This window comes from Brachybacterium sp. AOP43-C2-M15, from assembly GCF_052446295.1.
Taxonomy (GTDB): domain Bacteria; phylum Actinomycetota; class Actinomycetes; order Actinomycetales; family Dermabacteraceae; genus Brachybacterium.
In genome coordinates, this window is record NZ_JBQSWB010000004.1 from 55,489 (window position 1) to 168,462 (window position 112,974).

103 protein-coding genes (2 of these 103 cut by a window edge) are annotated in these 112,974 nt (G+C 71.5%); 49 read left to right on the forward strand and 54 right to left on the reverse strand.

Annotated elements, in window-relative coordinates:
• Positions 1–681 carry the 3' portion of an aldose 1-epimerase family protein gene (locus ACT3SP_RS05485; RefSeq protein ID WP_444586247.1) on the forward strand. Its footprint begins 279 nt before the window's first position, so 681 of the gene's 960 nt are visible here — the last part of the coding sequence; its start codon lies off the left edge, out of view; the stop codon is at positions 679–681.
• Positions 682–826: 145 nt separating this feature from the next.
• Here the strand turns inward: ACT3SP_RS05485 and ACT3SP_RS05490 are convergent, their stop codons facing one another.
• From ACT3SP_RS05490 to ACT3SP_RS05560, 15 genes are all read right to left on the reverse strand, one after another.
• A complete protein-coding gene (locus ACT3SP_RS05490) occupies positions 827–1,156 on the reverse strand; it encodes a histone-like nucleoid-structuring protein Lsr2 (protein ID WP_444586248.1) in 330 nt (109 codons plus the stop codon).
• 116 nt (positions 1,157–1,272) lie between these two features.
• Positions 1,273–1,455, reverse strand: coding sequence for a hypothetical protein (locus ACT3SP_RS05495; RefSeq protein WP_444586249.1), 183 nt, complete (start codon positions 1,453–1,455; stop codon positions 1,273–1,275).
• 1 nt (position 1,456) lies between these two features.
• Positions 1,457–2,965, reverse strand: coding sequence for a lysine--tRNA ligase (lysS, locus tag ACT3SP_RS05500; protein WP_444586250.1), 1,509 nt, complete (start codon positions 2,963–2,965; stop codon positions 1,457–1,459).
• Positions 2,966–3,008: 43 nt separating this feature from the next.
• Entirely contained in the window at positions 3,009–3,881 is an 873-nt protein-coding gene (gene panC / locus ACT3SP_RS05505) for a pantoate--beta-alanine ligase (protein WP_444586251.1), read from the reverse strand.
• A 156-nt stretch (positions 3,882–4,037) separates the two neighbouring features.
• On the reverse strand, positions 4,038–4,943 hold the full coding sequence (locus ACT3SP_RS05510) for a Rossmann-like and DUF2520 domain-containing protein (RefSeq protein WP_444586252.1): 906 nt from the start codon (positions 4,941–4,943) through the stop codon (positions 4,038–4,040).
• Complete coding sequence (locus ACT3SP_RS05515) at positions 4,940–6,595, reverse strand: PH domain-containing protein (RefSeq protein ID WP_444586253.1); 1,656 nt, start codon at positions 6,593–6,595, stop codon at positions 4,940–4,942. Before ACT3SP_RS05515 ends, ACT3SP_RS05510 begins: the two co-directional genes overlap by 4 nt.
• Positions 6,592–7,161, reverse strand: coding sequence for a PH domain-containing protein (locus ACT3SP_RS05520; protein WP_444586254.1), 570 nt, complete (start codon positions 7,159–7,161; stop codon positions 6,592–6,594). Before ACT3SP_RS05520 ends, ACT3SP_RS05515 begins: the two co-directional genes overlap by 4 nt.
• A 141-nt stretch (positions 7,162–7,302) precedes the next feature.
• Positions 7,303–7,812 (reverse strand): DUF3180 domain-containing protein, encoded by a 510-nt coding sequence (locus tag ACT3SP_RS05525; RefSeq protein ID WP_444586255.1) that lies wholly within the window; start codon positions 7,810–7,812, stop codon positions 7,303–7,305.
• On the reverse strand, positions 7,809–8,711 hold the full coding sequence (folK, locus tag ACT3SP_RS05530) for a 2-amino-4-hydroxy-6-hydroxymethyldihydropteridine diphosphokinase (RefSeq protein WP_444586256.1): 903 nt from the start codon (positions 8,709–8,711) through the stop codon (positions 7,809–7,811). Before folK ends, ACT3SP_RS05525 begins: the two co-directional genes overlap by 4 nt.
• Positions 8,708–9,568: a dihydropteroate synthase gene (folP, locus tag ACT3SP_RS05535; protein ID WP_444586257.1), complete on the reverse strand. Its 861-nt coding sequence runs from the start codon at positions 9,566–9,568 to the stop codon at positions 8,708–8,710. The genes folK and folP overlap by 4 nt, the downstream gene beginning before the upstream one ends.
• A gap of 4 nt (positions 9,569–9,572) precedes the next feature.
• Positions 9,573–10,139, reverse strand: a complete 567-nt coding sequence (folE, locus tag ACT3SP_RS05540; RefSeq protein ID WP_444586258.1) for a GTP cyclohydrolase I FolE — start codon at positions 10,137–10,139, stop codon at positions 9,573–9,575.
• A gap of 1 nt (position 10,140) precedes the next feature.
• A complete protein-coding gene (ftsH, locus tag ACT3SP_RS05545) occupies positions 10,141–12,252 on the reverse strand; it encodes an ATP-dependent zinc metalloprotease FtsH (protein ID WP_444586259.1) in 2,112 nt (703 codons plus the stop codon).
• 4 nt (positions 12,253–12,256) lie between these two features.
• Positions 12,257–12,811: a hypoxanthine phosphoribosyltransferase gene (gene hpt, locus ACT3SP_RS05550; RefSeq protein WP_444586260.1), complete on the reverse strand. Its 555-nt coding sequence runs from the start codon at positions 12,809–12,811 to the stop codon at positions 12,257–12,259.
• A 45-nt stretch (positions 12,812–12,856) separates the two neighbouring features.
• On the reverse strand, positions 12,857–13,951 hold the full coding sequence (gene tilS, locus ACT3SP_RS05555; protein WP_444586261.1) for a tRNA lysidine(34) synthetase TilS: 1,095 nt from the start codon (positions 13,949–13,951) through the stop codon (positions 12,857–12,859).
• Entirely contained in the window at positions 13,951–15,360 is a 1,410-nt protein-coding gene (locus ACT3SP_RS05560; protein ID WP_444586262.1) for a D-alanyl-D-alanine carboxypeptidase/D-alanyl-D-alanine-endopeptidase, read from the reverse strand. The genes tilS and ACT3SP_RS05560 overlap by 1 nt, the downstream gene beginning before the upstream one ends.
• Before the next feature lie 67 nt (positions 15,361–15,427).
• Here ACT3SP_RS05560 and ACT3SP_RS05565 point away from each other — a divergent pair, with 67 nt between their 5' ends.
• Positions 15,428–15,940 (forward strand): inorganic diphosphatase, encoded by a 513-nt coding sequence (locus ACT3SP_RS05565; protein ID WP_444586263.1) that lies wholly within the window; start codon positions 15,428–15,430, stop codon positions 15,938–15,940.
• 99 nt (positions 15,941–16,039) lie between these two features.
• Here the strand turns inward: ACT3SP_RS05565 and ACT3SP_RS05570 are convergent, their stop codons facing one another.
• On the reverse strand, positions 16,040–16,786 hold the full coding sequence (locus ACT3SP_RS05570) for a hypothetical protein (RefSeq protein WP_444586264.1): 747 nt from the start codon (positions 16,784–16,786) through the stop codon (positions 16,040–16,042).
• A gap of 94 nt (positions 16,787–16,880) precedes the next feature.
• Complete coding sequence (locus tag ACT3SP_RS05575; protein ID WP_444586265.1) at positions 16,881–17,561, reverse strand: peptide deformylase; 681 nt, start codon at positions 17,559–17,561, stop codon at positions 16,881–16,883.
• Between the two features lie 283 nt (positions 17,562–17,844).
• Between ACT3SP_RS05575 and ACT3SP_RS05580 the strand changes: the two genes are divergently transcribed.
• The 3 genes from ACT3SP_RS05580 (at position 17,845) to yczE (ending at position 21,088) form a co-directional block, all read left to right on the forward strand.
• Entirely contained in the window at positions 17,845–18,930 is a 1,086-nt protein-coding gene (locus ACT3SP_RS05580) for an ABC transporter ATP-binding protein (RefSeq protein ID WP_444586266.1), read from the forward strand.
• A gap of 168 nt (positions 18,931–19,098) precedes the next feature.
• Entirely contained in the window at positions 19,099–20,340 is a 1,242-nt protein-coding gene (locus tag ACT3SP_RS05585) for a DUF4032 domain-containing protein (protein ID WP_444586267.1), read from the forward strand.
• A 10-nt stretch (positions 20,341–20,350) separates the two neighbouring features.
• Positions 20,351–21,088, forward strand: coding sequence for a membrane protein YczE (gene yczE / locus ACT3SP_RS05590; RefSeq protein WP_444586268.1), 738 nt, complete (start codon positions 20,351–20,353; stop codon positions 21,086–21,088).
• A gap of 52 nt (positions 21,089–21,140) precedes the next feature.
• On the opposite strand, the gene rlmB is transcribed toward yczE, so the two are convergent.
• The 4 genes from rlmB to ACT3SP_RS05610 form a co-directional block, all read right to left on the reverse strand.
• On the reverse strand, positions 21,141–22,106 hold the full coding sequence (gene rlmB, locus ACT3SP_RS05595; RefSeq protein WP_444586269.1) for a 23S rRNA (guanosine(2251)-2'-O)-methyltransferase RlmB: 966 nt from the start codon (positions 22,104–22,106) through the stop codon (positions 21,141–21,143).
• A gap of 20 nt (positions 22,107–22,126) precedes the next feature.
• The gene (cysS, locus tag ACT3SP_RS05600) at positions 22,127–23,572 is read right to left on the reverse strand and encodes a cysteine--tRNA ligase (protein WP_444586270.1); all 1,446 of its coding nucleotides are present in this window, start codon (positions 23,570–23,572) and stop codon (positions 22,127–22,129) included.
• Positions 23,573–23,638: 66 nt separating this feature from the next.
• Positions 23,639–24,121, reverse strand: coding sequence for a phage holin family protein (locus ACT3SP_RS05605; protein ID WP_444586271.1), 483 nt, complete (start codon positions 24,119–24,121; stop codon positions 23,639–23,641).
• A 61-nt stretch (positions 24,122–24,182) separates the two neighbouring features.
• On the reverse strand, positions 24,183–25,370 hold the full coding sequence (locus tag ACT3SP_RS05610; protein WP_444586272.1) for a LacI family DNA-binding transcriptional regulator: 1,188 nt from the start codon (positions 25,368–25,370) through the stop codon (positions 24,183–24,185).
• Between the two features lie 171 nt (positions 25,371–25,541).
• On the opposite strand from ACT3SP_RS05610, the gene ACT3SP_RS05615 reads away from it, so the two are divergent.
• Genes ACT3SP_RS05615 through ACT3SP_RS05625 form a run of 3 tightly spaced genes read left to right on the forward strand, consistent with a single transcriptional unit; the run spans position 25,542 to position 28,554 of the window.
• Complete coding sequence (locus ACT3SP_RS05615; RefSeq protein ID WP_444586273.1) at positions 25,542–26,906, forward strand: sensor histidine kinase; 1,365 nt, start codon at positions 25,542–25,544, stop codon at positions 26,904–26,906.
• Positions 26,903–27,556, forward strand: coding sequence for a response regulator (locus tag ACT3SP_RS05620; RefSeq protein ID WP_444586274.1), 654 nt, complete (start codon positions 26,903–26,905; stop codon positions 27,554–27,556). Before ACT3SP_RS05615 ends, ACT3SP_RS05620 begins: the two co-directional genes overlap by 4 nt.
• The gene (locus ACT3SP_RS05625) at positions 27,556–28,554 is read left to right on the forward strand and encodes a hypothetical protein (RefSeq protein ID WP_444586275.1); all 999 of its coding nucleotides are present in this window, start codon (positions 27,556–27,558) and stop codon (positions 28,552–28,554) included. Before ACT3SP_RS05620 ends, ACT3SP_RS05625 begins: the two co-directional genes overlap by 1 nt.
• 21 nt (positions 28,555–28,575) lie before the next feature.
• On the opposite strand, the gene acs is transcribed toward ACT3SP_RS05625, so the two are convergent.
• The 3 genes from acs to ACT3SP_RS05640 form a co-directional block, all read right to left on the reverse strand.
• Positions 28,576–30,552: an acetate--CoA ligase gene (gene acs, locus ACT3SP_RS05630; RefSeq protein WP_444586276.1), complete on the reverse strand. Its 1,977-nt coding sequence runs from the start codon at positions 30,550–30,552 to the stop codon at positions 28,576–28,578.
• A gap of 138 nt (positions 30,553–30,690) precedes the next feature.
• Positions 30,691–31,545 carry a hypothetical protein gene (locus ACT3SP_RS05635; protein ID WP_444586277.1) on the reverse strand — a complete coding sequence of 285 codons (855 nt, stop codon included), beginning with the start codon at positions 31,543–31,545 and terminating at the stop codon, positions 30,691–30,693.
• 52 nt (positions 31,546–31,597) lie between these two features.
• Positions 31,598–31,777: a ribbon-helix-helix domain-containing protein gene (locus ACT3SP_RS05640; protein ID WP_444586278.1), complete on the reverse strand. Its 180-nt coding sequence runs from the start codon at positions 31,775–31,777 to the stop codon at positions 31,598–31,600.
• A 205-nt stretch (positions 31,778–31,982) separates the two neighbouring features.
• Here ACT3SP_RS05640 and ACT3SP_RS05645 point away from each other — a divergent pair, with 205 nt between their 5' ends.
• From ACT3SP_RS05645 to ACT3SP_RS05655, 3 genes are read left to right on the forward strand one after another with little or no spacing between them, the layout of a single operon-like run.
• The gene (locus ACT3SP_RS05645; RefSeq protein ID WP_444586279.1) at positions 31,983–33,086 is read left to right on the forward strand and encodes an NADH:flavin oxidoreductase/NADH oxidase; all 1,104 of its coding nucleotides are present in this window, start codon (positions 31,983–31,985) and stop codon (positions 33,084–33,086) included.
• A 19-nt stretch (positions 33,087–33,105) separates the two neighbouring features.
• Positions 33,106–33,921, forward strand: a complete 816-nt coding sequence (locus ACT3SP_RS05650; protein ID WP_444586280.1) for an SDR family NAD(P)-dependent oxidoreductase — start codon at positions 33,106–33,108, stop codon at positions 33,919–33,921.
• Positions 33,918–35,111 (forward strand): AMP-binding protein, encoded by a 1,194-nt coding sequence (locus ACT3SP_RS05655; protein WP_444586281.1) that lies wholly within the window; start codon positions 33,918–33,920, stop codon positions 35,109–35,111. The genes ACT3SP_RS05650 and ACT3SP_RS05655 overlap by 4 nt, the downstream gene beginning before the upstream one ends.
• On the opposite strand, the gene ACT3SP_RS05660 is transcribed toward ACT3SP_RS05655, so the two are convergent.
• Positions 35,092–36,486 carry an L-serine ammonia-lyase gene (locus ACT3SP_RS05660; protein ID WP_444586282.1) on the reverse strand — a complete coding sequence of 465 codons (1,395 nt, stop codon included), beginning with the start codon at positions 36,484–36,486 and terminating at the stop codon, positions 35,092–35,094. The two genes, ACT3SP_RS05655 and ACT3SP_RS05660, sit on opposite strands and share 20 nt — an antisense overlap.
• Positions 36,487–36,591: 105 nt before the next feature.
• Positions 36,592–38,220 (reverse strand): DEAD/DEAH box helicase, encoded by a 1,629-nt coding sequence (locus ACT3SP_RS05665; RefSeq protein WP_444586283.1) that lies wholly within the window; start codon positions 38,218–38,220, stop codon positions 36,592–36,594.
• A 69-nt stretch (positions 38,221–38,289) separates the two neighbouring features.
• On the opposite strand from ACT3SP_RS05665, the gene panD reads away from it, so the two are divergent.
• From panD to ACT3SP_RS05710, 9 genes are all read left to right on the forward strand, one after another.
• Positions 38,290–38,715: an aspartate 1-decarboxylase gene (gene panD / locus ACT3SP_RS05670; protein WP_444586284.1), complete on the forward strand. Its 426-nt coding sequence runs from the start codon at positions 38,290–38,292 to the stop codon at positions 38,713–38,715.
• A gap of 157 nt (positions 38,716–38,872) precedes the next feature.
• Positions 38,873–39,808, forward strand: a complete 936-nt coding sequence (locus ACT3SP_RS05675) for an AEC family transporter (protein ID WP_444586285.1) — start codon at positions 38,873–38,875, stop codon at positions 39,806–39,808.
• 283 nt (positions 39,809–40,091) lie between these two features.
• Complete coding sequence (locus ACT3SP_RS05680) at positions 40,092–41,114, forward strand: carbohydrate ABC transporter permease (RefSeq protein ID WP_444586286.1); 1,023 nt, start codon at positions 40,092–40,094, stop codon at positions 41,112–41,114.
• A 16-nt stretch (positions 41,115–41,130) separates the two neighbouring features.
• Positions 41,131–42,054: a carbohydrate ABC transporter permease gene (locus ACT3SP_RS05685; RefSeq protein ID WP_444586287.1), complete on the forward strand. Its 924-nt coding sequence runs from the start codon at positions 41,131–41,133 to the stop codon at positions 42,052–42,054.
• Complete coding sequence (locus ACT3SP_RS05690) at positions 42,051–43,481, forward strand: extracellular solute-binding protein (protein WP_444586288.1); 1,431 nt, start codon at positions 42,051–42,053, stop codon at positions 43,479–43,481. The genes ACT3SP_RS05685 and ACT3SP_RS05690 overlap by 4 nt, the downstream gene beginning before the upstream one ends.
• 183 nt (positions 43,482–43,664) lie before the next feature.
• Complete coding sequence (locus ACT3SP_RS05695; RefSeq protein WP_444586289.1) at positions 43,665–45,050, forward strand: extracellular solute-binding protein; 1,386 nt, start codon at positions 43,665–43,667, stop codon at positions 45,048–45,050.
• Positions 45,051–45,314: 264 nt separating this feature from the next.
• On the forward strand, positions 45,315–48,254 hold the full coding sequence (leuS, locus tag ACT3SP_RS05700) for a leucine--tRNA ligase (protein ID WP_444586290.1): 2,940 nt from the start codon (positions 45,315–45,317) through the stop codon (positions 48,252–48,254).
• Positions 48,255–48,443: 189 nt separating this feature from the next.
• Entirely contained in the window at positions 48,444–49,658 is a 1,215-nt protein-coding gene (locus ACT3SP_RS05705) for a hypothetical protein (protein WP_444586291.1), read from the forward strand.
• Positions 49,659–49,873: 215 nt separating this feature from the next.
• Entirely contained in the window at positions 49,874–50,965 is a 1,092-nt protein-coding gene (locus tag ACT3SP_RS05710) for a hypothetical protein (RefSeq protein ID WP_444586292.1), read from the forward strand.
• A 54-nt stretch (positions 50,966–51,019) separates the two neighbouring features.
• Here the strand turns inward: ACT3SP_RS05710 and ACT3SP_RS05715 are convergent, their stop codons facing one another.
• Positions 51,020–53,647 (reverse strand): ATP-dependent Clp protease ATP-binding subunit, encoded by a 2,628-nt coding sequence (locus tag ACT3SP_RS05715; RefSeq protein WP_444586293.1) that lies wholly within the window; start codon positions 53,645–53,647, stop codon positions 51,020–51,022.
• Positions 53,648–53,987: 340 nt separating this feature from the next.
• Here ACT3SP_RS05715 and ACT3SP_RS05720 point away from each other — a divergent pair, with 340 nt between their 5' ends.
• Positions 53,988–55,373, forward strand: a complete 1,386-nt coding sequence (locus ACT3SP_RS05720; RefSeq protein ID WP_444586294.1) for a PrsW family intramembrane metalloprotease — start codon at positions 53,988–53,990, stop codon at positions 55,371–55,373.
• 26 nt (positions 55,374–55,399) lie between these two features.
• Here the strand turns inward: ACT3SP_RS05720 and ACT3SP_RS05725 are convergent, their stop codons facing one another.
• From ACT3SP_RS05725 to ACT3SP_RS05740, 4 genes are read right to left on the reverse strand one after another with little or no spacing between them, the layout of a single operon-like run.
• Entirely contained in the window at positions 55,400–55,831 is a 432-nt protein-coding gene (locus tag ACT3SP_RS05725; protein ID WP_444586295.1) for an RNA-binding S4 domain-containing protein, read from the reverse strand.
• Complete coding sequence (locus ACT3SP_RS05730; protein WP_444586296.1) at positions 55,828–57,306, reverse strand: amidase; 1,479 nt, start codon at positions 57,304–57,306, stop codon at positions 55,828–55,830. Before ACT3SP_RS05730 ends, ACT3SP_RS05725 begins: the two co-directional genes overlap by 4 nt.
• Positions 57,303–57,818: a low molecular weight protein-tyrosine-phosphatase gene (locus tag ACT3SP_RS05735; protein ID WP_444586297.1), complete on the reverse strand. Its 516-nt coding sequence runs from the start codon at positions 57,816–57,818 to the stop codon at positions 57,303–57,305. The genes ACT3SP_RS05730 and ACT3SP_RS05735 overlap by 4 nt, the downstream gene beginning before the upstream one ends.
• Complete coding sequence (locus ACT3SP_RS05740; protein WP_444586298.1) at positions 57,815–58,216, reverse strand: GNAT family N-acetyltransferase; 402 nt, start codon at positions 58,214–58,216, stop codon at positions 57,815–57,817. The genes ACT3SP_RS05735 and ACT3SP_RS05740 overlap by 4 nt, the downstream gene beginning before the upstream one ends.
• 24 nt (positions 58,217–58,240) lie before the next feature.
• On the opposite strand from ACT3SP_RS05740, the gene ACT3SP_RS05745 reads away from it, so the two are divergent.
• Both ACT3SP_RS05745 and ACT3SP_RS05750 read left to right on the forward strand, forming a co-directional pair.
• A complete protein-coding gene (locus ACT3SP_RS05745) occupies positions 58,241–58,606 on the forward strand; it encodes a DUF952 domain-containing protein (protein ID WP_444586299.1) in 366 nt (121 codons plus the stop codon).
• A 76-nt stretch (positions 58,607–58,682) separates the two neighbouring features.
• Complete coding sequence (locus tag ACT3SP_RS05750; protein WP_444586300.1) at positions 58,683–59,318, forward strand: L-threonylcarbamoyladenylate synthase; 636 nt, start codon at positions 58,683–58,685, stop codon at positions 59,316–59,318.
• Between the two features lie 84 nt (positions 59,319–59,402).
• On the opposite strand, the gene ACT3SP_RS05755 is transcribed toward ACT3SP_RS05750, so the two are convergent.
• The 8 genes from ACT3SP_RS05755 to gcvT all read right to left on the reverse strand — a co-directional run bounded on the left by ACT3SP_RS05755 (position 59,403) and on the right by gcvT (position 69,595).
• Entirely contained in the window at positions 59,403–60,674 is a 1,272-nt protein-coding gene (locus tag ACT3SP_RS05755; protein ID WP_444586301.1) for an MFS transporter, read from the reverse strand.
• A gap of 261 nt (positions 60,675–60,935) precedes the next feature.
• Positions 60,936–61,193, reverse strand: a complete 258-nt coding sequence (locus tag ACT3SP_RS05760; RefSeq protein WP_444586302.1) for a hypothetical protein — start codon at positions 61,191–61,193, stop codon at positions 60,936–60,938.
• Between the two features lie 66 nt (positions 61,194–61,259).
• A complete protein-coding gene (locus ACT3SP_RS05765) occupies positions 61,260–62,003 on the reverse strand; it encodes a gamma-glutamyl-gamma-aminobutyrate hydrolase family protein (protein WP_444586303.1) in 744 nt (247 codons plus the stop codon).
• 234 nt (positions 62,004–62,237) lie between these two features.
• Positions 62,238–63,383, reverse strand: coding sequence for a glycosyltransferase family 4 protein (locus tag ACT3SP_RS05770; protein ID WP_444586304.1), 1,146 nt, complete (start codon positions 63,381–63,383; stop codon positions 62,238–62,240).
• A gap of 82 nt (positions 63,384–63,465) precedes the next feature.
• Positions 63,466–64,677 (reverse strand): cobalamin-independent methionine synthase II family protein, encoded by a 1,212-nt coding sequence (locus ACT3SP_RS05775; RefSeq protein WP_444586305.1) that lies wholly within the window; start codon positions 64,675–64,677, stop codon positions 63,466–63,468.
• 245 nt (positions 64,678–64,922) lie between these two features.
• Entirely contained in the window at positions 64,923–67,871 is a 2,949-nt protein-coding gene (gene gcvP, locus ACT3SP_RS05780) for an aminomethyl-transferring glycine dehydrogenase (RefSeq protein ID WP_444586306.1), read from the reverse strand.
• Positions 67,872–67,976: 105 nt separating this feature from the next.
• Positions 67,977–68,348 (reverse strand): glycine cleavage system protein GcvH, encoded by a 372-nt coding sequence (gene gcvH, locus ACT3SP_RS05785; protein WP_444586307.1) that lies wholly within the window; start codon positions 68,346–68,348, stop codon positions 67,977–67,979.
• 113 nt (positions 68,349–68,461) lie between these two features.
• A complete protein-coding gene (gene gcvT, locus ACT3SP_RS05790; protein WP_444586308.1) occupies positions 68,462–69,595 on the reverse strand; it encodes a glycine cleavage system aminomethyltransferase GcvT in 1,134 nt (377 codons plus the stop codon).
• A 282-nt stretch (positions 69,596–69,877) separates the two neighbouring features.
• Here gcvT and ACT3SP_RS05795 point away from each other — a divergent pair, with 282 nt between their 5' ends.
• Positions 69,878–70,444, forward strand: a complete 567-nt coding sequence (locus ACT3SP_RS05795) for a GNAT family N-acetyltransferase (protein ID WP_444586449.1) — start codon at positions 69,878–69,880, stop codon at positions 70,442–70,444.
• Between the two features lie 35 nt (positions 70,445–70,479).
• On the opposite strand, the gene ACT3SP_RS05800 is transcribed toward ACT3SP_RS05795, so the two are convergent.
• Positions 70,480–71,712, reverse strand: coding sequence for an arginine deiminase (locus ACT3SP_RS05800; RefSeq protein ID WP_444586309.1), 1,233 nt, complete (start codon positions 71,710–71,712; stop codon positions 70,480–70,482).
• A gap of 159 nt (positions 71,713–71,871) precedes the next feature.
• On the opposite strand from ACT3SP_RS05800, the gene ACT3SP_RS05805 reads away from it, so the two are divergent.
• A complete protein-coding gene (locus ACT3SP_RS05805) occupies positions 71,872–72,711 on the forward strand; it encodes an aldo/keto reductase (protein ID WP_444586310.1) in 840 nt (279 codons plus the stop codon).
• Entirely contained in the window at positions 72,708–73,484 is a 777-nt protein-coding gene (locus ACT3SP_RS05810; protein ID WP_444586311.1) for an SIR2 family NAD-dependent protein deacylase, read from the forward strand. Before ACT3SP_RS05805 ends, ACT3SP_RS05810 begins: the two co-directional genes overlap by 4 nt.
• Positions 73,485–73,522: 38 nt before the next feature.
• Here ACT3SP_RS05810 and epsC read toward each other — a convergent pair whose 3' ends face one another.
• Both epsC and cysK read right to left on the reverse strand, forming a co-directional pair.
• Positions 73,523–74,083 carry a serine O-acetyltransferase EpsC gene (gene epsC, locus ACT3SP_RS05815; protein WP_444586450.1) on the reverse strand — a complete coding sequence of 187 codons (561 nt, stop codon included), beginning with the start codon at positions 74,081–74,083 and terminating at the stop codon, positions 73,523–73,525.
• A gap of 56 nt (positions 74,084–74,139) precedes the next feature.
• The gene (gene cysK / locus ACT3SP_RS05820) at positions 74,140–75,069 is read right to left on the reverse strand and encodes a cysteine synthase A (protein WP_444586312.1); all 930 of its coding nucleotides are present in this window, start codon (positions 75,067–75,069) and stop codon (positions 74,140–74,142) included.
• A 202-nt stretch (positions 75,070–75,271) separates the two neighbouring features.
• Here cysK and ACT3SP_RS05825 point away from each other — a divergent pair, with 202 nt between their 5' ends.
• Positions 75,272–76,828: a DUF5129 domain-containing protein gene (locus tag ACT3SP_RS05825; protein WP_444586313.1), complete on the forward strand. Its 1,557-nt coding sequence runs from the start codon at positions 75,272–75,274 to the stop codon at positions 76,826–76,828.
• Between the two features lie 68 nt (positions 76,829–76,896).
• On the opposite strand, the gene trpS is transcribed toward ACT3SP_RS05825, so the two are convergent.
• Positions 76,897–77,973 (reverse strand): tryptophan--tRNA ligase, encoded by a 1,077-nt coding sequence (gene trpS / locus ACT3SP_RS05830; RefSeq protein WP_444586314.1) that lies wholly within the window; start codon positions 77,971–77,973, stop codon positions 76,897–76,899.
• Positions 77,970–78,989 (reverse strand): LacI family DNA-binding transcriptional regulator, encoded by a 1,020-nt coding sequence (locus ACT3SP_RS05835; protein ID WP_444586315.1) that lies wholly within the window; start codon positions 78,987–78,989, stop codon positions 77,970–77,972. The genes trpS and ACT3SP_RS05835 overlap by 4 nt, the downstream gene beginning before the upstream one ends.
• Before the next feature lie 161 nt (positions 78,990–79,150).
• Between ACT3SP_RS05835 and ACT3SP_RS05840 the strand changes: the two genes are divergently transcribed.
• The 4 genes from ACT3SP_RS05840 (at position 79,151) to ACT3SP_RS05855 (ending at position 84,489) form a co-directional block, all read left to right on the forward strand.
• Entirely contained in the window at positions 79,151–80,425 is a 1,275-nt protein-coding gene (locus tag ACT3SP_RS05840) for a sugar ABC transporter substrate-binding protein (protein ID WP_444586316.1), read from the forward strand.
• A gap of 203 nt (positions 80,426–80,628) precedes the next feature.
• Positions 80,629–82,206, forward strand: coding sequence for an ABC transporter permease subunit (locus ACT3SP_RS05845; protein WP_444586317.1), 1,578 nt, complete (start codon positions 80,629–80,631; stop codon positions 82,204–82,206).
• Between the two features lie 19 nt (positions 82,207–82,225).
• Positions 82,226–83,125 (forward strand): sugar ABC transporter permease, encoded by a 900-nt coding sequence (locus tag ACT3SP_RS05850; protein WP_444586318.1) that lies wholly within the window; start codon positions 82,226–82,228, stop codon positions 83,123–83,125.
• A gap of 32 nt (positions 83,126–83,157) precedes the next feature.
• Entirely contained in the window at positions 83,158–84,489 is a 1,332-nt protein-coding gene (locus tag ACT3SP_RS05855) for a carboxylate--amine ligase (protein WP_444586319.1), read from the forward strand.
• A 102-nt stretch (positions 84,490–84,591) separates the two neighbouring features.
• Here ACT3SP_RS05855 and ACT3SP_RS05860 read toward each other — a convergent pair whose 3' ends face one another.
• Both ACT3SP_RS05860 and ACT3SP_RS05865 read right to left on the reverse strand, forming a co-directional pair.
• On the reverse strand, positions 84,592–85,362 hold the full coding sequence (locus ACT3SP_RS05860; RefSeq protein WP_444586320.1) for an aspartate/glutamate racemase family protein: 771 nt from the start codon (positions 85,360–85,362) through the stop codon (positions 84,592–84,594).
• Complete coding sequence (locus ACT3SP_RS05865; RefSeq protein ID WP_444586321.1) at positions 85,359–86,738, reverse strand: carboxylate--amine ligase; 1,380 nt, start codon at positions 86,736–86,738, stop codon at positions 85,359–85,361. The genes ACT3SP_RS05860 and ACT3SP_RS05865 overlap by 4 nt, the downstream gene beginning before the upstream one ends.
• A 79-nt stretch (positions 86,739–86,817) precedes the next feature.
• On the opposite strand from ACT3SP_RS05865, the gene ACT3SP_RS05870 reads away from it, so the two are divergent.
• The 4 genes from ACT3SP_RS05870 (at position 86,818) to ACT3SP_RS05885 (ending at position 90,731) form a co-directional block, all read left to right on the forward strand.
• Positions 86,818–87,324: a YbhB/YbcL family Raf kinase inhibitor-like protein gene (locus ACT3SP_RS05870; protein ID WP_444586322.1), complete on the forward strand. Its 507-nt coding sequence runs from the start codon at positions 86,818–86,820 to the stop codon at positions 87,322–87,324.
• A gap of 192 nt (positions 87,325–87,516) precedes the next feature.
• Positions 87,517–88,770 carry a glycosyltransferase family 4 protein gene (locus tag ACT3SP_RS05875; protein WP_444586323.1) on the forward strand — a complete coding sequence of 418 codons (1,254 nt, stop codon included), beginning with the start codon at positions 87,517–87,519 and terminating at the stop codon, positions 88,768–88,770.
• Positions 88,767–89,489: a TVP38/TMEM64 family protein gene (locus tag ACT3SP_RS05880; protein WP_444586324.1), complete on the forward strand. Its 723-nt coding sequence runs from the start codon at positions 88,767–88,769 to the stop codon at positions 89,487–89,489. The genes ACT3SP_RS05875 and ACT3SP_RS05880 overlap by 4 nt, the downstream gene beginning before the upstream one ends.
• A 48-nt stretch (positions 89,490–89,537) precedes the next feature.
• Positions 89,538–90,731 carry a glycosyltransferase family 4 protein gene (locus ACT3SP_RS05885; protein ID WP_444586325.1) on the forward strand — a complete coding sequence of 398 codons (1,194 nt, stop codon included), beginning with the start codon at positions 89,538–89,540 and terminating at the stop codon, positions 90,729–90,731.
• Here the strand turns inward: ACT3SP_RS05885 and ACT3SP_RS05890 are convergent.
• The 4 genes from ACT3SP_RS05890 to dnaK all read right to left on the reverse strand — a co-directional run bounded on the left by ACT3SP_RS05890 (position 90,715) and on the right by dnaK (position 94,915).
• On the reverse strand, positions 90,715–91,155 hold the full coding sequence (locus ACT3SP_RS05890; RefSeq protein ID WP_444586326.1) for a heat shock protein transcriptional repressor HspR: 441 nt from the start codon (positions 91,153–91,155) through the stop codon (positions 90,715–90,717). The two genes, ACT3SP_RS05885 and ACT3SP_RS05890, sit on opposite strands and share 17 nt — an antisense overlap.
• A gap of 63 nt (positions 91,156–91,218) precedes the next feature.
• Positions 91,219–92,238: a DnaJ C-terminal domain-containing protein gene (locus ACT3SP_RS05895; RefSeq protein ID WP_444586327.1), complete on the reverse strand. Its 1,020-nt coding sequence runs from the start codon at positions 92,236–92,238 to the stop codon at positions 91,219–91,221.
• Between the two features lie 116 nt (positions 92,239–92,354).
• Positions 92,355–93,044, reverse strand: a complete 690-nt coding sequence (locus ACT3SP_RS05900; RefSeq protein WP_444586328.1) for a nucleotide exchange factor GrpE — start codon at positions 93,042–93,044, stop codon at positions 92,355–92,357.
• Positions 93,044–94,915 carry a molecular chaperone DnaK gene (gene dnaK / locus ACT3SP_RS05905; RefSeq protein WP_444586329.1) on the reverse strand — a complete coding sequence of 624 codons (1,872 nt, stop codon included), beginning with the start codon at positions 94,913–94,915 and terminating at the stop codon, positions 93,044–93,046. The genes ACT3SP_RS05900 and dnaK overlap by 1 nt, the downstream gene beginning before the upstream one ends.
• Before the next feature lie 435 nt (positions 94,916–95,350).
• Between dnaK and ACT3SP_RS05910 the strand changes: the two genes are divergently transcribed.
• From ACT3SP_RS05910 to ACT3SP_RS05930, 5 genes are all read left to right on the forward strand, one after another.
• Entirely contained in the window at positions 95,351–96,103 is a 753-nt protein-coding gene (locus ACT3SP_RS05910) for an SDR family NAD(P)-dependent oxidoreductase (protein WP_444586330.1), read from the forward strand.
• Between the two features lie 418 nt (positions 96,104–96,521).
• Positions 96,522–97,139 (forward strand): GrpB family protein, encoded by a 618-nt coding sequence (locus ACT3SP_RS05915; protein WP_444586331.1) that lies wholly within the window; start codon positions 96,522–96,524, stop codon positions 97,137–97,139.
• Between the two features lie 382 nt (positions 97,140–97,521).
• Complete coding sequence (locus ACT3SP_RS05920) at positions 97,522–98,664, forward strand: serine hydrolase domain-containing protein (RefSeq protein WP_444586332.1); 1,143 nt, start codon at positions 97,522–97,524, stop codon at positions 98,662–98,664.
• A gap of 293 nt (positions 98,665–98,957) precedes the next feature.
• A complete protein-coding gene (locus ACT3SP_RS05925; RefSeq protein WP_444586333.1) occupies positions 98,958–99,746 on the forward strand; it encodes a phosphotransferase enzyme family protein in 789 nt (262 codons plus the stop codon).
• Positions 99,747–99,954: 208 nt separating this feature from the next.
• Positions 99,955–100,395 (forward strand): MmcQ/YjbR family DNA-binding protein, encoded by a 441-nt coding sequence (locus ACT3SP_RS05930; RefSeq protein ID WP_444586334.1) that lies wholly within the window; start codon positions 99,955–99,957, stop codon positions 100,393–100,395.
• 25 nt (positions 100,396–100,420) lie between these two features.
• Here the strand turns inward: ACT3SP_RS05930 and ACT3SP_RS05935 are convergent, their stop codons facing one another.
• From ACT3SP_RS05935 to ACT3SP_RS05945, 3 genes are all read right to left on the reverse strand, one after another.
• The gene (locus ACT3SP_RS05935) at positions 100,421–101,113 is read right to left on the reverse strand and encodes a DNA alkylation repair protein (RefSeq protein ID WP_444586335.1); all 693 of its coding nucleotides are present in this window, start codon (positions 101,111–101,113) and stop codon (positions 100,421–100,423) included.
• A gap of 144 nt (positions 101,114–101,257) precedes the next feature.
• Positions 101,258–102,514, reverse strand: coding sequence for a formamidase (fmdA, locus tag ACT3SP_RS05940; protein ID WP_444586336.1), 1,257 nt, complete (start codon positions 102,512–102,514; stop codon positions 101,258–101,260).
• Positions 102,515–102,573: 59 nt separating this feature from the next.
• Positions 102,574–102,861 carry an FmdB family zinc ribbon protein gene (locus tag ACT3SP_RS05945; RefSeq protein WP_444586337.1) on the reverse strand — a complete coding sequence of 96 codons (288 nt, stop codon included), beginning with the start codon at positions 102,859–102,861 and terminating at the stop codon, positions 102,574–102,576.
• A gap of 132 nt (positions 102,862–102,993) precedes the next feature.
• Here ACT3SP_RS05945 and ACT3SP_RS05950 point away from each other — a divergent pair, with 132 nt between their 5' ends.
• The 8 genes from ACT3SP_RS05950 to ACT3SP_RS05985 all read left to right on the forward strand — a co-directional run bounded on the left by ACT3SP_RS05950 (position 102,994) and on the right by ACT3SP_RS05985 (position 110,533).
• Positions 102,994–103,341, forward strand: coding sequence for an HIT domain-containing protein (locus tag ACT3SP_RS05950; protein ID WP_444586338.1), 348 nt, complete (start codon positions 102,994–102,996; stop codon positions 103,339–103,341).
• Positions 103,342–103,386: 45 nt separating this feature from the next.
• Positions 103,387–104,226: a spermidine synthase gene (locus tag ACT3SP_RS05955; RefSeq protein ID WP_444586339.1), complete on the forward strand. Its 840-nt coding sequence runs from the start codon at positions 103,387–103,389 to the stop codon at positions 104,224–104,226.
• 71 nt (positions 104,227–104,297) lie between these two features.
• On the forward strand, positions 104,298–104,960 hold the full coding sequence (locus tag ACT3SP_RS05960; protein ID WP_444586340.1) for a DUF6318 family protein: 663 nt from the start codon (positions 104,298–104,300) through the stop codon (positions 104,958–104,960).
• Between the two features lie 433 nt (positions 104,961–105,393).
• Positions 105,394–106,041, forward strand: coding sequence for a PKD domain-containing protein (locus ACT3SP_RS05965; RefSeq protein ID WP_444586341.1), 648 nt, complete (start codon positions 105,394–105,396; stop codon positions 106,039–106,041).
• Positions 106,042–106,155: 114 nt separating this feature from the next.
• On the forward strand, positions 106,156–106,917 hold the full coding sequence (locus tag ACT3SP_RS05970; protein ID WP_444586342.1) for a GntR family transcriptional regulator: 762 nt from the start codon (positions 106,156–106,158) through the stop codon (positions 106,915–106,917).
• A complete protein-coding gene (locus ACT3SP_RS05975) occupies positions 106,914–108,431 on the forward strand; it encodes an MmgE/PrpD family protein (RefSeq protein WP_444586343.1) in 1,518 nt (505 codons plus the stop codon). Before ACT3SP_RS05970 ends, ACT3SP_RS05975 begins: the two co-directional genes overlap by 4 nt.
• A complete protein-coding gene (gene prpB, locus ACT3SP_RS05980) occupies positions 108,431–109,369 on the forward strand; it encodes a methylisocitrate lyase (protein ID WP_444586344.1) in 939 nt (312 codons plus the stop codon). Before ACT3SP_RS05975 ends, prpB begins: the two co-directional genes overlap by 1 nt.
• A 3-nt stretch (positions 109,370–109,372) precedes the next feature.
• Complete coding sequence (locus ACT3SP_RS05985; RefSeq protein WP_444586345.1) at positions 109,373–110,533, forward strand: bifunctional 2-methylcitrate synthase/citrate synthase; 1,161 nt, start codon at positions 109,373–109,375, stop codon at positions 110,531–110,533.
• Positions 110,534–110,654: 121 nt separating this feature from the next.
• Here ACT3SP_RS05985 and ACT3SP_RS05990 read toward each other — a convergent pair whose 3' ends face one another.
• Complete coding sequence (locus tag ACT3SP_RS05990; RefSeq protein WP_444586346.1) at positions 110,655–111,440, reverse strand: FadR/GntR family transcriptional regulator; 786 nt, start codon at positions 111,438–111,440, stop codon at positions 110,655–110,657.
• Positions 111,441–111,684: 244 nt separating this feature from the next.
• Between ACT3SP_RS05990 and ACT3SP_RS05995 the strand changes: the two genes are divergently transcribed.
• On the forward strand, positions 111,685–112,974 hold the 5' portion of the coding sequence (locus ACT3SP_RS05995) for an L-lactate permease (RefSeq protein ID WP_444586347.1). 402 nt of this gene lie beyond the right edge of the window; the window shows 1,290 of its 1,692 coding nt (coding positions 1–1,290); the start codon lies at positions 111,685–111,687; its stop codon lies off the right edge, out of view.

Consider the following 112,974-nt stretch of genomic DNA (forward strand, 5'->3'; position numbering starts at 1 on the left):
GAGCCCGAGCGCGGCAATGCCCTGCACGGGCTGATCTCCTTCCAGGCCTTCACCCCGGTGCACCGCGCCGAGGACGAGGTGGTCCTGCGCAGCGAGCTCTTCCCCTCCCCGGGCTATCCCTTCCACCTGCTGATCACGGTGCGCTGCACCCTGGATCCGCGGGACGGGCTCACCACCTCCGTGACCGCCCGCAACCTCGGTGCGCAGGACGCCCCCTACGGGGTCTGCCCGCACCCCTACCTGGTCGCGGGGCCCGAGCCGCTGGACAGCTGGTCGCTGGAGGTCGAGGCAGGCACCGTCCTGACCGTCACCGAGGACCGTCTGCTGCCCACGGGCACGGAGCCCGTCGCCCCGGGGAGCGACTTCGACTTCCGGACGGCGAAGGAGATCGGTCCGCTGTTCATCGACCACGCCTTCACCGATCTCGGCCGTGACGAGAACGGACGCTGCACGGTCTCGGTGACCGCACCGGGCGGCACGGGGGTGGCGCTCAGCGCAGGCCCCGAGTGCCCCTGGCTGCAGATCCACACCGCGGATCGACCGGAGCCCGAGCACCACCGGCGCGGACTCGCCGTGGAGCCGATGACCTGCCCTCCCGATGCGTTCCGCAGCGGCACCGACGTCGTGCGTCTGACCCCCGGCGCCGAGCACGAGGCCTCCTGGACCCTGCGGGGGTGGTGAGTGCCGCAGTGGTGAGTGCCGCGGCCCGGGAGTCCCTCCGCGCAGCACCGCCCCCGGACGACGACCAGGCCCGCCACCGATCGGTGACGGGCCTGGTCGAGAGTTCACGGACTGCCCGGCCGTGCTGTGCCGGGCGGCGCCGGGGTCACTCCCCGTGGGCCTCCTCGTAGGCCTTGCGGATCGTGCCGGAGATGCGACCGCGGTCGGGGACCTCGTAGCCGGCCCCGCGGGCCCACTCGCGGATCCGCGCGGAGTCGTTCGATCCGCCGCGAGCCGGGGCGGTGCCGCGAGCGCGGCGTCCGCCCACGCGGCGCGCCTTCTCGACCCAGCCGCCGAGCTCCTCGCGGAGCTTCGCGGCATTGGCCTCGGACAGGTCGATCTCGTAGGCGACTCCGTCCAGGGAGAAGCTCACGGTCTCGTCGGCCTTGTCGCCGCTGAGATCGTCGATGAGCTCCACAAACGTCTTCCGTGCCATAGGGGTTCTCCCTCGCTGGTCTGCTGTCGTATTCATGGGCGATCTCCGAGGAGTTCACCGCTGAGTACCAGTATCCGGGGAATGGGGCCGAATTTCAATACGATTCCGATATTCGCTCAGGCAGAGTGATTCTGTTCATCACCGCGGCGGCGCTCGCGGTATTCCCGCTCGGCCTGCCGCTCGACATCTCGTTCATGGCGATCGGCGCGGAGGATCGCGCGGATCACGAACCAGAACAGCAGCCCCACACCGATCGACGGGAGCAGCGCGCCCGCCTCGAACCAGAATCCCGAGTCCATATCAGGCCTCCGGCTTCACGAGGGGGAAGAGGATGGTCTCGCGGATCCCGAGCCCCGTGATCGCCATCAGCAGCCGATCCACGCCCATGCCCATGCCTCCCGTGGGCGGCAGGGCGTACTCCATCGCCTCGAGGAAGTCCTCGTCCAGGAGCATCGCCTCGTCATCGCCCTGGGCGGCCAGTGCCGCCTGCTGCGCGAAGCGCTCGCGCTGGATGACCGGGTCCACGAGCTCGGAGTATCCGGTGCCGAGCTCGAAGCCGCGCACGTACAGATCCCACTTCTCGACCACGCCGGGAGTGCTGCGGTGGGCGCGCACCAGCGGACTGGTCTCGACCGGGAAGTCCCGCACGAAGGTCGGCGCGTGCAGGTGGTCGCCCACCCGATGCTCGAAGAGCTCCTCGACGAGCTTGCCGTGCCCGAACTTCGGGTGCTCGAGGTCCAGCTCGAGGGAGCGCGCGATCCGGCGCAGCTGCTCGGGCGTGGTCTCGGGGGTGATCTCCTCACCGAGGGATTCCGAGAGGGAGCCGTACACGGTGATCTGCGCCCATTCACCGGAGAAGTCGTACTCGGAGCCGTCGGCGAGGGTGACCAGCTGGGAGCCGGTCGAGCGCTCGGCCGCTTCCTGCACGAGCCGCCGGGTGAGATCGCCGATGGTGTCGTAATCCCCGTAGGCCTGGTACGCCTCGAGCATCGCGAACTCCGGTGAGTGCGTGGAATCCGCGCCCTCGTTGCGGAAATTGCGGTTGATCTCGAAGACCTTCTCGAGTCCGCCCACGGCCGCGCGCTTGAGGTACAGCTCGGGGGCGATCCGCAGGAACAGGTCCAGATCGAAGGCGTTCATGTGGGTCACGAACGGCCGGGCGGCGGCGCCCGAGGGGATCACCTGCAGCATCGGCGTCTCGACCTCGACGAACTCGCGCTCGTGGAACGACTCGCGCAGGGAATGCATCACCTCGGCGCGACGACGCACGGTGTCGCGCGCCTCCTGGCGCACGATCAGGTCGACGTAGCGGTGGCGGACCCGCGACTCCTCGGAGAGATCGGCGTGCAGCACGGGCAGCGGGCGCACGGCCTTGGCCGCCATCTGCCAGGTGTCCGCGAAGACGCTCAGCTCGCCGCGGCGGGAGGCACCCACCCGGCCGTGGAAGAACACGTGATCGCCCAGATCGACGTCCGCCTTCAGGTCGGCGAGCCGCTCGGCGCCGATCACGGCCTGGGAGGCCATGACCTGCAGGCGCTGCCCGGCACCGTCCTGGAGGGTGAGGAAGGCCAGCTTGCCGGTGTTGCGCTGGAACACGACGCGACCGGCGACGCCGACCTCGTCGTCCGTCTCCTGACCGGCTTCGAGGTGGTCGTACCGGGCGCGCACCTCGGCGATGGCGGTGGTCACCGGGACCGAGACCGGGTAGGCCTCCTCCCCGCGCGCCAGCAGCCGCTCCCGCTTGGACTTGCGGACCGCGACCTGGTCGGAGGTGTCCGTCGTGTCGAGGGCAGGGGGATTCTCGCTCATGAGGGCGATTGTCTCATCACTGCCCCCGTGATCGTCCATGGGATCAGGGTGCTGTCGCGACCGCCACAGCCGCGTCCAGAAGTCGGGTGCCCTCGACCCGGCCGGCGAGCACCACGAGCACCTCGCCCCGATGGTCGGAGGTGACCGGCTCGAGGGTCGCGGGATCCAGGGCGAGGGCGTAGTCCCAGTCGATCTCGGCCCGCTCGAGCGCTGCATCGAGCGCCGCTCGGATCCCGGCGAGCGAGGGCGCGGCCTCTCGGGCGGCGGTGATGGTGCGCGACAGGGCCAGGGCCTGCTCCCGTCCGGCGTCGCTGAGATAGGCGTTGCGGCTGGAGCGGGCCAGGCCGGTGGGCTCCCGCAGGATCTCGATGGTCTCGATCCGCACCGGCAGGTCGAGGTCGGCGACGAGGCGCTGGATGATCGCCACCTGCTGGGCGTCCTTGCGCCCGAACACGCTCAGATGCGGCGAGGTCAGCTGCAGCAGCTTCGTCACCACGGTCACCACGCCGTCGAAGTGGCCGGGGCGGGCGGCGCCCTCCAGGACGGTGCCGGCATGCCCGGCGGTCACGGAGACGGTGGGCGGCAGCACCGGGTACATCTCCTCCGTGGAGGGGGCGAAGACCAGATCGACCAGACCGTCCACCAGGGCGAGGTCCTTCTCGAGGTCGCGCGGGTAGGCCTCGAAGTCCTCGTCGGGCCCGAACTGGAGGGGGTTGACGAAGTCGGTGAGGATCACGTGGTCGGCGAGCTCCCGGGCACGCTCGACCAGCGCGAGGTGTCCGTCGTGGAGGGAGCCCAGCGTCAGCACCGCGGCGACCGTGCCGGTCATCGCGGCGCGGTGTTCGCGCAGCTGGGCCTTCGTGGTCACGACGACGGTGTCGGCGCGGCGGACGGCGGCGGGCTGGTCCTCGGTCATGCGTGCTCCTCGGTCGTGCGCGCTGCGCGGTCATGCGCGGTGCGCGGTCATGCGCGGTGCGCGGTCGTGCGAACCCATCGGTCATGGGCGGTGCGGTCGAACGCGGGCGCCCCGGTGCCGGATCAGCCCCGGTGCCGGATCAGCCCCGGTGCCGGATCAGTCCAGTTCCGCGCCGGGCGGGGCCTGCTCGAGAAGGTCCCGGATCCGCGTGCGCGTCTCCTCGGGGAGTCTCGCACGCGCGAGCGCGGCCAGCGCGAGGGCGCGGTAGGTGTCGGCCACGTCACCGCGCTCCCCCGGCGCTCCGGTGGTGTCGAGGTCGTCGAGCGCCTCGAGATGCGAGGAGACCGTGCCGGCGTCCCCGCGCACGACGGGGCCGGTCAGGGCCCGGGCCCCGTGCCGCAGGGATTCGTCGAGCGCCGCCTCGAGGAGCGGCCGCAGATAGGCGCCGGGCTCGTCGATGCCCATCCTCCCCAGCGCCTCGCGGGCCTGGTCCACGAGCACCACGAGGTGGTTCGCGGCGTGGGCGAGGGCGGCGTGGTACAGCGGGCGGTCGCCCTCGGCCAGCACCACCGCCTCTCCCCCGAGCTCGACCACGAGCGCCGCGGCGATCGGCAGGATCTCGGGAGCGGCCGTGATGCCCATCGGGCAGCCGACCAGCCGGGCGAGGTCCGTCCGGGTGCCGGTGAAGGTCATGGCGGGGTGGAGGGCCAGGGTCGCGCTGCCGGCCTGCGCGAGGGGAGCCAGGACCCCGGCACCGGCGCGGCCGGAGGTGTGCACCACGAGCTGGCCGCCCGGGGACATCCCGGTGGCGGCGATGCCGGCCGCGAGCGGCGCGAGCTGGTCGTCGGGGACGGCCAGCAGCAGCATCTCGCTGCGCTCGACGATCTCGGGGACGCCCAGCAGCGGCACGCCGGGCAGAAGATCGGCGGCACGGGTCCTGGAGGCGTCGGAGACGGCGTAGGCGCCGGTGATGCCGTGGCCCTCGGCCCGCAGAGCGGCGCCGAGGACGGCGCCGACGCGTCCCGCACCGATGACGCCGATGCCGAGGCGCGGGGCGCTCATCGTCCCGCCGGCCGGCCGGCCGCGGCCAGCGCCGGGGCGGGCCACCGCTCACGGTCGCGATAGCGGCGCAGCGTGCGTGCATCGCGCGAGAGGACCTCGTGCAGGGCGAGCGCGTCGCGCCGGGCGAGGCCGGTCAGGTGCAGCGTGTGCCCCGCGATGCCGACGGCCAGATCGAGAACGCCCAGACGGCGGCCGAGGGGGTCGTCAGAGAGCGTGACCTGCTGGATCCGTTCGCGCGGGATGATCTCGACCGTCCGGCCCAGCACCCCGGAGCGATGGATCAGCGCGCCGGGCAGCAGCACGGTGACCTGGGTGCGACGTGCGATCCAGTACGCCCTGAACGGCTTGCGCAGGCCCTCCAGGCTCCGCGCCGGGGCGGTCAGCAGGTGCTCGAGCGTCGCGAGGTCGTCCTCGGTGCCGAGCGGGGCGGCGAGGTGTCCGAGGGTGGCGGCGAGCTCCTCCCGGGTGCCGACGGGGAGCGCGTTCTGGGCGCCGTTCTCGAAATCGTCGTCGATGCCCGCGACCGTCACCGTCACGGACGTCCAGTCCGGGGTGCGCCACAGCCAGGGCCGCCTCAGCACGAAGCGCTGGATGCGTCCGAAGGCGATGTTGTCGGTGCGGGTGTTGGCCAGCCCGCGTCGCATCCGCAGCCCGCGGTCGGTGATCCGGGAGACGAATCCCCAGCCGGACTCGATCCTGCCGAAGATGAACTTCGGCACCGCGATGAGGGCGGGCGCGAGCGCGATGAGCATCGCGATGTTGATGCCCTCCGTCCAGATCCCGAGGGCGATCGCGAGTCCGACGCCGACGATGCTCATGAGGATCCCGATGAGGAAGCCGAGGTCGCGCACGAGCGAGCGCACGAGTCGCTCGGTGGGGATCTTCGCGATCAGCTCACCGTCGGTGACTCCGTCGTAGAGGACGTTCTCGAGCGCTCCGGGAGCCTCGGCGCGCTCCGCCGGCGCCGGGGTCTCGGCGCGCTCCGCCGAGGCCGGGGCCTCGCCGAGCGCCGGGGCGTGCTCGGCCCCGTCGGGCTCGGTCGCCGCTCCCGTGGCCTCCGCGATCGACGCCGATCCGGCCGCGGCCGGATCCTGCGCGGGGCGCTCGGCGGAGTCCCCGGCTTCGGCGAGGGCTGCGACGCCGAGGACACGACGGCGCAGCTGCTCCGCCTCGGAGGACCTCACGTACTCGATGTCCAGATAGGACTCGCCGCCTCCGGCGACCTCGACGCGCACCTTGGCCAGGCCGAGCAGACGGGCCAGCAGAGGGCGTTCGACGGAGACCGACTCGATCCGGGCCCGCGGCGCGTACTCGCGGGACTTGCTGACCACGCCCCGGTGCAGGGAGACGCCCTGGTCGTCGACCGCGTAGGTGGTGAACCACCAGCTCAGCGACGAGAACAGGATGGCGACCACCACCGCGGCGGCGACCACGCCCAAGCCGATCAGCGCGCGCTGCAGCGTGAAGTCGTCGACCAGGCGGGCGATGTTCTGCGCCGTGAGCACGGCGATGATGCCGACCACGATCTTCCAGCCGCTGACCAGCGGGGTGATCGGGTGGGTGCGGTGTCGGGGCGCGCCCGCCGCCGCCACCGGGTCGGGGCCGACGGGCTCGCCGAGGGGCGCAGCGGGATCGGGGCCGGGCGCGCTCACAGCGCCGCCATGGTCTCGATGCCGCGGTCCGTCAGCAGCGTGCGGAGGCGTTCGGCCTCGTCCTTGGGCAGGCCGGGCAGCACCACGGTCGATCCGTCGGCCGCGGTGCTCACGGTCAGCTTCGCGAGTCCGTACTTCCGGTCCACGGGCCCCTCGTCGATCTTCACCGACTGCACGCGGCCGTAGGGGATCGTCTGCACCGCACGGAACATGACGCCGGAGGCGATGGTGAGGTCCTCCTCGCCGTCGTGGTAGCCGATCGCGCGGACGCGACGGGGGGTGAGCGCGAGGCTCTGGACCACCAGCAGCAGGGGCAGCAGGCCGAGGAGCGCGAGCCACCACCAGCCGGTGAGCACGGCGGCGACGATCGCACCGGCGATCATGAGCACCCCGATGACGTAGCCGACGATGCCCGCCACGTAACGGGCGGGGACGAGCCTCGGGGAGACAGGGCGCAGCGCGTCCGCGCCGAGCAGCCCGTCGCGGTCATCGGAGAGGGTGGGGCCGGCCGGCACCACGTGCGGGGCGGTCGGGGCACCTTCGGGGGAGTCAGGAGCGCTGGACATCATGGGTCCATCGTGTCACCCCTCGGCCTCGCCCTGCTGCGACGAGGGTGGACGCTCTCTCCGTCGATGGTCGGTCGATGGTCGGTCCCCTGCGTCCGACCGACGGTGCCCGGCGCGATCCCGCGAGGGCCGGCGGAGAGGTCAGTGCCCGGCCTCGGCGCTCTCCTCCGCGCCGTCGCCGTCCTCGGGCGGCAGCTTCCCCCAGCGCTCGACGATCACGCCGAGCACACCGAGCACGATCCCCGCCACCGCGGCCGCGCCGGTGGGCAGGGTGGCCCTGAGCGGGTCGCCCGTTCCGGTGATCAGGAGGAACAGCGCCTGCCCGCTGAAGACGCCGCCCATCACCGCACCGGTGTAGGAGCAGGCGCGCGCCAGCAGCACGGTGCGAAAGGCGGTCGGCATGTCGATGTGGTGCCGTCGCGGCGCGAGGCTGGGCCGGACCCGCCGCTCCTCGGACTCGAGCATGTACCGCCGCAGCGGGATCCCGTAGGCCAGCAGCACCCCGATCAGCACCAGGAGCACCGCGGTGGTCAGCCAGCCCGCGATCGGCAGGGAGTGGCCGCGGGCTGCGAGCGTCTCCATCATCTGCGCCCCGAAGGCGGTGCCGAGCACGAGGATCAGCAGCAGCAGCGGGATGTTCAGCGGCTTCACGAGATCCCGTATCCCTCGATCGCGGGTCCCGGGCGGAGCCCTGCACGGTCGGCGGCGCGCGCCAGCAGAGGGGCGAGGGGGCCGTGGCCGGGCAGCTCGGCCCCGGGCCGGGCGGCGTGCCAGGGCGCGAGCACGAAGGCGCGCTCGTGGGCCCGCGGGTGGGGGATCGTCAGCTCCGGGTCCTCGCTCGTCCAGTCCCCGTAGGTGATGACGTCGACGTCGAGGGTCCTCGGGCCCCAGCGCAGCCGGCGCTCGCGGCGGGCGTCGTGCTCGGCGCGGCGGGCGACCTCCAGCAGGGCGAAGGGCCCCAGGGTGGTGCTCACCCCGATCGCGGAGTTCAGGAACGCCCCCTGACCGTCGGGGCCGCCCACCGGAGCGGTCTCGAGCACCGGGCCGGTCCAGTCGATCGCGACGCCGTCGGCGGCCGCCAGATGGGCGAGGGCGCGCTCGAGATGGGCCTCGCGGTCGCCGAGGTTGGTGCCGAGCGCGAGCACGGCCGGGACCGGCGCCGCCTCGCGCTCGATCGTGATCGCGACATCGCCCACCGGCAGGCCGACGGGGGCCGCGGGCTTGTGGACCCGCACGCCGATGCGGCGCACGAGCGGGTGGCCGGTGTCCTCGAGGATCCGGCGCGCGATCTGCTCGGCGAGGGTCTCGACGAGGTCGTGGGGACCGGCCTCGATCTCGTCGTGCACGGCGGCGGCGACCTCGGCGTAGTTCACGGTGCGGGTCAGGGCGTCGGCCCGCCCGGCCGGTGCGGTCCACAGGTGCAGTGCCACGTCGACCACGAACTGCTGGCCCAGGTCCTTCTCCTGGGGCAGCACGCCGTGGTGGCCCCAGGCGCGGATCCCCGTCACCTCGATGAGGTCCGTTCCGGGGGGCGGCGTCGCGGCGCTCATCGCCGTGCGCTCCGGCGCAGGCGGTCGCCGACGCGGACGGCCGCGAGGGACGAGGTCACCTCGTGCACGCGCACGGCCCAGGCGCCCCGCTGGGCGCTGTAGCCGCTGATCGCGGCGGTCGCGGCGTCCCGGTCCACGCCCAGTGCGCCGACGAAGCGCTTGCGGGAGGCGCCGATCAGGATCGGCAGCCCGTGGGAGGCGATGCCCTCCCAGTCGGCGAGCACGTCCCAGTTCTGCTCGCCGGTCTTGGAGAAGCCGAGCCCGGGATCCGCGACGAGGAAGCGGTCCTCGACGCCGGCCTCGCGCAGCGCGGCCAGGCGGTCCTCGAGCTCGAGCGCGCTGTCGCGGGGGGCGTCGTCGTAGACGGCCAGCTCGTTCATCACGTCGCTGTGGCCGCGCCAGTGCATCGCGATGAAGACCGGCGGGGTGCCCCGCGCGGTGCGCAGGCGGGCGGCCTCGGCGCCCATGTCGACGTCGGCCCGGCCGGCGGAGACGTCGTTGACGATGAGGGCCCCGGCCTCGACGCTCGCGGCGGCGACCGCGGACCGCATGGTGTCGACGCTGACGACGACGCCCTCGGCGGCCAGTGCGCGGACCACCGGGATCACCCGGCGCAGCTCCTCGTCCTCGTCGACCCGCGGCGCCCCGGGGCGGGTGGACTCCCCGCCGACGTCGACGATCGCCGCACCCTCGGCGACGAGCCGGCGGCCGTGCTCGATCGCGTCGGGCGCCGCGAAGTGCTCGCCGCCGTCCGAGAAGGAGTCCGGCGTGACGTTCAGGACGCCCATCACGAGCGTCTCGTCGACCTCCAGGTGCTCGGGCAGTCCTGCCGGGCACCGGCGCGGCGCGGGGCTCATGGCCTCACGCCCGGTTGATGAGGCTCATGGCCTCGGCCCGGGTGCTCGCGCTCTCGCGCAGCATGCCGCGCACCGCGCTGGTCACCGTGCGCGCGCCCTCGGCCCGCACCCCGCGCATCGACATGCACATGTGCTCCGCCTCGATCACGACGATCGCGCCGGCCGCGCCGAGCTCCTCCATCAGGGCGTCGGCGATCTGGAAGGTGAGCCGCTCCTGCACCTGCGGACGGCGGGCGTAGACGTTCACCAGGCGGGCGAGCTTGCTGAGCCCGGTGACCGTGCCGCCGTCGGGGATGTAGCCGACGTGGGCGCTGCCCATGAAGGGCAGCAGGTGGTGCTCGCACATGGAGTGGAAGCGGATGTCCCGCACCAGCACCAGTTCCTGGTGCTCGATGTCGAAGGTGGTCGAGAGCGGCTCGTGGGCGTCCTGGCCCAGTCCTTCGAAGACCTCCCCGTACATGCGCGCGACCCGGGCGGGGGTGTCCACCAGCCCCCCGCGGTCCGGATCCTCGCCGATCGCGGCGAGGATCTCGCGCACCGCGGCCTCGATGCGCGGCTGGTCCACGGCCATCTCAGCGCTCCGTCCCGTCCTGGCCGCCGTATCCGTAGCCGCTGTCGCCGCCCCCTCCGTACGGGGCGCCCGGGATCTGGGGGCCCTCGCCGCCCGGGTGGGGCAGCTCCGGCGGATTCGGCTGCAGCACCTCCCCGGCGTCGTGCTCCTCGGTGCCGGTCCCGGTGGTGGTGCGGCCCACCGAGGGGGCCGCCAGGGCGGGGCGCTCCTCGCTCGAGACCCACACCTCGCGAGGCGGCTGCTTGGCGACGTCGCGGAAGACCTCCGCGAGCTCGTGCTCGTTCAGGGTCTCCTTCTCCAGCAGCTCCTCCACCAGACGGTCCAGCACGTGGCGGTTCTCCACGATGACGGTCCAGGCCTCGTCCAGGGCACGGTCCAGGAGCTTGCGCACCTCCTGGTCGATGACGCTCGCGGTCTCGGCGCTGAAGCGGGGGGCCTGACCCTGCTGCATGCCCACGAAGACCTCGTCCTGGTCGCCGGCGAGGGCGACCTGGCCCACCGCGTCGCTCATGCCCAGCTGCATCACCATGGTGCGGGCGATCTTGGTGGCGTTCTGCAGGTCCGAGCTGGGGCCGGTGGTGACGTCGTGGAAGATGCTCTCCTCCACCGCGTAGCCGCCCATCGCGTAGGCGAGGCGGTCCAGCAGCTCGTTGCGGGACTGGTAGTTGCGATCCTGGGTGGGCACCACCATCGTGTAGCCGCCGGCGCGGCCGCGCGGCAGGATCGTCACCTTGGTGACCGGCGCGGAGTTGTTCATCGCCGCCGCGACCAGGGCGTGGCCGCCCTCGTGGTACGCGGTCATCTGGCGTTCGCGCTCGGTCATCACCTTCGAGTACCGCTGCGGGCCCATGGAGACGCGGTCGATGGCCTCGTCCAGGGCGCGGTCGTCGATGATCTGGTTGCCGGAGCGGGCGGTGAGCAGCGCCGCCTCGTTGAGAACGTTGGCGAGGTCCGCGCCGGACATGCCGATGGTGCGCTTGGCGACGGCCTCGAGGTCGACGTCGTGCGCGAGCGGCTTGCCCTTGGCGTGCACGCCGAGGATGTGGAGACGGCCCTTGAGGTCCGGGGCCTCGACCCCGATCTGCCGGTCGAAGCGGCCCGGGCGCAGCAGCGCCGGGTCGAGGATGTCCACACGGTTGGTGGCGGCGATGAGGATGACGTTCTGGTTCTCCTCGAAGCCGTCCATCTCCACCAGCATCTGGTTCAGCGTCTGCTCGCGCTCGTCGTGACCGCCGCCCATGCCGGCGCCGCGATGGCGGCCGACGGCGTCGATCTCGTCGATGAAGATGATCGCCGGCGCGTTCTCCTTCGCGGTGTTGAACAGGTCGCGCACACGGCTCGCGCCGACGCCCACGAACATCTCCACGAAGTCGGAGCCGGAGATCGAGTAGAAGGGCACGTTCGCCTCGCCGGCGACGGCCTTGGCCAGCAGGGTCTTGCCGGTCCCGGGCGGCCCGTAGAGCAGCACGCCCTTGGGGATCTTCGCGCCGACGGCCTGGTAGCGGCCCGGCTCCACGAGGAACTGCTTGATCTCGTCGAGCTCCTCGACGGCCTCCTCGGCGCCCGCGACGTCCGCGAAGGTGACCTTCGGGGCCTCCTTGTTGAACAGCTTCGCCTTGGACTTGCCGAACTGCATCGCACGGCCGCCGCCCTGGGCGTTCATGATCAGGAACCAGAACAGGCCGATGAAGATCAGCAGCGGCAGGAAGGAGAGCAGCAGCGTCGACCACCATGCGCTGGTGGCGATCTCGTCCGTGTACCCCTTCGCGGGGTCGGCGTCCTCGACGGCCTGCACGATCGTGGCGGCGCGGGCGTCGACGTAGGAGAAGCGCACCTGCGTGCCCTTGTTCTCCTCGCCGTCCTCGAAGTCCTCGGTGAGGACGAGGTCCACGCGCTGCTGGTTGCCGCCGGTGATCTTGGCCTGCTCGACCGTGTCCCCCGCGAGCAGCTCGAGACCCTGCTGGGTGTCGATCTGCTCGTAGCCGTCGCGGCCGAAGAGGGAGAACATGGCGGTGCCCAGGAGCAGCGCGACGATGATCCACAGGGCGATGCTGGTGAACGGGCGGCGCTTCCTGCTGCCGGAGCCCTTCGAGCTCTTGGAAGAATCTGCCACGGGATCAGTCCTCGTAGACCGAGCGTGCGAGGACGCCCACGTAGGGGAGGTTGCGGTAGTTCTCCGCGTAGTCGAGGCCGTAGCCGATGACGAACTCGTTGGGGATGTCGAAGCCGACGTACTTCACGTCGATCTCGACCCTCGCGGCCTCGGGCTTGCGCAGCAGGGTGGCGATCTCGACGCTCCTCGGCCCGCGGGAGCGCAGGTTCGACAGCAGCCACTTCAGGGTGAGCCCGGAGTCGATGATGTCCTCCACGATCAGGACGTTGCGTCCGGTGATGTCGCCGGAGAGGTCCTTGAGGATCCGCACCACGCCCGAGGACTTGGTGCCCGAGCCGTAGGAGGAGACCGCCATCCAGTCCATCTCGACCTGGAGGTCGATCTGGCGGGCGAGGTCCGCCATCACCATCACGGCACCCCGCAGGACGCCCACCAGGACAGGGGGCTCGTCCGCGTAGTCCGCGGCGATCTGCTCTCCGAGCTCGGCGAGCCGCTCGCGGATCTGCTGCTCGTCCAGCAGCACGCGGTCGACATCGGGATGGGGGTGCGTCTGGGGCACGCGGATCTCCTCCATGGAACGTGGTGGGGGTGCGCCTGCCGCAGGTCAGGATCCGATGCGGCGCCACACCAACAGGCCGTCGCGGCGAGCGACCTCGATCCTACCCGGAACGGACACGGCTGCCTGACCGTGCCATGAGACCACCAGGGCGTCGATCGCCAGCACCTGGCGTCTCAGCAGTGACTTCGTGGATCCGGCGGCCCGGTCGGCACGGTGTGCGCGCTCAGCGGAACGTGAGGCGTCACGCAGGATGCGGGTGCGCAGCGGAGCGGGCGCCGCGGCCAGTCCGTGCACGTCCAGCAGCAGCAGGTCCCCCTCCTCGCGCAGCTCGCCGCCGTCGCGGCGCAGCGCGGCCAGCAGCTCCTCCGCCTCGGCATCGAGGTGGTCGACGTCGGGGCGCACCAGGTCGGCGGTGCGGGCGAGGTTCTCGTCGATCTGCTCGCCGAGGATCTCCCGCAGCAGCGGGAGCGCGCGGTGCCGCACGCGGGAGCGCAGCAGGGAGGTGTCCTCGTTCATCGGGTCCTCCCACCACTCGAGATCGTGCAGGCGGCAGATCTCCTCGGTGTCCGCTCGGCGCAGGGCGGTGCTCTCGTCGCGGCCGCTGCCCAGGAACGGGCGCAGCAGCGGGCCGCGGACGCGGGGGATGCCGGCCAGGGCGCGCGGCCCGGCCCCCCGCGACAGTCCCATCAGCACCTGCTCGGCCTGGTCGTCGAGGGTGTGGGCCATCAGCACCGCGAGGGCCCCCCGCTCCTCGCGCAGGGCCTCGAGGGCGTCGTGACGGGCGGTGCGGGCGGCGCTCTCGATCCCGCCGGACGCCTCCGGATCGACGCTCACGCCCAGCACCCGGGCCTCGGCGCCGAGGTGCTGCGCCTGGACCCGTGCGCGCTCGGCGACCTGTGCCGAGCCGTCCTGCAGGCCGTGGTCGACGATCCCGGCCTCGACCTCGAGGCCCATGCGCGAGGCCACCCACACCGTGGTGACGAGAAGGGCGAGGGAGTCCGCTCCCCCGCTCAGCCCCACCAGCAGCCGCGGGGCGAGGTGGCCGACGGCGGTGCCGTCGGCCAGCTGCTCGAGACGGGCGGTCAGCGCGGCGCGCACGGCGGTGCGCGAGCGGGCGATGACCGGGGGCGGGCCGGCCATCAGTCGACCTGGACCATCTCGGCGGCGACCTGGTCGACGGCCTCGCGCGCGGCCGGGGCGTCGGCACCGTCGAAGCCGTGCACCGCGATCGAGTAGCCGACGGTGCGGCCGTCGGGCAGCACCGCCACCCCGGCCAGGGTCGCGGCACCGCCGAGATAGCCGGTCTTGCCGCGCACGAGACCGCTCGCGCCCTCGGTGCCCTCGGCCTCGAAGCGCTCGGCCAGGGTGCCGGACAGGCCCGCGATGGGGATGTCGAAGAGGATCTGCTCGAGCGTCGGCACGTCCCCCGAGGCCACCTCCGCGAGCACCGCGGAGAACAGGGCCGGCGGCACCCGGTTCAGACGGGACAGCCCCGAGCCGTCGTGGATCTCGAAGTCGTCGAGGTCCTCCTGCGGCACACCGATCTCCGCCGCGAGCTCGCGGATCTCGGCCTCGACGGCGGCCGCGGCGCCGGCGGGCGTGGTCTCCTCCCCGCGCGAGAGCGCGACCAGATGGGCGAGCAGCTCGGCGGTGGTGTTGTCGGAGATCAGCAGGGTGTGCCGCACGATCTCCTCGAGCGGCGGCGAGACGATCTCGACCGACGGGGCGCCGGCGGGGGCCGCGGACTCGGAGACCTCGCCGGTGACCTCGAGCCCGGTCTCGGCGAGCAGCTCGGCGAAGCGCCGGGCGGCGTCCCCGGCGGGGTCGGTGGACTTCGGGCCGTACTGCTCCCCGTCCAGCCATCCCTCCTCGAGGGCCAAGGAGGCGGTGGGGGTCACCCACCCGCCGGCGGTGCCGTTGTCCCCCCAGGCCTCGTTCGCCCCTCCGCCGAGGTAGCTGTCGTCGAAGGCGACGGCGACCCGGGCCGACCCCTGCTCGGCGGCGAGCTCCGCGGCCTGCTCCGCGAGCCCGCGCAGGTCCTCGTCCGTGAGAGTCATGTCACCCCCGCCCACGAGGGTGACCACGTCGTCCTGGACGACGGCGGAGGTGCGGAGGACCTCGTCCCCGCCGTACTGGCGCAGCACCGCGGCGGCGGTGAGCAGCTTGAGCGTCGAGGCGGGCACGAGCGCCGCGTCGGCGTCCCTCTCGGCGAGGATCTCGCCGGTCCCGGCGTCGACCACGCTGAACGCGAGGCCGCCGTCGACGACCGGCAGATCGGCCTTCGACGCCATGCGTCCGGCCAGGTCAGAGGCATCCACCGGGGTGAGGGACGCCGCGGCGCCGGGCAGCGGCTCCTCGCCGCCGAGCCGTTCCCAGTCCTCGGCGAGAGCACGCGGCCCGGCGGCCGGCCCCTCCTCGGCCGAGCGCACGGTGAGCACGCCCGGAAAGGCATCGGTGAGGTCGCCGAGCACGTAGAAGCTCGTGGGCACCGCCGCGCACATCACGATCGCCGTGGTCCGCCAGATGCGGTCCGATGCTCTCCTCGCCATGACCCCACGATATGGTGTCCCGGTCATTACCAGTGGCCCACCGGGCCGGAGCAATGGAGCGGCTGTCGTGGAATTCGACGTGACCATCGAGATCCCTCGCGGAAACCGGAACAAGTACGAGGTGGACCACCACAACGGGCGCATCCGCCTCGACCGGATGCTGTTCACCGCCACCCGCTACCCGGACGACTACGGCTTCATCGAGGGGACCCTCGGCGAGGACGGCGACCCGCTGGACTGCCTGGTCCTGCTCGAGGAGCCGACGTTCCCGGGCTGCCTGATCCGCTGCCGCGCGCTGGGCATGTTCCGCATGCGCGACGAGGCCGGCGGCGACGACAAGATCGTGGCGGTGCCGGTGGGCGACCGCCGTCAGGTGCGCCGCCAGGAGCTCACCGACGTCTCCGAGTACCACCGCCTGGAGATCCAGCACTTCTTCGAGGTCTACAAGGACCTCGAGCCCGGCAAGAGCGTCGAGGGCGCGCACTGGGAGGGTCGCAGCGATGCGGAGGCGGAGATCCGCCGCTCCTACCAGCGTGCAGTCGGCACCGAGCACGCCAACGACTTCACCCAGGAGGTCTGAGCGCCGGGACCGCCGCGAGGCGGTCCCCGCGGGTGCGCTCCCGGCGCTCAGCCGTCGATGCCGCGCCGCTCGATGCCACGGCCCTCGATGCCGCGCCGCTCAGCGCTCGATGCCGCCCGGCGCATCGGCGAGGTCGCCCTCGAGCGTCGGCCCGTGCGAGTAGATCTCGAGCATGGCCTCGACCACGGACTTCGCGACGGCGCGGGCTCCGAAGCCGCCGATCACAGCGCCGATCCCGAAGGGCAGGAGGCGCGCGAACCACAGCTTCCCGGTGCGGGCCACCACGCGGCGCCGCACGTAGCGGGAGACCTGCTTGCTGATCAGGCTGGGCATGAAGCCTCCGCCGCCGCCCAGCACGGCGTTCCACTGCAGCCCCTGCTTGCCCATCGCCTTCGCGATGATCTCGGTGCCCCGCTCACCGCTGAGCACGCCCATCAGCACGAGGCGACGGGTGCTGCGGTCGCCCATGTCCACGCCGTGGATGTCCGCGGCGGCGAGGGTGAGGAAGGCGCAGGCCTCCGCGAAGGAGACACCCTCGCCGACGGTCAGGCCCAGCGCGGCCACGGTGCCGAGGCCCGGGAGGGCGGCGACGCCGCCGATCCCGGCGCCGGTGGCCGTGGTCAGGGTGATGAAGCGCCCGGTGACGAGCTGGAGGAGCTGGCGGTCGGTCGCCTCGGGGTGCTTCTGGCGCAGGTGCTCGACATAGGTGTGGGCGAGCGGGGCCTGCACCTTCAGCGCGGCATCGATCACCGACAGCCAGCGCTCGTCGATCTGCTCGACGAAGGTGCCGTCCTCGACGGACTCGCTCTGCTCGGGGGTCGGGGTCTTCGGGTCGCTCGGGGCCACCGTCTGCTCCGTTCTGTCGGGTCATGAACACGGACAAGCTACCCCGTCGAGCGGTGACAGCCTGAAGGAACCGTCCGAGCGGGAGGTCGCGGACTCAGCCGACGGTGACCTCGCCCGGGGCCAGCTCGGTGATCTCGCCCGTCAGCCCGAGCAGGCGCACGGCCTCGCCGAGGTCCGCGTAATGGGCGGTGTACCCGGCCTCGACGAAGGACCGCGGCACCGAGACGTCGTGGCACAGGGTCCCGGCCAGGTGGTCGGTCTCGTGCTGGAGGATGCGGGCGGTCCAGCCCACGTGCTCCTCGTCGACCCCGCGCAGGGAGCCGTCGCCGAGCAGCTCGGTGGCGCGCAGACGCACCCGTCGGGACCGGGGCACGATCGACTGCCAGCCGTCCACCGAGAGGCAGCCCTCGAAGGCGTACACCCTCTGCTCCCCCAGCAGGTCGACCGTGGGGTCCAGCAGCGCGCGCAGCGGCAGCGGCCGACGTTCGAGGAGGTCGTCCTCGGGGTCCTCCCCCGGTTCGTTCGCGAAGGGGTCCTCGACCACGTAGAAGCGCAGCGGGAGCCCCACCTGCGGTGCCGCGAGCCCCACGCCGGGCGCGCCCCGCATCGTGATCGTCATCGCGTCGGCGAGCTCGAGCAGCAGCTCGGCATCCAGCCGACGCGCGGCGACGGCGCGGCGGCGCAGCGCGGGATGCCCTGCCTGCACGATCCGCAGGGGCGCCTCCTGCTCCGTCCGTCGGTCCAGGATCTTCCGGGTCAGCTCAGTGATGTCCACGGGGCCAGTATCGCGCAGCGCTGCCGCGGGTCCGGCACCTCCGGCCGGCCCGACGGAGCCCGGAGCGGGCGATCGCGGAGGCCCGCGGTCGGCACCGCGCGGGCCGACGCCGTCCCGACACGCGAGACCCGGACCGCCTCTGCGCACCGTCGAGTGAGAGCTGGGATACACTTCCTCGAGCCAGTGCGACGACGCACCCCCGTGGGAGCGGCGCCGAGCGGGCCACGCATATCACTTCACAACGGACCGTCCGGCACGTACCTGCCGGTGAAGGAGAACCACCATGGCAACAGTCACGTTCGACAACGCTTCGCGCGTCTACCCCGGGCAGGAGCGCCCGGCCGTCGACAACCTCAACATCGAGATCGGCGACGGCGAGTTCCTCGTGCTGGTCGGCCCCTCGGGCTGCGGCAAGTCGACCTCCCTGCGCATGCTCGCGGGCCTCGAGGAGATCGATGCCGGCCGCATCCTCATCGGCGATCGCGACGTCACCGACGTCCCGCCGAAGGATCGTGACATCGCGATGGTGTTCCAGAACTACGCGCTCTACCCGCACATGACGGTGGCCGACAACATGGGCTTCGCCCTGAAGATCGCCGGCACCCCGAAGGCGGAGATCCGCAAGCGCGTCGAGGACGCCGCGGAGATCCTCGACCTCTCCGAGTACCTCGACCGCAAGCCGAAGGCGCTCTCCGGCGGTCAGCGCCAGCGTGTGGCCATGGGCCGTGCGATCGTCCGCTCCCCGCAGGTCTTCCTCATGGACGAGCCGCTGTCGAACCTCGACGCGAAGCTGCGCGTGTCCACCCGTACCCAGATCGCGTCGCTCCAGCGTCGCCTGGGCGTCACCACCGTCTACGTCACCCACGACCAGACCGAGGCCATGACGATGGGCGACCGCGTGGCGGTGCTCGACCGCGGCGTGCTGCAGCAGATCGACTCCCCGCGCCGCATGTACGACCACCCGAACAACGTGTTCGTCGCGGGCTTCATCGGCTCCCCGGCCATGAACCTGTTCGACACCAAGCTCACCGAGCAGGGCGTCGAGTTCGGCGGGGCCGTGCTGCCCGTGGACCGCTCCACGCTCTCGGAGACCGACGAGACCTCCGTGACCGTCGGCGTCCGTCCCGAGGACCTCGAGCTCGCCGCGGACAACCAGGGCATCGCCGTCGAGGTCGACCTGGTCGAGGAGCTCGGCGCCGACGCGTTCATCTACGGTCGCCGCGCCGGCAGCGACGAGACGGCCAAGCCGTTCATCGCGCGCGTCGACGCCCGTCGTCCCCCGGCCAAGGGCGACACCGTCTACTTCCGTCCGGCCGAGGGGCACATCCACCTCTTCGACGCGAAGAACGGTCAGCGCCTGGGCGACTGACCTCGCCCCTGCCGAGATCACGGCACCACCCCGCGACGGGCGTCCGGCAGCAGCCGGGCGCCCGTCGCGGCGTCCCCGATCGTGAGCCGGAGGTGACCTTCACGTCGAGATGACGTGAAATCTGGTGCCGACTGGTCCCCACGGCCCGGCTCAGGAGACAATGGCGTCATGGCACCCCTGGAGATCACCGCGTCCCGCGCAGATCCGGCCCTGCTGGACCTGCCGTGGGAGAAGCCGCTCGAGCAGTGGCCCGAGGAGATCCTCGCAGCCCTGCCCCGCGGCATCTCCCGCCATGTCGTGCGCTTCGTCCGGGTCTCCGGGCGGGTCCTCGCCCTCAAGGAGATCTCCCGCGACCTTGCCCAGCGCGAGTACGACATGCTGCGCGTGCTGCGCAGGCTCGAGGTCCCGTCCGTCGAGCCCTTCGCCGTGATCTCCGGGCGCTCCACCGCCGACGGGCAGCCGCTCGACGCCATCCTGATCACGCGTCACCTGCAGTTCTCCCTCCCCTACCGGGCCGTGTTCAGCCAGGTCTCCCGCCGCGACACCGCCCACCGCCTGCTCGACGCCCTCGCGGTGCTGCTCGTGCGCCTGCACCTGCAGGGCTTCTACTGGGGGGACGTCTCCCTGTCCAACACCCTGTTCCGCCGCGACGCGGGCGCCTTCGCCGCCTATCTCGTCGACGTCGAGACCGGCTCCCTGCACGAGCGGCTCTCCGACGGCCAGCGCCTCTACGACCTCGACCTGGCGCGCACGAACATCATCGGCGAGCTGATGGACCTGCAGGCCGGCGACATGTTCGACCCCGAGGCGGATCCGGTCGAGGTCGGCGACGACCTGCTCTCGCGCTACGAGGAGCTGTGGGAGGCGCTGACCTCGCGGGAGCGGTTCTCCGCCGACGAGCGCTGGCGGGTCTCCGCACGGATCGAGCGGCTGAACGTGCTGGGCTTCGACGTGGGAGAGCTCGAGATCACCACCGATCTCGACGGCACCTCGCTGTCGATCATGCCCAAGGTCGTCGACGCCGGCCACCACGCCCGGCGCCTGATGCGCCTGACCGGGATCGATGCGCAGGAGAACCAGGCTCGCCGCCTCCTGAACGACCTCGACCAGTACCGGGCCACGACCGAGCAGCAGGCCGAGGACGAGGAGTTCGTGGCCCACGAGTGGCTCAAGGAGCAGTACGAGCCCGTGGTGCGGGCGGTCCCGCGCTCGATGCGCTCCAAGCTCGAGCCCCCGGAGTTCTTCCACGAGGTGCTCGAGCACAAGTGGTTCCTCTCGGAGCAGAGCGGCCAGGACGTCAGCTTCGACGACACGGTGCGGCACTACATCCTCAACGTGCTCATCCATCGACCGGACGAGAAGTCCCTGGTGACCACCGAGACCTCGGCCCGGCCGATCTTCGACTCCTGAGCGGGGCCCCGTGACCGCGCCCGTACCGCCGCTGTCCCGCGCCCCGGGGCGACGCCTGGCCCGACTGGACAATCTGGCGCTGCGGGAGCAGCTGCGGGTCGACCGGCTGCCGCTGCGCCTGCTGCAGATGATGGCGGGCCTCACCGGGTTCGGGTTCTCGCTCGCCCTGCTGCTCGAGTCGGGTCTGGGCGGAGCCCCGTGGGACGTGCTGCACGCCGCGGTCGCCGACCGTCTCGGGGCGACGGTGGGGGCGGTCAGCATCGCCGTGAGCTTCGTGCTGCTCGTGGTGTGGATCCCGCTGCGCGAGCGCATCGGGATCGGCACGATCGCGAACGGCATCTGGGTGGGGGTCAGCATCGACCTGGGCATGCTGGTGCTGCCCGAGGCGCAGGGGCTCCCGCTCGCCCTGGCGATGATGGCGGGCGGCGTCGTCCTCAACGGCGTCAGCGGCGCCGTCTACATCGGTGCCCAGCTCGGCGCCGGCCCTCGGGACGGGCTGATGACGGGGCTCGGTCGGGTGCTCTCCCGTCCCGTCGGCCCGGTGCGCATCGTGCTCGAGATCGCGGTCCTGGTCAGCGGGTGGGCGCTGGGCGGGCCGCTCGGGGTGGGGACCGTGGTCTACGCGATGGGGCTGGGCCCCATCATCCAGCTGGTGCTGCCCCATGTGACGCTGCCCGTGCGCACCGTGCGCGGACGCGAAAAACCGCTGACCGGGCGCCCCGCCGCTGACCGGCCGCCGCGCCGCTGACCGGGCGCCGCGCCGCTGACCGGCCGGCGCCGTCAGCCCCTCGCCTTCTCCTTCAGCCCAGGCCCTGGCTCTCGCGGACGCCGGAGATCTCGTACAGGGCGATGGCGGCGGCGACCGAGGCGTTGAGCGATTCTGCGCGGCCGCCCATCGGGATCGAGACGACCTGGTCGCTGATCTCGCGGGCGAGGCGCGAGAGCCCCTTGCCCTCCGCACCGACCACCAGGGCGGCCGGCTGCGTGCCCAGCTCGAGTCCGCGGGTGGTGACGTCCCCCTCAGCATCCAGGCCGAGCACGAACACGCCCTTCTCCTTGAGAGCGGTCAGGGTGCGGTTCAGATTGGTCACCTGCGCGACCCGGACCCGCCCGGCAGCTCCGGCGGCGACCTTCCACACGCTCGCGGTCATCGACACGCTGCGCCGCTCGGGCAGGATCACGCCGTGCGCGCCGAAGGCATCGGCGGAGCGGAGGATCGCGCCCAGGTTGCGGGGATCGGTGATCCCGTCGAGCGCGACCAGCAGCGGCGGCTCGAAGCGATCCGTGGCGATGTCCAGCAGCTCGTCGACCTCCGCGTACTCGTACGGCGGGATGGTCAGCGCCACCCCCTGGTGCACGGAGTGGTCGGTGATGCGGTCCAGGTCGGTGCGGGAGGCCTCCGCGACCGGCAGGCCGCGCGAGGAGGCCAGGCGCATGATCTCGCGCACCCGCTCATCGGCGTCCAGTCGGACCATCACGGTCAGCTGCGTGGCGGGCACGTCCTCCTGCAGCGCCTCGAGCACCGCGTTGCGGCCCGCGACCTGATCGCTGCCGGGGGCCTTGCGCGCTCCCTTGCCGCCGCCGCGCCGCTGCCCGGTGCCGGCCGCCCCGGAGGAGCCCTTGTACGCCTTGTGCGCGGGGCGGTCCTGGGCCTTCGGGGTCGGGCCCCGGCCCTCGAGCGCGCGTCGGCGCACTCCGCCGGAGCCGACGGTCGCACCCTTCTTGCCCTTGCGCACCGCTCCGCGGCGCGCGCTGTTGCCTGCCATGTGACGTCTCCTCGTCCTGCTCAGTCTCGTGTCCCGAGGGTCCAGCGGGCGCCGGTCGCCCCGTCCTCGATGCGGATGCCGGCCGCGCCCAGCGCATCGCGCAGCGCGTCGGCCCGTTCCCAGTCCTTCTCGGCCCGCGCCGCCTCGCGGGCGGCGAGCTGCGCGGCGATCAGTGCGTCCAGCGCCGCGTGCTCGGCATCGGAGCCGCCGCTGCCCTGCGCCCACCGGGCGCCGAGCGGGTCCAGACCCAGCACGTCGAGCATCGCCCGCAGCCGGCCCAGGGAGCTCGCGAGCGCCGCCTCGTCAGCGCCCCCGCGCTCGGCCAGCAGCGTGTTCAGCACGGACAGCTCGCGGTGGATGACCGCGAGAGCCTCGGGGACCGCGAGATCGTCATCCAGCGCCGCGACGAAGTCCTCCGGCAGCTCGATGTCCCCCAGCTCCGGCTCGGGCCCCGCCAGGGAGTGCTCGCCGAGCAGCTGCGCGGCTCGGCCGGCGGTCTGCGTGAAGCGCTCCCAGACCGTCTCCGCCTCCTTCATCGCCCGGGCGTTGTACTCGACGGTCGCCCGGTAGTGGCCGCTGACCAGGGCCAGGCGGACCGCCGGGGTGGGATGCTCGGTGAGCGCGCGGGCGGCGGTGACGAAGTTGTCCAGGCTCTTGCCCATCTTCAGCCCGTCCACGGTGAGCACGCCCGCATGCATCCAGGTGCGGGCGAAGCCGTAGCCCGCGGCATGGGACTGCGCCTGCTCGTTCTCGTGGTGCGGGAAGCGCAGGTCGAGGCCGCCGGCGTGGATGTCGAAGGTCTCCCCCAGGTACTTGCGGCTCATCGCCGAGCACTCCAGATGCCAGCCCGGACGGCCGCGGCCGAAGGGCGTGTCCCAGGAGGCGGTGTCCGGCTCGTCGGCCTTGGCCGCCTTCCACAGTGCGAAGTCGCGCCGGTCGCGCTTGCCCGCCTCCATCTCCTCGCCCGCATCCTGCATGTCCTCGAGGGACTGCCGGGTCAGCGACCCGTAGGTGGGGTGGGAGGCCACGTCGAAGTAGACCGAGCCCTCGCCGTCGGCATAGGCGTGACCGCGCTCGATGAGCCGCTGCATCAGCTCGATCATCTCGGGCACGTGGCCGGTGGCGCGCGGCTCGTAGTCGGGCCGACGGTTCCCCAGACGATCCAGCACGTCCTGGAACTCGCGCTCGAAGCGCAGCGACCAGGCCCACCAGGGAGCGCCCGCCTCGGCGGACTTGGTGAGGATCTTGTCGTCGATGTCGGTGACGTTGCGGACGTGGGTGACCGCGTACCCGCTGCGCTCGAGCCAGCGCACCAGCACGTCGAAGGCGAGGAAGGTGCGCAGATGGCCCAGATGCGGCGCCCCCTGCGTGGTGGGCCCGCACACATACAGCGACACCGCCCCCTCCTGCACCGGGGTGAACGGCGCGGTGGTGCGGGTGGCGGTGTCGTGCAGCTGAAGGGTCACGCCCCCAGGGTACTTCCCGGCGGCGGGCCCGGAGTCCGCGGCTCGCGCGGACGGCCGACCCGAGGCTCAGTCGGTGCGAGCGCTGACCTGCTTGCCGTAGAGCTCCTCGAAGGTGTCGTCGTAGGAGACGGCGTTCTGGCGCCGCTTCCCCTGGACGGCCTGGACCGCGGACTGCGCGGTCTCGATGGTGGTCTCGGGTGCCCCGAGCTTCTTCGAGACCAGGAATGCGACGAGCCCGAAGATCGCGCCGAGCAGGATGAACACGCCGGCCACGATGAGGAAGGACAGCCAGGCCGACAGCCCCAGCGCCTGCAGGCCGGTGGCGGCCGCGAACAGCAGCATCACCCAGGCCGAGAGCAGCAGGAACAGCAGCACCGCCGAGCAGGCGGCGATGATGCCGACCTTGATCGCCAGGGCGATGAGCTCCTTCTTGGCGATGTCGATCTCGTGGTGCACGACACCGAGGAGCTCGTCACGGATGGACTGGACGAGCTCGCCGATGGACCGCTGGGTGGGCGGCGTGCTCGGGTCGTTCGTGGTGTTGATCATGGTCGGAGCCTATCGCAGGGGTGGGAGCGCTCGGGGACGCCGCAGGAGGATTCGGGAGGGATCAGTCGACGGAGATCCGCTTGCGCGCGGTGGTCTCGGGCCGCGGGCCCGCCGAGGTGGTGCGTCGCACCACGATGGACGGGGCCACGGCCACGTCCCGCGCCGGTCCCTCATGGCCGGAGACACGCTCGACGAGGTGCTGCGCGGCGAGGGCGCCGAGGCGGTCGGAGTTGGGGTCGACGCTGGTCAGCTGCGAGACCCCGGAGGAGGCGAGGGAGGTGTTGCCGTATCCGGCCACCGCGAGCTCTGCCGGGACGTCGTAGCCCGCGTCGCGAGCAGCGGAGAGCACGCCGACGGCGGTCACGTCGTTGGCGCAGGTGACGGCCGTGGGGACGCGACTGCCCCGCAGCAGCATCGACCCGGCGGTCTGTCCGACCTGCTCGGTGAAGTCCCCGGGCTCGATGCGAGCCGACTCGCCCAGGCCGTGACGCTCCATGGCCTTGCGGAAGGCGTCCGCGCGCTCGCGGGCGACGGCCGCGCCGACTCCGCCGACGTGAGCGATCTCGCGATGGCCGAGCCCCACCAGATGGTCGACCAGCAGGCCCTGTCCGACCTCGTCGTCGATGCGGACGGTGTCGAAGCGGCCGGTGAAGCTCTGGGAGCAGCCGATGCCGACGAAGGGCCGGCCGCCGACGGCCTCGAGCACGCTGTCCATGTCCGCGAGGTCCGAGACCATGAGGAAGCCGTCCACGCCGAGGTGGACCAGATCCTCGATCGCATCGGTGTCCGCCGCGACCGGGTACTCGGGGATCCGTCGCCGGGTGGGGACCACGACGGCGGTGCGGCCGGTGGCGGCCAGCTCGATCCGGATCGACCGCACCAGATCCGAGATCCAGGTGTTGCGCATGGTGTTGACCAGCACCGCGACGACGCCGCGATGCTCGGTCTCGGCGCTGAGCTCCTCGAGCGGGAAATGCAGCCGTTCGGCGGCCTCCCGGACCCGCTGAGCCATCTGCGGCTTGATCTCGTCGGCCCCCCGCAGCGCGCGCAGCGCGACGGCGCTGGAGATGCCCAGCGAGTTCGCGACGTCGCGCAGGGTCCCGCGATCCTGGCCGTCGCCGTGCATCTCGTCGGCGGTCGCCTCGAGATTCTCGACGACCTGGCCGGTGGCGCCGTCCTCGGTCGGGGGAGTCCCGGCACCGGGTGCGGGATCGATGGGCTCGTCGGAAGAAGTGGCATCACTGCTCATGGCTCCATTGAACCGCATCCCACGGCCTCGGACCGCATCCCGCGGGCTCGAGGCCCGTCCCGCGGCGGGATCCGGGCGCCGGGCGCCGGGAGTCGGGGCGGGGGTTTTCCCCCGCCCCCGCGGTGGGCCCTCACCGTGGGAGGTGGACCGTCGACGGCCTATCGTCGGAGCATGGACGACACCACCGCGCGGTCCGGAGCGCGCCCCCGGCCCCGGCTGACCCCCGCCTCGATCGCCACGGTCGTCGTGGGCGGACTCCTCTTCCTCTCCTGGTTCTGGATGAGCCTGGCGACGCTCATCGCCGGGATCAGCGCGCTGCCGGCGCTCGGCTCCGGCCTGCTGCTGCTCCTGCCCTGGTTGCTGGTGATGCAGGTCGTGGTGCGGATCGAGCGGCGCCGCGCGGTCGCCGTCCACGGACTCCAGGTGATCCTCCCGCCCCGCCGACGCTCCCGGCGCCCCGGTCCCGTCGGATGGCTGCAGAACCGCTGGTTCGAGCTGGGCACCGGGGCGTTCTGGCGCGGAACGCTGCACCATCACCTCGCCCTGCTGGTGACCGGGATGTTCTTCCTCGCCTTCCTGCTCGCGCTGTGGGGCGCCTGGACCGGCTGGGAGCTCGCGATCGCCCACGGGCCGCTCGAGCTGGGCCGGCTCGAGCTCTCCCGGGCAGCGCTCGGGGTGATCGGCTCGGTGAGCCTGGTGCTGGCCGCGCTGATGCTCGCGCTCGGCGCGCTGGCCGACCGCGGCCTGGCCCGCGGTCTGATCTCCGGCTCCGAGGACGACCTGCGCGAGCAGGTCGCCGAGCTGGCCGAGCGCCGGCAGGGAGCGGTGGATGCGGCCGCCCAGGAGCGCCTGCGCATCGAACGGGACCTCCACGACGGGGTGCAGCCCCGACTGGTGAACCTCGCGATGACCCTCGGGATCGCCAAGAGCGCGATCCGCACCGATCCCGACCGGGCCGAGCGCCTGGTCGGCGAGGCCCACGTCGAGGCGAAGGGGGTGATGACGGACCTGCGGCAGCTCGCCCGCGGCATCCACCCGGCCGTGCTGACCGACCGAGGGCTGGACGCCGCGCTGTCCGCGCTCGCGGCCCGCTCCCGGGTCCCCGTGGATCTGCAGGTGGACCTGGGGTCCTCCACCCGTCCTCCCTTGGACCCCGAGCGGGAGGCGGTGGCCTACTTCGTGGTCGCCGAAGCGCTGACGAACGTGGCCAAGCATGCCGAGGCGACGCAGGCATCGGTCGACGTCGTCCGGGACGCGCACGTGCTGAGGGTGCGGATCGAGGACGATGGCCTCGGTGGCGCCGAGGTGCGCCGCGACGGGCTGTCCACGGGACTCGCCGGCCTCACCGATCGCGTGCGTGCGACCGGGGGCGTCCTCGAGGTGTCCGCCGCCCCGGAGGGGGGCACCGTTCTCGCCGCCGCGATACCGCTCAGCGGGCGACCCGACGCCGCCCGTCCCGATGCCGCCCGTCCCGTCACCGCTCGTCCCGGCGCACGCCCCGAGCATCGCCCCACCACCCAGGAGACCCGACGATGAGAATCGTGATCGCTGACGATGCCGTGCTGCTGCGCGCAGGACTCGAACGACTGCTCACCGAGGCGGGCCACGAGGTGGTCGCCGCGGTCGGGGACGGCGGCGCGCTGCTGAGCGCGATCTCGCACCACCGCCCCGATCTCGCCGTGGTCGACGTGCGGATGCCGCCGACCTTCACCGACGAGGGGGTGCGCGCGGCGGTGCTGATCCGGCAGCAGGATCCGCAGGTGAAGCTGCTGGTGCTCTCGCAGTACGTCGAGGAGCGCTACGCCTCGGACCTCATCGCCGACTCCCCGCAGGGGCTCGGGTACGTGCTCAAGGACAGGGTCGCGGACGTCGAGGACTTCCTCTCCGTCCTCGACGACGTGGGGGCGGGCGGCACCTGGCTGGACCCCGAGGTGGTCCAGCAGATCTTCGTGCGCTCCCGGCGGCGGCGGACCCTGGAGGGCCTGACCCCGCGCGAGCGCGAGGTGCTCTCGCTGATGGCGCAGGGACGATCGAACCAGGCGATCGCCGACACCCTGTTCGTCTCCGCCGGCAGCGTCGAGAAGCACATCTCCTCCCTGCTCTCCAAGCTCGATCTGCCGCCCGTGGACGGCGAGAACCGCCGGGTCATGGCCGTGCTGCGCTATCTGGAATCCGAGGAGCGGTGATGAGCTCGTCCCTGTCCTCTCCCGGCGCCGGTCCCGGCCCAGGTCATGGCGTCGGTCGCGGCGACGGCACCGGGCTCGATCAGCGGCCGGGGCCCGGCCCCGGGCCGCTGATCGAGCCCGGTCGGCGGCTGACCCCCTCCCCCGAGCGCGACCGCCCCTGGCGGCTGCTCACGGTGCTGCTCGGCGCGGCGACCGTGCTGCTGGTGGTGCTGATCCTCGCCGGGGCGACCACCGCGACGTGGGTCGCCGGGCGCGGCTACTCCGAGATCCCCGCGACCGCCGACCTCGGCACCCCGACCGCGCTGACCCTGCACAGCGGGGTGGGAGCCGTGCGCGTGCTCCCCTCCGGGGACGTGGAGTCGGTGACCCTGGCGCTGGTCGATCCCGGCACCACCGCGCTGCCCGCCGAGGAGGCGCAGGCGCGCGCCCGCGTCACGGTCGAGGACGCCGGCGGCACCTCGGCCCACGGCACGACGGTGGAGGTGCGCCAGCCCGAGAGCTTCTCGATGCGCCCCTGGACCTCCCCGCAGCAGGACGTCCTGCTGCTGATCCCCGCCGGTCACGAGATGGCCCTGGAGGTGCGGACCGACGTCGGCGACATCCTTGTCGACGGGGACTTCACGGCCCTGGACGTCCGCAGCGGCGTCGGCGACCTCGAGCTGGGCCCCGTCACCGCCCCCGAGGGCGTGACCGCCCGGGCCGACGTGGGCGCCGTGGACCTCGAGATCGGCTCCCCGGCCCCTGCGACGGTGGACGTCATCGCCTCGCTGGGGGACGTCGATCTGCTCCTGCCCACGGACGCCGGCGGCGAAGTGAGCATCGCCGCGCAGATCGGCGACATCGCCGTGGCGGCCCCGGGGACGGGGCGCTGGCGCGTCGAGGCCACCGCGGACCTCGGGGAGGTCCGCGTCGATCCCGGCCTCACCCGGGGCACCGGGGCGGAGGCCGGCACCCTCACCGCGGTCGCCGACGTCGGGGACGTCGACATCACGCGGTGAGGGGCACCCTCCGCCGAGGTCTCAGCCCTTGGGGCTGAGACCCTGCTGGATGAGATCCATGACCGACGCGTCGGCGAGGGTCTGGGTGTCCCCCACCTGACGGTTCTCGGCCACGTCGCGCAGCAGACGGCGCATGATCTTGCCCGAGCGGGTCTTGGGCAGCTCGGTGACCAGGAGGACCTTCTTGGGCTTGGCGATCGGACCGATCTCCTTGCCCACGTGGGCGCGGAGCATCTCCGGGACCTCGTCCTCGCCGCCGGCGGCCTCGATCGCGTCCTCGTAGCCCGAGCGCAGGATCACGAAGGCCACGGGAGCCTGGCCGGTGGTCTCGTCGTTCGCGCCGACCACCGCGGCCTCCGCCACCCACTCATGGCTGACCAGCGCGGACTCGATCTCCATGGTGGACAGCCGGTGCCCGGAGACGTTCATGACGTCGTCCACCCGGCCCAGCAGCCAGATGTCGCCGTCCTCGTCCCGCTTGGCGCCGTCACCGGCGAAGTAGAGGCCCTCGAAGCGCGACCAGTAGGTCTCCTTGAAACGCTCGGGGTCCCCCCAGATCCCGCGGAGCATGCCGGGCCAGGGCTCGTCGAGCACGAGGTAGCCGCCCTCGCCGTTGCCCACCGACTCCCCCGACTCGCTGATGATGTCGGCGCTGATGCCGGGCAGCGGGACCTGCGCGGAGCCGGGCTTGGTGGCGGTGATGCCGGGCAGCGGAGAGATCATGATCCCGCCGGTCTCCGTCTGCCACCAGGTGTCCACGATCGGGCAGCGGTCCCCGCCGATGACCCGTCGGTACCACATCCAGGCCTCGGGATTGATGGCCTCGCCGACGCTGCCCAGCAGGCGCAGCGAGGACAGGTCGAACTTCCCGGGGATCTCCTCGCCCCACTTCATCGCGGTGCGGATCGCCGTGGGCGAGGAGTAGAACAGCGAGACCTTGTGCTTCTCGACGATCTCCCACCAGCGTCCCTGGTGCGGGGTGTCGGGGGTGCCCTCGTAGATCACCTGGGTGGTGCGGTTCGCCATCGGCCCGTAGACCACGTAGGTGTGGCCGGTGACCCAGCCGACGTCGGCCGTGCACCAGTAGACGTCGGTCGAGGGCTTGAGGTCGAAGACGTTGCGGTGGGTGTAGGCGGCCTGGGTGAGGTAGCCGCCGGTGGTGTGGACGATGCCCTTGGGCTTGCCGGTGGTGCCGGAGGTGTAGAGGATGAACAGCGGGTGCTCGGCCTCCACGGCGACGGGCGCATGCTCGGTCGAGGCGTCCTCCCGAGCCTCGTGCCACCACACGTCACGTCCCTCGGTCCACGCGACGTCGCCGCCGGTGCGGCGCACCACGAGGACCTTCTCCACGGAGTCCGCGCCGCCGGCGAGCGCCTCGTCCACGGCGTCCTTGAGGGGAAGCTGCTTGCCGCGGCGGTTCTGGCCGTCGGCGGTGATGACCACCCGGGCCTCGGCGTCCTCTATGCGGGAACGCAGCGCATCGGCGCTGAACCCGCCGAAGACCACCGAGTGGGGTGCGCCGATGCGGGCACAGGCGAGCATCGCGAAGACCGTCTCGGGGATCATCGGCATGTAGATAGCGACCCGGTCACCGGTGCGCACGCCGAGGTCGGCCAGCACGTTGGCCATGCGGCTGATCTCGTCCTTGACGTCGGCGTAGGTGAAGGAGGCATCGGCGCCGTCCTCGTACTCCGCCAGCAGCGCGACCTGGTCGCCGTGCCCGGACTCCACGTGACGGTCCACGCAGTTGTAGGCGACGTTCAGCGTGCCGTCGGCGAACCACTTCGCGAACGGCGGGTCGGACCAGTCCAGGGTCTCGGTGAACGGGGTCTCCCAGCTCAGCAGGCTGGCTCGGGAGCGCCAGAACGCGAGGCGGTCCCGCTCCGCCTCCTCGTAGAGCGAGGGACGGGCGACCGCGTTCTGGACGAACTCGGTGGGAGGGGAGAACGTGCGGGTCTCCTGGGAGAGGTTCTCGATCCCGGGGGCGTCGTCAGTCATCAGTACTCCTGCTTCGCGGGCCCCGGCGCGCCGGGGCGGATGGACGCGAACACCGTATCGCAGGAGACCCACGTCACGGGCACACGTCACACCCTCCGGGCACCCCGGTCCCGGGCCCTCCTCCGCGCACCGGGAGCGTCATCGCGCCGGACGGTGATGGATCTCGACGGGGAGCCCGTCGGGGTCGACCACGTGCACGCTGTGCGCACCGGGCCGCTCGAGGACCCGTGCCGGGTGCCCGGCGGCGACCAGGCGCGCGGCGAGCTCCTCGAGATCCTCGGTGGTCTCGAAGCCGAGCCGCACCTGCAGGGTGTCGCCGAACTCGGTGCCGGTGGACCGGGCACGCCGGTCCCCCTCGGACGGGCGGTGCAGACCGAGCACCCCGGTGCCGTCGGGTCCCCGCAGGGCGCGGAACCCCTCGGCGCCGGCGGCGTCAGCGCCCGATCCGTCGGGACCGGACCGGTCCGGCGCGAAGCCGAGCAGCGCGGCCCAGGCGGTGTCGCGCTCGACGTCGTCGCTCGCGAGCACGGCGACCACGCTCAGGCGCGGATCGGCCGCGCTCGTGTCGTGCCCCCGGTAGCCGTAGAGGTCCCGCTGCTCCTCGTTCAGGGAGGCGCTCTCGCCGGCGGGGCCCGCGAGGATCCCCTGACGGCCGTAGGTCTCGTCCCAGACCTCCACCGCGAGACCGGCTTCGCGCAGCGCCTCGGCCGCGGCGTCGGTCTCGGACACCGAGAAGCACAGGTCGGTGTCCCCGCTGCTCGCACCGCTCTCGGCGCCGCGGACGGCGTGGACCATGACCCGCCCGGCGCCGGCCACGAGCTCCCCGAAGGAGTCCTCGCCGGCAGTCACCGCGGGAGCCATCCCGAGGGTGCGCAGGAACGTGATCATGGCGGGGGCATCGGCGGTGAAGCGCAGGGGGTAGACGGTCAGCGGGGGCAGGGAGGCGGGGCCGGGAGCGGTGGGTGCGGTGGGAGTGGTGGCGGATGGATCCATGACGGGCTCCTCGGTCGAAGCGGCGGGGGCGGGGGTCGTGCGGATCTCGGCCTCAGGCATCGTCGCCACCGTCCGCGAGGTGGTCGCGCAGCGCCTTCTCGACGAAGGCACTGAGGCTCAGCGACTCGTCGATCGCCCGATGCTTCACCGCGACGATGAGGTCCTTGGGGAGATAGACGTTGAACTGGGCCTTCGGGGACGGGAGCGAGGGCGGGCTTTCGGTGGCTACCATGCCAGCATGCTAGCACTCTAGGGATCGGGGCGGAAGGGCCCGGTCGGCCCTTCGATCTCTCCTGCGATCTGTCCCGCATCCATCGCGCGCGTCCGGGGACGTCGCCATCGCACGCCGCCCGGGCGCGACGCCGAGGCACGCCCCCGGGCGCGGCGTCCTGGGCGACTCCGCCGGGGCACCGCGCGGACGACTACCGTGAGGGACCATGGCCCCCGATCCCGTCGCCCTCCCGGCGCTCCTCGTCCCGGCGCGCCTGCGCGAGCTCGAGATCCGCAACCGCATCTGGCTCGCCCCGATGTGCCAGTACATGGTCGAGACGCAGGACGGCGTTCCCGCGGACTGGCACCTCGTCCATCTCGGCGCTCGGGCCGCGGGAGGCTTCGGCCTGATCGTCACCGAGGCGACCGCGGTCTCCCCGGAAGGGCGCATCAGCCCCCAGGACACCGGTCTGTGGAACGACGAGCAGACCGCGGCCTGGCGACGCATCACCGGGTTCTGCCAGGGACACGGGGCGCGGATCGCCGTCCAGCTCGCCCACGCCGGCCGGAAGGCCTCGACCTGGCCGTCGCTCCCCCGGTACCGCGGGCGGCGCGGCACGGTGCCGGAGTTCGCCGCGGGCTGGCGCGCCGTCGGCCCCACCTCCGACCCGTTCCCCGGTCTCGACGCCCCCGATGCGCTCGAGCGGGAGGACATCGCCGAGGTTGTCGGCGACTTCGTGGCCGCCGCCCGCCGTGCCGAGCAGGCGGGGTTCGACGCCCTCGAGCTCCACTTCGCCCACGGCTACCTGGTCCACGAGTTCCTCTCGCCGCTGGTGAACACCCGCACCGACGACTACGGCGGCGACGGGCCCGGTCGGCGCCGCCTCGCGCTCGAGATCGCCGCGGCGGTGCGCGAGCAGTGGCCCGCCGAGCGTCCGCTCATCGTGCGACTGAGCGCGACCGACTGGATCGACGGCGGCTGGGACATCGCGCAGTCCGTCGAGCTCGCGCGCGAGCTCGAGCGGGTGGGCGTCGATGCGCTGCACGTCTCCACCGGCGGAGCGGTGATCGCCGACATCGCGGTGGGCCCCGAGTACCAGGTGGGGTTCGCCCGCACACTGCGCGAGGCCGTCTCGCTGCCGGTCGCGGCGGTGGGGCTGATCACCGAGCCCGCCGGAGCCCTCTCGGTGATCGAGCGCGGGGACGCCGACTTCGTGGCGGTGGGACGCGCCGCCCTGCGCGAGCCGAGCTGGCCGCAGCGCGCAGCGCACGAGCTCGGCGTGCTCGACCCTGCGCTCTATCCGGGCGCCTATCACCGAGGCACCTGGTGAGCCGGTCGGGGGGCCGCGGATGATCGTGGTCACCGGGGCGAGCGGCGGGATCGGCCGGGAGGTCTGCCTGGCCCTCGCCGCCCGCGGCGAGGACCTCGTGCTCACGGCCCGCGATCGAGGGCGGCTCGAGGAGCTCGCGGAGGAGATCCGGGCTCTCGGCGCGACCGCAGCGCCCCACTCCTGCGATCTGCGCGATCAGGAGCAGGTCGCCCAGCTCGCTGCGCGGATCCTGCGCGAGCACGGCGTGCCCGACGCCGTGCTCTGCCTCGCCGGGCACTCGATCCGACGCGGTCTCGCGGAGACCTTCGGCAGACCGCACGACCTGGTGCGTCTGACCGGCACGAACCTGCTGGGGCCGGCGACGCTGCTGCTCGCGCTGATGGAACCGATGTGCACCGCAGGACGGGGCCGCCTCGTCGCCGTCACCAGCGCCTCGACCCGCATCCCCACCCCGGGATGGGCCGCCTACGGGGCCTCGAAGGCGGGGCTGGACTCGTGGCTGCGGTCCCTGCGCCCCGAGGCCGCGCGGCACGGGGTGCGGATCGCCATCGTGGAGATGCCGCTGGTCGCGACCGCGATGGCAGCACCGTCCTACGGCAGCGCCCCGCTCGGCGCCCTCACTCCCTCCCGCGCCGCACGGCGTGTGCTGCACGCCCTGGACGCTCCACGCACGCTGGTCTCCCCGCCCTGGGCGCGGGCCGGCGCCGTGCTCTCCCAGCTCGCGCCGACGCTGGCCGCCGGGGTCGCAGGCCGTGCCGGCGCCGTGCTGCTCCGAGCCGCGGCGCGGAGCCCGCGCCCGACCTCCCCCGCGGCACGTCGGGAGGGGAGGGGATGAGGCTCCTGCAGGCGTCGACCGCGCTGCGCGCCCGCGTCGCCCTGCATCCGCGCGCCCTCGCCCTGGTGGACCGTCGCGGCGAGCTCACGGCGGGCGAGCTGCTGGACCTGGTGCAGCTGCACCGTCGGCGCCGACGGGGCACCGCGGCCCCCGCCGGGCTCGGCGCTCTGCCACCCTCCGCACCTCTGCGGCAGGTGCTGGTCACGGCCCTCGCCGGGGACGGCTCCCTCGAGCTGCGCTCGAGCGGCAGCACGGGGACGCCCCGGCCGCAGCGGCGCGGACCGCTCTCCCCCGCGCAGCTGGTGACCCTCACCGATCTCGCCCGCAGGATCGGGCTGCGGCCGGGACGGTGCATCGCCAGCGCTGCGCCCGGCGTCCACGGCCACGGGCTGCTCGTCGCCCTCGGCGCCCTCGCCCTCGGGGCGCCAGTGGTGGATCTCAGCCACCTTCCCGCTGCGGAGCGGGCGGCGCTCCTGCATCGGACCGCCCCCGACGTGCTCACCGGCGTGCCCGTGCACCTGGCGGACCTCCTGCACGCGGATCGGGAGCTGGGGCGCGGCCGGCCGCTGCTCGTGCCCCGAGTGGTCTCCGGCTCCGATGTGCTCTCCCCGGCGCTGCGCGCCGATCTGGCCCGGCACTTCCGTGCCCGGGTGCACGACGTCTACGGGACCACCGAGACCGGCTCCCTCGCCGTGGACGGCCGACCCCTGCGCGGGGTCCGGCTGCGCGAGGCCGACGGGGTGCTGCACGCGCGCACCCCTTTCACCGCAGGGCGGGAGCTGGCCACCGATCGCGGACGGATCACGCAGCACGGACTGGTCGAGGTGCTGGGACGCGCGGACGGGATGCTGTCCTCGGGCGGGATGCTCCACGATCCCAGCGCCGTGGTGCACGTGCTGCGCTCGCAGGCCGCGGTGGCGAGCGCCCGACTGCGGATCGTGCCGGACGAGCGGTTCGGGGCGCGCACGATCGCCGAGGTCCACCTGGAGGCGGTGGACACGGACCGGAACGGGACGGGCAGCGGGGCCGGGAGCGGCGGGGTCCCGCCCTCCGCCGCGGAGCTGCGGGCCCTGGTGCACGACCGGCTCGGCGCGGCGTCGGTGCCGCGCGAGGTGCGCTTCGTCGACGGCGACGGTCGCGAGGTCGGTCCCGACGGACCCCGCGACCGGCTCAGCAGTCCGGGACGCTGACCGGGACCGCGGTGACCGCAAGCCCGCCCATCGCGGTCTCCTTGTAGCGCTCGTTCATGTCCTTGCCCGTCTGCCGCATGGTCTCGATGACGGTGTCGAGGGAGACGAAGTGCTCCCCCGTGCCGCGCAGCGCGAAACGGGCGGCGGTGATCGCCTTGACCGCGGCCATCGCATTGCGCTCGATGCACGGGACCTGCACCAGCCCGCCGACGGGGTCGCAGGTCAGCCCCAGATTGTGCTCCATCGCGATCTCGGCGGCGTTCTCCACCTGTGCGGGCTTGCCGCCCATCGCCTCGCACAGCGCGGCCGCGGCCATGGAGCAGGCCGAGCCGACCTCGCCCTGGCAGCCCACCTCGGCGCCCGAGATCGAGGCGTGCTCCTTGTACAGCGAGCCGATCGCCCCGGCGGTGAGCAGGAAGCGCACCGCGATCTCATCGGGGTCGACACCCTCGATGTAGGTGGTCGCGAAGAAGAGCACCGCCGGGATGATGCCCGCCGCCCCGTTGGTGGGCGCGGTGACCACGCGGCCGCCGGCGGCGTTCTCCTCGTTGACCGCGAGCGCCGCCAGGGAGACCCATTCGAAGGCGTTCATCGGCAGGCGCACCGGGTCCTCGGCGGCCAGCGAGTCGTACCAGGAGGCGGCACGCCGGTTGACCTCGAGACCGCCGGGGAGGACGCCCGGGGTGCGCACGCCGCGCTCGATGCAGTCGTGCATCGCGCGCCAGATGGTCAGCAGGCCGCTGCGGATCTCCTCGTCGCTGCGCCACTGCCGTTCGCGCAGCAGCATCGCCTCGGAGACGGAGATGCCGCGGTCCTCGCACACCCGCAGCAGCTCGTCACCGGTGGTGAAGATCGTGCGGCCCTCGTCCTCCGCGGCGACCTCCGCGATCGAGCGGTCCATGTCCGCCTCGTCGACCACGAACCCGCCGCCCACGGAGAACATCGGGCGTCTGGTCAGCTCCCGGCCACGAGCGTCCAGGGCCACGAAGGTCATCCCGTTGGAGTGCTGCGGCAGGAAGGTCAGCGGATGCAGCACGATCGCGGAGGGGCGCAGGCTCACCGGGAGCGTGCCGTCCAGGAGCAGTCCGCCCTCGGCATCGATCGCAGCGACACGCTCCCGCCCGGCGATCGGGTCGACGTGCTCCGGGTCCGCTCCCTCCAGCCCCATGATGACGGCGTCCAGCGTGCCGTGCCCCTCACCGGTCGCGGCGAGGGAGCCGTACAGGTGCACCGCGACATCGCAGACCTGCGGAGCGAGCTCCGGATCGGCGAGCAGCTCGCGCGCGAACAGCGCCGCGGCGCGCATCGGGCCGACGGTGTGGGAGCTCGAGGGCCCGATGCCGATCTTGAACATGTCGAACGTGCTGATGCTCATCGCGTGCCTCCCGGGCGTCTGACCGGCTCCTCGTCGAGCCGTCGCTCCGTCTCGAGCGCGTGGTCGGTCTTCGGGGCCCTGCTCAGCGGGGCCCGTCGCTGCTGTTCATCGTCCTCCACGGCGGCCGGGAGCGCGACCCGACGCGCCGGGGCGCCCACGGGCGGGTCCCGAGCCCTTGCCCCGGCCCCCGCCGGAGCCCTTCCCGGCCCCGGACCCCCTGCCGGCGCCCGAGCCCTTGCCGGTGCTCCTGCCCGCACCTGCACCGCCGTCGCCGCGCCCGGCGCCTCCGCGACCGCCCCGCGCGGCTCCACCGCTGCGACCCTCACCGCCCCGGCGACCGCCGCGGGAGCCGGCACCGCCCCGGCCCCCGGGTGCGCCGCGTCCGGGGGTCTCCTCCGTCTCCTCCCACGAGGCGCGACGCTCTTCGTTGGCACGTCGCTCGTCGGCCTTGCGGGCGTCGGCCCCGCGGGTGCGGCCGATGTCGAGCTTGCGCGGCGCACCCTTGTACTTCACCAGCGCCGGATCCTCGGCGGGCTCGCCCGGCGGCGTGCTCCCGCCGAGCTCGGCAAGGGTGGGATGCGCGGCGGAGTCGACCTCCTCCGTCCACTCCGGCTCGACCTCCGCACCGGCGAGGACCCCCCGCGTCTTCTTCAGCTGGTGCGGCAGGGCGAGGGTGACCACGCTGCCGGTCGCGCCGGCGCGGGCCGTGCGGCCGCTGCGGTGCACGTACTCCTTGACGTCGTCGGAGGGGTCGACGTGGACGACCATCGAGACGTCGTCGATGTGCAGTCCGCGGGCTGCGACGTCGGTCGCCACCAGCACCGGGTAGGCGCCCTCACGGAAGCCGGCCAGCACGTTGGTGCGCAGGCCCTGCTGCTTGTTGCCGTGCAGGGCCGCGGCGCGCACGCCCACCTCGACCAGCTCCTGGGCGACCCGCTCCGCACCCAGCTGGGTGCGGGTGAACAGCAGGGTGCGACCCTCGCGGGCCGCGAGCTGCGCGGTGACCTCGCGCTTGGCCGAGGGCTCGATCGCCAGTACGTGATGGTCCATGGTGGCCACCGCCGCGGAGACCGGGGTGGTCTCATGGCTGATCGGGTCGACCAGGAAGGCGTCGACGATCTCCTCGACCTGGCCGTCGAGGGTCGCCGAGAAGAGCATCTTCTGAGTGCCCATCGGGATCGCGGCGAGGATGTCGCGCACGTCGGGGAGGAAGCCGAGGTCGGCCATGTGGTCCGCCTCGTCGACGACGGTGGTCTCCACCAGGTCGAGCTGGAGCGCGCCGCGCTCGGCGAGGTCGATGAGCCGTCCCGGCGTGGCGACCACGATCCCGACGCCCCGACCGACCGCGTCGGCCTGCTTCTCGATGTTCATGCCGCCCGAGACCAGCTGCGCGGTGAGGCCGACGGACCGGGCGAAGGGATGGATGGTGTCGACCACCTGGACCGCGAGCTCACGCGTGGGGACGAGCACCACGCCAAGGGGGCGCCTGCGGTGGGTCTTGCGCCCCCGGAAGCGCGAGGCCATCGCGAGGGTGAAGGCGAGGGTCTTGCCCGAACCGGTCTCGGCGCGGGCGAGGACGTCCCGACCGGCGAGCGCATCGGGCAGGATCGCGGACTGGATCTCGAACGCCCGCTCGAGCCCCTGGTCCGCGAGGACCCCGAGCAGCTCGTCGGGCAGAGCCATGTCCTCGAACCGCTCCGAGCGGTGGGCGGAGCGGCGGCGGGCCTTGGGCATCGTGATCCTCCTGACGAAACGGACGGTCCCATCATCCAGCATCGGGCAGGAGTGGGAGAATGGGGAGCGATGTTGCGCACTCTCATGACCTCGAAGATCCACCGGGCCACGGTCACGCAGGCAGACCTGCACTACGTGGGCTCGGTGACGATCGACCCCGACCTCACGGAGGCCGCGGGTCTGGTCGAGCACGAGCAGGTCTCGATCGTGGACATCACCAATGGTCACCGCCTGGTCACGTATGTCATCGAGGGTGAGCGCGGCAGCGGCGTCATCGGCATCAACGGTGCCGCGGCCCACCTGGTCGCCCCGGGCGATCTCGTCATCATCATGGCCTACGGCCAGCTGGACGAGACCGAGATCTCCTCGCACCACCCGCGCGTGGTGCACGTCGATGAGAGGAATCGCATCGTGGGGATCGGCGACGACGGCGCGCAGCCCGTCCCCGGCATGGACGACCAGATCGACGGCCGCACCTCCCACGGGATGCGCTGACCCCGCCGCCGACCGCCGCGGGCCGGACGCCGGCCCGCGGGACGGACCACGCCCCCGCCCGCAGGGCGGATCGTCCGACTGGTGATCACTGGAAGCCCCTTTCCCCCAGGCAGACTACGATCGGCACAGTGATCGCCACCGTCCCCCTCCCGCCGCCGTGAGCGGGGTCCTGGCCGGATTCTTCATCGTCTGGGCGATGATCGGCGTGGGCTGGGTGGTGGGCCGCACCGGAGTGCTCGGCCCGCACGGGCGCTACGTCCTGAACCGCTCTACCTTCTTCGTCGCCTCCCCCGCCCTGGTGCTGGTGGGCCTGCTCGAGTCCGACGTGGCCCAGGTCCTCTCGCTGCCGATGCTGGTGGCCGGTGTCTCCGGACTGACCACCGGCGCGATCCTGCTGGTGGCCGTCGCCCTGTTCACGAAGCGCCGAGGGCCGGACCTCGTGGTCACCGCCATCAGCGGCTCGGTGGTCAACGGCGCCAACATGGGCTTCCCGATCGCCGCCTACGTGCTCGGCGACATCTCCCACGCCCTGCCGGTGATCCTCTTCCAGCAGGCGGTCTACACGCCGCTGTACCTCTTCGTGCTGCACCGGGTCACCGAGAAGGACGCCCCGGGCCCCACCGGCGCGGCGGGCGTGGTGCGCAGCATCGTCGCGAACCCCACCATCATCGCCTCCGCGCTCGGCCTGGCGCTCGTGCTGCTCGGCGTGCGGATCCCCGCGGTCGCGCTCGAGCCCGTGCGCTCCCTGGCCGACATGGCGATCCCCGCGATGCTGCTGGCCTACGGACTCTCCCTGCACGGCTCGAGGCCGCTCGCGAAGGACGACGGCTACCGCGGCCTGATCGCCGCGGCCTCCTCCTCGAAGCTGCTGCTGATGCCGGTGATCGCACTCGGCGTGGGCCTCCTGCTCGGCATGCGGGGCCCCGCGCTGTACGAGGTGGTGGTGATGGCGGCACTGCCCACCGCGCAGAACGTGTACGTCGCGGCGGCCCGCTACCGCGCCTCGGAGAACCTCGCCCGCGACACGGTGCTGATCACGACCATCGGCACCGTGCTGGTGCTGCTGCTGATCTCCGGCGTGCTCGGGGTCTGAACAGCGGGTCTGAGAAGCGGGGTCTGAACAGGGAGGACACCCGCTCCACACCGTGCCGGACGCCCGGTGACGGGGTCATGCCCCTGCCCTCCGCGAGTGCGCTGCGACCACGACACGCGGACGGCCGTCCGGACGGACCGTTGCCTTAGTCCATCGGTGTGAGTAATGTGCCTCACACGGAACGACGTGGTCCCGATTCGGAGCGCGGTCGCCCGGGCACCGATGCCCGCGGCACCTCCTCGACGCCCCGAGGGCAGGACCGCGGGACATCGAAGGGAGAGCGATGAGCGCGAGCGATGCCATCGCGGCGGACGCCCCGAGGACCGGCAGACCCGGTTCCGACGGCGTCGACGCCCCCGGCCCTGGGACAGGGGCCGGACGAGGCAGGGACGGCTCCGGGCCGTCCACCAGAAGGAAGCTCACCGGACGGGAGAAGCGGAACCTCCGCAACGGGCTGCTGTTCATCTCGCCGTGGATCATCGGCGTCGCCGTCTTCGTGATCTACCCGCTGATCTACTCCTTCGTGATCAGCCTGACCCAGTACTCGGGGATGCAGACCCCGACGTTCATCGGATTCCAGAACTACGTCGCGGCCTTCGTCGACCCGATGGTGCACACCGCGGTGGGCAACACCGCGTACTACATGTTCCTGGCGGTGCCGATCGGACTGGTCGTCGCGCTGCTGCTGGCGCTCGCGATGAACCGCAACGTGCGCGAGGTCGCGATCTACCGCACCCTGCTGTACCTGCCCTCCCTGATCCCGATGTTCGCGATGTCGTTCATCTTCATCGTGTTCGTCAACCCCCAGTTCGGCATCGTGAACCAGTTCCTGGGGCTGTTCGGCATGCCGGACACGAACCTGCTGGGCGAGCCGCGCTACGCGAAGATCGTGATGATCGTGATGGCCCAGCTGGGCGCCGGCAACGCCGCGCTGATCTATCTCGCCGGGCTGCGGAACATTCCCGAGACCCTCTACGAGGCAGCCCGCATCGACGGAGCCGGCAAGCTGCGCCAGTTCATCTCGATCACCGTCCCGCTGCTGACCCCCACGATCCTGTTCAACCTGATCACGGGCGTCTCCGGCGCGATGATGGTGTTCACCGAGGCGTTCATCATGACCAACGGCGGTCCGGACAACTCCACGCTGTTCTACATGCTGTACCTCTACCGCAACGCCTTCTCCTACGGGCAGCTCGGCTTCGCCTCCGCGCTCGCGGTGCTGCTGTTCCTGTTCGGCATGGTGCTGGCCGGACTCATCTACTGGCTCTCGCGCCGGTTCGTGAACTACGACGTGTCGGCCGGCTGAGGAGCAGAACACAGACATGGCTATCAATACTCTCGACTCCGGGACGAAGAATCTCGGCAAGTCCCCCCAGCTGAAGTCGCGCTCGAACTACGGGCGCAATGCGGACGGCTCACGGCAGACGCCGGTGGGCGCGTGGATCTCGCGTCTCGTGATGCTCCTCGTGCTCGTGCTGTTCTCGCTGCCGCTGTACTGGATGCTCATCTCCGCGTTGAAGACCCCGGAGGAGCTCGCCCAGTTCCCGCCCACCCTGTTCCCCTCCGAGTTCCGCTGGCAGAACTTCTCCGACGCCGTCACCGTGATGCCGTTCTGGACCTTCTTCCGCAACAGCGCGATCATCACCGTCAGCGTGGTCGTGTTCAGCGTGATCTCGAACTTCATCGTCGCCTACGGCTTCTCGTGCATCGACTGGCCCGGCCGCAACAAGGTCTTCTTCATCGTCCTGGCCACCCTGTTCCTGCCCTTCCCGGTCACCCTGATCCCGATGTTCGACATGTGGGCGGGACTCGGGTTCGTCAACACCTGGGTGCCGCTGATCGCCCCGGCGCTGTTCGCCGGTGGGTTCTTCACCTTCCTGCTGCGACAGTTCATGCTGCAGACCCCGAAGGACATGCTGGACGCGGCCCGGGTGGACGGAGCCAGCGAGTGGTCGATCGCCTGGCGGATCGTGTTCCCCACCGCCCGTCCGGCGATCACGGTGATCGCGATCTTCGCCGCCGTCGGAACCTGGAACGACTTCATGGGCCCGCTGATCTATCTGCAGGACGAGAGCAAGCAGACGCTCTCCATCGGCATGCAGGTGTTCCGCTCCGTCAACGCCCAGGACATCCAGTTCAACCTGCTGATGGCCGCGTCCTTCCTGGTCCTGCTGCCGCTGGTCATCCTGTTCTTCCTCTTCCAGCGCTACTTCATCAGCGGCATCACCCTCGGAGGTTTCAAGTGATCGATCGTCGAACCCTGCTGCGCGCCCTCGGCGCCGGCGCGAGCGTGTCCATCGCGGGCGGCTCGATCGTCGGCTGCACGAACCGCCCCGTCGGCGAGGAGCGCGATCCGAACGTCGTGAGGGTGTGGGGAATCTGGGCCTCGGACGCCGAGAAGGAGGCGAAGGTCGTCGAGGCCTTCACCGAGCAGAACCCCGACATCACGATCCAGATCTCCCAGGTGCCCTCGAACGGGCAGGGTGATGCGTCCAGCGTCATCACCGCCGTGCGCGGTCGCACGGGCCCGGACATCTACTTCATGGACCGCTTCAACGGGGCGCAGTTCGCCTCCCTCGGGCTTCTCGAGCCGATCGATCCCCTGATCGAGGAGCACGAGGGCGTCAGCCCGGAGGAGTTCATGTCCGGGTGGGTCAAGTTCGCCACCGACGAGCTGTTCTACGACGGCCAGTACTACGGGCTGCCGATGGACACCGACACCCGCGGGCTGTACGTCAACATGGATCTGGCCGACGAAGCGGGCATCGACCCGGCGCTGCTGGACCCGAGGAACGGCCCGATGTCCTACGACCAGATGTGGGAGCTGCACGATCAGTTCAGCGTGCAGGACGAGCGCGGCACCTACGAGCGCGTCACCTGGATCCCCTGGGACGATCAGGCCTCACTGCTGATGTGGGCCATGGCGAACGACGTGCCGTTCTTCTCCAACGAGTCCTGCCACACGCTGCTGGACTCCCCCGAGATGCTCGAGATCGCGAAGATGTACGCGGAGTGGATCGAGAAGCTGAACTTCCCGCGCCTCGACGCGTTCAAGGCCACCTATCAGCCGCCGAACGCCCCGCCCACGCAGACCTCGTTCTTCTCGGATCGCCAGCTCTTCCAGATCAGCGGGCCCTGGGGAGTGCAGGGGCAGGCCGATTACAAGCCGGACATGAACTACGGCGTGACCCACCTGCCGGTGCCCAACGAGGGAGACGAACCGTTCACCTGGGCCGGAGGCTTCGCCCTGTCGATGCCCAGGGGGGCGAGCATGTCCAAGGCCTCCTGGGAGTTCTTCAAGTTCTACGCGGGCTACGAGGGCCAGAAGATCCTGATACCTCAGATCAGCCGCATCCCCACGAACATCGAGACGGTCAAGGACCCGGAGGGCTGGAACCGGGACATCTCCTTCTTCGTGGAACTCATGGGGGTGGCCAAGTCGCGTCCCCCGCTCCCGGTGGGCACCAAGCTCTGGGACGCCATGTTCACCATGCAGGACAGCATCAACCAGGGCTCCGACACCCCGGAGAACCTGGTCGAGGAGGCCCAGGCCTACGTGGACCCGACCATGCAGCAGTTCTGCCCGATCGCCCTGCCCGAAGGCTTCGGCGAGCCCGATCCCAACTTCGACGTCGACGACGTCGAGAAGGCCACGGAGGCGGAGAACGCCTGATCACCTCTCCCGCGCTGCCAGGAGCGGAGCCGACGGCGACCGTACGTCGGCCCCGCTCCTGGCAGCCGCATGCGCCGGTGGCCGGTCCCTGCATCACAGCGCAGGTGCACCGACTCGACCTCACCCACCGCCGTCCCTCGACAGCACCACTCTCGGAGGTACCCAGTGATCGATCGTCGAACCATGATCCGCGCCCTCGGCGCCGGCGCGAGCGTGACCATCGCCGGCGGCTCGATCGTCGGCTGCACGAGCCGGCCCGTCGGCGGCGAGCGCGATGCGAACACCGTGCGGCTCTGGGGCATCGGCGCGGCCGACTCCGAGAAGGAGGCGACGGTCCTCGAGGCGTTCTCCGAGCAGAACCCGGACGTGAAGGTCGAGGTCTCCCAGGTGCCGTCGAACGGCGAGGGGGATGCCTCGAGCGTCATCACCGCGATCCGCGGCAGGACCGGTCCCGACCTGTACTGGATGGACCGCTTCAACGCACCCCAGTTCGCCTCCCTCGGGCTCCTCGAGCCCATCGACGGACTCATCGAGGAGCATGAAGGCGTCAGTCCCGAGGAGTTCATGTCCGGATGGATCAAGTTCGCCACCGACGAGCTCCGCTTCGAGGGCGAGTACTACGGGCTGCCGACGTCCACCGATACCCGTGCCATGTACGTGAACATGGATCTGGTGGAGGAGGAAGGGCTCGATCCCGCCCTGTTCGACCCGGACAACGGCCCCATGTCCTACGACCAGCTGTGGGAGATCAACGACTCCTTCACCATGCAGAACGACCGCGGGACGTATGAACGCGTCACCTGGATCCCCTGGGACGACCAGGCGAAGCTGATCATGTGGGCCATGGCCGCCGGCGTTCCCTTCTACGACGACCAGAGCGGCCACATGCTGCTGGACTCACCGGAGATGCTGGCTGTCGCGGAGATGTACGCCGGCTGGATCGAGCGGCTCGACTTCCCTCGGATGGACGCGTTCAAGGCGACCTATCAGCCGCCGAACGCGCCCCCAGCCCAGACCTCCTTCTTCTCGGATCGGCAGCTGCTCCAGATCACGAACCCCGGTGCCGTACGGAGCCTCGCGGACTACAAGCCCGACATGACGTACGCCGTGACCCACCTTCCCGTGCCCGATGACGGGGTCGACCCCTTCAGCTGGTCCGGCGGCTTCGCCCTCTCGATGCCCAAGGGATCGAGCATGTCGAAGGCGGCGTGGGAGCTCCTCACGTTCTACGCCGGCACGGAGGGGCAGAAGATCCTCATGCCGTCCCTCACCGCCATCCCGACGAACCTCGCGACCATCGCGGATCCCGAGGGATGGGATCCGCGGATCGAGTTCTTCGTGGAGCTCCTGGACGTCACGATGTCGCGGCCGCCCTTGCCCGTCGGCACCAAGCTGTGGGACGCCATGGAGACCATGCAGGGCAGCTTGACCCAGGCCTCCGACACCCCGGAGAACCTGGCGAAGGAGGCGCAGCAGTACGTGGATCCGACGATGCAGCAGTTCGTCCCGTTCACGCTTCCCGAGGGGTTCGGCGAACCGGACCCGAATCTGAGGCTTCCGCAGCGCTGAGCTCCGGCCCATGCCCGGTCCGCCCCCTCCGCGCGAGGAGCGGACCGGGGCGGGGCGCGGGCGCGGTACGATGAGCGCGTGACTCGACGGCTCCTGCTTATGCAGCCGCGTCGGACAAGGCCCGCGCCCACCCCGCGCTCCTGAGAGCGTGCCGGTGCGCAGTGAGGCACCGATGCGGCTCCCCTCGCCTGCGCGAGGGTTTTTTCATGTCACGAGACGCCTGGCGGCATCTGCCGCACTGATCCTTCGGAGGACGATTCACCCATGAGCGAGGCCCCGTACCGGTACACCGCCGCGGTGGCGGACGAGATCGAGCGCCGCTGGCAGCAGCGCTGGGACGAGGACGGCACCTTCCACGCCGACAACCCCGTCGGCGCGCTGCGCGGCTCCGCCGAGTCGCTCGAGCAGGCCGCGGCGGCGACCGCGCCCGAGAAGATGTACATCATGGACATGTTCCCCTACCCCTCGGGGTCGGGGCTGCACGTCGGCCATCCGCTGGGCTACATCGCGACCGACGTGATCGCGCGCCACGCCCGCATGATGGGAAAGAACGTGCTGTACACGATGGGCTACGACGCCTTCGGCCTGCCCGCGGAGCAGTACGCCGTGCAGACCGGCACCCATCCGCGCACCACCACCGAGGCCAATGTCGCGAACATGCGTCGCCAGCTGCACCGTCTGGGGCTGTCCCACGATGCGCGCCGCTCGCTGGCCACCACCGACACGGACTTCGTGAAGTGGACGCAGTGGATCTTCCTGCAGATCTTCGACTCCTGGTACGACCCGGAGGCCCCGAACGCCGACGGGATCACCGGGCGGGCGCGCCCCATCGCGGAGCTGCGCGACGAGCTGCGCACCGGTGCCGTCGACCCCTTCGCGCTCGCTGATCGGCAGGGCATCGACCTGCCGGCGAGCTGGGTCGGGCGCTCCGCGTCCGACGTCACCTCCGCGAGCGACGCCGAGATCGAGGAGCTGGCGCATGCCTTCCGCCTGGCCTACATCTCCGAGACCCCCGTGAACTGGTGCCCCGGGCTGGGCACCGTGCTGGCGAACGAGGAGGTCACCGCCGAGGGCCGCTCCGAGCGCGGCAACTTCCCGGTGTTCACGAGCCGCCTGCGGCAGTGGAACATGCGCATCACCGCCTACGGGGACCGGCTGCTGGACGACCTCGAGCGCGTGGACTGGCCGGAGTCGATCCGCACCATGCAGCGCAATTGGATCGGCCGCAGCCACGGCGCCCAGGTGACCTTCGCCGTGGTGGGCGAGGACGCGTCCTTCGACGTGTTCACCACCCGGTCCGACACCCTGTTCGGGGCGACCTTCACCGTGCTCTCCCCCGAGCACGCCCTGCTGGTGGATCCCTCCGTGCTGCCCGCCGCCTGGCCCGAGGGCACGAAGGAGGCCTGGACCGGCGGCGCGGCGAGCCCGCGCGAGGCGGTCGCCGCCTATCAGGCCCGCGCCGCGGCGCTCGCGGAGGACGAGCGCACCGCCGAGGACCGCGAGAAGAGCGGGGTGTTCACGGGCTGGTTCGCGAGGAACCCCCTGGACGGCCGCGAGGTCCCGGTGTTCACCGCGGACTACGTGCTCACCGGCTACGGCACCGGCGCGATCATGGCGGTCCCCGCCGAGGACGCCCGTGACTTCGACTTCGCCGACCGCTTCGAGCTGCCGGTGATCCGGACCGTGCGCCCGCCCGAGGACTTCGAGGGCGGGGCCTGGACCGGCGACGGCGAGAAGATCAACTCGGCCAGCGATGGTCTGGACCTGAACGGGCTGACGATCGACGAGGCCAAGGACCGTGCCACCGCGCACCTGGTGGCGCACGGCCACGGCCGCCCCCGCACCACCTTCCGCCTGCGCGACTGGCTGTTCTCCCGTCAGCGGTACTGGGGCGAGCCGTTCCCGATCGTGTACGACCCTGCGGCGCCGGAGACCCCGATCCCGCTGCCGGAGAGCATGCTGCCGGTGGACCTGCCCGAGGTCGCGGACTTCTCCCCCAAGACCTTCGACCCGACGGACGCGGACACCGAGCCGCAGACCCCGCTGTCGCGGGCGACGGAGTGGGTCGAGGTCGAGCTGGACCTGGGCGAGGGCCCGAGGACCTATCTGCGCGAGACGAACACGATGCCGCAGTGGGCCGGGTCCTCCTGGTACCACCTGCGCTACATCGACCCCACCGAGGACGAGGTCCTGGTGCGCCCCGAGAACGAGGCGTACTGGCTGGGCCCGCGCGAGGACGGCGGCGTCGGCGGGGTGGACCTCTACGTCGGCGGGCAGGAGCACGCGGTGCTGCACCTGCTGTACGCGCGCTTCTGGCACAAGGTGCTGTTCGACCGGGGCGCGGTCTCGAGCCAGGAGCCGTACCACCGCCTGTTCAACCAGGGCTACATCCAGGCCTACGCCTACACCGACTCCCGCGGCGTGTACGTCCCGGCGGAGGAGGTCGTCGCCGAGTCCGACGGCAGCTTCACGTACCAGGGCGAGAGCGTCACCCAGGAGTACGGGAAGATGGGCAAGTCGCTGAAGAACGCGGTGGCCCCGGACGACATGTACGAGGAGTACGGCGCCGACACCCTGCGCGTGTACGAGATGTCGATGGGTCCGCTGGACCTGTCGCGGCCGTGGGAGACCCGCGCGGTCGTCGGCTCCCAGCGCTTCCTGCAGCGCCTGTGGCGCCTGATCGTCGACGAGGAGAGCGGGGCGCTGACCGTCACCGACGAGCCGGCCGATCTGCCCACCCGGCAGGCCACCCATCGCGCGATCGACGGCGTGGGCCGCGACATGCAGCGGATGCAGTTCAACACCGCGATCGCGAAGCTGATCGAGCTGGTGAACCATCTGACCAAGCAGCTCACCGCCACCGGTTCCGCGCCCCGCGAGGCGGTCGAGCCGCTGGTGCTGCTGGTCTCGCCGCTGGCCCCGCACCTGGCCGAGGAGCTGTGGTCGAGGCTGGGTCACACCGGGGGCGTCTCCCGTGTCGCCTATCCGGTGGCGGATCCGGAGCTGCTCAAGGCGGACACCGTCACCTGCGTGGTGCAGGTCAAGGGCAAGGTGCGCCACCGCCTCGAGGTCGATCCGGAGATCTCCGAGACGGATCTGGAGGCGGCCGTGATGGCCGAGGCGCGGGTCCAGGAGGTCCTGGCGGGGCAGACCGTCCGCAAGGTCATCGTGCGCGCGCCGAAGATCGTGAACATCGTGGTGTGAGCCGCGACCGCGACCCGGGCGCGCAGCCCGGGTGCTCGCGCGCACCGGAGCTCGTGCCCCCGAGGGCCCTGCTGATCGACGGATCGGCAGGGCCCTCGTCCGTGCCGACCGTTCCTCCACAACGCCCCGTCATCCACAGTCCGGTCCCGGGTGAGGACGTCGAGGCGGCTCGGTGTCTACGGTCGCGCCATGAACACCTTCATCGGATGTGAGCCCGAGGCGCTGGAGGACCTGGCCGAGCGGATGCGCGAGGGTGCCCGGCGCCTGCTCGAGCTGATCGAGCGGCTGCGCGCGGCCTGTGCCGCCGTGACATGGAACGGCCCCGATGCCGACGCCCACCGGCGACGCAGCGAGGAGGCCGCCGCCGACGGGCTCCGCGTCGTCGCCGCTCTGCGAGGAGGTGCCTCGGAGCTCCAGCTGCACGCCCGGCAGCAGGAGCTGGCCTCCCGCGCGGAGACCGACGCGCAGATCGGGTCGGCGGACCCCGCGCGGTCGCTGCGCGCCGAGCTGCCCTGGCGGTCCACCGCCGACGGGGAGGGCGACGAGCTCGGAGTGAACCTGCCGCGCCTCCGAGGCCGTCGGGTCCTCGAGGATCCGGGGCGATGGGTGGGAGGTCCGTTCATGGCGGAGGACCCGCAGGACCTGCTGCCGGGCCTGCCCGATGCTCCCTCGCTCCCCGGCGGGGTGGGACCGTGGATCGCCGGGCCGATGATGCCGCCCGGCATGCCTGCGAAGGTCTCCGGATCACGACCGCTCCCCGAGGGGGAGGACTTCGCATTGGATCCCACGACGCTCGCCGACGCCCAGAAGGACCGGCGCATCGCACTGGGCTCCCTCCCCCTCGCGGGACAGGCGCAGATGGCGATGGGGCTGCACGACGCGCTCGGACGCGGTCTCGACCGGGTCGAGGAGACCCTCGAGGAGAGCGGTCTGGGCGGACTGTCACCGGTGGTCTCGGCCGTCCGGATCCCGCACACCCTCGCCGCCCCGGTCCTCGGGGAGAAGTCGGTGCTCGGCCAGGTCACCGACGGCATCGACCGCGGGCTCGCGAACGTGATGCAGACGGGCGAGGAGATCTCCGGCGCGATCGGTGACGGCGACTGGGCCGCGGCGGTGCGCGCCGGGGAGCGGGGCATGTTCCGTCACGCGGACACCGCAGCGGACGTGCTGACGGCCACCCCGGTCCCGGCCGTCATGGAATCCACCTCGGACCTGATCGGATTCGGGGCGGAGGCGGTGGAGATGGCCGGTCCCGAGGCCGCGGCGCCGCTGCGGGGCGTGGAGCAGACGACCCGCGACGTCGGCGAACGCTGGCAGTCCGCCCAGGACCAGCTCACCGACGGGGAAGGCTGGTACGACCGGCGACGGCAGTACCTTCCGATGCCGTGGGACCCGCAGGGATAAGACGGCGCCGCCGGTGGACGCCCGCCGGTGGCCGGTCAGTCCGCCCTGTCCCGTCTACTCCCCGCCGAACAGGCTCAGGTGAGGCAGGCCGTCGCCGATCGGGAGGAATCCATGGAGATGCTCCGGGGACTTCTCCCCATTGCGTGAGCATCGGCTCTTCCCTACCTTCGGATCTGTACAGAGCTATGCATGGGGCATGAACGGGGAGCAGGACGATGACGGCGTTCTACGGTGGCGACACAGACCAGCTGAGGCTATGGGGTGATACGGCAGGATCTGCCCACGGCGCGTTGGCGGACCTGTTCGTGTCATGCTCGAGCCAGATGGACCAGGTCCAGTGGGTCGGTCCAGATGCCGACCGCTTTCAGGTGAGCTTTCGAACGGTCCTCTCCCAGTGGGCTTCCGCCGTGCAGCGTCTCGAAGACTTCGCTCGGGACGCCGTCACTGAGGCCGAGGAACAGGACCGGGCGTCCGACTCCGATGGGACGGGGGAGTCTCCATTTCCACCGCACGGGGGAACGGGAGGCACCCGGAATCCCGGACCACATCCAGGGTGGGACGCACTTTCCTCCGCTCTCGTCAGAGACATCAGCATCGATCCTTTCGGAGCACTCGAAGAAGCCTCCTCGGCGTGGGACAGGATGCACGGCGGATTCGGATTCATCGTCGATACTATCTCCTCGCTCTTGGGAACCGGAAGAGAGGTCTACGCGCAACAGGCTGCCAGGATTGAGAAACACCTGGACACTGCGAAGCGATACGCCGACGAAAGCATCGCCGAGGCTCGAAAGGAGGCCAAGGCAGCCTCCAAATTTGCAGGCAACTTCCGCAAGATGCTGAGGCCATTCGGGGCCGCCGGTTTGGCAATCGACGCAGCCACGCTCGGCGAAGCGATGGTTCAGGGCAGGACGGGAGACGCCCTCGGCAAGTTCAGCCAGATCGCCTTCGAACTCAGCCCCCCAGGGCGCATCGCCGGCATTGCAGACGGGGCGCTAGGCGCCATTGGGGCCGCCACTGGATTCAAGGTCAACGCGTTCGGCCAGGAGCTGGATTTCTCCGCGAACTCCCCGATGGATCTCGCGTTTCAAGGGCTCGGCAATCTTTCCACTCGCTATGACCCACTCGTCCGCGCCGATATCGCCCATGGGGAACAGATGGCAACGGGCCTCGGGGCATCTCCGGGCTCGACGGCAAGTAATCTCATCGTCACCGGAAACGTGATCGCGTCACGATTCAATCCGGCGACGAGCATCGGGGCGGCGATCGGTCAGCCGATCGGCAGAGTTATATCCGGGGGCAGGGGCTGACCGAGCGCGGGGCCTTAGCGGCGGCGTCCCCCACGGTGCGAGGCTGCGGGACCGTCAGGCCGAGGCAGTCTGGTCGTCACCCTCAACCTCGAGCCTCAGCCCGCGGACCTCCGGGGCCGTGCTCACGTGCACCCTCTGCCCGTCCTGCACCTCGCCGCGCAGGATCAGCCGGGCCAGTCCGTCCCCGATCTCCTTCTGCACCAGGCGCTTGAGCGGGCGCGCCCCGTACATCGGGTCGAAGCCCTCCTCGGCGAGCCAGCGCGTCGCGGGCTCGTCGACCTCGAGCGCGATCCTGCGGCTCCGCAGCCGCTCGGCCACCTCGCCGATCTGCAGCGTCACGATCCGCGTCAGCTGCTCGCGGCTCAGCGCGTCGAACATGACGACGTCGTCCAGGCGGTTGAGGAACTCGGGCTTGAACGAGGCCCGCACCACCTGCATCACCCGGTCGTGCTTCTCCTTCTCGGTGAGCGTCGCGTCCTGCAGCGCATGGGCGCCGAGGTTCGAGGTGAGGATGAGGATCGTGGAGCGGAAGTCCACGGTCCGTCCCTGGCCGTCGGTCAGGCGGCCGTCGTCCAGCACCTGCAGCAGCACGTCGAAGACGTCCGGATGCGCCTTCTCGATCTCGTCGAGCAGCACCACCGAGTACGGCCTGCGCCGCACGGCCTCGGTGAGCTGGCCGCCCTCGTCGTAGCCGACGTACCCCGGAGGAGCGCCGACCAGCCGGGCCACGGTGTGCTTCTCGGAGTACTCCGACATGTCGATGCGGACCATCGCCCGCTCGTCGTCGAAGAGGAACTCCGCCAGCGCCTTGGCCAGCTCGGTCTTGCCCACGCCCGTCGGCCCCAGGAACAGGAACGAGCCGGTGGGACGGTCAGGGTCCGAGATGCCGGCCCGGGCCCGGCGCACCGCGTCCGAGACCTCGGTGACGGCGCGCCGCTGACCGATCAGGCGGGTGCCGATGATGGACTCCATCTCCAGCAGCTTCTCGCTCTCGCCCTGCAGCAGGCGCCCGGCGGGGATCCCGGTCCAGGCGCCGACCACCTCGGCGATGTCGTCGGGACCGACGTGGTCGGCGACCATCGGTCGCTCCTGCTCGCCGTCCCCGCCGGCCTCCTGCTCCTCGGCGTCGCGCAACTGCTCCTTGAGCGCGGGGATGTCGCCGTAGAGGATCTTCGAGGCGGCGGTCAGATCGCCCTCGCGCTGGGCGCGGTCGGCCTGCATGCGCAGCTGTTCCAGCTGCGCCTTGAGATCGCCGACCAGGTTCAGTCCGGCCTTCTCCCGCTCCCAGCGCGCCGAGAGCTCCTCCATCTGCTCGGTGCGGTCGGCCAGCTGCGAGCGCACCGAGTCCAGCTGGGCGATGCTGCCGGGATCCTCGCTGCCCGCGAGCGCGAGCTCCTCCATCTTCAGCCGGTCCACCTGGCGGCGCAGGATGTCCAGCTGCTCGGGCGAGGAGTCCAGCTCCATCCGCTGGCGCGAGGCGGCCTCGTCGACCAGGTCGATCGCCTTGTCGGGAAGCTGCCGACCGGAGATGTAGCGCGAGGACAGGGAGGCGGCGGCCACCAGCGCGGCGTCGGTGATCGTGACCTTGTGATGCGCCTCGTACTTGTCCTTGAGCCCGCGCAGGATCGTCACCGTGTCCTCGACGCTCGGCTCCCCCACGAACACCTGCTGGAAGCGGCGCTCGAGCGCCGGGTCCTTCTCGATGTTCTCGCGGTACTCGTCCAGCGTGGTCGCGCCGACCATCCGCAGCTCGCCCCGGGCCAGCATGGGCTTGAGCATGTTGCCGGCGTCCATCGAGCCGTCACCGGAGCCGCCGGCGCCGACCACGGTGTGCAGCTCGTCGATGAAGGTGATGATCTGGCCGCCCGAGGTGCGGATCTCGTCGAGCACGGCCTTCATGCGCTCCTCGAACTCGCCGCGGTACTTCGAGCCCGCGACCATCGAGGAGAGGTCCAGGGACACCAGCGTCTTGCCGCGCAGGGAGTCGGGGACGTCGCCGGCGACGATGCGCTGGGCGAGGCCCTCGACGACGGCGGTCTTGCCCACGCCCGGCTCGCCGATCAGCACCGGGTTGTTCTTGGTGCGGCGCGAGAGCACCTGCACCACGCGGCGGATCTCGGCGTCGCGCCCGATCACCGGGTCCAGCCGGCCCTCCCGGGCCAGCTCGGTGAGGTCGACGCCGAACTTCTCGAGGCTCTGGAAGGTGCCCTCGGGGTTCTGCGAGTCCATCTGGTTCATACGGTCATCTCCTGGGGTCAGGGTCTGGACGGCATCGCGCAGGGCCGTGGGGGTCGCGCCGACTGCGGAGAGCAGTCGGGCGGCCGCGTCCTTGCCGAGCGCGATGCCGATCATCAGATGCTCGGTGGACAGATAGGTGCGGTCGGCGGTGTCGGCCTCGTGCCGGGCCGCTTCGAGGGCGTCGTAGCCGGTGCCCACGAAGGTGGGGGACGCGGCGCTGCCGGTGGTGCGGGGCAGGGCGTCGATCGCCTGCTCGGCGCGGCGGATCACGTCCCTCGGGTCGGCGCCGGTGGTGAGCAGCGCGGCGCGGCCGATGCCGTCCTCCTGCGAGGCCAGCGCCCACAGCAGATGCATGGAGCTGATCTGGGGGTTGCCGAGCTGGACCGCCCTCTCCGCAGCAGCGGTGACGGCCTCCTGCGACCGGCTGGTGAACTGGAACTCCACGATGCTCCTCTCCTGTGTGCGAAGGCCGTGCGAAGGCCGTGTCCGATGGCGTCCGTCGGCGCTGGTGCGGTGTCCGACAGTGTCAACGGCGATCAAGTTGAGTCTATTCCACTCAACCTTGGATCTCCGCCCGATCTCCGCCCCGGGCCCCGGTGCGAGGTCCGTCGGGAGCACGCGATCGCCGTCGTCCACATCGGTTCCGCGACCTCGTCCCGTCCGCGATGATGGGACGGTGCACCTGTAGCATCGCACTGGTGACGTGAGGCGTCCGTCCGGGGGGATCGACGTCGACCGCTCACCGTCACCCCTCCCCCTCCTGCCGCCGAGAACAGAGGCCCTCATGTCCCAGCCCCCGTCCCCGCCGCAGAACGGCCGGTACATGCCCAACGGACGGCCGCGGCCGGGTGCGTCGGGGTCCCCGGCCTTCCCGTCGTCCCAGCCGCGCTACATCGACTACGGCAATCCCCGCGCCTACGACACCTCGGTGCGTCCGGCCTCGGGACTCACCGCGGCCCGTTACGCCCCCGCCCAGATCCAGCGCCCCGATCACGCGCAGCCGCAGTCGGCCTGGTCCACCCAGACCCGGCGCGCGCAGGAGGTCTCGCAGGAGGCCGCCAAGGTGCCCGCGGTGAACATCGCGGTGTGGCTGGTGACGATCCTGCTCGGCTTCGCGCTGCTGTTCGTGCTGGGCTACTTCTTCCTGCAGTTCATCCTCACCTCGAGCTCGAACCCCGTGTGGTGGCCGATCACGGCCTTCCTCGCCCTGTTCTCGCTGGTGATCATCACCCTGGTCATCCTGCTGGCGGACCGCTGGGACCCCCAGCCCTTCCCGCTGCTGATCATCGCGGTGCTCTGGGGAGCCGCGATCGCCGCGTTCGCCAGCTACTGGATCAACTCGCTGAACGCGCTGCTCTTCTACGCCATCGGCGGTGAGGGCTTCTCGGACTTCGCCACCCCCGTCATCAGCGCACCCGTGGTCGAGGAGATCAGCAAAGGGCTGGGCCTGCTGCTGCTGATGCTGCTCGCACGCCGCTACTTCAACGGCCCGCTGGACGGACTGATCTACGGCGCCCTCATCGGCGGCGGCTTCGCCTTCACCGAGAACATCCTCTACTACTCCCGCGGCCTGGAGACGGGCGGCGTCGGAGGGGTGCTGTTCACCTTCGTCCTGCGAGGCGTGCTGAACATCTTCGGGCACGCGATCTACACCTCGCTGACCGGCATCCTGGTCGGGTTCGTGGCGCGCAAGTGGGGCACCATCATGGGTTTCCTGGTGTTCGTCCCCGCCCTGATCCCCGGCATGCTCCTCCACGCGGGCTGGAACCTCTTCGCCGGCATCAGCGACAACCTCGTGCTGCTGCTGATCATGTTCGGCAGCAAGGCGCTGATCTCCCTGCTGTGGATGATCGCGATCATGGTGCTGATCTGGGACGAGTCGCGACTGACCCGGGTACGCCTGGGCGACTACGCGAACCAGGGCTGGCTCACCCATGAGGAGGTCGACATGCTCGCGACCTGGAGGGGTCGGCGCGAGGGTAAGCGCTGGGCGACCCAGATCGGGGCGAAGCCCGTGATGAAGAGGTTCATCCGGGAGAGCGCCGACCTCGCCTCCATCCGTCAGCGCCTGCTCGCCGACGGTGCCAACCCCAGGGTCGTCGACACCGAGCGGACGCTGCTGGGGCGCCTCACCGCCAATCGCCAGGAGCTGCTCTCCTACGCGCGCTGACCGGGCACGAGGGCCATCGCGCCCCCTCAGCGCTCCTCGTCGTCCCGGTGCGACTCGCCGGCGGGCGGGAGGTCACGCCCGCGGAGCCGGTCGAACTGTCGCCTCTCGCGCTTGGTAGGGCGTCCGGTGCCGCGCTCGCGACGCGGCGGCGCGGCGGCGAGCTGCGGGGCCGGCTCCGGGCTGTGGTCCTCGTAGGCCTCACGCGCGATCGGCGCACCCACCCGCTTGGTGAGGATCTTCGTGACCACCACGATCCGTTCGCGCCCCGGGGAGCGCACGCGCAGCTCGTCCCCCACCACGATCTTCTGCGCCGCCTTGACGGGGTCGCCGTTGCGGCGCACGTGCCCGCCGCGGCAGGCCGCGGTGGCGGCCGACCGGGTGGGCATCAGCCGCACGCTCCACAGCCACACGTCCAGACGGACGGACTGCGGGCCCGTCTGCTCGGTGCCGTCGCTCATGCGACGAGGGGGCGGCGCACGAGCGGCCAGGGGTCGTGGGCCTCGAGCTGCGCGGCGAGCGAGAGCAGCAGGGACTCGTCCCCGGGACGGGTCGCGCCCAGCTGCACGCCGAAGGGGAGCTCGACGCCGTCGATCAGCTCCCGATGCAGCGGCACGGACAGCGCCGCGGTCCCGAGCATGTTCCAGGTGCTGGTCCACGGTGTGAAGGCGCACTGGGCGTCGAAGTCGTCGCCGCCGTCGGCGAGCTGGAGATGCTCGGGGAAGGCGGGCGGCGCCGCGAGCGTCGGAGTGAGCACGACGTCGACGGGGGCGAAGGCCTCGAGGGTGCCCCGCGCGAGGGTCTGCACCCCGGAGAAGGCCTGGGCGAGCTCGACACCGCTGCAGCCCCGTCCCCGTGCGCGCAGCCAGCGCGTGAGCTCGAGCAGCTTCCCCTCCTGCTCCGGGGCCAGCGGGATGCTCGCCGCACCGACGGTCCACAGCGGCATGAACGCCGTCCAGTCCTGCGGCGTGAAGGGGGCCGGGATCTCGACCGTCTCGTGGCCGGCGCCCCGCAGCACCTCCAGGGCGCGTTCGAGGCCCCGCAGCGCGGCAGGATGCACCTCGGTCGCCGCGGCCAGCGGTTCGCGCAGCACGCCGATCCGCAGCGGGGTCGGAGCTCCCGCCTCCTCGAGGACGGCGAGGAAGGAGGAGGGGGCGGGCGGGGCGGGCGCGTAGTCGCCGGTGCGGGGCCCGGCCAGCAGGTCCAGGCCGGCCGCCACGTCCCGCACGCTGCGGGCGAGCACGCCGTCCGTGGCCAGTCCCATGCCCTCGCTGCCGTGCGGGCCCGGGGAGATCCTGCCGCGGGTGGGCTTCAGCCCGAGGATCCCGCAGCAGGCGGCGGGGATCCGCGCCGAGCCGCCGCCGTCGGAGCCGTGCGCGATCGGCACCACACCGCTCGCGACCGCGGCGGCCGCACCGCCGCTCGAGCCGCCCGCGGTGCGTCGGAGGTCCCAGGGGGTGCGCGCCGGGGCGCCGGTCGCGGGCTCGGTGTAGCAGGGCATGCCGAACTCGGGTGTGGTGGTCTTGCCGACGGTGAGGGTGCCGGCATCGAGGATCCTCTGCGCGACGCCGTCGGTCACGGTCGCGATGTTCCCGGCCAGTGCCGTGCTTCCGGCCTCGAAGGGCTGTCCGGCGATCCGGGTGAGGTCCTTGACCGGCATCGGCACCCCGAGCAGCGGCAGTCGTGCGGCGAGCTCCTGCTCGTTCCCGGTCCGGCGGGCGTCCTCGAACTGCGCGGCGACGGCGGCGGCCTGCTCGCGGGTGAGCTCCTCGAGCAGATGGGCGAAGGCGCCGACCGCGGAGCCCGTCCCGCGCGCCTCGTCGAGGGTGCTCTCGGCGAGCTGCTCGACATCGAGCTCCCCGGAGCGCAGAGCGGCGGCGGTCTCGAGCGCGCCGAGCGGCCCCTCCCCCGCGGCGGGGGCGGACTCGCCCGTCACCGCTCCCCCGCTGTGCCCGAGGGAGCGTCCTCGTGCAGTGCGGAGCGCACGTGCGCGACGATCCCGTCGGCCGCCTCGTCGATCTGCTCCCAGGCGGTCTCGAAATCGCTCTCGTCCCCGTACCAGGGGTCGCGGATCCCGGTGTCCGCGGGCGGTGCGGGAGCGAAGTCGCGCACCATCCTCACGGTCCTCTCCGCCCGGTCGGCGCCCAGCGCGCGGCGCAGCGGCCCGACGTGGTCGTGGTCGAGGGCGAGAACCAGATCGGCCTCGCGCAGCTCCTCGGTGTCCATCTGCCGTGCCCGGTGGTCCCCGGGCTCGAGGCCGTGACGGCGCAGCAGCTCGCCGGCGCGGGCGTCGATGGGGTTGCCCACCTCCCATCCGGAGGTGCCGGCCGACGCGATCTCGACCCGAGCGCCGAGACCAGCCTGGTCGGAGGCCTCGCGCAAGGCGTACTCGGCCATCGGCGAGCGGCAGATGTTGCCGGTGCAGACGGTCAGGATGCGGTAGGTCATCGGGTCTCCTCTCCTTCTGCGCCCCGGTCCTCGGAGGACCGCGCCCGCGAGGACGGGGCGGGGGTCTCGAGCAGATCACGGAAGTCGGGATGCCGCTCGATCCAGCCGCGCACGAACCAGCACGTGGGCCGGGCCCTCATGCCCTGACGGCGGATGTCCTCGAGGGCGAAGCGCACGATCGCGGACCCGATCCCCTGCCCGGAGCGGTCCGGGGCGACCACTGTGGAGCGGAGGTCGCGCACCGTCACCCCGTGGCTCCCGCCCTCGGGAGCGGGAAGATCCTCGTCCCCGTGGGCGAGGACGGCGACCACCTCATCCCCGTCGAGGGCCTCGTAGCGGTCGCGGTCGTCATCGTGGACCAGGCGCACCGCGCCCGGCCCGGCGGAGGTCTCATCCATGCCGGTCACGGTACACTGCCGGGCATGCCTGCGCCCCTGATCTGGCACATCACCGAACTGTCCGCCTGGGAGGCGGCCGTCCGGTCGGGCTCCTACACCCGCGCGACGCGCGGCACGGAGCTCGCCGAGGAGGGCTTCCTCCACGCCTCCTGGCCCGAGCAGGTCTCGAAGGTCGCCAAACGGGTCTACCCCGATCGTCCCTCCGATCTCGTGATCCTCGAGATCGACGTGGCGCGGGTCGAGGCGGCGGGCATCGCCGTGGACATCGAGGCGGACCGCGACGGCAAGGGACGCGGCTATCCGCACATCAAGGGTGCGCTCCCCGTCAGCGCCGTGCTGCGCCTGCGACGCACGAAGTGGATCGGTCGCGAGTTCGTCGTCGTCGCCTAGGAGACGTCGGGGCCGGGACCTCGACCTCGGCGGGAAGTCCCTGGTCGCCCGACCGGCTCGCGACGTACCATCGGGCATGGCCAGATCACGTCGCTCCGCGAAGTATCTCGACATCCATCCCCAGGATCCGCAGCCCCGGCTCATCGAGCAGGCGGTCGCGGTGCTGCAGGACGGCGGCCTGATCGCCTATCCCACGGACTCCTGCTACGCGCTCGGATGCACGCTCGGCGACGTGGACGGGCTCGAGCGGATCCGCCGCATCCGACAGGTCGGCAAGGACCACCACTTCACCCTGGTGTGCGCGGACTTCTCACAGCTGGGCCAGTTCGTGCTGGTCTCCAACCCCACCTTCCGGCTGGTCAAGAACGCGACCCCGGGCCCGTACACCTTCATCCTGCCGGCCACCCGGGAGGTGCCGCGCCGGATGGCCCATCCCAAGAAGCACACCGTCGGGGTGCGGATCCCTGATCATCGGGTCGCGCACGCCCTGGTGGAGGCGCTCGGGGAGCCGATCGTCTCCTCGACGCTGCTGATGCCGGGGCAGGAGGACCCGCCGACGGAGGGCTGGGTGGTCCAGGACCAGCTCGGCGAGCAGGTGGACGCGATCATCGACTCCGGCGAGGTGGGCACCGAGCCGACCACGGTCATCGATCTGTCCGTCGGTGACCTGGTGATCGCGCGGGAGGGCGCCGGGGACGTCAGCCGGTTCTGAGCTCCCCCGTTCGCCGCCCCGTTCCCCGCCCCGGTCCCGGCACCTGCACCGGCCGCGCTCCCCGCTGGGGTTCCGCGACCGGCCTCAGTCCCGCGTCGCCGCGGCCCGGGTGCTGAGCACGCCTGAGAACAGCAGGACCCCGAGCGCGTACATCGGCACCATCCACAGGGCGTAGCGCAGGGTGAGCACGTCCGCGAGCGCGCCGACGACGGGCGGGGTGATGAAGAAGCCCAGCCGCGCGAACCATCCCACCACCGTGATGCCGACGCCGTGCGGCACGCCGGGCAGATCGTCCGCCGCCCGGAACGCGGCAGGGAACAGGGTGGCCACGCCCCAGCCGACGGCGGCGAAGCCGAGCAGCGCCGTCGCGGGGGTGGGCAGCAGCAGCGCGAGGCTCATCCCGGCCATGCCGATCACCGCGCCCAGCCGCGCCGTGGCCCGGTCCCCGAGGCGGTCCACGACCGCGTCCCCGGTGAAGCGGCCGATGGTCTGGGCGCCCTGCAGCGCCACGAACGCCATGCCGGCCAGGAACGGTGTCGCCTCGAAGGTCGAGCGCATGAACAGCGCGCCCCAGGTGTTCCCGGCGTCCTCCGTGGAGCCGGCGAAGACCAGCACCATGCCCAGGGCCACCACCAGCCCGAGCGCCCGCAGGCTCATCCCCGCGATCCGGATCCCCTGCGGGGCGACGTCGGCGGGGACCTCTCCGGCGGAGCCGGCCGACGGCCCGGCGGCCGGGGTGCGCTCGGTCGCGTCGTGCCCGGGCAGCAGGAAGCGGAAGGAGCCGGCCGCGAGCGCTCCGAACAGGACCAGTCCGATCACGCCCTGGGCCCACAGCGGCAGGCCGAGCTGCGCGGCGGCCGCGCCGAGCAGCCCGCCGGTGACCGCGCCCAGGGACCACCAGCCGTGGTAGCTGTTCATGATCGAGCGGCGGTAGCGGCGCTCGACGCGCATGCCGTGGGCATTCATGGAGATGTCGGTGATCGCATCGGCCGCCATCGAGAGCGCGAGGGACAGCGCGAGCCACAGCCAGGAGCCGGAGAGGTAGACCAGCAGGTGGGAGGTCGAGGCGATGATCTGCACCGTCACCGCCACGCGGGCGGAGCCGAAGCGGGACATGAGCCGGGCCGCGAAGAGCCCCGAGAGCAGACCGCCGATGGGTCCCAGGCCCACGGCGAGCCCGAAGGCCGTGTTGCTCAGCCCGATGGACTCCACCAGCTCCGGGTACCGCGGCAGGATCGCGCAGAAGGAGGCGCCGTTGAGGAAGAAGACGAGGGACACGGCCCACCGGGCCCGGCGCACCTGCAGCGGCACGGCGGGGCGGATCGAGTCGTCGGAGGGTGTGTCGTGAGCGTTCACGATGCACCATTCTGGACCACCGGGGTCGCTGCGCGCGACGCCGCGCCGCTCTCGTCCCTCCCGGCGCCCGGTGCTCCGCCGGCCCGACGGCCCCGCGTCGTCCGAGCCCGACCGGTCCCCCACCCCGCGGCCGCCGGGCCCGCCGCCTCCGGGAGCGCTGCCTCGGCGATCGCTGCCTCCGGGCGCCGTCCTCCCCGTTCCCCGGAACGACTCGTGCCCCGCACCGAAGGGTGCGGGGCACGAGGAATGCTCAGGGAGTCGTCACTTGTTCAGGAAGCGCGGCACCAGGTCGAAGGTGGCGTACAGCGCGACCATGCACATCCCGAGCCCGCCGACGAACACCAGGGCCGAGGGCTCGTCCATCGACATCAGGCTCATCACGTACAGGCCGGCGGAGAAGAGCACGAACAGCACGACGAAGAGCACCACGGACAGGAGGGTGCTGTTGCCCTTCGAGGTCACGTTCTCGTCCTCGCGCGCCTCGTCGCGACTCGCCTCCGCGACATGCTGGTTGCTCATGCTGCCTCTTCCTCTGCGTCACCGTTCGCTGCGCCCGGTCCGCGGACCTGGACGACCACCACCATCCTAGACCAGGGAGGCCACGGGGGTGGCCACCTCGCGGTGGCGGACGGCGGTGAGCAGGCTCTCGAAGACGGCGGCGCCGCTCGCCCCGTCGATCTCCGGATGCCACTGCACGCCGACGACGCTCGACCCGGTCTCGGCCTCGACCGCGAGCGGCAGGCCGCTCTCGTGGCGGGCGACGATCCGCAGGTCCCCGCGCACGGCGCGGATGCCCTGATGGTGGTAGGCGGTGACCTCGGCGCGGGTGCCGAGTGCGAGCGCGAGATCGCTCGCCGCCTCCAGCTCGGCCTCGACCCGGGTGGGCCGCCGGCCGGTGGTGGGATGGGCGGGCAGATCGGTGGGCAGGTGGCGGTGCAGCTCGCCGCCCTCGGCGATGACGATGATCTGCAGGCCCCGGCAGATGCCGAGGACCGGCACGTCGCTGCGACGGGCGGCCCGGTAGAGGGCGGTCTCGAAGGCATCCCGCGCCGGGTCCGGGGTCATGTCGGTGGCCAGGGCCACGTCGCCCCAGGCGGCGGGGTCGAGGTCGGTGCCGCCGGTGAGCACGAGTCCGTCGAGCTCGGCGATCTCCTCGTCGCTCCACTCGTCCTGCGGGGCCAGGATCACCGGTCGCGCGCCGGCCTCGCGCAGGGCGCGCACGTAGTGCTCGTTGACGGCCACCGCGTCGTGCCCCTCCCAGGCGCCGGACATCATGGTGCGGGTCCCCGCGGTCACGCCGATGAGCGGGCGACGAGTGCGCTGCGCCATGATGTTGTCCTTTCCGCAGAGGAGCGATGTTCCGGGCCGCCGGTCGACGACTGGACCCAGTTCACCCCGCAGGCCCCCTCCCGGGCGAGCTCTGTGGCGGAATGTGACGGCGCGGCGTCACGGTGCTCCGCGGCGGCTCTGCGACACGGTGCTCCGCGGCGGCGCGACCGAGACCGCGCGGTCCGCGGCGCCCTCATGGCGCCGGCGGCGCGAGCGCGCCCGCGGCACCGAGGATCAGCGCAGGGCGCCGACGCGGCCGTGCTGCTCGATGGCCTGCAGGTAGTACCCGCGCAGCTGCTCGGCGAGAACGGGCCAGGTGCGGCGGCGCACCGATTCCTCCGCCGCCCGCCCGAAGGCCCGGCGCTTGGCGTCGTCGAACAGCAGATCGCTCGCGTGGTCCCGCATCTCGTCGAGCATCCCGGGGGTGTAGAGCCAGCCGGTGCGACTGGGGGCGACCAGGTCCACCGGTCCGCCGCGGCGGGGCGCGATCACCGGCAGCCCCGAGGCCATGGCCTCCTGGAGGGTCTGGCCGAAGGTCTCGAGCTCACCGGGGTGGATGAAGAGATCGGCGCTGGCCAGGTGAGCGGCGAGGTCGGTCCCGGAGCGGAAGCCGGCGAAGCGCGCCCGGGGCAGCTGCCGTCGCAGCGCCTCCCGCTCCGGCCCGTCGCCGACGATGAGCAGCCGCACTCCGGGCATGTCGTGGATGACCCTCAGGTCCCCGAGCTGCTTCTCGGGGGCAAGGCGCCCCATGTAGACCACGAGCCTCTCCCCGGGCTCCGCGTACCGTGCCCGCAGCTGCTCGCTGCGCAGGGCCGAGGAGAACAGCGAGGTGTCCACGCCGCGCCGCCACAGGTCCACCCGCTCGATCCCGTGGTCGAGCATCTGGTCGCGGGTGGCGACGGAGGGGGCGAGGTTCACCGTCGCGCGGCCGTGGACGTCCCGCAGCACCTGCCAGGACGCGCTCTCCAGGAAGGGCATCCCGTAGCGGGCGGTGTAGCCGGGGATGTCGGTCTGGTAGACGGCCACGGTGGGCACCCCGGCCCGCTGCGCGGCGACCGCGGCCCGGCCGCCGAGCAGCATCGGGGAGGCCAGGTGGATCACGTCGGGCCGGAACGCCTCGATGCGGCGGCGCAGGGCTCCCGCACTGGTGGCGGCGATCCGCACCTCGGGATAGCCGGGCATCGGGGCGGAGGCGACGCGGTGCACCCGCACCCGTCGTCCGCAGGTGGTGCGCAGGTGCGTATCGGCTCCGGGGTGGGAGGGGGCGATGATGCCGACCTCGTCGCCGGTGGCGACGAAGTGGTCGACGACCCGGAGGACCGAGTTGGTGACACCGTTCATGTGCGGGAGGGACGATTCGGAGATCACGAGAATTCTCACGGGAGCGATGATGCTCCGCCCGGGGGACATCCGCATCACGCCCGGGTGACCTCCGGGTGAACTCTTCGCTCCCCGGCGGCGCTCAGAGACGCTGGGAGGCCAGGCGGGCACCCTCGACCAGCGAGTCGAGCTTGGCCCAGGCGATCTGCGGGTGGATCCGCCCGCCCAGACCGCAGTCGGTCGAGCCGATCACGCGCTCGGGGCCGACGATCCGCGCGAAGCGCTCCAGGCGCTGGGCGACCAGCTCCGGGTGCTCGACGACGTTGGTGGCGTGGGAGACGATGCCGGGCACGATGACCTTGTCCTCCGGCAGCTCGACGTCCTGCCACACGGTCCACTCGTGCTCGTGGCGCACGTTCGCCGCCTCGAAGGAGTAGTACGTCGCATCGATCTCCAGCAGCAGCGGGGCGAGGTGGCGGAACTCGATGTCGGTGGTGTGGGGGCCGTGCCAGGACCCCCAGCACAGGTGGAAACGGGTCTGCTCGGTGGGGACGTTCACCAGGGCGCGATTGACGGCGTCGACCCGCTTGCGCGTGAAGGCGAGGTAGTCCTCGACGGTCGGCTCGGGATTGATCTGGTCGAAGTTCTCGGCGATCGAGGGGTCGTCGATCTGCACGGTGAGGCCCGCGGCGGCGATCGCCTCGTACTCGGGGCGCATCACCTCGACCCAGGCGTCGAGGAAGGCGTCCTCGTCCCCGTAGTGCTCGTCGCCGATGCGGCTGCCGGACCCCGGGGACAGGGCGGCGAGGTACCCGTCCTCGTAGCCGGCGCTCTCCAGCGCCGCTCGGAAGTTCGCGATGTCCTGCGCGCCGAGCTCGCGTCCGGCCTCCGAGTAGGCGATGGGGCCGGTCGCGGAGGGGAAACGGGGCTGGGCTCCCACGGTGATGCCGGAGGTGGGGTCCTGGTAGGCGTCGGCGAAGATCGTCCAGTCGCGACGGTCCGGGAAGGTGGTCAGGCGCACGTTCCCCGGGCTCGAGCGCACCGGTTCGTCGGAGAAGGGCCCCACGCCGGTGAACTCGAGACCGCTGACGCGGTCGAAGATGTAGGACCACCAGGAGCCGTAGTTCACGGCCGAGCTCATCAGATGGCCGTACTCGCCGTCGTTCGGGAGCGAGATCCCGATCTCCCGCTGCTTGGCGACGACGTCGACGACGGCCTGGCGCAGCACCTCGCGGAACTCGTCGGTGGGCTCGGGGGTCAGCCCGTCCTCTCCGACGGGGCGGGCGGCGTTGGCGGCGATGAGCTCAGGGCTGCGGGGCAGGGATCCGGCATGGCTGGTGAGGATCTCGGTCATGGTTGTCTCCTAGGTCGAACGGCGTGCTCGGGGCAGGTCGTCGACAGGGGTCGGTGGAAGGACGATGCTCGAGAAGGAGCGTAGGAGCAGGGACGTCCCGGTCCGAAACCGGCCGTCACAGCGGTTCACACGGCGTTCGCGGCGAGGGGCCCGGGCCCAGCGGCCCGGGCCCGGCGGCCGCGGCTCAGGGCCGGGGTCCCGAGGCGGGGACCGAGGGGCCCGGCCTCGGGAGGCGGGGAGCGGGCTCAGTCACGCGGCCAGGTCGGCACCAGGTTGCGGTCGCCGAAGGCCTGGTCGATGCGGCGCACGGGCGGCCAGTACTTCGACTGGATCCGCATCTGGGCGCTGTCGTGCACGGAGTCGTCCTCGAGCACGGTCCAGCTGCCGGGGTACACGGCCACCTCGCGCGAGTACGGGTGGGTCCACTCCCCCGTGGCGATCGACGCGGCGGTGTGCGGGGCGTTCACCAGCGGGTTGTCGTCGGCCGACCAGGTCCCGGCGGCGACCTCGTCCGCCTCCTTGGCGATCATCAGCATCGCGTCGACGAAGCGGTCGATCTCGGCGAGATCCTCGGACTCGGTCGGCTCGATCATGAACGTCCCGGCCACCGGGAAGGACATGGTCGGGGCGTGGAAGCCGTAGTCGATGAGGCGCTTGGCGACGTCGTCCACGCTGATCCCGGTGCGAGCGGTGAAGGGGCGCAGGTCCACGATGCACTCGTGGGCCACCAGCCCGTTCTCGCCGGTGTAGAGGATCTCGTAGGACTCGGAGAGGCGGCGGGCCATGTAATTGGCGGCCAGCACCGCGGAGGCGGTGGCGTGGCGCAGCCCGTCGGGCCCCATCAGACGGATGTAGGTCCAGGTGATCGGCAGGATCGACGGGGATCCGTAGGGCGCCTGGGAGACCGGCGCTCCGGCGTGCACCTGCTCGCCCCGGCCCGTCACCGGGTGCTCGGTGCGCTGGATCGCAGGGTGCCCGGGCAGGAACGGTGCCAGGTGCGCCTTGGCCGCGACCGGGCCCACGCCGGGGCCGCCGCCGCCGTGGGGGATGCAGAAGGTCTTGTGCAGGTTCAGGTGGGAGACGTCGCCGCCGAACTCGCCGGGACGCGCCACCTGCAGCAGCGCGTTGAGGTTCGCGCCGTCGACGTAGACCTGGCCGCCCGCGTCGTGCACGAGCTCGCACACGGTGCGCACCTCCTCCTCGTACACGCCGTGGGTGGAGGGGTAGGTGATCATGATCGCCGCGAGCTCGTCGCCGTGGTCCTTGATCTTCTGCTTCAGGTCCTCGAGGTCGATGTTGCCGCGGGAGTCGGAGGCGACCACCACCACGCGCAGGCCGGCGTTGACGGCGCTCGCGGCGTTGGTGCCGTGCGCGGAGCTGGGCACCAGGCACACCTCGCGGGAGGCCTCCCCGCGGGAGGCGTGGTAGGCGCGGATCGCGAGCAGTCCCGCGAACTCGCCCTGCGAACCGGCGTTGGGCTGCAGGGAGACGGTGTCGTAGCCGGTGAGATCCGCGAGCCAGGTCTCCAGCTGACCGATCAGCTCGAGGTAGCCCTCGACGTCCTCGCGCGGCGCGAAGGGGTGCAGCGCGTTGAAGCCCGCCCAGCTGATGCCGGCCATCTCGGTGGCGGCGTTGAGCTTCATCGTGCACGAGCCCAGCGGGATCATGCCCCGGTCCAGCGCGAAGTCGCGGTCCCCGAGGCGGCGCAGATAGCGCATCATCGCGGTCTCGGAGCGGAAGGAGGAGAACACGGGGTGCTGGAGGAAGGGGTCCTCGCGCACCAGACCGTCCCAGCCGGCCCCGGACTCCACGTCGGCGAGCTCCTGGCCGGGGGCGGGGGCGTGCTGGGCGAAGGCGGCGGCGATCGCCTCGAGGTCGGCGCGGGTGACGGTCTCGTCGAGCGAGAGGTGCACGAGGTCGTCCCCCGGGGAGTGCACCAGGTAGCCGGCCTCGCGCAGGGAGGCGGCGATGTCCGCGGCCAGTCCGGTGGCCCGCACCTCGAGGGTGTCGAAGAAGCTCTCGCCCACCAGCTCGAAGCCGCTGCGGCGCAGCAGGTCGGCGAGCGCGGCGGTGCGGTCGGCGACGGTGCGGCCGATGCGGGTCAGGCCCTCGGGGCCGTGGTAGACGGCGTACATCGCGGCCATCACCGCCAGCAGCACCTGGGCGGTGGTGATCGAGCTGGTGGCCTTCTCACGACGGATGTGCTGCTCGCGGGTCTGGAGGGAGAGCCGGTAGGCGGGGTTCCCGTCGGCGTCGCGGGAGACGCCCACCAAGCGGCCGGGCAGCTGCCGCGCGAGCCCCTTGCGCACGGCGACGAAGCCGGCATGCGGGCCGCCGAAGCCGAGCGGGATCCCGAAGCGCTGGGTGGTGCCGACGGTGACGTCCGCGCCGAGCGAGCCCGGGGAGGCGAGCATGGTCAGGGCCAGCAGGTCCGCGGCGACGATCGCGACCGCCTTGGTGGACCGCACCTCGGCGATGACCTCGCGCGGGTCCCACACCCGTCCGGAGGCGCCGGGGTACTGGATCAGGGCGCCGAAGTAGTCGCCCTCGGGCGCGCCGTCGGCGGCGAAGTCGACCTCGCGCAGCTCGATGCCGAGCCCGTCGGCGCGTCCCTGCAGCACGGCCTTGGTGGCGGGCAGGGCGTCGGTGTCCACGAGGAACACGTCGCCGTTGCGCTTGGCGGTGCGGCGGGCGAGCATCAGGGCCTCGGCGGCGGAGGTCGCCTCGTCGAGGGTGGAGGCGTTGGAGACGTCCATGCCGGTGAGGTCGCAGACCATCGTCTGGAAGGTCAGCAGCGCCTCGAGCCGGCCCTGGGAGATCTCCGGCTGGTACGGGGTGTAGGCGGTGTACCAGCCGGGGTTCTCCAGCACGTTGCGCTGGATCACCGCGGGGGTGTGGGTGCCGTGGTAGCCCAGGCCGATCAGGGAGCGGCGCACGGTGTTGCGCGCGGCGAGCGCCTGCAGCTCGGTGAGCGCAGCGGGCTCGGTGATCCCGGCGGGGACGACGGACTCAGCGCTGCCCTCGTCCCGGTCCTGGAGGGCCTCCAGCAGGATCGTGCTCGGCACCGCGGCGCTCAGCATCTCGTCCAGGGACTCGTAGCCCAGGACCTCGAGCATGTGACGCTGCGCGTCGGGTTCGGTGCCGACGTGCCGGCGGACGAAGGAGTCGTGATCGTGCGAGGACGATGCGGTCATGGAGGGGCGCCCCTGGGTGTTGCGTGCGGATGGTGGTGCTGCGCTGGATGCTGCGGTGCGGGAGCGGTGGAGGCGGCCTCCGCGGGGAGGTCGCCTCCACGGCGGTCAGGACTGGGTGAAGGCCCGGTAGTCCTCCGCGCTCAGCAGGTCCTCGGGGAGCGAGGCGAAGCTCGCCCGGACCAGCCACCCGTCCTCGAAGGGAGAGGAGTTGACCAGCTCGGGCGTGTCGACCACGGCCTGGTTGACCTCGGTGACGGAGCCGTCGATCGGGGAGAAGAGATCGGAGACCGACTTCGTGGACTCGATCTCGCCCATCTCGGTGCCGGCGCTGATCTCGGCGCCGGTCTCGGGCAGGTCGACGTACACGACGTCGCCGAGCTGCTCGGCGGCGTAGTCGGTCACGCCGATGACGGCGACGCCGTCGGACTCGACGCGGACCCACTCGTGGTCCTTGCTGTAGAGGAGTTCTGCGGACATGGGATCGGTCCTTCCTGTCATGCGGTGAGATGGGGGAACTGTGGGGGACGGGGGCGCAGGCCGACGGGAGCGGGAGCGGGGGTCCGGTCGTCGCGGGATCGGCCGGGGCGCGGTCAGTCGCGGCGGTAGAAGGGCATCTCGACGACGCGGACGGGCAGGTCCTTGCCGCGCACGTCGACCACCAGCTCGGTGCCGATCTCGCGGGAGGCGGGGTCGACGTACGCCATCGCGATCGGGTGGCCGAGGGTCGGGGAGAGTGCACCGGAGGTGACGATCCCGATCTCCCGCCCCTGCCCGTCGCGCACGGCGGCGTCGGCGCGCGCGGCGCGACGGCCCTCGGCGGCGAGGCCCACGAGCACGGGGCGGCCGGCGACGTCGGCGCCCTCGACGCCCGCCCGACCGACGAAGTCGCCCTTGGTCTTCAGCGCGACCACGCGTCCCATCCCGGACTGGGCAGGGTGCAGCTCGCGGCTGAGCTCGTGGCCGTACAGCGGCATCCCGGCCTCGAGGCGCAGGGTGTCGCGGCACGCGAGACCGCAGGGGACGAGACGCTCGCCCCCGGCAGCGGTCAGCTGCTCCCACAGCGAGGTCGCCAGCGGGTTCGGGACGTAGAGCTCGAAGCCGTCCTCGCCCGTGTACCCGGTGCGGGCGATGAGCATCGTCTCGCCGCGGTAGGTGGCCTCGGCGACGCGGTAGTACTTCATCTGCGTGAGGTCCTCGGCGGTCGGCCCGTCGACGCCGGAGCCGTCGGACAGCAGCGCGTCGAGCAGGATCTGCTCGCTCTGCGGGCCCTGCACCGCGATCAGGGAGGTGCGATCGGAGGCGTCGTCGACCGCGACGTCGAATCCCTGCGCGCGGTCGGTGAGCGCGGCGGCGTCGTCCTCCGCGTTGGAGGCGTTGGCGACCACCAGGAAGTGGTCCTCGGCGAGGCGATAGGTGATGACGTCGTCGATGACTCCGCCGTCCTCGGTGAGCAGCAACGAATACTTGGCGCGTCCCACCGACATGGCGGACATCCTCCCGGCCAGCGCGTTGTCGAGCGCCTCGGCGGCCTGGGGGCCGCGCAGGTGGATCTCGCCCATGTGGCTGAGGTCGAAGAGGCCGGCGCTCTCGCGCACCGCACGGTGCTCGGCGAGATCGGAGTCGTACCGGACCGGCATGCGCCACCCCGCGAAATCCGTGAACGCCGCTCCGAGCGACTGGTGGACCGCCTCGAGGGCGGTGCTGCGCAGGTCCTGCTCGACCATGGTGCTCCTAACTCGTCCCCGGGCGACCGTGATCGTCCGCCCGCTGCCTCGCGCGAGAACGGGCCCGCGCATCGACCTGCGCGCCACGCCGCTGTGCCGCAGGCTCACCATACCGTCCGCCGGACTGCTCCGAGGCCGGTCCGGGGACTCCGGCGCTCCGTCCCGGGAGCCCGCCCGGCCGTCGCACGGCGACCGCCCCGCGGGTGCACGGCGCCGGTGGGGCGACGCGGGACCGAAGGGTCCGTTCCCGCCGACGACAGCTAGTACCGTGGGGGCGTGACGATGGAAGGCACGACCGAGTGGCCGGTACGGATCCACAGCCCCAGGCTGACGATCCGGCCGCCGGGCGACAGCGATCGCTCGGCGATGATCCGCCTCATGACCGACCCGGTCACCCGCGAGTACCTCGGCGGCACCGTGGACTACGCGTCGCGCCAGGCGCTCGAGCTGTCCCCGCTGGGCCTGACCTGGGGACGCTGGGTGCTCGCCCGTCCCGAGGACGACCTCATGATCGGCGCGATCACGCTCGACTACGACCGCGACGAGCTCGAGCTCTCCTACGCGCTGCTGCCGGAGTGGACGGGCAAGGGCTACGCCGCCGAGTCCTGCATCGCCCTGCTCGGGTGGGCGCAGGAGGCGCTCGAGGACGAGCACGTGATCGCGATCAGCCAGACCCGGAACAAGCGCAGCGTCGCCCTGCTGCGCAAGCTCGGCTTCACCGTGCGCAGGGGACTCGAGGAATTCGGCGCCCAGCAGCTGCTGCTCGAGCGCTCCCTGCGAGAACCGCTGCCCGCCTTCGAGCAGCCGCTGCAGACCTCCGCGGACCCGCCGCCGCCGACGCGGCGCTGAGACCTGGCCCGACACGGCGCTGAGACCTGGTCGGTTCAGCCGCGGTCGACGGGGCAGCTCATGCAGCGCGGCCCGCCCCGTCCGCGCCCCAGCTCGTCGCCCGCGAACTCGAGCACCTCGACCCCCTGGGCGCGCAGGTACTCGTTGGTCCAGGCCGCCCGCTCGTAGGCCACGACCTTCCCCGGCGCCAGGGCGAGCACGTTGCAGCCGTCGTCCCACTGCTCGCGCGCCGCGGCGTAGGCGTCCAGCGGCGGGGTCAGCACCCGCAGGGAGTCCACGCCGAGTCCGCGGGCCAGCACCTCGTCCATCTCGTCGGCCGCCCGGGCGCGCGAGACCAGACGGTCGGCGGGGCGCTCGATCTCGAAGGTCTCGAGGGGCTCGAGCGGGCCGAAGCGCAGCATCGACTCCTGGTCGACGACGGTGGTGACGGTGTCCAGGTGCATCATCGACCGGCGATGGGGCAGCGCGATCGCGATCACCCGTTCGACCGACCCGTCGGCCAGCAGGTCGGCGGCGAGCCGCTCGACGCCCACGGGACTGGTGCGCTCGGACATCCCCACCGCCACCACGCGCGGCGACAGCATCATCACGTCGCCGCCCTCGACGGTCGCGCTGCCCGCGCCGTCCCGACCCAGGATGCGCCGCGGGGCGGAGGACCCCGCGAACTGCGGATGGTGGCGGTAGATCATCTCCAGGTGCAGGCTCTCGCGGCGGCGCGCGGGATGGCGCATCGGGCTGACGGAGACCACGTCCCCGATCCACGCCGAGGGGTCGCGGGTGAACAGGTGATTGGGCAGGGGGTCCAGCACCAGGTGCTCCTCGCCCACGCGCTGCAGGGCGATCGAGCGCGGATGGACGCCGAGGGCGCGCAGCTCGCCGACGGTGATCCCGCCGATCAGCACCTCGACCAGCGGCTCGGGCGGCAGCTCGGCGAGCGCGCCGTGCAGGTCCTGGACGGCGATGTCGCCGAGCACCGCCGGGTCCAGGACGCGGTCCAGCAGCTGCGCGCGCAGCTCCGCCTCTCCGAGCAGGTCGGTGAGCAGGCGCGTCAGCTCGAGCACCTCGACGCCCTCGTGCTCGAGCAGGGAGCGGAACTCCCGGTGCTGCGCCTCGGCGCGGTCGCGCCAGAGCACCTCGTCGAACAGCAGCTCCTCACGGGTGTCCGGGGTGAGCCGTTCGAGCTCGGGGCCCGGGCCGTGGACGATCACGCGGCGCAGCGGCGAGATCTCGTCGTGCACCCCGGTCCGGCGCGGTGCTGCTGCTGGCATGAGGGCTCCTCGAGGGTCGACGCTGCGAGCACGCTAACAGAGCGTGCCCGGTCACAGGCCCGGAACCGGGATCCTCCCCGCGGGGCACCCCGCGTGCACGGCGCGCCTCGGGATGGCTACGCTGGCGGGGTCCCCGCACCGCACCCCCAGGAGGTCACCGTGACCGCACTGTCCATCCCCACCACGACGCTCGCCGACGGCACCGCCTTCCCGCTGATCGGCTTCGGCACCTCGAGCATGCGCGGGACCGAGGGCGCCTCCGCGATCGCCGAGGCGCTGCGCTCGGGCTACCGCCTGATCGACACCGCCGCGCAGTACGGCAACGAGGCCGCGGTCGGCCAGGGCCTGCGCGACAGCGGGGTCGACCCCGACGAGGCACTCGTGACCACCAAGATCGCCGGCGGCGATCAGGGCCGCGACGCCGCTCGCGAGGGCTACCTGGCCTCCCTGCGCCGCCTGGGCCTGGAGCGGGCGGCGCTCGTGCTCATCCACTGGCCGAACCCCTCGCGAGGCCTGGCCGTGGACACCTGGCGCACCCTGATCGACCTCAAGGAGGAGGGTCGAGCGCTGCACATCGGCGTCTCGAACTTCCGCCCCGAGCAGCTGCAGGAGCTGATCGACGCGACCGGTGTGACCCCCGAGGTCAACCAGATCCAGCTCTCCCCCGCCCTGCAGCGCCGGGACACCCTCGCCGTCCACCGCGAGCTCGGGATCGTCACCCAGGCCTGGGGCCCGCTGGGCGGGCGCGAGGGCCTGGCCGATCAGTTCGCGCTGCGCCGCGTGGCGGACAAGCACGGGGTCGACCCCTCGCGGGTGTCGCTGCGCTGGGCTGTCGACCAGGGCATCGTGGTGATCCCGAAGTCCATGAACCCCCAGCGTCAGCGGGACAACGCCACCCTGGACGGCATCCGCCTCGACGACGACGACCGCGCCCTGCTGGCCTCCCTCGATCTGGGCGAGGAGGCCGCCTGGGACTCGCGCGAGCACGAGGAGTGGTGACCGGCCCGGGGCGCTTCTCCCCCGGCCCCGAGCATCGCGAGATCGTCTTCCTCACCGGGTCCGGGCTCAGCGCCCGGACCGGGCTGGGGACGTTCCGCGGCCCGGACGGGCTGTGGGCCCTCGAACCCGAGACGGAGCAGGCGATGCACGCGGACCTGCTGCCGGGCTCGCTGCCGCAGCTGTGGAGGGTGTGGGGGCGGATGGCGCGCATCGCCGGCGAGCACGGGCCGACGCCCGGCCACCGGGCGATCGCCCGCCTCGACGCGCCCGTGATCACCCAGAACATCGACGGCCTGCACCAGGCCGCGGGCAGCGAGGTGGTCGCCGAGCTGCACGGCAGCGCCCTGTTCGCGGTCTGCCTGGACGGTCGCTGCACCTGGAGGGGGACGCTGACCCCCGGGGACGGGTCGCGGTCCGAGGACCACGCGGTCCCGGCCGACTGCCCTGCCTGCGGCGCTCCCACCCGCCCGGACGTCGTGCTGTTCGACGAGGAGCTCCCGCGCGACGCCCTCGACCTCGCGCTGCGCCTGGCCGAGAGGGCGGAGCTCTTCGTCGCCGTCGGCACCAGCGGGGTGGTCTTCCCCGCCGCGCAGCTCGCCCCGGTCGCCGCGGCGCACGGGGCGACGACGGTGCTGATCGACGTCGCCCCGCCGCCCGGGGCGCGCGCCCTGTTCGATCACGTGATCGCCGAGGACGCCCATGAGGTGCTGCCCGACTGGGAGCGCCGGATCCACCGTGTGGGCGGGACCTCGTTCCTGGATCCCTTCGTCTGACCCCCGGACGGGTTCGTGCGCCCCTCGGGCAGGCCGTCTCAGATCCAGATCGCGGGATCCATCTGCTCCTCGGGATGCGCGGCGTCAGCGCGCACCGCGGCGGGGATCCCCACCGCGGTGGCGCGGGCCGGGACGTCCTTGACCACCACGGCGTTGGCCCCGATCTGCGCGCCCTCGCCGATCGTCACCGGGCCGAGCACCCGCGCCCCGGCCCCGATCGTCACCCCCGAGCCGACCGTGGGGTGGCGCTTGACGCGCTCCATCGACCGTCCTCCGAGGGTCACGCCGTGGTAGAGCATGACGTCGTCCCCGACCTCCGCGGTCTCCCCCACCACCACGCCCATGCCGTGGTCGATGAAGAACCGTCGGCCGATGGTGGCGCCGGGGTGGATCTCCACCCCGGTCACGGAGCGCGCCCCTTGGGCGAGGACCAGCGCCGGCAGGCGGGCACCCCTCGTCCACAGCCGATGGGCGAGGCGATGGGTCCAGATCGCGTGCAGACCCGGCGAGGTCAGCAGGATCGCCAGGTCGTCGGTGGCGGCCGGGTCACGACGATGCGCCGCCGCGAGGTCCTCGCGGACCGTCGCGACGGCGTCCATCACCCGATCCAGCGGACCGGTGAGGGGACGAGTGGCCATGGGGCTCCGTTCCCGGATCAGTCCGCGTACTGCGCGTACAGCGGAGTGGAGAGGTAGCGCTCGCCGAAGGAGGGCACGACGACGACGATGGTCCTGCCCGCGAACTCCTCGCGGGAGCCGACGCGGACCGCGGCCTCGATGGCCGCGCCGGAGGAGATGCCCACCAGCAGCCCCTCGGAGCGCGCCACGGAGCGGGCGCGGTCCATGGCGGTCTCGGCGTCGATGTCGATGACCTCGTCGTAGATCTCGCGGTCCAGGATGCTGGGCACGAAGTTCGCCCCGATCCCCTGGATCTTGTGGGGCCCGGGCTGGCCGCCGTTGAGGATGGCGGACTCCTCCGGCTCGACGGCGATGATCTTCACCTCGCCCTTGCGCTCCTTGAGCACCTGGCCCACACCGCTGATGGTGCCGCCGGTGCCGATGCCGGCGACGACCGCGTCGACGGCGCCCTCGGTGTCGGTCCAGATCTCCTCGGCCGTGGTGCGCCGGTGGATCTCGACGTTGGCGGGGTTGTCGAACTGCCGCACCTGGACCGCGCCGGTCTCGGCGGCGACCTCCTCGGCCTTGTCCACGGCGCCCTTCATGCCCTTGGGGGCCTCGGTGAGGATGAGCTCGGCACCGTAGGCGCGCAGCAGCATCCGCCGCTCCTTGGACATCGACTCGGGCATCGTCAGGATCACCTTGTAGCCGCGCGAGCTGCCGATCATGGCGAGGGCGATGCCGGTGTTGCCGCTGGTGGCCTCGACGATCGTGCCGCCGGGCTGCAGCTGGCCGGAGGCCTCCGCGGCGTCGATCATGGCCACGCCGATGCGGTCCTTGACGGAGTTGGCGGGGTTGTAGAACTCGAGCTTGGCGAGGACGGTGGCCTTGACCTCGTCGCCCAGCCGGTTGAGCTTGACCAGCGGGGTACGGCCGACCAGCTCGGAGACGTTCTCGTAGACGGGCATGCTTCTCCTTGTCGTGGGGGATCCTCGTGGGGAATCCGCTCTTCGGGCGGGATCAAAGGTGCACTTGGCCCGATCATAACCGGGATGCCTGCGAGGGGGTCCAGGAACTCCCATCGACCCCCGGCGGAGGTGGGAGCCGCACCGCCCAGGAGCAGACCATCGTCGGAGGTCGTCCCGCACCCGTGCTCCGTATCGTCACCCCATGACCTTCGCCCCCTCCCCCTCTCCCCGCCACCCGTCCGCAGCGCGGTCGACGGGGAGTCCTCGTTCGGGGCTCCTCGTCCTCGGGCTCCTCGCGCTGACGGTGCTCGTGCTGACGGTGCTCGCCCCGGCCCCGGCGCTCGCGGACCCGCCGCGCTCGGTGAGCGTCCTGGACACCACCGGCTCCGTGGAGGAGCAGCCGCTCACGGAGGCCCTCGAGGAGGTGGACTTCCGCTCCGAGGTCGACCTGGTGGTGCTGGTCCTCGAGGTCACCGACTTCGGCTACTCGACCTCCGAGGACACCGCGCTGAACAGCGCCGTGCGCGACCATGCCCGGGACGAGCAGCCCGAGCTGCTCTCCGCGGACGGCCAGCACTTCGCCGACGGCACCGTGATCCTCGCGATGGATCCGGTGGGCCGCTTCCTGGGCACCTATGCCGGGGAGGACGTGAGGCTCGACGAGGACGGCTTCGCCGCGGTGCAGGAGGCCATGCGCGAGGACGCCCGGGACGAGGACTGGGAGTCGGCCCTGCTGGCGGGCGCCGAGCGGTACGCGGACCTGCTGGACCGCCCCTGGTGGCAGAGCCCGGGCGCCTACGTCGCGGGCTTCGCTGCCGTGGTCGGCGTGGTGGGGGGCGCGCTCGCCGCGCTCGGGCTGCGCGGTGCCGCACGCCGACGGGTCGACCGCGCCCTTCCCCGCTACCAGGACGTGCTCGCCCGGCGCGCGGCCACCGACGCCGCGGCCCGCAGCCTGCCGGAGGACTCGCCCTACGCGCGGGCCGCGCTCGAGGACCACGAGGAGTACAGGCGACGGATCGCGGAGGCGCAGCAGCTGCACCAGCAGCTGCCTGCCACCTCGCAGCGTCCCTGGGGCTGGGGCCTCCGCTCCCCGCAGCGTCGGATCTCCCGCGAGTTCGAGCGCACCGTCGGCGTCCTCGACGAGACCGACGACGCGATCATCGCGGCGGCCGATCTGCTGCACCGCCTCGGCGACTGGCGCCGGGCCTGGGAGCGCGAGCTGGAGCCGCTGCGCGACTCGGTGGCCCAGATCGACGAGCTGCCCGTGGACGAGGACGGGACCTCGGACGAGGAGAGGCGTGCCGCCGCGGAGCTGATCGACCTCGGCCGCGGCGTCTCCACGGAGCTCGACGAGCTCACGGCACGGCTCGAGCAGGACCGGATCGACCCCGACTCCGCGCTCGAGCGCCTCGACACCCTCACCCGGGAGCTCTCGGCGGCGGTCTCCCGGCTCCAGGGGCTGCACATCGCCGCCGTCGCGGAGGACGAGGAGGAGGCGGAGACGATGCGGGAGGCGGACCTCGACATGCCGGCGGCGGACGAGGAGTACCGCTCGCTGCGGGCGCGTCGCCAGCGCCTCGAGCACACCTCCGACGAGGCCCCGTTCTGGCACCTCAGCCCGGTGCTGTGGTACACGAGCTGGCATCACGACTCGACCTCGGCGCTCGAGTCGCACCGGACTCCGAGCTCATCCGGCACCAGCGTCTCGGGATACTCCGGCGGCGGCTTCTCCGGGGCGGGCAGCTCGAGCCGGTTCTGATCCCGCGGGCCAGGGGGACGGCCGGTCGCGGGGGCGGGCCCCGGGCCGGGCCGTGCCGGGTCAGCGGCTCAGTAGACCATCCCCATGAACTCGCGCACCGTCGCGAGCGTCGCGTCCGCCGCGGCATTGGCCCGCTCGTTGCCCGCCCGGAGCACCTCGAAGAGGTAGCCGGGATCCTGTTCCAGCTCGGCCCGGCGGGCGCGCAGCGGGGCGAGGTGCTCGTTGAGCACCTCGGCGGTGTAGATCTTCAGGGTGCCGGCGCCGCGGTCCCCGATCTCCTCGGCGATCTCCTCCGGCGCACGGCCCGCGGCCTGGGAGGCGAGGGTCAGCAGGTTCGCGACCTCGGGCCGGTTCTCGGGGTCGAAGGTGATCCGCCGGTCGGCGTCGGTCTTCGCCTTCTTGATCCTCTTGAGCGTCTCGTCGGGGTCCATCCGCAGCATGACGGTGTTGCCGCGGGACTTGCTCATCTTGTGCTCACCGTCCAGGCCCAGGATGGTGGGGGCGTCCGAGAGCAGGGCGTCGGGCTCGGGGAAGAACTCCTCGCCCCCGGCGTAGCGCTCGTTGAAGCGACGGGCGATCACCCGGGTCTGCTCGATGTGCGGCAGCTGGTCCTTGCCCACCGGGACCAGGTTGCCGTGGCAGAACAGGATGTCCGCCGCCTGGTGGACGGGATAGGTGAGCAGCAGCCCGCCCATCGCGGAGCGTCCCGCCGCGGCGAGCTCCGCCTTCACGGTGGGGTTGCGCTCGAGCTCCGGCTGGGTCACCAGCGACAGGAACGGCAGCATCAGCTGGTTGAGGGCGGGCACCGCCGAGTGGGTGAAGATCGTCGAGCGCTCGGGGTCGATCCCCGCCGCCAGGTAGTCGGTCAGGAGCTCGCGCACCGACCCCTTGATGTCCCCGATGACCTCGCGGTCCGTGATCACCTGGTAGTCCGCGACGATCAGCCACGTCTCCACGCCCGCGTCCTGGAGCCGGACCCGGTTGCGCAGCGAGCCGAAGTAGTGGCCGATGTGCAGGGCTCCGGTGGGGCGGTCGCCGGTCAGCATGCGCAGGCCCGAGGGGTCGGCCTCGATCTGCGACCAGATCCTGTCGCTGCGCTGCTGGGCGGTGTCGTAGCTGGTGCGGGTGTCGTTCGGTGAGGTCACCGCTCCATGCTAGCGGCCCCGTCGGGCCCGGCCGCGGTCGAACCGCGCACGATCAGCTGCGGGCGCACCACCACCTCGGTGCGGGCGGGCCGACGCGAGTCCTCGCCCCCGCCGAGCGCCGTGCGCACGGCGGCCCGGGCGATGGAGCCGACGGCCTGGCGGACGGTGGTCAGCGGGGGGTCGGTCAGCGCGGCCCAGAAGACGTCGTCGTAGCCCACCACGGAGATGTCCTGGGGCACGCGCAGGCCCTCGGAGCGGACGCCCTCCAGGGCGCCGGCGGCCATGACGTCGGAGCCGCAGACGATCGCGGTCGCACCGCGCTGGACGAGGTCGCGCGCGGCCTCGTACCCGCCCGCGTAGGAGAAGTCGGTGAAGGCGATGGGCTGCGGCCGCGGCGACCAGTCGCGGGTGACGGCCTCGAAGACCCGCACCTTCTCGCGGACGGGCCAGGTGTGCTCGTCGCCGACCGCGAGACCCACCCGCTGATGGCCGAGGTCCTGCAGGTGGGTGAGCACCGCGCGCACCGCGTGCTCGTCGTCGGTCGAGAGGTACGCGGCGTCGAGGTCCTCCTGCACGCCGTTGATGAGCACCAGCGGGACGCCCGCCGCCGTCACCTCGCGGTAGTGGTCCATCGGTGCCCGCTCCTGGGCGTGGTGGCCGGAGACCACGATGATCGCCTCCACGCCGCAGTGCAGAAAGCGCTGCAAGATCTCGCGCTCGCGCTCGACGGTGCGGGCCCGCAGAGCCACCAGGGTGGAGGCGCCGCGCTCGAACAGCTCGGCCTCGATCCGCTCCGCCCAGGCGGTGAAGACCTGGTTGTCGAGGTCCGGCACGAGCACCCCGACGAGCGGTCCGCCACCGGCCGCCGCAGGACCGACGTCGCGGCCCATCCTGCGCGCCACATCGATCACCGACCTGCGGGTGTCCTCGTTGACGCCGGCGCGCCCGTTGAGCACCCGGGAGACGGTCGCCTCACTGACGCCGGCGGCCTCGGCGATATCGATGAGTCGCTTCATCACGTTCTCCCTCCGGGGCCGGTCGGCATCGTCACCGTTGCCCGATCGTCATCTGAAAGTTCTTGCACATTCTTGCACACTCGTGGCTGTCGGCTCTACAGTGCCTCCATCAGGCATCGCCCTGGACCGGTCGACAGCGACCACGATTCAAAGGAGAAGACGTGCAGATCCGTCGTAAGAACTTCCTCGCCCTGGGAGGCGTCGCCGCCTCCCTGTCCGTGCTGGCCGCCTGCGGCGGCTCCGATGCCGGGGACGGGGGCGGCACCGGCGGCGGCGCCTCCGACGACGGCGGCGAGGGTGCCGCCGACGCGGGCTCCCGCCTCGTGATCTGGGCCGACGAGGAGAAGGCCCCGGCGCTCGAGCCCTCCGCGACGGAATGGGGCGAGCAGAACGGGGTCTCGGTCGTGGTGGAGGTCGTCCCCGGCGACGAGCTGCAGGCGAACTTCATCACCGCCAACCAGGCCGGCAACGGCCCCGACATCACCATGGGCGCCCATGACTGGATCGGCAACCTCGTGCAGAACAGCGCGATCTCGCCGGTGCAGCTGCCCTCGGACGTGGGCGACTCGATCGCCCCGATCGGCATCGAGGCCGTCACCTACGACGGGCAGACCTACGGCGTGCCCTATGCGGTCGAGACCCTCGCGCTGTACGCGAACAACGACCTCACCGACGCCCCGGAGCCCTCGAGCCTCGAGGAGCTCATCTCCGCGGCCGAGGCCGGCGGCGCCGACAACATCCTCTCGCTCCCGGTCGGAGAGTCCGGCGATCCGTACCACATGCAGCCCCTCTACTCCTCGGCCGGCGGCTACCTGTTCGGCAAGGACTCCGAGGGCGGTCTCGACCCCTCGGATCTGGGAGTGGGCGAGGAGGGCTCCCTCGCCGCGGCCGACAAGATCGCCGAGCTCGGCGAGCAGGGCGTGCTGAAGAAGGCCATCACCGGCGACAACTCGATCTCGCTGTTCGCCGAGGGGAAGTCCGCCTACCTGATCTCGGGCCCCTGGGCCCTCGCGGACGTGCGCGACTCGGGCATCGACTTCACCGTCTCCGCGATCCCCGGCTTCGAGGGCATGGAGCCGGCCGCCCCCTTCGCCGGCGTGAACTCGTTCTACGTCGCCTCCAACGCGAAGAACGCCGGCTTCGCCCAGCAGTTCATGACCGACGTCGCCAGCTCCCCCGACGTCGCCAAGGCCATGTACGAGGCCAACCCGCTGCCGCCGGTGAACCTCGAGCTGCGCGAGGAGATCGCGAGCTCCGACGAGCACGTGATGATCTTCGCCGAGGCCGCCGAGGCCGCCGACCCGATGCCGGCCATCCCCGCGATGGCCGCGATCTGGGGCCCGCTGGGCATCGCCCAGGCCAACATCGTCGGCGGAGCGGACCCGCACTCGACGATGGAGTCCGCCGGCGAGGAGATCGCCTCCGCGATCGGCTGATCGCCGCACGGCCGATCCGCCGCCGCACCGACCGCTCCTGCGCTCGGTGCGGCGGATCGGCCCCTGCCCGCCAGGCTCGGCCCGCCCGGTCCCGCGCCCCGCGCCAGAGCCCTGAGCCCTGAGCTCCGAGCCCTGAGCTACGCGCCCCGCGCCCTAAGCCCCGTGCCCCGAGCCCCTGAACCTCCGAAAGGCACAGTCGCCTCATGACCTCGACGCATGCCCCCGCGCACCGGACGCGGTCCACCTCGGTCCCCGCCGTGGTCGCCCGCATCCTGGTCCTCGGCATCACTCTCGCGGTGACGGTCTTCATCGCCCCGGTGCTGGTCTCCCAGCAGTCCTGGATGTGGCTGGCAGTGCTGCTGGTCGCCGCCGTCGGGATCTTCGCCCTCTACTCGACCCGGCGCTTCGTGCCTGCCAAGTACCTGTTCCCCGGCACGTTCCTCCTCAGCGTGTTCCTGATCCTCCCGATCGCCCTGACCCTCGGGTACTCCTTCACCAACTACGGCGACGGCACCCGCGGCACCAAGGAGCAGGCGGTCGGGTCGATCGTGGCCAACTCCGTGCAGCAGTCCCCCGACGCTCCGCGCTATGCGATGACGGTGGCGACCGCCGGCTCGGCGACCGAGGGACCCTTCGAGCTGTTCCTGGTGGACCCGAGCGACGGCACCGTCTTCCGCGGCGACGCCGAGTCGGCGCTCGAGGAGGTGCCGGGAGAAGACGTCACCGTGGTCGACGGGCGCGTCACCGAGGTCTCGGGCCTGACGGTGCTGACCGCGAACGAGGTCAACGCGGTCTACGACGAGCTGATGGAGCTCTCGGTCCCCGTGGACGACTCCACCGCCGTGCGTCCGCTGGGTGTGAACCAGGCCTTCGTGGGCAGCACCGTCCTGCAGTACGACGAGGACTCCGACACCATCACCGACACCGCCACCGGGGACGTCTACACCGTCGGGACCATCGGCGACGAGGAGTACTTCGTGGACGCCGAGGGGCAGCGGGCCTTCTCCCAGGGCTGGCTGCAGGGCGTGGGCCTGTCGAACTACGAGCGGCTGTTCACCAACTCGACCGTCGCCGGGCAGTTCGTCGGCGCCTTCGTGTGGACGCTGGTGTTCGCGGCCGGGTCGGTGCTGCTGACCTTCGCGCTCGGCTTCGCGCTCGCGCTGATCCTCAACGACCAGCGCCTGAAGGGCCGGCGGGTCTACCGCTCGGTGCTGATCATGCCGTACGCGATCCCCGGCTTCATCTCGCTGCTGGTGTGGTCGAACTTCTACAACCAGGAGTTCGGTCTCATCAACCAGATGCTCGGGCTGAACCTGAACTGGTTCGGCGACCCGACGCTCGCCAAGGCCGCTGTGCTGCTGACGAACCTGTGGATGGGCTTCCCGTACATGTTCATCGTCGCCACCGGCGCGCTGCAGGCGATCCCCGACGAGCTGACGGAGGCCTCCCGGATGGACGGCGCCTCCCGCTTCCAGATCACCTCGAGGATCGTGCTGCCGCTGCTGCTGGTGGCCGTGGCGCCGCTGCTGGTCTCGTCCTTCGCCTTCAACTTCAACAACTTCAACGCGATCGAGCTGCTCACCGAGGGCGGTCCGTTCCCCGACGGCTCCGGCCGCGGCTCCACGGACATCCTCATCTCGATGGTCTACCGCATCGCCTTCGGCGGCTCGGGCGCGGACTTCGGCTTCGCCTCCGCGGTCTCGGTGTGCCTGTTCGTCCTCACCGGCGTGCTGGCCGCCGTCCAGTTCCGATTCACCAACGTCCTCGAAGACGTCAACTGAGCTCGCGGAAGGGATCCCCATGAGCACCTCCACCGCTCCGCGCGCGACCTCCGGGCACCGCATGCCCTTCGGCCGCTGGTTCGCCGAGATCGGATGGCGGCACGTCGTCGGCGTGCTCGCCGTCGGCTTCGCCGTCTTCCCCATCCTGTTCGTGCTGTCCGCCTCGGTGAACCAGAGCGGATCGCTGTCCTCGGCCGGGCTGCTCCCCACCCGCGGGGTGACCCTGGACCACTACGCCGCGATGCTGAGCGGCCAGCGGGCGAACTTCCTGCGCTGGTACCTCAACACGATCATCGTGTGCGGTGTGGTCGCCGTCGGGCAGGTGTTCCTCTCGCTGCTGGCCGCCTACGCCTTCAGCCGCTTCCGCTTCCGCGGTCGCCGCGGCGGCATGCTCGCGGTGCTGCTGATCATGATGTTCCCCGCGATCCTCTCGATGATCGCGGTGTACACGATGATCGCGGAGCTCGGCGAGGCGGTGCCGATGCTGGGGCTGAACACCCTGGCCGGCTACGTCGCCGTGCTGATGGGCGGGGCGTTCGGCCAGGTGTGGCTGCTCAAGGGGTTCTTCGACACCATCCCGCGGTCCCTGGACGAGGCGGCGATCATCGACGGCGCCACCCACTGGCAGGCGTTCGTGAAGATCCTCGTGCCCTCGATGACCCCGATCCTGGCCACCACGCTGCTGCTCGCGCTGGTGGGATCGATGAGCGAGTTCCTGATCGGCTCGATCTTCCTCACCGACGACTCGAAGAAGACCCTCGCGGTGGGCATGTACGGCATGTTCTCCTCGGACCGCTCGAACAACCTGGGCGTCTTCGCCGCGGGGTCGGTGATGGTGATGATCCCGGTGATCATCCTGTACCAGTTCCTGCAGAGGTACATCGTGGGCGGCTCCACGGCCGGGGCCGTCAAGGGATAGGACGGGCCCCGGTCACGGATAGGATCATGGCCATGGCTCGACCCGATTCCCCGCTCCCCCGCTCCGCCCGGCCCGGCAGCGATCACGCTGCGGAACCTGCAGTGTCCGCCGCCGGCGACCCCGCCCCCGGCACCGTCGGTTTCGACCTGGTGCTGCTGGGCACCGGGCTCGGCGTGCACACCCTCGCCCGCGCCTTCCACGAGGAGTACGGCGTGGTCGCGACGGTGGTGACCAAGGTGGGCATCGAGCCGATGCGCCGTTCGGTCACCAGCGAGATGCGCGAGCTGGGCGCGGGGGCGAGCGACGAGGACCTGATCACCGCGCTGGTCGAGCTGGCCTCCGAGCGCGGGGGCGAGCGCCCCCAGCTGCTGCTGGCCAACGCCGATTCGCTGATCCAGCTCATGAGCGATCACCGCGAGGAGCTGGCCCCGCACTTCGTGATGCCGATCCTCGAGGCCGAGACCCTCGCGCGGCTGTCCGACAAGGCGGAGTTCGCCCACCTGTGCACCGAGCACGGGGTGGCCACGCCCCGCACCGAGGTCATCGACCTGGGCGAGCCGCGGGGTGAGGACTGGGAGCCACCGCGCACCGAGATCCCGTTCCCGCTGGTCATGAAGGCCGCTCGCACCGCGGACATGGCAGGGGTGCGCTTCGAGGGAAAGAAGAAGGTCTGGTTCCTCTCCGAGCCCGCGGAGCTCGAGGAGCTGGTGCGCACGATCGCCGACGCCGGGTACACCGGCCGGCTGGTCGTCCAGGAGCTGGTGCCGGGCGACGACACCGCCGAGGGCTCGATCACCGCCTACGCCGACGCCGCGGGCCGCGTCACGCTGCTGTGCTCGGCGCGGGTGCTGCTGGGCGAGCACACCCCCGATGCGCTGGGACGCCCGGCCGCGATGATCACCACCGAGTTCGGCGACGCGCTCCCCCAGGCCCGGGCGCTGCTCGAGGCCACCGGCTATCGCGGCTTCGCGAACTTCGACGTCAAGCGCGACCCCCGCGACGGGGTCTGGAAGTTCTTCGAGGTGAACCCCCGCATCGGCCGCAACAACTTCTACGTCTCCTCCGCCGGGGCGAACATCGCCCGCTTCGTGGTCGCCGACGCGATCGAGCAGCGCGAGATCGAGCCGGTCACCCGGGTCGACGAGATCCTCTACTCGCTGGTGCCGATGCCGCTGCTGATGCGCTACGTGCGCGATCCCGAGATGCGCCGCTGGGTGCGCACCGTCGCCCGACGTGGGGTGCGCAACCCGTGGTCCTATGCGGCCGACGGCGCCTGGGCCCGCCGCTACGCGCGGCTCGTGGGCCTGAACCACGTGCGCAAGTTCCTGCGCTACTACCCCAAGCCCACGGACTCGGGGTTCTGAGCGGCTCCGCGTTCCGACGGCTGCGGTGCAGGGCCCGTCCGCGACAGGGTCCCCACGGCACGATGCGCCCGGGGCGGATCCCTCACCGTCTCACCCACCGCCTCACCGGAACCCGTCGGTGAGCTCCTTGCCGCCCTCGCGCACGGTGATCCGGGCCAGCTCGGTGAGCGAGTCGACCAGGCGCGGGTCGCCGCGGTACCCGTGCTGGTCGTACGCGACCGACAGCTCGGTGCAGCCGAGCACGACCGTGCCCGCGCCCTGCGCGAGAGCCCGGTCGATGCTGGACTCGAACAGCGCGAGGTCCACCGGCCGCCCGGCCTTGACCTGCTCGTAGATGAGGCGGCTCACGTCCTCCTGGAGCTCGCGCCCCGGCGTCAGGGCGGTGCCGCCGGCGTGCTCGATCGCGTCCTGGTAGACCTGGGCGTGGATGTTGCCCTCGGTCGCGAAGACGGCCACGGGTGCGCCGTCGGCCGCCGCCACCGCGGCCCGTGCGGTCGTCTCGACGATGCTCAGCAGCGGGATCGTGACGGCGGCCTCGACCTGACGTGCGTAATGGTGGGCGGTGTTGCAGGGCAGCACCAGCAGATCCGCCCCGGCGCGCTGGAGCATGCGGGCGTCGCGCGCGATCACGGGCCCGGGATCGGGGGCGCCGGGGTCGAGGATCCCGGCGGTGCGGTCGGGGGTGGTGGAGTGCTGGGAGACCAGCAGGTCCAGGTGCTCCTGATCGCTGCCGGCGTCGGTGGCGCGGATCAGCACGTCGAGGAACACGGCGGTGGCCGCGGGGCCGAGCCCGCCGAGCACACCCACCACGGGGCCCGTCCAGTCGGCGGGGTCGAGGCGGCCTCCGACCTCCCCGCTGCCCTCCCCGCTCACGCGCGATCCTGCGCGGGGGGCGCGGCGGAGCCCGGGGACGCCTCCGCCCTCGCGGACGCCGCGCGTCGGGGCACCAGGCGGGAGAGACGGTCGCCGCCCTCGGGACGGTAGTGGCGCTGGAACTTGAGCACGAAGTTCGCCGCGGCGGCCAGGGCGTAGCCGCGCCGCTTGGCGTCGGTCTCCACGCCCGGGTAGCGCAGCGGATTGCGCACGCGTCCGGCCTTCAGCACGCGGCGCAGCTGGGCCCTCGCCTCGGGCTGGGTGGTGTAGCGGCGCACCAGCGCCGTGGGCACCACGGTGTAGAGCACCTCGGGCTGGTCCTGGACGATGCCGTCCTCGCCGACGCCGGAGCCGGGGCCCTCGGTGGGCAGGGCGTGACGGAAGTGCTCGTCGACGTACCAGGTGACGGGGTTGTGGCCGCCGGCGGTGATGTAGTAGTTCGAACGTCCCAGGCGCGGGTTGAGCTCGAAGAACTTCGTGCGGCCGTCGCGTTGGTCGTACTTGAGGTCGAAGTTCGCGTAGCCGGTCCAGCCGAGCTCGGTGCACAGGCGCTGGGCCTGGGCGACCATCTCGGGGTCCACGCCGGTGATGATCGCGGCGGGATTGCCGATCGCGCCGGGGGCGTGCTCCTCGAGCAGGGTGCGGCCCCAGGAGGCGAAGCGCACGCGGGAGTCGGCGTCGCAGTAGACGGTGAGGATGCGCATGAACTGGTCGTCGCCCGGGATGCGGTCCTGGACGATGATGGAGCTGCGGTAGCCGGCACCGCGGATCGCGCGCAGCAGCTCCCCCAGCTCCTCGCGCGAGGCGACGGTGTGGACCTTGCTCTGGCCGGGGAAGGTGACCCGCTTCCAGTCCGAGACCTCGGCGGGCTTGGCGATCACCGGGAACTCGAAGGGGATCTCGAGGTCCTCCGGGATCTCCTCGGTGCAGTCGACCACCACGGTGCCGGGGTGGTCGACGCCGAGGTCCTGGCACAGCCGGGTGAAGTTCTGCTTCTCGGTCGCGGCCGCGAAGGTGTCACGGGAGACGTAGGGCGCCAGGTAGCGGTCGTCGAGACCGATCCGGTCGCGCACCTCGATGATGGCCTTCACGGTGGAGTCCGCGGAGCCCAGCAGGAGCAGGGGACGCTCCGGATGCTCCTCGGCGATCCGCTGGAGGACGGGCGCGAGCTTCTCGGCGTCGAAGGGGTCCTCGCAGCGCACGTTGTCGATGAGGGCCGAGGTGCCCACCACCCATCCCGCGAGCCGCGAGACGACCACGGTGCGGATCCCGTACGCCTCGTGGAACGCCCGGGCCAACGAGTAGGCACCGATGTCCCCGCCGACGACGACGGGCAGGAGGTCCACGCCCTGCGTGGTCAGTGCGTTCTCAGGCATGGCCGCCAGTGTAGCGGCGCAGCGCCCGCCCACTGCGCACCCCCTCGACTCGTCGCGGGGCACCGCCTACGCTGGCGGGATGGATCACAACACGAGCGAGTCCAGCGCATCCCCCGGTCTGACCCTGCAGTCGCAGGCGACCCCCGCCGGCTCCGTCGTGGCTCCCCAGCAGCTGGTGGAGGACCTCGGCGGCGAGAACCTCTCCCCCGACCTCAGCTGGGCCGGGGCACCGGAGGGCACCCGGTCCTTCGCCATCACCTGCTACGACCCCGACGCCCCCACCGGTTCCGGCTTCTGGCACTGGATCGCCTGGGACATCCCCGCGTCGGCGACCTCGCTGCCCCTGGGGGTCCCCCGCGAGGACTCCTCGCTGAAGCAGGCGCGCAACGACTTCGGCAACGTCGGCTACGACGGCCCTCAGCCGCCGCCCGGCGCTCCTCATCGCTACCAGTTCTCGGTGCACGCCCTGCCCGTCGAGTCGCTCGGCGTCGATCCCGAGGACCCGCACATCGGCGCCCGCTTCGCGATCTTCTCCCAGCAGCTCGCCTCCGGGTCCTTCACAGCCCGTTACCAGGTGACGGGCTGATGCGCTAGGGGGAAACTCCCCGCGACCGGTCGGGCGCGCCCCGTGCCGGTCCTTCATGGCCGGTCGTAGGCTCGAAGCATGGATGCAAGGAGACCTCACGCGCCGTGGAGGACACAGGGATCAGACCCCGGTCTGATGCCTCTCCTCCGATCGGGGGACGCGCTCGCAGGAGACGGGTGCGAGGCTCGAGGAGTGAACCTCACCAGGATGCGCCCCGGTCCGCGGACCACGACGGATCAGCACCGTCCGCTGCGAGTGCTGCTGACCACCGACTGGTGGGAGCCCGTGGTCAACGGGGTGGTGGCCTCCGTCCAGACCCTGCGCCGTGAACTGATCGCGCTGGGCTGCGAGGTGCGCGTGCTGACGCTCTCCCAGGGCTTCCGCACCCGCCATGAGCCGGGCGTCTACCGCATCGGCTCGGTCTCCGCGGGCATGGTCTACGACCGCGCCCGGATCGGCATGCCCGGCAACCGTCGGATGCTGCGCGACATCCTGCGCTGGGGCCCCGACGTGATCCACTCGCAGTGCGAGTTCTCCACCTACGTCTGGGCCAAGCGGATCGCGCGCACCCTGTCGGTCCCGCTCGTGCACACGTACCACACGATCTACGAGGACTACACCCACTACTACTCCCCCAGCCGCACCGTCGGCCGGAAGGTCGTGGCCTCGTTCTCGCGCCATGCGCTCGCCGGGACCGATGCGGTGATCGTGCCCACCGCGAAGGTGTCCCGCCTGCTGTCGGAGTACGGCGTGCGCCGTCCGGTGCAGGTGATCCCCACCGGACTGGACCTGCAGAGGTTCCGCCCGGCCGCCGACGAGGCGGAGCGCGCCGACGCCCGGGCGCTGCGCGCCCGTCTCGGCATCGACCCCGGGCAGACGGTGCTGCTGTCCGTGTGCCGTCTGGCCAAGGAGAAGAACCTCGACGAGGTGCTGGACATGGTCGCCGCGGCGGACCGCCGCGACGCCGTCCTGGTGCTGGTGGGCGGGGGACCCTACCGGACCGAGCTCGAGGAGCGCGCCCGGTCCCTCGGCATCGAGGACCGGGTCCGCTTCGCCGGCGTCGTCGAGCCCTCCGAGGTACAGCGCTGGTACCGGATGGGCGATGTCTTCGTCGGCGCCTCGCTCAGCGAGACCCAGGGGCTGACGTTCATCGAGGCGCTGGCCTGCGGCCTGCCGCTGCTGTGCCGTCGCGACCCCTCGCTCTCGAGCGTGGTGGTCGAGGGACGCACGGGCTGGCAGTTCGAGGACGCCGCGCAGTTCACGGAGCACCTGAGCGCTCTGCTCGACGATCCCCGCCGGCGTGGGCAGATGGCCCGCGCTGCCGTCGAGCACGCGCGCGCCACCTGCGGTGCGGCGGAGTTCGGCCGCCGCGTGCTGGACGTGTACCAGCAGGTCCGTCGGGGACGCTCGCCGCGCATCATCGGCCGACAGGCGGTGGCCGCATGAGCACGGCGACCAGCGAGCTGCCCCTGCTGCCCTCCGCCGTCGCGGAGCCGGCACCGACGCTGAGACGGGCGGCGCGACCCGCGCCGGCCGACTCCCCGGCCCGGCCGTCGGCCGCCGCCTCGAGCGCGCACCCCCGTCGGGACCCGCTGCGGACCGCCGCCCGCCTCTCACCCCTGCTGGGGCTGCTGGTCAGCGTCGGGCTGGTGTGGTGGGGGATCGAGAGCGGGGTGCTCTCCTCGCTCGAGTCCCTGCGCGCCTACATCACGTCCCTCGGGCCCTGGGGCCCGATCGCCTTCACGGTCCTCACCATCGCCCTCGTGGTGTTCCCGGTGATCCCGGGCGGCCTGACCGTCATCGCCGCACCGGTGATGTTCGGCGCGGTCGAGGGGATAGCCCTGGCCTACGTCGCGGTGTGCATCGGGCTGCTGCTGAACTTCACGATCGGCAGACACGTGGGACTCGGCGTGCTGGAGAGGATGTTCTCGCCGCGCACGATCGACAAGTACCTCGGATGGACCCGCGGCCCGCGGTTCACCCGCACCTTCGCCGCGGTGATCACCGTGCCCATCGCTCCCGACGACCTGCTGGGCTACCTCGCCGGGACGACGAAGATGCGGTGGCGCACCTACGCCGCCATCGTCCTGCTGTGCAAGCCCTGGTCGCTGATGCTCTACGGACTCGGGGTCAGCGCCCTCCTGCTGAGAATCCTGCCCTGGTGACCACGCCCGCTCGGCGTGCACGCCTTCCCTGGTGAACGGAGCCCCGACATGCTCATGACCCCTGACTGCGCCGTCCCGGACCCCGAGGAGCGCCCCGCTCCGCGGTTCGATGGCACCCGCAGCTCCTCGGCCCCCGACAGCGCGGACCTCTCCGGCCCGTCCGCGGAGGCGCCGCTGCGCGTGCTCATGCCGCGCGGTCTCGCCGGTCTCGCCCACCAGTCCGGGATCGGAGCGGCCATCCGCCATCAGGAGGAGGCGGTCCGTGCGCTCGGGCACCAGGTGGTCACCAATCCGCTGCGGCGCTTCGACGTGGTGCACCTGAACACCCCGTTCCCCGACACCCCGCTGCTGGCGCGGTGGGCGCGGCTGCGCAGGAGGCCGGTGCTGATGTGGGCCCACTCCACCGAGGACGACTTCCGCGACTCCTTCCCCGGCTCCAACCGCCTCGCTCCCCTGTTCCGCCGCTGGATCGCGCACCTGTACCGGCGCGGGGACGCCGTGGTCACGCCGAGCGAGTACTCCAGACAGCTCGTCTCCGCGCCGAAGTACGGGATCCGCACCCCGATCAGCGTGCTCTCCAACGGCGTGGACACCGACTTCTTCCGCCCGAACCCGCAGACGCGGGCGCGGTGGAGGGAGTCCCTGGGCCTGGCCCCCGAGGCGAAGGTCGTGATCAGCGTGGGCATGCAGCTGGTGCGCAAGGGCATCCTGGACTGGGTGGAGGTCGCCCGGCGCATGCCCGAGGTCACCTTCGTCTGGTACGGGCGGACCGATCCACGGCTGCTCACGGCCGAGGTGGAGCGCGCGCTCGCGGGCGCCCCCGCCAATGCGCTCTTCCCCGGCTACGTGCGCGCGGACCAGCTGCGCGAGGCGTACTGCGCAGCGGATGCCTTCTGCTTCCTCACCAAGGAGGAGACCGAGGGGATCGTGCTGTGGGAGGCGCTGGCCTGCGAGACGCCCGCCCTGGTGCGCGGGATCCCGCTGTACCGCGCGGCGATGCCCGACGGGGTGCTGACCCATCAGGTCGAGGGCGACGGCCCCGGATTCGCCGGGCAGGTCGTCGAGAAGCTCGAGGCGCTGCTGGCCGGGGACCTCGAGGATCTCACCGCCGCGGGACGCCGGGCCGCCGAGGGCGTGGACATCGCGGAGGTTGCCCAGGACCTCGCCGAGATCTACCGTCTCGCCGGGGTGCGCTCCCGCAGCCGCGGGCTCGCCGCCGCCGACCTCAGCCGCGTCGCGTAGGGCGCCACACCACCAGCGCGCTGCCGGTGGAGCGCCGACGGGGTCGCTCCCCGCGGCGCAGGGCGCTGATCTCCCCGTCGCGGTCCGCCGAGAACACGCGCCGCTGCGCGGGGGTCATCGTGTCGAGCGTCTCGCGGACGCTCTCGAGCTGCCCCTCGAGCTCCCCCACCCGGTCCTGCAGCTCGAGGATCCGCTTGATCCCGGCGAGGTTGATGCCCTGCTCCTGGGAGAGGGTCTGGATCTCGCGCAGGCGCGCGATGTCACGGGCGCTGTAGCGGCGCCCTCGGCCGCGGGTGCGCTGCGGGATCACCAGCCCCAGCCGGTCGTACTGGCGCAGGGTCTGCGGGTGCATCCCGGACAGCTCCGCCGCCACCGAGATCACGAAGACCGGGGCGCGATCGTCGATGCGGTGCGGACTCGCCATCCTCGCGCTCCTTCCTGGGATCCGGTGGGCGACGGTCGAGGCCGATGGGCCGTCCGCCGCGGGTCAGCGGGCGGCGGACTCGGCCAGTCCCGCGCGCGGGTCCTCGTCGGCCAGCGCCTCCCGCAGGTCCTCGACCGCCTGCTTCGCCGCCCCCTCCACATGAGCGGGGACCGCGACCTGGACGGTGACGAGGAGATCGCCGGTGGCCTTCTTCGTGGTCGTCAGCCCCTTGCCGCGCACCCTCAGGGTACGTCCGGAGGGCGTGCCCGGCGGGACCTTCACCGAGACCGTGCCGCCCTCGAGCAGCGGAACGGACAGCGTGGTGCCCAGCACCGCCTCGTCGAAGGAGATCGGGACCGTCAGGCGCAGGTTCGCGCCGTCGGCGCTCCACACCGGATGGTCCTCGACGTCGAGGGTCAGCAGCAGGTCACCGGCGGGAGCCCCGCCGGGGCCGGGCCGCCCCTTGCCGCGCAAGCGGATCTTCTGCCCGTCGTGCACCCCGGCGGGGATGCGGGTGGTGAGGCTGCTGCCGTCCACGGTCAGGCGGATCTCCGTGCCCAGCGCCGCGTCGCGGAAGCTGATCCTCGTGCGGGCCGAGGTGTCCTGTCCCTTCGCGGGAGCGCCCCCGTAGTTGCCCTGGAACCCGGCCGGACCGCTGCCGCCGAAGCCGCCGCCCTGCCCGCCGAACATCTTCAGCAGGTCCTCGATGTCGGGGTTGCCGGCGCCGCCGGGGGCGCCGCCCGGCGCCGTGCGCGGACCGCCCTGGCCGCCGAACATCGAGGAGAAGATGTCCTCGAAGCCGGCCCCGCCGGGGCCGCCCTGGCCTGCGGAGAAGCGGGCGCCGCCGGAGCCCATCGCGCGGATCGCGTCGTACTGCTCGCGCTGCTCGGCGTCGTTGAGGACCGAGTACGCCTCGCCGATCTCCTTGAACTTCTCCTCCGCCGCGGGATCGTCGGGGTGACGATCGGGGTGGAACTTCCTGGCCTTGGTGCGGTAGGCCTTCTTGATCTCCTGCGCGCTCGCGTCCTTGGAGACGCCGAGGACCGCGTAGAAGTCCTTGTCGAGCCAGTCCTGTCCGGACATGTGCGTCTCCTTCCGGGAGCCTCAGGTGCTTCTGCGTGTCGTGACGGGACGGGTGCGGGGCCTGCCGACCGGCGGGCCGACGGGCCCCGCACCGCGTCATGGGGTGATGCTGACGATCAGGAGGGGCCCTTGGTGCCCACCCGGGCGGGTCGCAGGATCCGATCGTTCATCGCGTAGCCGGGCTGGACGACGAGAGAGATCGTGGCCGTCTCGACGTCCTCGGCCTCCTCGTGCATGAGCGCCTCGTGGAGCGTGGGGTCGAACGCCTCCCCCACGGCGCCGAAGCGCGTCAGGCCGTGCGAGGCGAGGACCTCCTCGAGCTTCTGCGCGATGGCGTGGAACGGGGTGCCCTCGACGATGTCGCCGTGCTGGCGGCCCAGCTCCACGTCGTCGAGCACGCCGATCAGCGAGCCGAGCACGCCCGCCACGGCCGCCTCCTTGCTCACCTGCGCCGCTCCCTCGATCCGTCGGCGCGAGTTCACGTACTCGGCCTGATCGCGCTTGAGCTGCTCGGTGAGCGCGGTGACCTGACCCTCGAGCTCGGCGACGCGACCGGCGTCGGCCGGGGCCGACGAGCCCTCGCCGCCCTCCGCGGCCTGTGCGAAGAGCTCGGCCGCCTCGGCGTCGATCGGGTCGGAGGGCGCGTCGGAGGGCTCGGAGGCCCCCTGGCCCTCGGCCGCGGGGGTGGCCCCGGAGGAACGGACGGAGCCGTCCTCCGGGTTCACCTTCCGCTTGTCGGTGAAGGAGAACCGCGGCTCACCCTCAGGGCGCTCTGCGTCGTCGGGAGTGCTCCGGTCCTCGGTCATCACTTGGTCTCCTCGTCCTCGTCCACGATCTCGGCGTCGACGACGTCCTCGTCCTCACCGGAGGACTGCTCGCCGCCCTCGGCACCGGGCGCGCCCTCGGCACCCTCGGCACCCTCGGCCTGCGCGTAGATCGCGGTGCCCACGGCCTGCAGCGCCTCGTTGAGGGCGTCGCGCTTGGCCTCGAGGTCCTCGGTCGAGGCGTCCTCCTGGGCCAGGGCGTCCTTGGCCTCCTTGATGGCGTCCTCGGCCTTGGTCCGATCCCCGTCCGAGACCTTCTCCGCGTTGTCCTTGAGCAGCTTCTCGCCCTGGTAGACGAGCTGCTCGAGGGTGTTGCGGGCGTCGGCGTTCTTGCGACGCTCCTCGTCCTCGGCGGCGTGCGCCTCGGCGTCCTTCACCATGCGGTCGATGTCCTCGTCGGACAGGGCGGACCCGCCGGTGATCTGGATGGACTGCTCGTTGCCGGTGCCGCGATCCTTCGCGGTCACGTGCACGATGCCGTTGGAGTCGATGTCGAAGGTGACCTCGACCTGCGGGATGCCGCGCGGCGCGGGGGCGATGCCGGTCAGCTCGAAGGTGCCGAGCATCTTGTTGTCCCGGGTGAACTGACGCTCGCCCTGGAACACCTGGATGGCCACGGAGGGCTGGTTGTCCTCAGCGGTGGAGAAGACCTCGGAGGTCTTGGTGGGGATGGCCGCGTTGCGCTCGATGAGCTTGGTCATCACGCCGCCCTTGGTCTCGATGCCGAGGGAGAGCGGGGTGACGTCCATGAGCAGGACGTCCTTGCGCTCGCCCTTGATGACAGCGGCCTGCAGCGCGGCGCCGACGGCGACGACCTCGTCCGGGTTCACGGACTTGTTGGGCTCCTTGCCGCCGGTGAGCTCCTTGACGACCTCGGTGACGGACGGCATGCGGGTGGAGCCGCCGACGAGGACCACGTGGTCGATGTCGGAGACGGAGATGCCCGCGTCCTTGATGACCTGGTGGAAGGGTGCCTTGGTGCGATCGAGCAGGTCCGAGGTCATGTCCTCGAACTGGGCCCGGGTGAGCTTCTCGTCGAGGTGCAGGGGACCGTTCTCGGTCATCGACAGGTACTGCAGCGAGATCGAGGTGGAGGTCGAGGAGCTGAGCTCCTTCTTGGCCTGCTCGGCGGCCTCCTTGAGGCGCTGCAGGGCGATGCGGTCCTTGCCGAGGTCCACGCCGTCCTTGTTCTTGACCTGCGTGATCAGCCAGTCGACGATCTTCTGGTCCCAGTCGTCGCCGCCGAGGCGGTTGTCGCCGGCGGTGGCCTGGACCTGGATGGTCGAGCCCTCGTCGTCCTTGCTCACCTCGAGCAGGGAGACGTCGAAGGTGCCGCCGCCGAGGTCGAAGACGAGGATCTGCTCGTCGTCCTTGCCCTTCTCGAGGCCGTAGGCGAGGGCCGCGGCGGTGGGCTCGTTGATGATGCGCAGGACGTTGAGACCGGCGATGGTGCCGGCATCCTTGGTGGCCTGGCGCTCGGAGTCCGAGAAGTAGGCCGGGACGGTGATGACCGCGTCGGTCACGGATTCGCCCAGGTAGGACTCGGCGTCCTTCTTGAGCTTGCCGAGGGTGCGCGCGGAGACCTCCTGCGCGGTGTACTTCTTGTCGTCGATCTCCTGGCTCCAGTCGGTGCCCATGTGGCGCTTGACGGAGGCGATGGTTCGGTCGACGTTGGTGACGGCCTGGCGCTTGGCCACGTCGCCGACGAGGACCTCGCCCTGCTTGGAGAAGGCGACGACCGACGGGGTGGTGCGGGAGCCCTCGGCGTTCGCGATGACCGTGGGCTGACCGCCCTCGAGGACGGCGACGGCGGAGTTGGTGGTACCGAGGTCGATTCCGACGACACGGGACATGGGTGCCTGCCTTTCTGCGGCTCGCGGCCGCAAGGTGGTTCGTGCGACGCCGCCCGATCATGGCCGGTCTCCCGGCCGCTGCTCGTGCGGCTCCGCCGGCCGCCGGGGCCGGCGGCAAGACTTGAGCTGTACGGACTCAAGTAGAGAACTCCGGATCCGTGTTGTCAATCCGAGGATCACTGAACTTGAGTACACCTCACTCAACTCTGGCCCGGCCAGGTTCATTCCCACTGGCGGACGCTGTGACGGAGGCCACGGATGTAGGTTCCGGGACACGTCGGCCAGTTCCGGGTTTCTCGGCCAGTGCGTGTCAGATTTCTCGCCGACGTGTCAGATGGCCAGATCGCCCTGCGGGTGGAAGCAAGGTGGTCCTCCTGCACTTCGCTGTCGCCGGAGACGGGGTCGCAACGACGGGGCGGGATAGGCTCGGGGGCTATGACGTCGGCGTATGTGGTCACTGGTGGCGCCCGTGGTGTGGGCCGGGCAATCGCAGAACAGTTGGTCACTCGCGGGCACGTGATCGTGGTTGACCAGGACCCTGATGCCCTCCATTGGACAAGCGAGCAGGCCGACATCGGGGCGGTGGCGGGCGACGCCGCCAACGAAGAGGTCCCCAACGATGCGGTGCAACGGGCCTCGCATGCAGGCACGCTGGTCGGATGGGTCAACAACGCCGCGATCTTCCGGGACGCCGCGATCCACAACACACCGGCTACCGAGATCGTCGATCTGATCGCCGCGAACCTTGGTCTCGCGGTAGCTGGCAGCGCGGCCGCCGTCCGGTGCTTCCTGGCCGACAAGACACAGGGCGCGATCGTCAACGTCTCCTCGCATCAGGCCCAGCGCGCCGTGCCCGGCGCCTTGCCATACGCGACTGCAAAGGCAGCGGTCGAAGGCCTGACCCGCGCACTGGCCATTGATTACGCTCCACAAGGCATCCGCGTCAACGCCGTCGCCCTCGGCTCGATCCTCACTGAGAGGTACGACGACAAACTGGATGCAGAGCTTCGTCGATTGCATCCACTGGGCCGCGTCGGCCGGGGCGAGGAAGTCGCTAAAGTTGTCGATCACCTGCTCTCGACCGACGCCAGCTTCATTACCGGCACTGTGTTGCCCGTCGACGGCGGCCGCGCCGCGCTCGGACAGGACCCCGAAGCGCGCGACGTCACGGCCCCAACAACAGCTTGACGGCATACGCGCGCCGCCTCGCTCGAGGATCGGATTGCGGAACACCGTCGGCTCAGCTGACAACGATCGCCGAGGATCTAGACAAGATACTGAGAATCCGTGAGCGTCACGAAGATTTCGCACGGCTGGTCACGGCGTCAGTCAGCTGGCAGATCGCGCGAGAACCTACAACGGATGTAGGTTCCGGGACACGTCGGCCAGTTCCGGGCTTCTCGGCCAGCGCGTGTCAGATCTCCCGCCCGCCTGTCAGACGGGCTCGATGGCCATGCGGGCCGACGAGAGGTGTTCCTCCGGTCCTGTTAGGTCGCCGACGACGTGGTCGCGACGAGGTGAGAGAGCCCGCCCGTCCTGACGAGCTGGAGCCCGAGTCTCCGGACAGCTCTCGAGCTTCCGCCGTCGCGACGGATAGCGTGACGCCATGGGGCAGAAGCTGACGAACCCAGCCGAACTGCACAAGTACGACCCCGCATGGTCGCTTCAGGCCCAGCGACGCCTCGATGAAGTGCGCGAGCGCCTGACAGATCTGCCGGGCGCTGCGGAAGCTCGCTACGACCACATCGGTTCCACTGCCGTGCCCGGACTTGCAGCGAAGCCACACCTCGATCTCCAGATCCGCATCCTGCCGTTACCCACGGACGACGCCGTGTCCGAACGGCTCGGAGATCTGGGTTACGAGCGCGCTCGAGGAGCACGCCCGGACTCCCCTGGCGTCTACCGCGACATCCCACGCGGCTCGGAGCTCGTAGACGGTGCTGTCTGGGAGAAATCGATCTTCGTGCATCGGCCCAACCGAGTCATCCTGCACGTGCGGCGCTCTGATTCACCCTGGGGACGATATGCCGTCTGGTTCCGAGACTGGCTGCGGGCACATCCCGACCAGCGCGACAGGTACGAAGCGACGAAGAGACACCTCAGCAAAAAGAACGCCGGCGAAGCCGACTACGACGACTACACCCGCGCGAAGACCGCGTTCTTCGACGAGGTCCAGGCTGAGTTCGAGCGTTGGGCACGTCGAGCCCAGGGCACCGAGGGCTGAACTGAGGACGGTCCACGAAGCTGATTCGACTCTCCCGCAGACTCTTCGTCAAGGAACTGGACAAGATGCTGAGAATCCTCAGGAGCACCACCTTCGCCGTGCAGCAGGTCAGGGCGTTGCGCCCGTGAAAGCTCTGGGGAGAAGCGAGAACGGAAAGACCTCCTTGGGACGCCGGCCTTCCTCTCGGCCGCTGCGGGGCGCGATCAGCGCCGCAGCCCGCCCGGCACGACGAAAGCGGCCTCTGCCGCCCCAGGGAGGGTGTCATGGGCTGCGCTCGGCGATCGGAGGATCGGGCGACTGAGATGGCGCTGGAGACGGTGCCGGGTCAGTTCACGTGCCCTCCCGGCCCGCACGTGCCCGCCTCCCGTGGCAGACTGCGCGGATGGACGGCGTGCGCACTCTGCTCCAGGACCAGGTCGACGCAGGGCTCCTGCCGGGAGCCGTGGCACTGCGCTCCCAGCGCGGTCACGCCCACCTGACGGCTGTCGGCGTGCAGGACCTCGAGTCCGGTATCCCGATGTCGTCGCAGACGCTGTTCCACTGGGACTCCCTCGGCAAGCCGCTGACCGCCGCCCTCGCGCTGACGTTCGTGGCCGACGGCAGCCTCGAGCTCGACTCGCCCGTGGACCGCTGGCTGCCCGAGCTGTCCGGTCAGCGCGTCCTTCTCGATCCAGGCGGCCCCCTCTCACGGACCGAGCCGGCGAATCGACCGGTCACCGTCCAGGACCTGCTCACGCTGCGCGGAGGCCTCGGATTCACCACGGACTTCGCGTGCCCGTTCACCGAGGCGCTCATGACCGAGCTCCAGGAAGGTCCCCTGCCACGCTCCCTGGACAGGGACTCGTTCCTGCGGGCGGCCGGCGGACTGCCGCTCGCGCACCAGCCCGGAGACGGCTGGACCTACAACACGGGCAGCACCCTGCTGGGGCTCCTGCTGGAGAGGGTCGGCGAGGGGACGCTGGACGTGCTCATGGCCGAACGCCTCCTCGAGCCGCTCGAGATGCAGGAGGTGCGCTGGTGGGTGCCGCCCGCGGAGGTGCCCCGATTCGCGGGCAGGTACGGCCGCACCGACGACTCCCGCGCACCCCTCCGGCTCATCGACCCTCCCGAGGGACAGCACTCCCGGCCCCCGTCGTTCCCCGACGGGGCGGGAGGGCTGATCGGCACCGCGAACGACTGGCTCACCTTCGGACAGATGCTGCTCGACGGCGGGCGGAGCCACGGACGTCAGGTGCTCCCCGAGCACCTCGTCGCCGTGCTCCTGACCAACCACCTCACCATGACCCAGCAGCGACAGGCAGGCTTCTTCCTCGCCGCCGGGGAAGGGTGGGGATTCGGCGGGAGCGTCCGCTCCGACGGAAGCTACGGCTGGACCGGGGGCGCCGGCACCTCCGCCCGGGTGCACCCCGATCGTGGTGACGTGAGCATCCTGATGACACAGGTGGCCCTCGACGGGCCCGAGGGATCCCCCGTCATCGACGAGTTCGAGGAGCTCGTCCTCCGTGACGTGGGCGGGCGTCCATAGCAGCGCGGTCCCCGGCTCGATCGTTCAGCGGACGTGCCGCATCTCGGCGAGACCGCGCTGTTCCTCGACGTGACGGGTACACTCCGCGTGGACTCCGTTGCGCTCGTGGAACCGCCGCGCCCGCGGGTTCAGCCCCGCGGCCCGCGGCTGGTGCGGCGGTCACGCACCGCGGAACCCACCCGGACACCGGGCACCGGCCTGCTCCGACGAGCTCCGCCCTCGGGCGTGCTCCTGCGCCGTCCTCCGCCGTTATTCGGTGGCGGCCGTGTCGATCCCCCTCCACCATGGGGCGCATGGATGAGCTCTCGGCGATGGGTCAGGCCGACCGTGCCGCACAGGTCAATGCCATGCATCGACCGGTCGTGATCGCCGGGGAGGTGGTCACGCGCCCGTCGTCCGCCGGCACTCCGACGGTGCACAGCTTCCTGCGGCACCTGCGGGCGAAGGGGCTGGATTGCGTGCCCGAGCCCATCGACGTCTCCGACGGGGTCGAGCGGCTCGTCTACCTGGAGGGGGAGTCCGGAGGTGACAGCTGGTATCACCAGCACACTGACGAGGGGCTCGTCTCGGCGGCGCGCCTGCTCCGGAGGATTCATGACGCCGCGCTGGACTGGGAGCCGCCCGGAGACGCCCTGTGGGGTGCACCGGCGGTTGCGGGCACCGAGCTCGTCCTCTGCCATGGCGATCCCGGACCGTGGAACTTCGTCTGGCGCGAGCACGAAGCAGTCGGCCTCCTGGATTGGGACTACCTGCATCCGGCTCCCCGGATCGATGACGTCGCCTATGCGCTGCAGTGGTTCGCGCCGACCCGGTCCGACGCCCTCGCGCTCGAGTGGCACCACTTCCCCGAGGTGCCCGACCGGAGGCACCGCATCCACACGTTCTTGGAGGCGTACGGAGACCTCCCCGACGTCGACGTCGTCGATGCGCTCATCGCACGCATGCAGTCCACCGCAGATCTCGTGCGCAGGCTGGCCGAGAGTGGACAGGAACCACAGCGCACGTGGGTCGACGACGGCGCGCTGGACCGGAGCGCGGCAGAGATCTCGTGGGTCCGGGAGCACCGGGCCCAGCTCTTCTGAGGCGCTCTCCTGAGGCGCTGTCGTCGGGCGAGTCTCCGGCCAGCGCTCCTTCGCCCTGGAGTACCTCGGACTCCGCGCCGGCGCTGCGGGACCTGGACGCATCCGTCTCGCGGTGCGCAGAGGATCGGGTCCCGCCGTATCGTGGGGTCGGGACATCGAGGAGGCGCCCCTGGGGCGACTGCAGCGGAGGAGCGACATGGAGGGAGACATGGAGGGACGAGCGCTGCAGGACGCGGCACGCTCCCGCGCGCTCGAGCTCCCCGCCGCCGCGATGACCCACCCCTTCGGGCCGGAGTACGACGTCGCGAAGGTCGTCGGCAGGATGTTCCTCCTGCTCACGGAGGTGCGGGGCACGCCAGTCGTGGTCCTCAAGGCGGACCCTCGGGACTCCGAGGCGCTGCGCCTGGCCCATTCGGACATCACCCCCGGCTACCACATGAACAAGCGCCACTGGATCACCCTCGAGCCCGGCGGCGAGCTCGAGGAGGAGTTCGTCCGCGAGCTGGTCACCGATTCCTATCTGCTGGTCGTCGAGGGTCTGCCCCGCGCGCAGCGCCCCGTGGATCCGCACACCTTCCTCGCCGCTGACAGCACGGCCGGTGACATCACGGCCGACGAGATCTCAGCCGATGACACGGACGGCCGGTGATGCAGGCCGTCCGTGCGTCGCTGGGTCAGCGGGCTTCTGACCGCCGGACCATCTCGTCGATCCAGATCGGCGCGAACGGAGAGGTGCAGTTCGGGGGCGTCGGGTAGTCCCTGAGCACGCCGAGCCGCTCCCCGATGTCCTTGGCCCGCTCCCGCAGAGCCGGGTCGTGGATCCCGATCTGGGCGAGGCATTCGTTCATCGCCCACTGCAGGCGGGGCCCGGCGTCCTGCATCGCCGCCTCGATGCGGCCCAGCAGACCGGGCAGGTCGAGGCCGTCACGGTCCTTCACCACGCGTTTGCTGGTCAGCGCCCAGCCGGCGCTGGCCACCACCGGATCGGCATCGTCGAACCAGATCCCGCGCAGCGCCTCCCGGTGCGGACTCTTCGCGACGATGTAGTTCACGAGCCAGTCGTGCACCTTGGGCGATCCCGCTGCGCGGAGCATCTCGTCGAGCTCGTGCTGCGTGTACTGCGTCGGGCGGGAGAGCAGGATCGCGAGCAGCTTCGCGGCGGAGTCCCCGGTCCTCCACAGCTCCCGGGCGAGGTCCGGATTCGTCTTCTCGCGCTTGGCGACCGCGCGGAGCCTCGTGAGGTTCACGCCATGATCATCGCCGTGCTTCTCGTTGACCGCGCGGATCTTCGGGTCCTCGAGCGCGGCCAGCTCCGCGCGCAGCGCTGTGGCCCGCTCCCGCACCTGCGCGTCCGTGGTCGCCGTCATCGCGATGACCCCTCTCCAGTTCTCGAGGAGACCAGAGTACGACGGAGCCGCGGCGGGGCGCACCGCTCCTCGACACGCCCCGCCGCGGCACCCGGATCGTCGGCCTGCATCGACCGGCGAGGACCCCGGGCCCGGGTCCGTCGCTCAGGAGACGGTCGCGCGCGGCGCCCCGATGCCCGGATCGATGCTCGGCACCTCCCCCGTGCCCGGTCGGATGTCGATGTCGAAGATGTCCAGCGGCAGGTACACCGTCGCGCAGGCGTTGGGGATGTCCACCACTCCGGAGAAGCGTCCCTCGATCGGGGCGGCGCCGAGCAGCAGGTAGGCCTGCTCCTTGGACCAGCCGAAGGTCGAGAGGTAGTCGATCGCGTGCAGGCAGGCCCGCTGGTAGGCCAGATGCGAGTCGAGATACCGCTGTTCGCCGTCGAGCGTGACCGAGGTGCCGGAGAAGGACAGCCACCGGCTGTGCTGGGGCGCGGTGTCCCCCGGCATGAAGATCGCGTTCTCGCTGACGTTGTACTTCTCCATGCCGCCGGGGATCACGTCGACGTGCACGTCGATGAAGCCGCCCATCTCGATGCCGCCGCAGAAGGTGATCTCCCCGTCGCCCTGGCTGAAGTGGAGGTCGCCCACGGAGAAGTTCGCGCCGTCCACGAACACCGGGTAGAAGATCCGGGTGCCCTTGGTGAGGTTCTTGATGTCCTGGTTGCCGCCGTTCTCCCGCGGCGGTGCGGTGCGCGCGCCCTCACCGGCCACGCGGTCGTGATCGGCCTCGGGCACGCCGCCGAGGATCGCGCCGTCGGGCTCCGGCGGCAGGGCGAGAGCGGGGACGCGGTCCGGATCGGTCGCGATCAGCGCGGCCTCGCGCGCGTTCCACCTCCCCAGCAGCTCGGGCGAGGGCGCGGTGCCCATGAGTCCGGGGTGGATCATGCCGGTGAACTCGACGCCCGGGACGTGCCGGGAGGTGGCACGGTCTCCACGGAAGTCCCAGATCGCCTTGTACGCGTCGGGGAACTCGTCGGTGAGGAAGCTGCCGCCGTTGCGCTTGGCGAAGATGCCGGTGTAGCCCCAGCCCTGGCCGGCCAAGGGTCCGGAGTCCTCCTGCGGAATGGGGCCGACGTCCAGGATGTCCACGATCAGCAGGTCCCCGGGCTTCGCTCCCTCGATGCGGAACGGACCGGAGAGGGTGTGGACGGTGTGCAGGGGTGCGGTGGCGATGTCCTCGGCGGAGTCGTCGTTCTTGATGTAGCCGTCGAACCATTCGCGGCAGTCGATGCGGAACACCTCCCCGGGCCGCACGCTCACGACCGGCGGGATCTCGGGGTGCCAGCGGTTGTGACCGAGGATCGTCTGCTCGGTGAAGGGTTTCGCGGAATCCAGCGGGAAGACGTTCGTGGGCATTGCCTCTCCTTCCACAGTGACGGTGCCGCCTGTCGGCCCCGTCGAGATCCAGGGGCCGCCTAGGGACGCGGCAGGCGGGCGTGACGCGGGTCGTGGCTGACCCGGGCCGATCGACGCGCTCCGGTGCCGGGCACGCGGTCGACGACGCCGGGGCTGTGGGCGGTCGCCTCGGTGCTGTCCAGCAGTCGGCCCGTGGGCGATCCGAGTCGGCCGAGCGCGGGGGCCGAGAGCAGGCGGGCGGCGGGAGCGCCGCAGTCGGGGCAGGTCTCCTCGCGATCCCGTGCGCTGATCGGCAGGGCCAGCTCGTAGCGGTGGGAGCCCGTGCAGCGGAACTCGTAGATCGGCATTGCACTCCTCGTCGCGTTGTCGCACGCGTCAGCAGGACTGCCAGCATAGGCCGGGCCCTTCACGGGCGCAGGCCGTTCACCGGACCGCCGACGCAGGGCGCCGGTCGGTGCGACCTCTGCCAGGCTGGGGCCATGGGCACCGCGACGGAGTACACCGGGGACGACTTCTACTGCGACGTGGCGCTGCCGGACCCGAGCGCGCTCGACGTGCTCCACGAGGACGAGCACACTCTCGCCTTCCGGCACACGCGGCCGTTCTGGGCAGTGCACGTGGTGGTGATCCCGAAGAAGCACATCTCCTCCCTCACGGCGGCCGGCCCGGCGGACGAGGTCGAGCTGAGCGCGCTGCTGCGCACGGTCCAGGAGGTCGCACGCGGGGTGGAGGCGGAGCACGGTGCCGCGGCCGTGCTCACCAACCTGGGCCGGTACCAGGACTCGAAGCATCTGCACGTGCACGTGCATTCCGGGCCCCGGCGCTGAGTCGCCGTCGAGCGCTCCGGCTCCGCGCTCGCGCACAATGGCCCCATGACCCCCAGAGATTTTCTCCCCGGCGCGCAGCGCAGTGCGCAGCTGAGCTTCTCCGACCAGCCCGCGTGGATCGTCAAGGACGAGGTCTCCGGCGGCTGGGTGCTGCAGATCGGCGGGGTCGAGCAGTCGCACGTCGACCTCGAGGATCCGACGCACGTGGTGCACGAGTACCTGCGCCGGATCGCGACCGTGCTGGACACCGTGTGGCCGCGCCGCGAACCGCTGAGGGTCGCGCACCTGGGGGCCGGTGCTCTCACCCTGGCCCGGTACGTGCAGGCCACCCGTCCCGGATCGCCGCAGGTGGTGATCGAGATCGAGCGTGAGCTGCCCACGCTCGTGACCACCGCGCTGCCTCTTCCCGAGGGGACGGAGCTGGAGGTCGTGATCGGCGATGCGCGCGAGGAGCTCGCGGCGATGGAGGGCAGGCGGTTCGAGGCGATCGTGCTGGACGTGTTCTCCGGGGAGGAGTCGCCCCCGCACCTGGCCGCGAAGGACTTCTACCTCGAGGCGTTCTCCCACCTGGAGGACGACGGGCTGCTGCTGGTCAACGTCGGTGACGATGCCGGCCAGAGGTTCCTGGCGGCCCAGGTGCGCGACCTGGAGGATGCAGCGGCGCGGGCCGGCCTGTCGGGGGTCTGGACCCTGACCCACGCCTCGCTGCTGAGTTCGCCGGCCGACGGGAACATGGTCCTGCTGGCAGGAGGCGCACTGTCCTCGAGGGAGGTCGATGCGTGGCGTCAGGCCTGGTTGACGGCCGGTCCGCACCCTGCAGCGGTGCTCGATCCGGCCGAGACGGTGGAAGCGTTCCGGGACCGGAGTTGTCCACAATCTCGATGAACCGGAGGCGCAGGAGGGCCTTTCCTGGGTAGCGTGACCGTGATCTGACGCACTCCCGGAAGGGCCACGCCATGCCCCGTCGCCTCCTCCGCGCCGCCGCAGCCGGCGCGCTCCTGCTCGGCCTCGCTGCGTGCAACGGGCCCGGCGGCGGTGCGGCGACCACTCCCCCTCCGGAGATCGACATCAGCGCACCGAGCGACGGCGGCGGTGACGGCCCCAGCGATGGCGGCGGTGATCCGAGCGACGGGGGCGGTGAGAACACCGAGGACCCGACGGCAGCCGCGCCCGACATCCCTCCGCCCGATCCCGCGGACTTCGCAGGGATGGACGAGCAGACCCCGGAAGGTGCGGAGCAGGCTTTCCGGTACTACATGGCAGTGTCTGTGTGGGCACACCAAACCGGCGACGAACAACTCGTGGCATCACTGTCGAATGAGACGTGCGAAGGTTGCACCAAGTTCAATTCGGAAATTTCAGAACTAACCGATAGGGATCTCCTATGGTCCGAGTCTGAAAGGAGTGACGTCCACCTATCCATTGAAAACTCCTCCAACTTTGAACACGAAATTCGATATATGTTCACCCTCGGACATCACTCGCGGCCTGATAACGAGTTAAGCTCTCGCGTCACAGTCGAGCAGCTCCAGTTCGACACGGTCGGAGGGATGCTTTGGGACTCGGACCGATGGATCGTCGGCGGACTTAGCGTGGAATGGGGATCCGATGTCCACTAAGATGCGAACCGCCCTCGACGCAAAACCGCTTTGGAGCATTCTCGCTTTCGCGATAATGATATTTATAGCGGCCACCTTGCCAGCCATCGCCGCACCCCAGGAGCCGAGCGTCAACGGCGTGATCGGAGATAAGTCTCTCGACACAGATACAAGCAAGCCGGTTTCACACCGTACGGCCAGCGAGCGGAATGACGTAACCTCCGATGGCGACTCAACAAGTAGCCGATCCCACAACACCCCACCCCGCTACAACTACATCTGGGCGCCCGCCTCGGAGTTCAGCGGGTGCGGCGCCGATCTGAGTGCCGGGACGTCGTGGTCCTGCACTCCGCACGCCGATTCCTGCGAGGCGGGCAACGGCAGTCGATTCGCCGGCGAAGGTGACGCACTGAGCATCGACGGCACCAGCAGCTCGTCCGCCCCCGTGGAAGGGGTGACCCAACGCGGCACCCGCGTCGACAACGAGACGGGCGAGAGCACGGACCTCGGCATCCGCTGCGCGACGCCCGGGACGCCCGCGACTCCCGCGGGCGAGGAAGCCCCGCCCGTCGTCATCATCGTGACCCAGGCAGACTTCGCACGCCTCCCCGTCAAGCCGCTGCAGGCCAACGCAGGCCCGGCCGATGGATGGCTCCCGGTCAACATGCCCAACGTGCTCCACACCGAACCCGGCACCCAGGAACTGAGCACCGAGCTGCTCGACACTCCCGTCGCCATCCGGGCCACCCCGGTCTCGTACCACTGGGACCTCGGGGACGGGAACACGGTCACCACCACCGACCCCGGCAAGCCCTACCCCTCCGAAGCGGTCTCGGCGACCTACACCCATGAGGGCTGGTACGACGTCACGCTCACCACCACCTTCTCCGGGCAGTTCTCCGTCGACGGAGGTGAATGGCAGGACATCGACGGCACCGTCGAGGTCGCCTCCGATCCGGTGCCGATCTACTCCAAGTCGCTCGAGTCCCGACTGGTGAACGGCGACGTCCCCGCCGACGAGGACGAGGATCCCTGGATGCCGGAACGCAGTCCCGAGACCGAGGGCGAACAGGATCCCCACGCCACCCACCGTGAGATCTGATCAGGCCCGCCGACCCCTCCCGCACCGCAGGTCTGTATACAGTTCACATCGACCACCCCGGCCTTAGAGGGCCTGGGCGAGCACGCCCCCAGCTTTCTGTATACACTCGGACCTATGCGAGCCAGTGAGCGTGCCTACTCGACTCTCCGCGAGGAGATCGTCGACGGCACCCTCGAGCCCGGCACGCTGCTGGGCGAGGTCGAGCAGTCCGCACGACTGGGACTGTCCCGCACCCCGCTGCGCGAAGCGCTCGCCCGCCTCGTCGCCGACGGGCTCGCCGACTCCTCCACCGGCCGCGGCGTCGTGGTCAGCGCCGTCTCCCTCGCCGACGCTCCCCAGCTGTTCGACCTCCGCATCGCCCTGGAGACCCTCGCCGCCCGACGCGCCGCCGAACGGACCACCTCGGCCGAGGGCGGGTCCGCTCTCCGCGGGCGCTTCACCGACCTCGCAGCGCGGTTCGAGCAGGCCACCTCGGAACTCTCCGCAGGGGCCGACCCCACCGACTACTACGCGCTGACCCGTGAGCTCGATGCCGCTCTCGACACCGCGAGTGGCAACTCCCACCTCGCGGAATCGCTGCGCGGACTGCGGCTCCACCTGGGCCGTCTGCGTCGGCTGGCCCGCAACTCCCCTGCCCGTCTCGCCGCCTCCGCGACCGAGCATGCGGCGATCGCCCGTGCCGTCGAGAGCGGCGATCCCGAGCTCGCCGCCGCTGCCACCGTCGTCCACCTCCGCCAGGCCCTCGCTCACCTGCAGGGCGATCCGCACCACGTCGGACGCCCGAACGGCGCCCCGCACCCGCACCGCAGGCCGCGCCCGCCCGATGCCCCGCATCCCACCGCCACGACCCCGACACCCCAGGAGAGCTCCCCATGAGAGACCACGACGTCCGCGTCCACCGCTCCGACGAGAACCTCACCCGCGACGACCAGCTGGCCTGGAAGATGGCCGAGGTCGCCGTCGACCCCATCGAGATCGAGGACGACGTCCGCGAGATGATCATCAACCGGATCATCGACAACGCCTCGGTCGCCATCGCGTCCCTGCACCGCGCCCCGATCGTCGCCGCCCGCTCCCAGGCGCTCGGCCACCAGGCCCCCGCCGGCGGCAGCGGCGCGAGCGTGATCGGCGTAGACCAGCGCAGCTCCCCCGAGTGGGCGGCCTGGGCCAACGGCGTGGCCGTGCGCGAGCTCGACTACCACGACACCTTCCTCGCCGCCGAGTACTCCCATCCCGGGGACAACATCCCTCCGATCCTCGCCGTCGCCGAGCACACCGGCCGCTCCGGCCGGGACCTGCTGCGCGGCATCGCCACCGGGTACGAGCTCCAGGTCGACCTGGTGCGTGCGATCTGCCTCCATAAGCACAAGATCGACCACGTCGCGCACCTCGGCCCGTCGGCGGCCGCCGGCATCGGCACGCTGCTGGACCTGGACGCCGAGACCGTGTTCCAGGCGATCGGCCAGGCGCTGCACACCACCACCGCGACCCGTCAGGCCCGCAAGGGCGAGATCTCCACCTGGAAGGCGCACGCCCCGGCCTTCGCCGGGAAGATGGCCGTGGAGTCCGTGGACCGTGCGATGCGCGGTCAGACCTCGCCGGTGCCGATCTACGAGGGAGAGGACGGCGTGATCGCCTGGATGCTGGACGGCCCCGACGCCCGCTACAAGGTGCCGCTGCCCACCGCGGGCGAGCCCAAGCGCGCGATCCTGGAGACCTACACCAAGGAGCACTCGGCCGAGTACCAGGCGCAGGCCTGGATCGACCTGGCGCGCAGGCTGCACCACGAGCATCCCGAGGCCGCCGACCCCGAGAACGTCGACTCGATCCTCATCCGCACCTCGCACCACACGCACTACGTGATCGGCTCCGGCGCGAACGATCCGCAGAAGTACGACCCCTCGGCCTCGCGAGAGACCCTCGACCACTCGATCCCGTACATCTTCACCGTCGCGCTGCAGGACGGCGCCTGGCACCACGTGGACTCCTACGCCCCCGAGCGCGCCGGCCGGCCGGACACGGTCGCGCTCTGGCACCGGGTCACCACCGCGGAGGATCCCGAATGGACCCGCCGCTACCACTCCCTGGACCTCGCCGAGAAGGCCTTCGGCGGCGCGGTGGTCATCACGCTGCGGGACGGCACCGTGATCGAGGACAGCATCGCCGTCGCCGACGCCCACCCGCTCGGCGCCCGGCCCTTCGCCCGCGAGCAGTACGTGGACAAGTTCCGCACCCTCGCCGACGGGCTCGTCGAGCGCGCCGAGATCGACCGCTTCCTCGAGGCCGCGGCGAACCTGGCGGACCTCCCTGCGGGCGAGCTGGGCCGGCTGAACGTCCTCGCCGCTCCCGGCACGATCGACGTCTCGGCCGGACCGACGGGACTGTTCTGATGCTGTCGTCCCCCAGAACCGCGGCGCAGAAGCGCCGGGACCTGCGCACCCTGCTCGCCCCGGGCGCCGCCCGGCCGTTCCCCGGAGCCTTCACCCCGCTCTCGGCGAAGCTCATCGAGGAGAAGGGCTTCCCCGGCGTGTACATCTCCGGAGCGGTGATCGCCAACGAGCTGGGACTGCCCGACGTCGGCCTGACCACCCTCAGCGAGGTCGCCGCGCGGGGCGCCCAGATCGCCCGCTCCACCGACCTGCCCTGCCTCATCGATGCGGACACCGGCTTCGGCGAACCGATGAACGTGGCCCGCACGATCCAGGAGTTCGAGGACGCGGGCCTCGCCGGCTGCCACATCGAGGACCAGGTCAACCCCAAGCGCTGCGGCCACCTGGACGGCAAGACGATGGTGGATCTCGACACCGCCGTGCAGCGGATCCGTGCCGCCGCCGACGGCCGACGGGACGAGGACTTCCTGATCATGGCCCGCACCGACCTGCGCGCGACCGACGGGCTCGAGGCCGCGATCGAGCGGATGAGGGCACTGGTCGACGCCGGCGCCGACGCGATCTTCCCCGAGGCGCTGAAGGACCTCGGCGAGTTCGAGCGGGTGTGCGCGGCGCTGGACGTCCCGGTGCTGGCGAACATGACCGAGTTCGGGAAGTCCCGGCTGTTCACCCGGGAGCAGCTGGCCTCGGCAGGGGTGGCGATGGTGATCTACCCTGTGACCCTGCTGCGCTCCGCGATGGGCGCGGCCGAGCGGGTGCTGGAGACGATCCTCGAGACCGGCACCCAGGAGGCCCGGGTCCCCGAGATGCTCACGCGTGCACGACTGTACGAACTGGTGGACTATGAGTCCTACGACCGCTTCGACACCTCGGTCTTCGACTTCGAGGTGCCGGCCGAGCACCGCACCGACCTGACGCCGCCGTCGACGAAGGAGTGACCGATGACCACCCAGTCCACCGAGATCCGCAAGGGTCTGAACGGGGTCGTCGCCGACACGACCGCGATCTCGAAGGTCAACCCCGAGACCAACTCGCTGCTCTACCGGGGCTATCCCGTCCCCCAGCTCGCCGCGACCCAGCCGTTCGAGGCCGTCGCCCATCTGCTGTGGACCGGTGAGCTCCCGAGCGACGAGGAGCTGGCCGAGCTCGAGCGCCGCACGAGCGCCCACCGCGACCTGCGCGACGAGGTCCGCACCGCGATGGACTCGCTGCCGGTGACCTGCCATCCCATGGATGCCGTGCGCACCGCCGTCTCCGTGCTCGGGGCGCTCGACCCCGCGGCGGAGGACTCCTCCCCCGAGGCCGAGCGGGAGAAGGCCGAGCGCCTGTTCGCCCAGCTGCCCGCGGTCATCGCCTACGAGCAGCGTCGCCGTCGCGCCGGCGGCCCCACCGACCCGGTCCCGTCCCGGGAGGACCTGGACTACTCCCAGAACTTCCTGTGGATGACCTTCGGCGAGGAGGCCGCCCCCGAGGTGGTCGACGCCTTCCGCGTCTCGATGGTGCTCTACGCCGAGCACTCCTTCAACGCCTCCACCTTCACCGCCCGCGTCATCACCTCCACCCTCTCGGACATGCACTCGGCGGTCACCGGGGCGATCGGGGCCCTCAAGGGCTCCCTGCACGGCGGCGCGAACGAGGCGGTCATGCACACCTTCGAGGAGCTGGGAATCCGCCCCGACGAGTCCGAGGCCGACGCCAAGGAGCGGGCGAAGGCATGGATGGAGGACGCGCTCGCGCAGAAGAAGAAGGTGATGGGCTTCGGCCACCGCGTCTACAAGCACGGCGACTCCCGGGTCCCCACCATGAAGCAGGCGCTGGACTCGATGATCGCCCACACCGGACGCGACGAGATCCTGGGGCTCTACGACGGCCTCGAGCAGGCGATGGACGAGGCCAAGGGCATCAAGCCCAACCTCGACTATCCGGCCGGGCCCGTCTACCACCTCATGGGCTTCGACACCGAGCTGTTCACGCCCCTGTTCATCGCCGCGCGCGTCACCGGCTGGACCGCGCACGTCATGGAGCAGCGAGCGACGAACTCCCTGATCCGCCCGCTGTCGGCGTACGAGGGGCCTGCGGAGCGCCCGGTCCCGGGCGCCTGAGCCCCTGAGCCCCTGAGCGCCTGCGCGCCTGAGCGCCTGCGCGCCTGAGCGCCTGAGCGCCTGAGCGCCGACCACGCGACTGCGGTGCGCAGGGCCGCCCCTGTGTGCGGTGCGACCCGCCTCAGGCCTCCGGCATGTCCGGCAGCGCCGCGGAGGCGCTGCGGATGTGCTCGGCGGTGCGCCGTCGAGCCTCCTCCGGCTGCCCGCTCGAGATCGCCTCGAGGATCCCGCGGTGCTGGGCACGGAGGCTCTGCACCATCGTCTCCCAGTCGGTGACCTTGGTGAAGGCGGCGAGGATCGGCACCCGCAGGGAGCCGCGGATCGCCCCGGTCATGTCCGAGAAGAGGCTGTTCCCGCCGGCGCGCGCGATCGCGACATGGAAGGCCGTGTCCGCGTCGTTGAACGCCTCGCGGCTCACCTCGGGATCGTCCATCACCGCGAGCAGCCGCTCCAGCTCGGCGAGCGCGTCGGCGTCGGCGCGCTCCGCGGCGAGCGCGGCGCTGGCCTGCTCGAGCATGATCCTCGCCTCGACGACCTCCTGGATGCGGAAGTTCGACAGCGCGACGTGCAGGCGCAGGAAGCGCTCGAGGGCGGCGCTCGGCAGCGCGGCGACGAAGGTCCCCGCGCCGCGCCCGGAGCCGACGTCCGAGCGCAGCACCCCGTGGCCCTCGAGGACGCGGATCGCCTCGCGGACGCCCGCCCGGCTGACCTGGAGGCGCGCGGCGAGCTCCCGCTCGGGGGGCAGGAGGTCGCCGACGGTCAGGGTGCCGCTCATGATCTGGTCCTCGATCGCGTCGATGACCAGCTCGTGCGTGCTGGCGCGGGTGACCGGGCGCCAGGCGGCGTCGGCGCACGCGGCTCTTACGCTCAGCGGTCCGACCTCATCTGCGTTCGGGGTGTCGACCATCGCCCTGTTGTAGCACAGCGGCGTTCGGGAGCCATGAGAGGACCCGGCACGCATCCTGGAGTGCTCGCGGCGGCGTCGGATCGTGCTGGGGATGGGGTCTTGCCGTCACCGACCGCTCCGGGTACGATCCCCTATGTGGTCTGACCACAGGACGGTAAACCATTCGTCTCCTCGCCGACACACGAGGCACGACATCGACGGCGATGCAGTGCAGCACCGCGGCTGATGCGTGTCGGAGGTCCCCATGTACACACCCGATCTCGCCCCTCTGGCAGACAGTCTCGCTCTGTCGTCGCTGGTCGCCGTCCTTCCCCTGCTCACGATCTTCCTCACCCTCGGGGTGCTGCGATGGAAGGCGCACTGGGCCGGCCTGTCCGCGCTCGCCGTCGCGATCCTCGTGGCCCTGCTCGCCTACGGCATGCCGGCCGACCTCGTCGGCCTCTCGGCGACCCAGGGCTTCGCCTTCGGGCTGTTCCCGATCATCTGGATCGTCCTCAACGCGATCTGGCTCTACGAGCTGACCGTGCGCAGCGGCCGCTTCGAGGACCTGCGCCGCGTGATCGACGCGATCTCCGACGACCCGCGCGTGCAGGCGATCATCATCGCGTTCTGCTTCGGCGGGCTGCTCGAGGCCCTGGCCGGCTTCGGCGCACCCGTCGCCATCACGGGCGTGATGCTGATGGCGATCGGGTTCACCGCGATGCGGGCCGCGACCGTCGTGCTCATCGCCAACACCGCACCGGTGGCCTTCGGCGCGATCGCCATCCCGATCATCACCGCGGGCAACCTCACCGGGATCGACTACCAGCACATCGGGGCGATCATCGGCCACCAGACCCCGTTCCTGGCCGCCTTCGTGCCGCTGTTCCTGGTCTTCCTGGTGGACGGCCGGCGCGGGGTGCGCCAGCTGTGGCCGCTCGCCCTTCTGGTGGGCCTCGTCTTCGCGGTCAGCCAGTACGTCTCCTCCAACTTCCTCTCGGTCGAGCTCACCGACATCATCGCCTCGCTGGCCGGCCTCGCCGCCGCCGTGATCATGCTCCAGGTGTGGAAGCCCGTGGGCGGCGCGGACGCGCTGGAGAACATGGAGCGCGAGCGCGAGCACGAGAAGACCGAGGCCCCGGATGCCGGCCCCGGCGCCGCGGCGCTGGCCACGACCACGGCGATCCGCACCGAGTCCCGCCTCACCCCGAGCCGGGTGTTCATGGCCCTGTTCCCCTACCTGCTGGTGATCGTGATCTTCTCGGTCTCGAAGCTGTGGATGCCGCTGAACGACCTTCTGGCCTCCACCGACGTGGAGATCCCCTGGCCGGGCCTGGACGGGAACGTCCACAACGCGGCCGGCGAGATCGCCACCAGCACCGTGTACTCCTTCCAGTGGCTCTCCTCCCCCGGCACGCTGCTGCTGATCACCGGGGCGATCGTCGCCGCCGTCTACCGGCTGTCCCCCCGGGCCGCGGTGGAGGTCTACGTCGCCAACGTGGTCAAGATGCGCTTCTCGATCCTCACCGTCGCCTCGGTCCTCGCCCTCGCCTAC

Bases quoted from the DNA above. Each gene is read 5' to 3' on its own strand.
- ACT3SP_RS05685 (WP_444586287.1), top strand. From the start codon at position 41,131: ATGGCTATCAATACTCTCGACTCCGGGACGAAGAATCTCGGCAAGTCC.
- ACT3SP_RS05615 (WP_444586273.1), top strand. From the start codon at position 25,542: ATGGACGACACCACCGCGCGGTCCGGAGCGCGCCCCCGGCCCCGGCTG.
- lysS (WP_444586250.1), bottom strand. From the start codon at position 2,965: ATGAGCGAGAATCCCCCTGCCCTCGACACGACGGACACCTCCGACCAG.
- ACT3SP_RS05510 (WP_444586252.1), bottom strand. From the start codon at position 4,943: ATGAGCGCCCCGCGCCTCGGCATCGGCGTCATCGGTGCGGGACGCGTC.
- folP (WP_444586257.1), bottom strand. From the start codon at position 9,568: ATGAGCCCCGCGCCGCGCCGGTGCCCGGCAGGACTGCCCGAGCACCTG.
- ACT3SP_RS05740 (WP_444586298.1), bottom strand. From the start codon at position 58,216: ATGGATGAGACCTCCGCCGGGCCGGGCGCGGTGCGCCTGGTCCACGAT.
- gcvH (WP_444586307.1), bottom strand. From the start codon at position 68,348: ATGTCCGCAGAACTCCTCTACAGCAAGGACCACGAGTGGGTCCGCGTC.
- leuS (WP_444586290.1), top strand. From the start codon at position 45,315: ATGAGCGAGGCCCCGTACCGGTACACCGCCGCGGTGGCGGACGAGATC.
- ACT3SP_RS05845 (WP_444586317.1), top strand. From the start codon at position 80,629: ATGACCTCGACGCATGCCCCCGCGCACCGGACGCGGTCCACCTCGGTC.
- ACT3SP_RS05885 (WP_444586325.1), top strand. From the start codon at position 89,538: ATGCTCATGACCCCTGACTGCGCCGTCCCGGACCCCGAGGAGCGCCCC.
- ACT3SP_RS05800 (WP_444586309.1), bottom strand. From the start codon at position 71,712: ATGCCAGCAGCAGCACCGCGCCGGACCGGGGTGCACGACGAGATCTCG.
- ACT3SP_RS05735 (WP_444586297.1), bottom strand. From the start codon at position 57,818: ATGACCTACCGCATCCTGACCGTCTGCACCGGCAACATCTGCCGCTCG.
- ACT3SP_RS05775 (WP_444586305.1), bottom strand. From the start codon at position 64,677: ATGACCGAGATCCTCACCAGCCATGCCGGATCCCTGCCCCGCAGCCCT.
- ACT3SP_RS05955 (WP_444586339.1), top strand. From the start codon at position 103,387: ATGACCCCCAGAGATTTTCTCCCCGGCGCGCAGCGCAGTGCGCAGCTG.
- ACT3SP_RS05825 (WP_444586313.1), top strand. From the start codon at position 75,272: ATGACCTTCGCCCCCTCCCCCTCTCCCCGCCACCCGTCCGCAGCGCGG.
- ACT3SP_RS05695 (WP_444586289.1), top strand. From the start codon at position 43,665: ATGATCCGCGCCCTCGGCGCCGGCGCGAGCGTGACCATCGCCGGCGGC.
- ACT3SP_RS05945 (WP_444586337.1), bottom strand. From the start codon at position 102,861: ATGCCGATCTACGAGTTCCGCTGCACGGGCTCCCACCGCTACGAGCTG.
- ACT3SP_RS05705 (WP_444586291.1), top strand. From the start codon at position 48,444: ATGAACACCTTCATCGGATGTGAGCCCGAGGCGCTGGAGGACCTGGCC.
- ACT3SP_RS05710 (WP_444586292.1), top strand. From the start codon at position 49,874: ATGACGGCGTTCTACGGTGGCGACACAGACCAGCTGAGGCTATGGGGT.
- gcvP (WP_444586306.1), bottom strand. From the start codon at position 67,871: ATGACCGCATCGTCCTCGCACGATCACGACTCCTTCGTCCGCCGGCAC.
- ACT3SP_RS05580 (WP_444586266.1), top strand. From the start codon at position 17,845: ATGGCAACAGTCACGTTCGACAACGCTTCGCGCGTCTACCCCGGGCAG.
- ACT3SP_RS05910 (WP_444586330.1), top strand. From the start codon at position 95,351: ATGACGTCGGCGTATGTGGTCACTGGTGGCGCCCGTGGTGTGGGCCGG.
- panD (WP_444586284.1), top strand. From the start codon at position 38,290: ATGTTGCGCACTCTCATGACCTCGAAGATCCACCGGGCCACGGTCACG.
- ACT3SP_RS05625 (WP_444586275.1), top strand. From the start codon at position 27,556: ATGAGCTCGTCCCTGTCCTCTCCCGGCGCCGGTCCCGGCCCAGGTCAT.
- ACT3SP_RS05725 (WP_444586295.1), bottom strand. From the start codon at position 55,831: ATGAGCGACGGCACCGAGCAGACGGGCCCGCAGTCCGTCCGTCTGGAC.
- ACT3SP_RS05495 (WP_444586249.1), bottom strand. From the start codon at position 1,455: ATGGACTCGGGATTCTGGTTCGAGGCGGGCGCGCTGCTCCCGTCGATC.
- ACT3SP_RS05745 (WP_444586299.1), top strand. From the start codon at position 58,241: ATGCCTGCGCCCCTGATCTGGCACATCACCGAACTGTCCGCCTGGGAG.
- ACT3SP_RS05650 (WP_444586280.1), top strand. From the start codon at position 33,106: ATGATCGTGGTCACCGGGGCGAGCGGCGGGATCGGCCGGGAGGTCTGC.
- ACT3SP_RS05760 (WP_444586302.1), bottom strand. From the start codon at position 61,193: ATGAGCAACCAGCATGTCGCGGAGGCGAGTCGCGACGAGGCGCGCGAG.
- panC (WP_444586251.1), bottom strand. From the start codon at position 3,881: ATGACCGAGGACCAGCCCGCCGCCGTCCGCCGCGCCGACACCGTCGTC.
- ACT3SP_RS05655 (WP_444586281.1), top strand. From the start codon at position 33,918: ATGAGGCTCCTGCAGGCGTCGACCGCGCTGCGCGCCCGCGTCGCCCTG.
- folE (WP_444586258.1), bottom strand. From the start codon at position 10,139: ATGGCCGTGGACCAGCCGCGCATCGAGGCCGCGGTGCGCGAGATCCTC.
- folK (WP_444586256.1), bottom strand. From the start codon at position 8,711: ATGAGCGCCGCGACGCCGCCCCCCGGAACGGACCTCATCGAGGTGACG.
- ACT3SP_RS05795 (WP_444586449.1), top strand. From the start codon at position 69,878: ATGGAAGGCACGACCGAGTGGCCGGTACGGATCCACAGCCCCAGGCTG.
- ACT3SP_RS05890 (WP_444586326.1), bottom strand. From the start codon at position 91,155: ATGGCGAGTCCGCACCGCATCGACGATCGCGCCCCGGTCTTCGTGATC.
- ACT3SP_RS05975 (WP_444586343.1), top strand. From the start codon at position 106,914: ATGAGAGACCACGACGTCCGCGTCCACCGCTCCGACGAGAACCTCACC.
- ACT3SP_RS05925 (WP_444586333.1), top strand. From the start codon at position 98,958: ATGGATGAGCTCTCGGCGATGGGTCAGGCCGACCGTGCCGCACAGGTC.
- ACT3SP_RS05930 (WP_444586334.1), top strand. From the start codon at position 99,955: ATGGAGGGACGAGCGCTGCAGGACGCGGCACGCTCCCGCGCGCTCGAG.
- ACT3SP_RS05990 (WP_444586346.1), bottom strand. From the start codon at position 111,440: ATGGTCGACACCCCGAACGCAGATGAGGTCGGACCGCTGAGCGTAAGA.
- ACT3SP_RS05490 (WP_444586248.1), bottom strand. From the start codon at position 1,156: ATGGCACGGAAGACGTTTGTGGAGCTCATCGACGATCTCAGCGGCGAC.
- ACT3SP_RS05660 (WP_444586282.1), bottom strand. From the start codon at position 36,486: ATGAGCATCAGCACGTTCGACATGTTCAAGATCGGCATCGGGCCCTCG.
- ACT3SP_RS05865 (WP_444586321.1), bottom strand. From the start codon at position 86,738: ATGCCTGAGAACGCACTGACCACGCAGGGCGTGGACCTCCTGCCCGTC.
- ACT3SP_RS05920 (WP_444586332.1), top strand. From the start codon at position 97,522: ATGGACGGCGTGCGCACTCTGCTCCAGGACCAGGTCGACGCAGGGCTC.
- rlmB (WP_444586269.1), bottom strand. From the start codon at position 22,106: ATGGCAGGCAACAGCGCGCGCCGCGGAGCGGTGCGCAAGGGCAAGAAG.
- ACT3SP_RS05855 (WP_444586319.1), top strand. From the start codon at position 83,158: ATGGCTCGACCCGATTCCCCGCTCCCCCGCTCCGCCCGGCCCGGCAGC.
- ACT3SP_RS05970 (WP_444586342.1), top strand. From the start codon at position 106,156: ATGCGAGCCAGTGAGCGTGCCTACTCGACTCTCCGCGAGGAGATCGTC.
- ACT3SP_RS05960 (WP_444586340.1), top strand. From the start codon at position 104,298: ATGCCCCGTCGCCTCCTCCGCGCCGCCGCAGCCGGCGCGCTCCTGCTC.
- ACT3SP_RS05765 (WP_444586303.1), bottom strand. From the start codon at position 62,003: ATGGCGCAGCGCACTCGTCGCCCGCTCATCGGCGTGACCGCGGGGACC.
- prpB (WP_444586344.1), top strand. From the start codon at position 108,431: ATGCTGTCGTCCCCCAGAACCGCGGCGCAGAAGCGCCGGGACCTGCGC.
- ACT3SP_RS05950 (WP_444586338.1), top strand. From the start codon at position 102,994: ATGGGCACCGCGACGGAGTACACCGGGGACGACTTCTACTGCGACGTG.
- ACT3SP_RS05640 (WP_444586278.1), bottom strand. From the start codon at position 31,777: ATGGTAGCCACCGAAAGCCCGCCCTCGCTCCCGTCCCCGAAGGCCCAG.
- ACT3SP_RS05605 (WP_444586271.1), bottom strand. From the start codon at position 24,121: ATGATCAACACCACGAACGACCCGAGCACGCCGCCCACCCAGCGGTCC.
- ACT3SP_RS05750 (WP_444586300.1), top strand. From the start codon at position 58,683: ATGGCCAGATCACGTCGCTCCGCGAAGTATCTCGACATCCATCCCCAG.
- fmdA (WP_444586336.1), bottom strand. From the start codon at position 102,514: ATGCCCACGAACGTCTTCCCGCTGGATTCCGCGAAACCCTTCACCGAG.
- ACT3SP_RS05915 (WP_444586331.1), top strand. From the start codon at position 96,522: ATGGGGCAGAAGCTGACGAACCCAGCCGAACTGCACAAGTACGACCCC.
- acs (WP_444586276.1), bottom strand. From the start codon at position 30,552: ATGACTGACGACGCCCCCGGGATCGAGAACCTCTCCCAGGAGACCCGC.
- ACT3SP_RS05680 (WP_444586286.1), top strand. From the start codon at position 40,092: ATGAGCGCGAGCGATGCCATCGCGGCGGACGCCCCGAGGACCGGCAGA.
- ACT3SP_RS05610 (WP_444586272.1), bottom strand. From the start codon at position 25,370: ATGAGCAGTGATGCCACTTCTTCCGACGAGCCCATCGATCCCGCACCC.
- ACT3SP_RS05620 (WP_444586274.1), top strand. From the start codon at position 26,903: ATGAGAATCGTGATCGCTGACGATGCCGTGCTGCTGCGCGCAGGACTC.
- epsC (WP_444586450.1), bottom strand. From the start codon at position 74,083: ATGGACGCCGTCGCGACGGTCCGCGAGGACCTCGCGGCGGCGCATCGT.
- ACT3SP_RS05635 (WP_444586277.1), bottom strand. From the start codon at position 31,545: ATGGATCCATCCGCCACCACTCCCACCGCACCCACCGCTCCCGGCCCC.
- tilS (WP_444586261.1), bottom strand. From the start codon at position 13,951: ATGGCCGGCCCGCCCCCGGTCATCGCCCGCTCGCGCACCGCCGTGCGC.
- ACT3SP_RS05880 (WP_444586324.1), top strand. From the start codon at position 88,767: ATGAGCACGGCGACCAGCGAGCTGCCCCTGCTGCCCTCCGCCGTCGCG.
- ACT3SP_RS05870 (WP_444586322.1), top strand. From the start codon at position 86,818: ATGGATCACAACACGAGCGAGTCCAGCGCATCCCCCGGTCTGACCCTG.
- ACT3SP_RS05645 (WP_444586279.1), top strand. From the start codon at position 31,983: ATGGCCCCCGATCCCGTCGCCCTCCCGGCGCTCCTCGTCCCGGCGCGC.
- cysK (WP_444586312.1), bottom strand. From the start codon at position 75,069: ATGCCCGTCTACGAGAACGTCTCCGAGCTGGTCGGCCGTACCCCGCTG.
- ACT3SP_RS05520 (WP_444586254.1), bottom strand. From the start codon at position 7,161: ATGTCCAGCGCTCCTGACTCCCCCGAAGGTGCCCCGACCGCCCCGCAC.
- dnaK (WP_444586329.1), bottom strand. From the start codon at position 94,915: ATGTCCCGTGTCGTCGGAATCGACCTCGGTACCACCAACTCCGCCGTC.
- ACT3SP_RS05935 (WP_444586335.1), bottom strand. From the start codon at position 101,113: ATGACGGCGACCACGGACGCGCAGGTGCGGGAGCGGGCCACAGCGCTG.
- ACT3SP_RS05985 (WP_444586345.1), top strand. From the start codon at position 109,373: ATGACCACCCAGTCCACCGAGATCCGCAAGGGTCTGAACGGGGTCGTC.
- ACT3SP_RS05585 (WP_444586267.1), top strand. From the start codon at position 19,099: ATGGCACCCCTGGAGATCACCGCGTCCCGCGCAGATCCGGCCCTGCTG.
- ACT3SP_RS05895 (WP_444586327.1), bottom strand. From the start codon at position 92,238: ATGTCCGGACAGGACTGGCTCGACAAGGACTTCTACGCGGTCCTCGGC.
- ACT3SP_RS05835 (WP_444586315.1), bottom strand. From the start codon at position 78,989: ATGAAGCGACTCATCGATATCGCCGAGGCCGCCGGCGTCAGTGAGGCG.
- ACT3SP_RS05720 (WP_444586294.1), top strand. From the start codon at position 53,988: ATGTCCCAGCCCCCGTCCCCGCCGCAGAACGGCCGGTACATGCCCAAC.
- ACT3SP_RS05665 (WP_444586283.1), bottom strand. From the start codon at position 38,220: ATGCCCAAGGCCCGCCGCCGCTCCGCCCACCGCTCGGAGCGGTTCGAG.
- gcvT (WP_444586308.1), bottom strand. From the start codon at position 69,595: ATGGTCGAGCAGGACCTGCGCAGCACCGCCCTCGAGGCGGTCCACCAG.
- ACT3SP_RS05850 (WP_444586318.1), top strand. From the start codon at position 82,226: ATGAGCACCTCCACCGCTCCGCGCGCGACCTCCGGGCACCGCATGCCC.
- ACT3SP_RS05900 (WP_444586328.1), bottom strand. From the start codon at position 93,044: ATGACCGAGGACCGGAGCACTCCCGACGACGCAGAGCGCCCTGAGGGT.
- ACT3SP_RS05560 (WP_444586262.1), bottom strand. From the start codon at position 15,360: ATGGCGAGGAGAGCATCGGACCGCATCTGGCGGACCACGGCGATCGTG.